The organism is Salmonella sp. SAL04157, from assembly GCF_046551635.1.
GTDB classification, from domain to species: domain Bacteria; phylum Pseudomonadota; class Gammaproteobacteria; order Enterobacterales; family Enterobacteriaceae; genus Salmonella; species Salmonella enterica.
This window is the reverse complement of record NZ_JBGDVS010000002.1, coordinates 169337-284191: the sequence shown is the minus strand read 5'-3', so window position 1 is coordinate 284191 and position 114855 is coordinate 169337. Positions and strand designations below refer to the sequence as shown.

Annotated in this window: 115 protein-coding genes and 1 tRNA gene (2 of these 116 only partly in view); 46 read left to right on the top strand and 70 right to left on the bottom strand. The window is 52.1% G+C overall.

Annotated features, from left to right (window positions below):
* From potA to potD, 5 genes are all read left to right on the top strand, one after another.
* Window positions 1-105: the final stretch of a spermidine/putrescine ABC transporter ATP-binding protein PotA gene (gene potA / locus ACLJRE_RS04930; RefSeq protein ID WP_000531583.1), read on the top strand. 1032 nt of this gene lie to the left of the window's left edge; only the last 105 of its 1137 coding nucleotides appear in the window; its start codon lies beyond the left edge, outside the window; the stop codon is at window positions 103-105.
* Complete coding sequence (potB, locus tag ACLJRE_RS04925; RefSeq protein ID WP_000799391.1) at window positions 89-952, top strand: spermidine/putrescine ABC transporter permease PotB; 864 nt, start codon at window positions 89-91, stop codon at window positions 950-952. The genes potA and potB overlap by 17 nt, the downstream gene beginning before the upstream one ends.
* A gap of 328 nt (window positions 953-1280) precedes the next feature.
* The gene (gene sifA / locus ACLJRE_RS04920; RefSeq protein WP_001531091.1) at window positions 1281-2291 is read left to right on the top strand and encodes an SPI-2 type III secretion system effector SifA; all 1011 of its coding nucleotides are present in this window, start codon (window positions 1281-1283) and stop codon (window positions 2289-2291) included.
* Between the two features lie 315 nt (window positions 2292-2606).
* Window positions 2607-3386, top strand: a complete 780-nt coding sequence (gene potC / locus ACLJRE_RS04915; protein ID WP_000580299.1) for a spermidine/putrescine ABC transporter permease PotC — start codon at window positions 2607-2609, stop codon at window positions 3384-3386.
* Window positions 3387-3410: 24 nt separating this feature from the next.
* Window positions 3411-4457 carry a spermidine/putrescine ABC transporter substrate-binding protein PotD gene (gene potD / locus ACLJRE_RS04910; RefSeq protein ID WP_000759329.1) on the top strand — a complete coding sequence of 349 codons (1047 nt, stop codon included), beginning with the start codon at window positions 3411-3413 and terminating at the stop codon, window positions 4455-4457.
* A gap of 81 nt (window positions 4458-4538) precedes the next feature.
* On the opposite strand, the gene cobB is transcribed toward potD, so the two are convergent.
* From cobB to lolC, 5 genes are read right to left on the bottom strand one after another with little or no spacing between them, the layout of a single operon-like run.
* Window positions 4539-5360 carry a Sir2 family NAD+-dependent deacetylase gene (gene cobB / locus ACLJRE_RS04905; RefSeq protein WP_001191856.1) on the bottom strand — a complete coding sequence of 274 codons (822 nt, stop codon included), beginning with the start codon at window positions 5358-5360 and terminating at the stop codon, window positions 4539-4541.
* An 18-nt stretch (window positions 5361-5378) separates the two neighbouring features.
* Window positions 5379-6290: an N-acetylglucosamine kinase gene (nagK, locus tag ACLJRE_RS04900; RefSeq protein WP_058108926.1), complete on the bottom strand. Its 912-nt coding sequence runs from the start codon at window positions 6288-6290 to the stop codon at window positions 5379-5381.
* Between the two features lie 28 nt (window positions 6291-6318).
* Complete coding sequence (lolE, locus tag ACLJRE_RS04895) at window positions 6319-7563, bottom strand: lipoprotein-releasing ABC transporter permease subunit LolE (protein WP_023212268.1); 1245 nt, start codon at window positions 7561-7563, stop codon at window positions 6319-6321.
* Window positions 7563-8264: a lipoprotein-releasing ABC transporter ATP-binding protein LolD gene (gene lolD / locus ACLJRE_RS04890; protein ID WP_001033714.1), complete on the bottom strand. Its 702-nt coding sequence runs from the start codon at window positions 8262-8264 to the stop codon at window positions 7563-7565. Before lolD ends, lolE begins: the two co-directional genes overlap by 1 nt.
* Window positions 8257-9456 (bottom strand): lipoprotein-releasing ABC transporter permease subunit LolC, encoded by a 1200-nt coding sequence (lolC, locus tag ACLJRE_RS04885; protein ID WP_001518787.1) that lies wholly within the window; start codon window positions 9454-9456, stop codon window positions 8257-8259. Before lolC ends, lolD begins: the two co-directional genes overlap by 8 nt.
* 337 nt (window positions 9457-9793) lie before the next feature.
* Here lolC and mfd point away from each other — a divergent pair, with 337 nt between their 5' ends.
* Entirely contained in the window at window positions 9794-13240 is a 3447-nt protein-coding gene (mfd, locus tag ACLJRE_RS04880) for a transcription-repair coupling factor (RefSeq protein ID WP_001114324.1), read from the top strand.
* 147 nt (window positions 13241-13387) lie between these two features.
* Window positions 13388-14353: a L,D-transpeptidase family protein gene (locus tag ACLJRE_RS04875; protein WP_023212269.1), complete on the top strand. Its 966-nt coding sequence runs from the start codon at window positions 13388-13390 to the stop codon at window positions 14351-14353.
* A 96-nt stretch (window positions 14354-14449) separates the two neighbouring features.
* Here ACLJRE_RS04875 and bhsA read toward each other — a convergent pair whose 3' ends face one another.
* Window positions 14450-14707 carry a multiple stress resistance protein BhsA gene (gene bhsA / locus ACLJRE_RS04870; RefSeq protein ID WP_000800159.1) on the bottom strand — a complete coding sequence of 86 codons (258 nt, stop codon included), beginning with the start codon at window positions 14705-14707 and terminating at the stop codon, window positions 14450-14452.
* A 241-nt stretch (window positions 14708-14948) separates the two neighbouring features.
* Between bhsA and comR the strand changes: the two genes are divergently transcribed.
* Window positions 14949-15584 (top strand): TetR family copper-responsive transcriptional repressor ComR, encoded by a 636-nt coding sequence (gene comR, locus ACLJRE_RS04865; protein ID WP_000205985.1) that lies wholly within the window; start codon window positions 14949-14951, stop codon window positions 15582-15584.
* A 74-nt stretch (window positions 15585-15658) separates the two neighbouring features.
* Here comR and ACLJRE_RS04860 read toward each other — a convergent pair whose 3' ends face one another.
* The 8 genes from ACLJRE_RS04860 to hinT all read right to left on the bottom strand — a co-directional run bounded on the left by ACLJRE_RS04860 (window position 15659) and on the right by hinT (window position 21731).
* Window positions 15659-16198, bottom strand: coding sequence for a glycine zipper 2TM domain-containing protein (locus ACLJRE_RS04860; RefSeq protein ID WP_023212270.1), 540 nt, complete (start codon window positions 16196-16198; stop codon window positions 15659-15661).
* Window positions 16199-16376: 178 nt separating this feature from the next.
* Window positions 16377-17681 (bottom strand): NADH-quinone dehydrogenase, encoded by a 1305-nt coding sequence (gene ndh, locus ACLJRE_RS04855; RefSeq protein ID WP_000211053.1) that lies wholly within the window; start codon window positions 17679-17681, stop codon window positions 16377-16379.
* Window positions 17682-17934: 253 nt separating this feature from the next.
* A complete protein-coding gene (gene ycfP / locus ACLJRE_RS04850) occupies window positions 17935-18477 on the bottom strand; it encodes an alpha/beta hydrolase YcfP (protein WP_000587945.1) in 543 nt (180 codons plus the stop codon).
* Window positions 18478-18501: 24 nt separating this feature from the next.
* A complete protein-coding gene (gene nagZ / locus ACLJRE_RS04845) occupies window positions 18502-19527 on the bottom strand; it encodes a beta-N-acetylhexosaminidase (RefSeq protein WP_000529340.1) in 1026 nt (341 codons plus the stop codon).
* A gap of 10 nt (window positions 19528-19537) precedes the next feature.
* Complete coding sequence (gene thiK, locus ACLJRE_RS04840; RefSeq protein WP_001257320.1) at window positions 19538-20362, bottom strand: thiamine kinase; 825 nt, start codon at window positions 20360-20362, stop codon at window positions 19538-19540.
* Window positions 20343-20981, bottom strand: a complete 639-nt coding sequence (gene lpoB / locus ACLJRE_RS04835) for a penicillin-binding protein activator LpoB (protein WP_000164359.1) — start codon at window positions 20979-20981, stop codon at window positions 20343-20345. Before lpoB ends, thiK begins: the two co-directional genes overlap by 20 nt.
* Before the next feature lie 13 nt (window positions 20982-20994).
* A complete protein-coding gene (locus ACLJRE_RS04830; RefSeq protein ID WP_000589563.1) occupies window positions 20995-21369 on the bottom strand; it encodes a YcfL family protein in 375 nt (124 codons plus the stop codon).
* 2 nt (window positions 21370-21371) lie between these two features.
* Window positions 21372-21731 carry a purine nucleoside phosphoramidase gene (hinT, locus tag ACLJRE_RS04825; protein WP_001532068.1) on the bottom strand — a complete coding sequence of 120 codons (360 nt, stop codon included), beginning with the start codon at window positions 21729-21731 and terminating at the stop codon, window positions 21372-21374.
* 341 nt (window positions 21732-22072) lie between these two features.
* Here hinT and fhuE point away from each other — a divergent pair, with 341 nt between their 5' ends.
* Entirely contained in the window at window positions 22073-24247 is a 2175-nt protein-coding gene (fhuE, locus tag ACLJRE_RS04820) for a ferric-rhodotorulic acid/ferric-coprogen receptor FhuE (RefSeq protein ID WP_000008417.1), read from the top strand.
* A gap of 84 nt (window positions 24248-24331) precedes the next feature.
* Here the strand turns inward: fhuE and ptsG are convergent, their stop codons facing one another.
* The 6 genes from ptsG to pabC form a co-directional block, all read right to left on the bottom strand.
* Window positions 24332-25765: a PTS glucose transporter subunit IIBC gene (gene ptsG / locus ACLJRE_RS04815; protein ID WP_000475705.1), complete on the bottom strand. Its 1434-nt coding sequence runs from the start codon at window positions 25763-25765 to the stop codon at window positions 24332-24334.
* 294 nt (window positions 25766-26059) lie between these two features.
* Complete coding sequence (locus ACLJRE_RS04810) at window positions 26060-26857, bottom strand: metal-dependent hydrolase (protein WP_000480268.1); 798 nt, start codon at window positions 26855-26857, stop codon at window positions 26060-26062.
* Window positions 26858-26867: 10 nt separating this feature from the next.
* On the bottom strand, window positions 26868-27872 hold the full coding sequence (holB, locus tag ACLJRE_RS04805) for a DNA polymerase III subunit delta' (protein ID WP_000872450.1): 1005 nt from the start codon (window positions 27870-27872) through the stop codon (window positions 26868-26870).
* Window positions 27869-28510 (bottom strand): dTMP kinase, encoded by a 642-nt coding sequence (gene tmk, locus ACLJRE_RS04800; protein ID WP_000535403.1) that lies wholly within the window; start codon window positions 28508-28510, stop codon window positions 27869-27871. The genes holB and tmk overlap by 4 nt, the downstream gene beginning before the upstream one ends.
* Window positions 28500-29522, bottom strand: a complete 1023-nt coding sequence (gene yceG, locus ACLJRE_RS04795; protein WP_000736454.1) for a cell division protein YceG — start codon at window positions 29520-29522, stop codon at window positions 28500-28502. The genes tmk and yceG overlap by 11 nt, the downstream gene beginning before the upstream one ends.
* Window positions 29523-29524: 2 nt before the next feature.
* Window positions 29525-30334: an aminodeoxychorismate lyase gene (pabC, locus tag ACLJRE_RS04790; RefSeq protein ID WP_000280842.1), complete on the bottom strand. Its 810-nt coding sequence runs from the start codon at window positions 30332-30334 to the stop codon at window positions 29525-29527.
* A 414-nt stretch (window positions 30335-30748) separates the two neighbouring features.
* Between pabC and ACLJRE_RS04785 the strand changes: the two genes are divergently transcribed.
* The 6 genes from ACLJRE_RS04785 to ACLJRE_RS04760 all read left to right on the top strand — a co-directional run bounded on the left by ACLJRE_RS04785 (window position 30749) and on the right by ACLJRE_RS04760 (window position 36732).
* Complete coding sequence (locus tag ACLJRE_RS04785) at window positions 30749-31291, top strand: fimbrial protein (protein WP_000676517.1); 543 nt, start codon at window positions 30749-30751, stop codon at window positions 31289-31291.
* Between the two features lie 75 nt (window positions 31292-31366).
* Entirely contained in the window at window positions 31367-32044 is a 678-nt protein-coding gene (locus ACLJRE_RS04780) for a molecular chaperone (RefSeq protein ID WP_001046428.1), read from the top strand.
* Window positions 32045-32067: 23 nt separating this feature from the next.
* Window positions 32068-34623: a fimbria/pilus outer membrane usher protein gene (locus ACLJRE_RS04775; protein ID WP_023212273.1), complete on the top strand. Its 2556-nt coding sequence runs from the start codon at window positions 32068-32070 to the stop codon at window positions 34621-34623.
* A 37-nt stretch (window positions 34624-34660) separates the two neighbouring features.
* Window positions 34661-35659, top strand: coding sequence for a fimbrial protein (locus tag ACLJRE_RS04770; protein ID WP_000754357.1), 999 nt, complete (start codon window positions 34661-34663; stop codon window positions 35657-35659).
* 12 nt (window positions 35660-35671) lie between these two features.
* Window positions 35672-36193, top strand: coding sequence for a fimbrial protein (locus ACLJRE_RS04765; RefSeq protein WP_012513009.1), 522 nt, complete (start codon window positions 35672-35674; stop codon window positions 36191-36193).
* Window positions 36194-36207: 14 nt separating this feature from the next.
* On the top strand, window positions 36208-36732 hold the full coding sequence (locus ACLJRE_RS04760) for a fimbrial protein (protein WP_000068580.1): 525 nt from the start codon (window positions 36208-36210) through the stop codon (window positions 36730-36732).
* A gap of 70 nt (window positions 36733-36802) precedes the next feature.
* On the opposite strand, the gene fabF is transcribed toward ACLJRE_RS04760, so the two are convergent.
* From fabF to yceD, 8 genes are all read right to left on the bottom strand, one after another.
* Window positions 36803-38044, bottom strand: a complete 1242-nt coding sequence (gene fabF / locus ACLJRE_RS04755; protein ID WP_000044666.1) for a beta-ketoacyl-ACP synthase II — start codon at window positions 38042-38044, stop codon at window positions 36803-36805.
* Window positions 38045-38129: 85 nt separating this feature from the next.
* Complete coding sequence (acpP, locus tag ACLJRE_RS04750) at window positions 38130-38366, bottom strand: acyl carrier protein (RefSeq protein WP_000103754.1); 237 nt, start codon at window positions 38364-38366, stop codon at window positions 38130-38132.
* Between the two features lie 155 nt (window positions 38367-38521).
* Window positions 38522-39256: a 3-oxoacyl-ACP reductase FabG gene (gene fabG, locus ACLJRE_RS04745; protein ID WP_000007236.1), complete on the bottom strand. Its 735-nt coding sequence runs from the start codon at window positions 39254-39256 to the stop codon at window positions 38522-38524.
* 12 nt (window positions 39257-39268) lie between these two features.
* Window positions 39269-40198: an ACP S-malonyltransferase gene (fabD, locus tag ACLJRE_RS04740; protein ID WP_023212472.1), complete on the bottom strand. Its 930-nt coding sequence runs from the start codon at window positions 40196-40198 to the stop codon at window positions 39269-39271.
* Window positions 40199-40213: 15 nt separating this feature from the next.
* Window positions 40214-41167, bottom strand: a complete 954-nt coding sequence (fabH, locus tag ACLJRE_RS04735; protein ID WP_000288148.1) for a beta-ketoacyl-ACP synthase III — start codon at window positions 41165-41167, stop codon at window positions 40214-40216.
* A 79-nt stretch (window positions 41168-41246) separates the two neighbouring features.
* The gene (gene plsX, locus ACLJRE_RS04730; RefSeq protein ID WP_001518286.1) at window positions 41247-42326 is read right to left on the bottom strand and encodes a phosphate acyltransferase PlsX; all 1080 of its coding nucleotides are present in this window, start codon (window positions 42324-42326) and stop codon (window positions 41247-41249) included.
* A 133-nt stretch (window positions 42327-42459) separates the two neighbouring features.
* Window positions 42460-42633 (bottom strand): 50S ribosomal protein L32, encoded by a 174-nt coding sequence (gene rpmF, locus ACLJRE_RS04725; protein WP_000290727.1) that lies wholly within the window; start codon window positions 42631-42633, stop codon window positions 42460-42462.
* A gap of 51 nt (window positions 42634-42684) precedes the next feature.
* Window positions 42685-43206, bottom strand: coding sequence for a 23S rRNA accumulation protein YceD (yceD, locus tag ACLJRE_RS04720; protein ID WP_001174492.1), 522 nt, complete (start codon window positions 43204-43206; stop codon window positions 42685-42687).
* Between the two features lie 197 nt (window positions 43207-43403).
* Here yceD and ACLJRE_RS04715 point away from each other — a divergent pair, with 197 nt between their 5' ends.
* Window positions 43404-43988 (top strand): Maf family protein, encoded by a 585-nt coding sequence (locus ACLJRE_RS04715; RefSeq protein WP_001137603.1) that lies wholly within the window; start codon window positions 43404-43406, stop codon window positions 43986-43988.
* A gap of 82 nt (window positions 43989-44070) precedes the next feature.
* Here ACLJRE_RS04715 and rluC read toward each other — a convergent pair whose 3' ends face one another.
* Window positions 44071-45024, bottom strand: coding sequence for a 23S rRNA pseudouridine(955/2504/2580) synthase RluC (gene rluC / locus ACLJRE_RS04710; RefSeq protein ID WP_000846310.1), 954 nt, complete (start codon window positions 45022-45024; stop codon window positions 44071-44073).
* A 573-nt stretch (window positions 45025-45597) separates the two neighbouring features.
* On the opposite strand from rluC, the gene rne reads away from it, so the two are divergent.
* Window positions 45598-48801, top strand: coding sequence for a ribonuclease E (gene rne / locus ACLJRE_RS04705; RefSeq protein WP_000827463.1), 3204 nt, complete (start codon window positions 45598-45600; stop codon window positions 48799-48801).
* A gap of 243 nt (window positions 48802-49044) precedes the next feature.
* Here the strand turns inward: rne and flgL are convergent, their stop codons facing one another.
* The 11 genes from flgL to flgB all read right to left on the bottom strand — a co-directional run bounded on the left by flgL (window position 49045) and on the right by flgB (window position 58894).
* Window positions 49045-49998: a flagellar hook-associated protein FlgL gene (flgL, locus tag ACLJRE_RS04700; RefSeq protein WP_001223032.1), complete on the bottom strand. Its 954-nt coding sequence runs from the start codon at window positions 49996-49998 to the stop codon at window positions 49045-49047.
* Between the two features lie 14 nt (window positions 49999-50012).
* The gene (flgK, locus tag ACLJRE_RS04695; RefSeq protein ID WP_000096425.1) at window positions 50013-51674 is read right to left on the bottom strand and encodes a flagellar hook-associated protein FlgK; all 1662 of its coding nucleotides are present in this window, start codon (window positions 51672-51674) and stop codon (window positions 50013-50015) included.
* Window positions 51675-51738: 64 nt separating this feature from the next.
* Window positions 51739-52689, bottom strand: coding sequence for a flagellar assembly peptidoglycan hydrolase FlgJ (flgJ, locus tag ACLJRE_RS04690; RefSeq protein WP_000578688.1), 951 nt, complete (start codon window positions 52687-52689; stop codon window positions 51739-51741).
* Window positions 52689-53786, bottom strand: a complete 1098-nt coding sequence (locus ACLJRE_RS04685; protein WP_410957329.1) for a flagellar basal body P-ring protein FlgI — start codon at window positions 53784-53786, stop codon at window positions 52689-52691. The genes flgJ and ACLJRE_RS04685 overlap by 1 nt, the downstream gene beginning before the upstream one ends.
* Window positions 53787-53797: 11 nt before the next feature.
* Window positions 53798-54496 carry a flagellar basal body L-ring protein FlgH gene (gene flgH / locus ACLJRE_RS04680; protein WP_001174897.1) on the bottom strand — a complete coding sequence of 233 codons (699 nt, stop codon included), beginning with the start codon at window positions 54494-54496 and terminating at the stop codon, window positions 53798-53800.
* A gap of 53 nt (window positions 54497-54549) precedes the next feature.
* Window positions 54550-55332, bottom strand: coding sequence for a flagellar basal-body rod protein FlgG (flgG, locus tag ACLJRE_RS04675; protein WP_000625851.1), 783 nt, complete (start codon window positions 55330-55332; stop codon window positions 54550-54552).
* A 13-nt stretch (window positions 55333-55345) separates the two neighbouring features.
* Window positions 55346-56101: a flagellar basal body rod protein FlgF gene (locus ACLJRE_RS04670; RefSeq protein ID WP_000349278.1), complete on the bottom strand. Its 756-nt coding sequence runs from the start codon at window positions 56099-56101 to the stop codon at window positions 55346-55348.
* Between the two features lie 20 nt (window positions 56102-56121).
* Window positions 56122-57333 (bottom strand): flagellar hook protein FlgE, encoded by a 1212-nt coding sequence (flgE, locus tag ACLJRE_RS04665; protein ID WP_000010567.1) that lies wholly within the window; start codon window positions 57331-57333, stop codon window positions 56122-56124.
* 26 nt (window positions 57334-57359) lie between these two features.
* Window positions 57360-58058: a flagellar hook assembly protein FlgD gene (flgD, locus tag ACLJRE_RS04660; protein WP_000020450.1), complete on the bottom strand. Its 699-nt coding sequence runs from the start codon at window positions 58056-58058 to the stop codon at window positions 57360-57362.
* Window positions 58059-58069: 11 nt separating this feature from the next.
* On the bottom strand, window positions 58070-58474 hold the full coding sequence (gene flgC, locus ACLJRE_RS04655) for a flagellar basal body rod protein FlgC (RefSeq protein ID WP_001196448.1): 405 nt from the start codon (window positions 58472-58474) through the stop codon (window positions 58070-58072).
* A 3-nt stretch (window positions 58475-58477) separates the two neighbouring features.
* The gene (flgB, locus tag ACLJRE_RS04650; RefSeq protein WP_000887043.1) at window positions 58478-58894 is read right to left on the bottom strand and encodes a flagellar basal body rod protein FlgB; all 417 of its coding nucleotides are present in this window, start codon (window positions 58892-58894) and stop codon (window positions 58478-58480) included.
* 156 nt (window positions 58895-59050) lie between these two features.
* Between flgB and flgA the strand changes: the two genes are divergently transcribed.
* From flgA to flgN, 3 genes are all read left to right on the top strand, one after another.
* The gene (gene flgA, locus ACLJRE_RS04645; RefSeq protein ID WP_001194086.1) at window positions 59051-59710 is read left to right on the top strand and encodes a flagellar basal body P-ring formation chaperone FlgA; all 660 of its coding nucleotides are present in this window, start codon (window positions 59051-59053) and stop codon (window positions 59708-59710) included.
* A gap of 91 nt (window positions 59711-59801) precedes the next feature.
* Window positions 59802-60095, top strand: coding sequence for a flagellar biosynthesis anti-sigma factor FlgM (flgM, locus tag ACLJRE_RS04640; protein WP_000020893.1), 294 nt, complete (start codon window positions 59802-59804; stop codon window positions 60093-60095).
* Between the two features lie 4 nt (window positions 60096-60099).
* Window positions 60100-60522 carry a flagella biosynthesis chaperone FlgN gene (flgN, locus tag ACLJRE_RS04635; protein WP_000197547.1) on the top strand — a complete coding sequence of 141 codons (423 nt, stop codon included), beginning with the start codon at window positions 60100-60102 and terminating at the stop codon, window positions 60520-60522.
* An 81-nt stretch (window positions 60523-60603) separates the two neighbouring features.
* Here the strand turns inward: flgN and murJ are convergent, their stop codons facing one another.
* The 4 genes from murJ to rimJ form a co-directional block, all read right to left on the bottom strand.
* Complete coding sequence (gene murJ, locus ACLJRE_RS04630; RefSeq protein WP_001537775.1) at window positions 60604-62139, bottom strand: murein biosynthesis integral membrane protein MurJ; 1536 nt, start codon at window positions 62137-62139, stop codon at window positions 60604-60606.
* Between the two features lie 303 nt (window positions 62140-62442).
* Entirely contained in the window at window positions 62443-63366 is a 924-nt protein-coding gene (locus ACLJRE_RS04625) for a Gfo/Idh/MocA family protein (protein ID WP_001259728.1), read from the bottom strand.
* A 1-nt stretch (window position 63367) separates the two neighbouring features.
* Window positions 63368-64015, bottom strand: a complete 648-nt coding sequence (locus ACLJRE_RS04620; RefSeq protein WP_000873047.1) for a YceH family protein — start codon at window positions 64013-64015, stop codon at window positions 63368-63370.
* 35 nt (window positions 64016-64050) lie between these two features.
* Window positions 64051-64635 (bottom strand): ribosomal protein S5-alanine N-acetyltransferase, encoded by a 585-nt coding sequence (gene rimJ / locus ACLJRE_RS04615; protein WP_000468204.1) that lies wholly within the window; start codon window positions 64633-64635, stop codon window positions 64051-64053.
* 236 nt (window positions 64636-64871) lie between these two features.
* Here rimJ and mdtH point away from each other — a divergent pair, with 236 nt between their 5' ends.
* The 10 genes from mdtH to ACLJRE_RS04565 all read left to right on the top strand — a co-directional run bounded on the left by mdtH (window position 64872) and on the right by ACLJRE_RS04565 (window position 72280).
* Window positions 64872-66080, top strand: coding sequence for a multidrug efflux MFS transporter MdtH (gene mdtH / locus ACLJRE_RS04610; protein ID WP_000092178.1), 1209 nt, complete (start codon window positions 64872-64874; stop codon window positions 66078-66080).
* A gap of 63 nt (window positions 66081-66143) precedes the next feature.
* Entirely contained in the window at window positions 66144-66791 is a 648-nt protein-coding gene (gene grxB / locus ACLJRE_RS04605) for a glutaredoxin 2 (RefSeq protein ID WP_023212473.1), read from the top strand.
* A 124-nt stretch (window positions 66792-66915) separates the two neighbouring features.
* The gene (locus tag ACLJRE_RS04600) at window positions 66916-67476 is read left to right on the top strand and encodes a lipoprotein (RefSeq protein WP_000713053.1); all 561 of its coding nucleotides are present in this window, start codon (window positions 66916-66918) and stop codon (window positions 67474-67476) included.
* A 103-nt stretch (window positions 67477-67579) separates the two neighbouring features.
* Entirely contained in the window at window positions 67580-68626 is a 1047-nt protein-coding gene (pyrC, locus tag ACLJRE_RS04595) for a dihydroorotase (RefSeq protein ID WP_000126587.1), read from the top strand.
* 73 nt (window positions 68627-68699) lie between these two features.
* The gene (dinI, locus tag ACLJRE_RS04590) at window positions 68700-68945 is read left to right on the top strand and encodes a DNA damage-inducible protein I (protein ID WP_001217763.1); all 246 of its coding nucleotides are present in this window, start codon (window positions 68700-68702) and stop codon (window positions 68943-68945) included.
* A 289-nt stretch (window positions 68946-69234) separates the two neighbouring features.
* On the top strand, window positions 69235-69489 hold the full coding sequence (gene bssS / locus ACLJRE_RS04585) for a biofilm formation regulator BssS (RefSeq protein ID WP_000414441.1): 255 nt from the start codon (window positions 69235-69237) through the stop codon (window positions 69487-69489).
* 112 nt (window positions 69490-69601) lie between these two features.
* Entirely contained in the window at window positions 69602-70720 is a 1119-nt protein-coding gene (gene solA / locus ACLJRE_RS04580; protein ID WP_031601914.1) for an N-methyl-L-tryptophan oxidase, read from the top strand.
* A 40-nt stretch (window positions 70721-70760) separates the two neighbouring features.
* Complete coding sequence (locus ACLJRE_RS04575) at window positions 70761-70874, top strand: YceO family protein (protein ID WP_001253282.1); 114 nt, start codon at window positions 70761-70763, stop codon at window positions 70872-70874.
* Between the two features lie 261 nt (window positions 70875-71135).
* Window positions 71136-71708, top strand: coding sequence for a cytochrome b (locus ACLJRE_RS04570; protein ID WP_001159782.1), 573 nt, complete (start codon window positions 71136-71138; stop codon window positions 71706-71708).
* Window positions 71705-72280 (top strand): YceI family protein, encoded by a 576-nt coding sequence (locus ACLJRE_RS04565; protein WP_000739886.1) that lies wholly within the window; start codon window positions 71705-71707, stop codon window positions 72278-72280. Before ACLJRE_RS04570 ends, ACLJRE_RS04565 begins: the two co-directional genes overlap by 4 nt.
* A 51-nt stretch (window positions 72281-72331) precedes the next feature.
* Here the strand turns inward: ACLJRE_RS04565 and ACLJRE_RS04560 are convergent, their stop codons facing one another.
* Window positions 72332-73384 carry a rhodanese-related sulfurtransferase gene (locus ACLJRE_RS04560; protein ID WP_001144628.1) on the bottom strand — a complete coding sequence of 351 codons (1053 nt, stop codon included), beginning with the start codon at window positions 73382-73384 and terminating at the stop codon, window positions 72332-72334.
* Window positions 73385-73603: 219 nt separating this feature from the next.
* Between ACLJRE_RS04560 and ACLJRE_RS04555 the strand changes: the two genes are divergently transcribed.
* The 3 genes from ACLJRE_RS04555 (at window position 73604) to ACLJRE_RS04545 (ending at window position 76349) form a co-directional block, all read left to right on the top strand.
* Window positions 73604-74524: a Kdo(2)-lipid IV(A) acyltransferase gene (locus ACLJRE_RS04555; RefSeq protein ID WP_000163977.1), complete on the top strand. Its 921-nt coding sequence runs from the start codon at window positions 73604-73606 to the stop codon at window positions 74522-74524.
* Between the two features lie 154 nt (window positions 74525-74678).
* Window positions 74679-75893 (top strand): multidrug efflux MFS transporter MdtG, encoded by a 1215-nt coding sequence (gene mdtG / locus ACLJRE_RS04550; protein ID WP_000075053.1) that lies wholly within the window; start codon window positions 74679-74681, stop codon window positions 75891-75893.
* A gap of 81 nt (window positions 75894-75974) precedes the next feature.
* Window positions 75975-76349: a MysB family protein gene (locus ACLJRE_RS04545; RefSeq protein ID WP_000180050.1), complete on the top strand. Its 375-nt coding sequence runs from the start codon at window positions 75975-75977 to the stop codon at window positions 76347-76349.
* On the opposite strand, the gene ACLJRE_RS04540 is transcribed toward ACLJRE_RS04545, so the two are convergent.
* The 3 genes from ACLJRE_RS04540 to mdoG form a co-directional block, all read right to left on the bottom strand.
* Window positions 76350-76577 (bottom strand): YceK/YidQ family lipoprotein, encoded by a 228-nt coding sequence (locus ACLJRE_RS04540; protein WP_001217832.1) that lies wholly within the window; start codon window positions 76575-76577, stop codon window positions 76350-76352.
* Between the two features lie 73 nt (window positions 76578-76650).
* The gene (gene mdoH / locus ACLJRE_RS04535; RefSeq protein WP_001044607.1) at window positions 76651-79194 is read right to left on the bottom strand and encodes a glucans biosynthesis glucosyltransferase MdoH; all 2544 of its coding nucleotides are present in this window, start codon (window positions 79192-79194) and stop codon (window positions 76651-76653) included.
* On the bottom strand, window positions 79187-80722 hold the full coding sequence (mdoG, locus tag ACLJRE_RS04530) for a glucans biosynthesis protein MdoG (protein WP_001562609.1): 1536 nt from the start codon (window positions 80720-80722) through the stop codon (window positions 79187-79189). Before mdoG ends, mdoH begins: the two co-directional genes overlap by 8 nt.
* A gap of 271 nt (window positions 80723-80993) precedes the next feature.
* Here mdoG and mdoC point away from each other — a divergent pair, with 271 nt between their 5' ends.
* Window positions 80994-82148: a glucans biosynthesis protein MdoC gene (gene mdoC / locus ACLJRE_RS04525; protein ID WP_000100058.1), complete on the top strand. Its 1155-nt coding sequence runs from the start codon at window positions 80994-80996 to the stop codon at window positions 82146-82148.
* A 16-nt stretch (window positions 82149-82164) separates the two neighbouring features.
* Here mdoC and ACLJRE_RS04520 read toward each other — a convergent pair whose 3' ends face one another.
* The 6 genes from ACLJRE_RS04520 to csgB all read right to left on the bottom strand — a co-directional run bounded on the left by ACLJRE_RS04520 (window position 82165) and on the right by csgB (window position 86004).
* Entirely contained in the window at window positions 82165-83652 is a 1488-nt protein-coding gene (locus ACLJRE_RS04520; protein WP_000976323.1) for a phospholipase D family protein, read from the bottom strand.
* Window positions 83588-84127 carry an O-acetyl-ADP-ribose deacetylase gene (ymdB, locus tag ACLJRE_RS04515; protein WP_000203939.1) on the bottom strand — a complete coding sequence of 180 codons (540 nt, stop codon included), beginning with the start codon at window positions 84125-84127 and terminating at the stop codon, window positions 83588-83590. The genes ACLJRE_RS04520 and ymdB overlap by 65 nt, the downstream gene beginning before the upstream one ends.
* Window positions 84128-84212: 85 nt before the next feature.
* The gene (locus ACLJRE_RS04510) at window positions 84213-84533 is read right to left on the bottom strand and encodes a type 1 fimbrial protein (protein WP_000111254.1); all 321 of its coding nucleotides are present in this window, start codon (window positions 84531-84533) and stop codon (window positions 84213-84215) included.
* Between the two features lie 130 nt (window positions 84534-84663).
* Window positions 84664-84990 carry a curli assembly chaperone CsgC gene (csgC, locus tag ACLJRE_RS04505; protein WP_000557256.1) on the bottom strand — a complete coding sequence of 109 codons (327 nt, stop codon included), beginning with the start codon at window positions 84988-84990 and terminating at the stop codon, window positions 84664-84666.
* Window positions 84991-85051: 61 nt separating this feature from the next.
* On the bottom strand, window positions 85052-85507 hold the full coding sequence (gene csgA, locus ACLJRE_RS04500; protein WP_000771416.1) for a curli major subunit CsgA: 456 nt from the start codon (window positions 85505-85507) through the stop codon (window positions 85052-85054).
* Between the two features lie 41 nt (window positions 85508-85548).
* Complete coding sequence (gene csgB / locus ACLJRE_RS04495) at window positions 85549-86004, bottom strand: curli minor subunit CsgB (protein WP_000791656.1); 456 nt, start codon at window positions 86002-86004, stop codon at window positions 85549-85551.
* A gap of 754 nt (window positions 86005-86758) precedes the next feature.
* On the opposite strand from csgB, the gene csgD reads away from it, so the two are divergent.
* Genes csgD through csgG form a run of 4 tightly spaced genes read left to right on the top strand, consistent with a single transcriptional unit; the run spans window position 86759 to window position 89112 of the window.
* Complete coding sequence (csgD, locus tag ACLJRE_RS04490) at window positions 86759-87409, top strand: biofilm master transcriptional regulator CsgD (RefSeq protein ID WP_000481517.1); 651 nt, start codon at window positions 86759-86761, stop codon at window positions 87407-87409.
* Window positions 87410-87413: 4 nt separating this feature from the next.
* Window positions 87414-87809, top strand: a complete 396-nt coding sequence (gene csgE / locus ACLJRE_RS04485; protein WP_000833305.1) for a curli production assembly/transport protein CsgE — start codon at window positions 87414-87416, stop codon at window positions 87807-87809.
* A 26-nt stretch (window positions 87810-87835) separates the two neighbouring features.
* Complete coding sequence (gene csgF / locus ACLJRE_RS04480; protein WP_001264073.1) at window positions 87836-88252, top strand: curli production assembly/transport protein CsgF; 417 nt, start codon at window positions 87836-87838, stop codon at window positions 88250-88252.
* Between the two features lie 26 nt (window positions 88253-88278).
* On the top strand, window positions 88279-89112 hold the full coding sequence (gene csgG, locus ACLJRE_RS04475) for a curli production assembly/transport protein CsgG (RefSeq protein WP_001137620.1): 834 nt from the start codon (window positions 88279-88281) through the stop codon (window positions 89110-89112).
* 38 nt (window positions 89113-89150) lie between these two features.
* Here csgG and ACLJRE_RS04470 read toward each other — a convergent pair whose 3' ends face one another.
* From ACLJRE_RS04470 to ghrA, 4 genes are all read right to left on the bottom strand, one after another.
* Entirely contained in the window at window positions 89151-89633 is a 483-nt protein-coding gene (locus tag ACLJRE_RS04470; protein WP_023212476.1) for a DUF1097 domain-containing protein, read from the bottom strand.
* 100 nt (window positions 89634-89733) lie between these two features.
* Entirely contained in the window at window positions 89734-90288 is a 555-nt protein-coding gene (locus ACLJRE_RS04465) for a molecular chaperone (protein ID WP_001001890.1), read from the bottom strand.
* A 23-nt stretch (window positions 90289-90311) separates the two neighbouring features.
* Window positions 90312-91049 (bottom strand): phosphatase, encoded by a 738-nt coding sequence (locus ACLJRE_RS04460; RefSeq protein WP_000283646.1) that lies wholly within the window; start codon window positions 91047-91049, stop codon window positions 90312-90314.
* An 84-nt stretch (window positions 91050-91133) separates the two neighbouring features.
* The gene (ghrA, locus tag ACLJRE_RS04455; protein WP_000402547.1) at window positions 91134-92072 is read right to left on the bottom strand and encodes a glyoxylate/hydroxypyruvate reductase GhrA; all 939 of its coding nucleotides are present in this window, start codon (window positions 92070-92072) and stop codon (window positions 91134-91136) included.
* Between the two features lie 235 nt (window positions 92073-92307).
* On the opposite strand from ghrA, the gene ACLJRE_RS04450 reads away from it, so the two are divergent.
* Window positions 92308-92395 (top strand) — tRNA-Ser (locus tag ACLJRE_RS04450).
* A 409-nt stretch (window positions 92396-92804) separates the two neighbouring features.
* Here the strand turns inward: ACLJRE_RS04450 and ACLJRE_RS04445 are convergent.
* The 4 genes from ACLJRE_RS04445 to ACLJRE_RS04430 all read right to left on the bottom strand — a co-directional run bounded on the left by ACLJRE_RS04445 (window position 92805) and on the right by ACLJRE_RS04430 (window position 97382).
* A complete protein-coding gene (locus ACLJRE_RS04445; RefSeq protein WP_000988593.1) occupies window positions 92805-93911 on the bottom strand; it encodes a Gfo/Idh/MocA family protein in 1107 nt (368 codons plus the stop codon).
* A 10-nt stretch (window positions 93912-93921) separates the two neighbouring features.
* On the bottom strand, window positions 93922-95202 hold the full coding sequence (locus ACLJRE_RS04440; protein ID WP_000560753.1) for an MFS transporter: 1281 nt from the start codon (window positions 95200-95202) through the stop codon (window positions 93922-93924).
* 282 nt (window positions 95203-95484) lie between these two features.
* Complete coding sequence (locus ACLJRE_RS04435; RefSeq protein ID WP_000700859.1) at window positions 95485-96177, bottom strand: oligogalacturonate-specific porin KdgM family protein; 693 nt, start codon at window positions 96175-96177, stop codon at window positions 95485-95487.
* 44 nt (window positions 96178-96221) lie between these two features.
* Window positions 96222-97382: an N-acetylneuraminate epimerase gene (locus ACLJRE_RS04430; RefSeq protein ID WP_000525757.1), complete on the bottom strand. Its 1161-nt coding sequence runs from the start codon at window positions 97380-97382 to the stop codon at window positions 96222-96224.
* Between the two features lie 506 nt (window positions 97383-97888).
* On the opposite strand from ACLJRE_RS04430, the gene ACLJRE_RS04425 reads away from it, so the two are divergent.
* The 3 genes from ACLJRE_RS04425 (at window position 97889) to ACLJRE_RS04415 (ending at window position 101569) form a co-directional block, all read left to right on the top strand.
* Entirely contained in the window at window positions 97889-98569 is a 681-nt protein-coding gene (locus ACLJRE_RS04425; RefSeq protein WP_000054244.1) for an N-acetylmannosamine-6-phosphate 2-epimerase, read from the top strand.
* A 336-nt stretch (window positions 98570-98905) separates the two neighbouring features.
* Window positions 98906-100402: a sodium:solute symporter gene (locus tag ACLJRE_RS04420; RefSeq protein WP_000628083.1), complete on the top strand. Its 1497-nt coding sequence runs from the start codon at window positions 98906-98908 to the stop codon at window positions 100400-100402.
* A gap of 285 nt (window positions 100403-100687) precedes the next feature.
* A complete protein-coding gene (locus ACLJRE_RS04415) occupies window positions 100688-101569 on the top strand; it encodes a MurR/RpiR family transcriptional regulator (protein ID WP_000433674.1) in 882 nt (293 codons plus the stop codon).
* Window positions 101570-101674: 105 nt separating this feature from the next.
* Here ACLJRE_RS04415 and phoH read toward each other — a convergent pair whose 3' ends face one another.
* A complete protein-coding gene (gene phoH / locus ACLJRE_RS04410; RefSeq protein ID WP_000533527.1) occupies window positions 101675-102463 on the bottom strand; it encodes a phosphate starvation-inducible protein PhoH in 789 nt (262 codons plus the stop codon).
* Window positions 102464-103355: 892 nt separating this feature from the next.
* Window positions 103356-104864 carry a sodium/proline symporter PutP gene (gene putP / locus ACLJRE_RS04405; protein WP_001018467.1) on the bottom strand — a complete coding sequence of 503 codons (1509 nt, stop codon included), beginning with the start codon at window positions 104862-104864 and terminating at the stop codon, window positions 103356-103358.
* 421 nt (window positions 104865-105285) lie between these two features.
* On the opposite strand from putP, the gene putA reads away from it, so the two are divergent.
* Together putA and ACLJRE_RS04395 are read left to right on the top strand one after the other, a co-directional pair.
* The gene (putA, locus tag ACLJRE_RS04400; protein WP_000537519.1) at window positions 105286-109248 is read left to right on the top strand and encodes a trifunctional transcriptional regulator/proline dehydrogenase/L-glutamate gamma-semialdehyde dehydrogenase; all 3963 of its coding nucleotides are present in this window, start codon (window positions 105286-105288) and stop codon (window positions 109246-109248) included.
* Between the two features lie 58 nt (window positions 109249-109306).
* Window positions 109307-109702: a lysozyme inhibitor LprI family protein gene (locus ACLJRE_RS04395; protein WP_000821064.1), complete on the top strand. Its 396-nt coding sequence runs from the start codon at window positions 109307-109309 to the stop codon at window positions 109700-109702.
* Here the strand turns inward: ACLJRE_RS04395 and rutR are convergent.
* Window positions 109699-110337 (bottom strand): HTH-type transcriptional regulator RutR, encoded by a 639-nt coding sequence (gene rutR / locus ACLJRE_RS04390; RefSeq protein ID WP_000083128.1) that lies wholly within the window; start codon window positions 110335-110337, stop codon window positions 109699-109701. The two genes, ACLJRE_RS04395 and rutR, sit on opposite strands and share 4 nt — an antisense overlap.
* Window positions 110338-110473: 136 nt before the next feature.
* Window positions 110474-110641: a general stress protein gene (locus ACLJRE_RS04385; RefSeq protein WP_001273663.1), complete on the bottom strand. Its 168-nt coding sequence runs from the start codon at window positions 110639-110641 to the stop codon at window positions 110474-110476.
* A 384-nt stretch (window positions 110642-111025) separates the two neighbouring features.
* Between ACLJRE_RS04385 and wrbA the strand changes: the two genes are divergently transcribed.
* Window positions 111026-111622, top strand: coding sequence for an NAD(P)H:quinone oxidoreductase (gene wrbA, locus ACLJRE_RS04380; RefSeq protein ID WP_001062898.1), 597 nt, complete (start codon window positions 111026-111028; stop codon window positions 111620-111622).
* A gap of 20 nt (window positions 111623-111642) precedes the next feature.
* On the top strand, window positions 111643-111870 hold the full coding sequence (locus tag ACLJRE_RS04375) for a YccJ family protein (protein WP_001143125.1): 228 nt from the start codon (window positions 111643-111645) through the stop codon (window positions 111868-111870).
* A 33-nt stretch (window positions 111871-111903) separates the two neighbouring features.
* Here the strand turns inward: ACLJRE_RS04375 and agp are convergent, their stop codons facing one another.
* The 4 genes from agp to ACLJRE_RS04355 all read right to left on the bottom strand — a co-directional run.
* A complete protein-coding gene (gene agp / locus ACLJRE_RS04370; protein ID WP_000749201.1) occupies window positions 111904-113145 on the bottom strand; it encodes a bifunctional glucose-1-phosphatase/inositol phosphatase in 1242 nt (413 codons plus the stop codon).
* A gap of 132 nt (window positions 113146-113277) precedes the next feature.
* Complete coding sequence (locus ACLJRE_RS04365; protein WP_000907525.1) at window positions 113278-113784, bottom strand: protein disulfide oxidoreductase; 507 nt, start codon at window positions 113782-113784, stop codon at window positions 113278-113280.
* Window positions 113774-114397, bottom strand: a complete 624-nt coding sequence (locus ACLJRE_RS04360) for a DsbA family protein (RefSeq protein WP_000876694.1) — start codon at window positions 114395-114397, stop codon at window positions 113774-113776. Before ACLJRE_RS04360 ends, ACLJRE_RS04365 begins: the two co-directional genes overlap by 11 nt.
* Window positions 114394-114855 carry the final stretch of a protein-disulfide reductase DsbD family protein gene (locus tag ACLJRE_RS04355; RefSeq protein WP_023207976.1) on the bottom strand. 1425 nt of this gene lie beyond the right edge of the window, so only the last 462 of its 1887 coding nucleotides appear in the window; the start codon falls outside the window, past its right edge; the stop codon is at window positions 114394-114396. The genes ACLJRE_RS04360 and ACLJRE_RS04355 overlap by 4 nt, the downstream gene beginning before the upstream one ends.

Sequence of the window (114855 nt, the reverse complement as noted above, 5' to 3'; positions counted from 1 at the left end):
TTCAACGAAGACGATCCTGACTTCGACCATTCACTTGACCAAAAAATGGCCATTAGTTGGGTAGAAAGCTGGGAGGTCGTACTGGCTGATGAAGAACACAAGTAAATTCCAGAATGTAGTGATTGTCACTATCGTCGGTTGGCTTGTGTTGTTTGTTTTTCTGCCCAACCTGATGATCATTGGCACCAGCTTTCTGACCCGTGACGACGCCAGTTTCGTTAAGATGGTCTTTACGCTGGATAACTACGCACGCCTGCTCGATCCGCTCTATTTTGAAGTGCTCCTGCACTCTCTGAATATGGCGCTGATCGCCACCCTCTCCTGCCTGGTGCTAGGCTATCCTTTTGCCTGGTTTCTGGCGAAGTTACCGGAAAAGATACGTCCGTTATTGCTGTTTTTGCTGATCGTTCCTTTCTGGACCAACTCACTGATCCGCATCTATGGGTTGAAAATATTCCTGAGCACTAAAGGTTATCTCAATGAATTCCTGCTGTGGCTGGGCGTGATTGATACGCCGATTCGCATCATGTTCACCCCGAGCGCCGTTATTATCGGCCTGGTTTACATTTTGCTGCCGTTTATGGTCATGCCGCTCTACTCCAGCATTGAGAAGCTCGACAAACCACTACTGGAGGCCGCACGCGATCTCGGCGCCAGTAAAATGCAAACGTTCATCCGCATCATTATTCCATTAACCATGCCGGGCATTGTCGCCGGTTGCCTGCTCGTGATGCTACCGGCAATGGGCCTGTTCTACGTCTCCGATTTAATGGGTGGCGCGAAAAACCTGCTGATTGGTAACGTCATTAAGGTACAGTTCCTGAATATTCGCGACTGGCCGTTTGGCGCGGCTACCAGCATTACGCTGACCATTGTGATGGGACTCATGCTGTTGATTTACTGGCGGGCTTCCCGCTTATTGAATAAGAAGGTGAGTGATATAAGCGATTAATTGCGCAACGCTAACAAATCCATACGCATTCAGGCATGAAGTTTATTCAAGGGTAAACTTCATGCCTCCGGCATAAAAAACGCATGAAAGCAGTTGCCGCCAGTATTGCAAATCTACAGCATCATCCGCGCCAGGCCTTCTTTTATTTTTACCTGTAGCGACGCTATCACAGACAGTAATGCGTTTATACGCGAAGCTCTCAGGTTTTATACTGATTGCCAGTCTCTTTTAAAAATTATATTACATCCGATGCGCCCGCAGTAGAGATAGAAAGGGCCGATTTAATCAATTATGTAGTCATTTTTACTCCAGTATAAGTGAGATTAATATGCCGATTACTATAGGGAATGGTTTTTTAAAAAGTGAAATCCTTACCAACTCCCCAAGGAATACGAAAGAAGCATGGTGGAAAGTTTTATGGGAAAAAATTAAAGACTTCTTTTTTTCTACTGGCAAAGCAAAAGCGGACAGTTGTCTACATGAGATGTTGTTTGCCGATCGCACCCCCACACGAGAGCGGCTTACAGAGATTTTTTTTGAGTTAAAAGAGTTAGCCTGCGCATCACAAAGAGATAGATTTCAGGTTTATAATCCTAATGAAAATGATGACACTATTATTCTTCGCATCATGGATCAAAACGAAGAGAACGAATTGTTACGTATCACTCAAAATACCGATGCCTTTACCTGTGAAGTCATGGGGAATGCTTATTTTTTAATAAAAGATCGCCCCGATATTTTAAAACCGCATCCACAAATGACGGCCATGATTAATAGAAGATATAGCGAAATCGTAGATTACCCCCTCCCTTCGACATTATGTCTCAATCCTGCTGGCGCGCCGACATTATCGGTTCCATTAGACAACATAAAGGGGTATTTATATTCTGAATGGAGAAAAGGAAATTTAGATGAGTGGAAAACGCAAGAAAAGGTAACCTACCTGGCAGCGAAAATTCAGTCTGGGATTGAAAAGACAACGCGCATTTTACAGCATGCGAATATATCCGAAAGTACTCAGCAAAACGCATTTTTAGAAACAATGACGATGTGTGGCTTAAAACAGATTGAAATACCACCACCGCATACCCACATACCTATTGAAAAAATGGTAGAAGAGGTTTTACTGGCGGATAAGACGTTTCAGGCGTTCCTTGTAACGGATCCCAGCGCCAGCCTAAGCATGTTAGCTGAGATAATCGAAACCCTCTCTGATCAGGTTTTTCACGCCATTTTTAGAATAGACCCCCAGGCTATACAAAAAATGGCGGAAGAACAGTTAACCACGCTACACGTTCGCTCAGAACAACAAAGCGGCTGTTTATGTTGTTTTTTATAAAATCAGACGACGCTTTCTCAAACGTCACGTTCAGGGTTTACTCACGTACTCCATGTTTGCCTACAGAGTAACCTCTTGCCTGGCGCAATAATGCCGCATATGACCGGATCGGATGAGAATAGTCATTTAAATGGCCTTTTTTTCCCGCTCGTCTGGCAATTTGTTGTAAAATTCGCGGCTTCAAGCGGCAGCTTGCTTCTTCCTGGCTGCTGATAACCGCGAGACGTTTTGGAGAGATTTTGGAGAAGAGAAAAAATTGATCATTTTCAATACTCTAAAAGCACCCCATCCTCTGAATAAGAAGGTGGAACTTGAATGATCGGTCGGCTGCTCCGTGGCGGTTTCATGACTGCCATCTATGCGTATCTGTATATTCCCATCATTATTCTGATCGTGAACTCCTTCAACAGTTCGCGGTTCGGCATTAACTGGCAGGGCTTTACCACTAAATGGTACGAACTACTGGTCAATAACGACAGTCTGTTGCAGGCCGCTCAACATTCACTGACGATGGCGATTTTTTCAGCGACCTTCGCCACGTTGATTGGCTCGTTAACCGCGGTGGCGCTTTATCGCTACCGCTTTCGCGGGAAGCCATTCGTCAGCGGGATGCTGTTTGTAGTAATGATGTCGCCGGATATCGTGATGGCGATCTCCCTGCTGGTGCTGTTTATGTTACTCGGCATTCAACTGGGCTTTTGGTCGTTGCTGTTCTCGCACATCACCTTTAGCCTGCCGTTTGTGGTCGTCACGGTCTATTCGCGCCTGAAAGGCTTTGATGTCAGAATGCTGGAAGCCGCAAAAGACCTGGGGGCCAGTGAGGTAACGATTTTACGCAAAATCATTCTGCCGCTGGCGATGCCGGCGGTGGCGGCGGGCTGGTTGCTGAGCTTTACGTTGTCGATGGACGATGTAGTGGTCTCGTCGTTTGTCACCGGGCCGGGCTATGAAATTTTACCCTTAAAGATTTATTCCATGGTAAAAGTCGGCGTTTCACCAGAAGTGAACGCGCTGGCGACCGTTTTATTGGTGCTGTCTCTGGTAATGGTCATTGCCAGCCAGCTTATTGCTCGTGATAAAACCAAGGGCCGATAAGGCCCGTAATTCAGGGGACGTTAAATGAAAAAATGGTCACGCCACCTGCTCGCGGCGGGCGCCCTGGCGCTGGGTATGAGTGCCGCTCATGCCTCCGACAACGACACTCTCTATTTCTATAACTGGACTGAGTATGTACCGCCGGGCCTGCTGGAACAGTTCACTAAAGAGACCGGCATTAAGGTGATTTATTCGACCTACGAGTCGAACGAAACCATGTATGCCAAACTCAAAACCTATAAAGATGGCGCGTATGACCTGGTTGTTCCTTCTACATACTATGTCGACAAAATGCGCAAAGAAGGCATGATCCAGAAGATCGATAAGTCGAAATTAACCAATTTCCACAACCTCGATCCGGAAATGCTCAACAAACCGTTTGACCCCAACAACGATTATTCTGTTCCGTATATCTGGGGCGCAACGGCGATTGGCGTGAACAGCGATGCTATCGATCCAAAAACCATTACCAGCTGGGCTGACTTGTGGAAACCGGAATATAAAAACAGCCTGCTTTTAACCGACGATGCGCGAGAAGTCTTCCAGATGGCGCTGCGCAAGCTAGGTTATTCCGGTAACACTACCGATCCGAAAGAGATCGAAGCGGCATATGAAGAGTTGAAAAAACTGATGCCGAACGTAGCGGCCTTCAACTCCGATAATCCGGCGAATCCGTATATGGAAGGGGAAGTCAACCTGGGGATGGTGTGGAACGGTTCGGCCTTCGTTGCTCGTCAGGCTGGCACGCCGCTGGAGGTCGTCTGGCCGAAAGAAGGCGGTATTTTCTGGATGGATAGCCTGGCTATTCCGGCGAACGCGAAAAATAAAGAGGGCGCGCTGAAGCTAATCAACTTCCTGCTGCGTCCTGACGTCGCGAAAGAGGTGGCAGAAACCATCGGCTACCCTACCCCCAACCTGGCGGCGCGTAAGCTGTTAAGCCCGGAGGTCGCCAATGATAAGTCGCTCTATCCGGATGCGCAAACCATCAGCAAAGGCGAGTGGCAAAACGATGTCGGCGACGCCAGCGCCATTTATGAAGAATATTATCAGAAGCTAAAAGCAGGACGCTAATTCAGCCAAAGCGCCTGTCGGGCCTACAGATGAACGTAACGTGAAATGTAGGCCGGATAAGGCGTTACCGGGCAAACAGCACTACAGCCCTTTCAGGAATTTATCAACAAATTCCGGCACAACCTGGCTTGCCGGGCCGTAGTGCTTCTCTTCAAACTCGCTGCCGACCTGGCTTGGCTCAAGATTCAGTTCCACCGTATGTGCGCCGTGCAGTTTTGCTTCATGCACAAAACCCGCAGCCGGATAGACATGACCGGATGTGCCAATGGCGATAAAAATATCCGCCATCGACAGCGCCATATAAATTTCATCCATGCCAAGCGGCATCTCGCCAAACCACACCACGTGCGGACGTAGCGGCGCCGGGAACTGGCAGCAGTGACATTTATCTTCCGGCATCACATCGCCGTTCCATTCCAGAATTTGGCCGCTTTGCGAACAGCGCACCTTCAACAGCTCGCCATGCATATGAATGATGTTGCGATTGCCCGCGCGTTCATGCAAATTGTCGATGTTTTGCGTCACCAGCAAAAAGCGATCGCCAAGCGCTTCTTCAAGCTTCGCTAACGCCAGATGCGCCGCATTGGGTTGTATTTCCGGCTGTTGAAGCTGCTGACGGCGGGCATTATAAAATGTCTGCACCAGCCCCGGATTACGGGCGAATCCTTCCGGCGTGGCCACATCTTCAACCCGATGCTCTTCCCAAAGGCCATCCGCCGCGCGAAACGTACGAATACCAGACTCTGCAGAAATTCCTGCACCTGTAAGGACTAATACTCTTGGGTTTTCCATCATTTCCGGCACCACTCTGTCTCTGAAAAAGATCCGCTGGCGCAGACGTTCACGCAACAGACGTTTATTTTTACGAAAGCGGCTTAATCGATGAAACCGACGCGACTGCATAACAACCTCTTTTTTTGATTAGTCGGTAAGATGTAAAAAAGCAGCACCGCGCATCCCACCTGCATCCCCATGCCGCGCACGCTCAATGCGCGGCGCGCGGGCAACAGGGAGGAGATGGCGCGGCAGTCTTTCCGCCAGTTGCGTTGTTATTGCCGTAAAGTTCGATAGTCCGCCGCCGATCACCAATAAATCGGGATCGACAATCGTCAGTATATTCCCCAGACAAACCGCCAGTAAATCCAGATAGCGCTCAACATGCGCGTGCGCCTGCTCATCGCCCTGCTCCCACAACGCGATAATCTCCGGCGCCTGCAGCGATTGATGATAATAATGCTGATATAGCCACGCAAACCCGCGCCCGGACAGATAATTCTCAATGCAGCCCATCTGGCCGCATCCACAACGGCGGAGAGGAAAATCAAACCCCATCAACGTTAGCGCGTCAACCGGCAAACGCATATGGCCAAACTCGCCGGTGATATAGCTCTGACCGGTAATCGGCCTCCCGTTTAGCACCAGGCCACCGCCGACGCCGGTGCCGAGGATAAGCCCCATAACCAAAGGATATTGCGTGAATTCATCATCCCAGGCTTCGGACAAGGCAAAACAGTTAGCGTCATTGTCCAGACGCACATCGCGATCCAGTCGGGCGCTGAGATCGGCGCGCAACGGCTTACCGCTGGCTGCCGGGACATTCGCGGCGTACAGCGTGCCGTCTTCGGTTTCCGGCATACCGGGTATGCCAATCCCTACCGACCCTTTTACGCCAAATCGCTGGTCGGCTTCCGCGACCAGTTCGCACACGGCGCCTAAAAAGGCGCTATAGCTGGTATGGGGCGTGGGAACCCGTTTTTCCCACTGTAGCCGCCGCGTTGAGTCAAATACGCCTAACGCAATCTTTGTTCCGCCAATGTCAAACCCGTAATACATCACCGCTCCTTGTTTTTATATTCCGCGATTACTGGCCGCTCAATACTCGCGCAGGGTCAATGTTGCTCGCCCGCCGCGCCGGATACCAGCTCGCCAGTAAGCTTAACAACAACGCCGTGACCAGTACGTAAACAACGTCCAGCCAATGTAATTCGGATGGCAGGAAGTCGATAAAATAGATATCGCCGGACAAAAACTGATGCCCGATCGCCTTTTCAATCCCATTAATAATGGCGGTAAGCTGAAGCGAAACGACAACGCCGGTCGCCACGCCAATCAAGCTGCCCAGCAAGCCCGCCAGTAGTCCGTACCAGACGAAAATGGCACGAATCAAACCATCTTTCGCCCCCAGCGTTCTTAATACCGCAATGTCGCCGCTTTTGTCTTTTACCGCCATCACTAAGGTGGAAACGATATTAAAACAGGCCACGCCGATCACCAGAATCATCGCCAGATACATAATGGCGCGAATCATCTGGATATCGCGATACATATAGCCGTAGGTGCCGATCCAGCTCTTAATGTAGACATAGCTGTTAGTCACCTCACCAGCGTCACGCACCAGTTTGTTCGCATTAAACACGTCATGGACTTTAAGCGCGATACCGGAAACGCTGGCCCCCATATCCAGATACTGCTGCGCATCCTCAAGCGGGATCATGGCGAAGCTGTGATCGAGCTGGCCGCTCAGTTGCAGAATCCCGATGACATGCAAACGCACGCGTTTGGGCTGGAGCAGCTTATGGTCGGCATTCGCATTGGGGATCATGATGGACACCCAGTCGCCCTGTTTCACGTTCAGCGCATCGGCGACACCTTTGCCGATAATGATCTGCTGTTCGCCCGCTTTGAAATGATCCCAGGCGTGATTTTGCACAAATGACGGTAACGCGCTAAGCTGCTGCTCTTGCTTAGGGTCGACGCCTTTAACCTGAATGGCGCGCAAATTCGCCCCGCTCTCTACCAGGCCGGTAAAATTGATATACGGCGCGGCGGCGGCAATGCCCGGCACCTTCTGCACTTTTGCCAGCGCTTCACGCCAGTTGGTCCACGGCTGATTGACCGCTTCAATCTCCCCGTGTGGAACCACCGCCAGAATACGGTTGTTCAACTCGCGTTCGAAACCGTTCATCGCGCTTAAACCGACAATCAATACCGCCACGCCCAGCGCGATACCGATGGTAGAAATGACGGAAATGAGCGAAACCATACCGCCGCGCCGCCGCCCACGGCTGAAGCGCAACCCAATTAATAATGATAAAGGCGACGCCATTACTCAGCCCCCATCAGGCTTAGTTCCGCCGTCAGGCGGCCATCGCGCATCTCAAGCTGGCGGCTCATACGTTTCGCCAGTTGCAAATCGTGAGTCACCACCAGAAACGCGGTTCCCTGCAGACGATTTAACTCGCCCAGAAGCTCAAAAATACTGTCGGCATTACGCGCATCCAGATTACCGGTCGGCTCATCCGCCAGTACCAGACGCGGATTATTCACCAACGCGCGCGCTATCGCGACACGCTGGCGCTCACCGCCGGAAAGTTCCGAAGGTCGATGGGTTGCGCGATGCTCCAGCCCTACGGCGTGCAGCATTTCTCGCGCCCGAGCGTCAATCTCCGCCGGTTTCTTTTTGCCAATCAATAATGGCATCGCCACGTTTTCCAGCGCCGTAAAATCCGGCAGAAGATGATGAAACTGATAGATAAACCCCAGTTTCTGGTTACGTAATTCCGCTTTTGCCGCAGAGGAGAGTTTGCTCATCGGCTGGCCGCTAAAAATCACATCGCCGGAGGTGGGCGTATCCAGCCCGCCTAACAGGTGCAGCAACGTACTTTTACCCGAACCGGAACTGCCGACGATCGCCATCATTTCGCCTTCGCCGATACTGAAGCTGACATCGTGCAACACGTCGGTTTGTACGGTGCCTTCCTGATAGCGTTTGCACAGGTTGTCGCATTGCAACAGGATCTTATTCATAACGTAAAGCCTCAGCGGGTTGAGTGGCGGCAGCGCGCCAGGAAGGATAAAGCGTAGAAAGCAGCGCGATGGCCATTGCCACCAGCGCGATAACGATCACCTGTAACGGCTCTATCGCCACGGGCAACGCAGCGCCATCCAGAAACGCGCCGATGATCGGCATCAGGTTATTCAGTTGGCTGGCAAGCAATGCGCCCAGCGCGGCGCCCAACAGCGCGCCGATAATCCCGGCGCTGGCCCCCTGCACCATAAAGACCATCATAATTTGTCGCGGCGTCAGCCCTTGAGTTTGTAAAATCGCCACTTCGCCCTGCTTCTCCATGACCATCAGGCCCAACGAAGTAATAATGTTAAAAGCCGCGACCGCCACGATGAGACTCAGCAACAATCCCATCATGTTCTTTTCCATGCGCACAGCCTGGAACAACTCGCCTTTGCGTTCGCGCCAGTCCTGCCACTTCGTGCCTTGCGGCAGCGTCTGTTGGCTGAGGGTATCGACTTGCAGCGGTTCATCCAGCCACAGACGCCAGCCGGTAATATTGCCTGCCGGATAGCGCATTAAACGCGACGCGTCCTGAATATTGACCAGCATTTCATAGCCATCGACCTCGCTATTGGCGGCAAATGTGCCAATCACCGTAAACAGACGCTGGCTGGGCAGGCGTCCCATTGGCGTAAACTGGCTGGCAGATGGCACCATTAGCCGAATCTGATCGCCGCGGTTGACCCCTAACTGTCCGGCGAGCTGCTCGCCGAGGATGACATTATACTTACCCGGCTGTAATTCGCTTTGCTTCACATTGACCAGATACGGCGTTAATGGATCTTTTTGCGCCGGATCGATACCCAACATCACGCCAACCGCAACGCTACGCGCGCTTTGCAGTACGACATCGCCCGTCGTCAGCGGCGCAATACGGTTAACGCCTTGCAGATTCACCGCTTTTTCCGGCATCTGATTCGGGTTAAGAGAACCATGTTCAGCAGAGAGGATGGCCTGAGGCATCAAACCAAGAATGTTATTTTGCAGTTCGCGCTCAAAACCGTTCATCACCGACAATACCGTGACCAGCGCCATCACCCCCAGGGTAATGCCGATAGTGGAAAGCCAGGAAACGAAGCGACCGAAGCGATCTGCTGCACGCCCGCGCATGTAACGCAGGCCGATGAATAGAGCGACAGGTTGATACATGTAATCCGTCTGGTTGCTGTTAGCAAAGTCCCGAGTATATAAGCGAAAGCGGAATGCGTAAATGTCTGAACCGTAAGAGTTCGTCAGCGTTATTCTGAAAAAGGCCGACAAATCAAGTCACTTACATGTTCATACTTTACCTGTTCGGCGCGTTATCCGGCGGATTCAATTTGCTAATAAACAACGATCGCGGATAATAAAGAACATTGCTTATCAGTCATATGCCCCTGAATACCTGAGTCCTTCATGCTGTCCTGGCGCGCAGCCAACCATGAAGCAGCCTGAAGGGTGACGCGTAGAGTGCGGCGTAAAACAAAAAGAGATACTGACAACCGTTATGCCTGAAAAACAACGTTACACGCTGCCGACAAAAGCGGGCGATCAGCGCCAGTTGGGCGAACTTACCGGCGCCGCCTGCGCTACGCTGGTGGCGGAGATAGCCGAACGCCATGCCGGTCCGGTGGTACTCATAGCGCCTGACATGCAAAATGCTCTGCGATTGCATGATGAAATCCGCCAGTTTACCGATCAGATGGTCATGAACCTGGCGGACTGGGAAACGCTACCGTATGACAGCTTCTCCCCGCATCAGGAAATTATCTCTTCGCGCCTGTCCACGCTCTACCAGTTGCCGTCAATGCAGCGCGGCGTCTTGATTGTACCGGTAAACACCCTGATGCAGCGCGTTTGTCCGCATAGCTATCTGCATGGTCATGCGCTGGTGATGAAAAAAGGCCAGCGGCTGTCCCGCGACGCTCTGCGCGCGCAGCTTGACAGCGCCGGTTATCGGCATGTCGATCAGGTGATGGAGCATGGCGAATACGCGACGCGCGGCGCGCTGTTGGATCTCTTTCCGATGGGCAGCGAACAGCCTTATCGCCTCGACTTTTTTGATGATGAAATCGACAGCCTGCGTCTGTTTGACGCGGATACCCAGCGTACGCTGGAGGAGGTCGAGGCCATCAATTTGTTGCCCGCGCACGAATTTCCTACCGACAAAGCCGCTATTGAGCTTTTCCGTAGCCAGTGGCGCGATACCTTTGAGGTAAAACGCGACGCCGAGCACATCTATCAGCAGGTCAGCAAAGGCACCCTGCCCGCCGGGATCGAATACTGGCAGCCGCTCTTTTTCAGCGAACCGTTACCGCCATTATTTAGCTACTTCCCCGCCAATACTCTGGTGGTGAATACCGGCTCGCTGGAAACCAGCGCCGAACGCTTTCAGGCCGATACGCTGGCGCGTTTTGAAAATCGCGGCGTCGATCCTATGCGCCCGCTTTTGCCGCCGGAAGCCCTCTGGCTACGGGTAGATGAGCTCTTTTCCGAGCTTAAACGCTGGCCTCGCCTCCAGCTTAAAACCGACCATCTGCCGGAAAAGGCCGCCAATACCAATCTCGGTTTCCAGAAATTACCGGATTTGGCTATCCAGGCGCAGCAGAAAGCGCCGCTGGACGCGCTGCGTAAGTTCCTCGAATCTTTCAGCGGCCCGGTGATTTTTTCGGTGGAAAGCGAAGGACGCCGCGAAGCGCTGGGAGAGCTCCTGGCTCGCATAAAAATCGCGCCGAAGCGGATATTACGCCTGGACGAGGCGCAGGATGCGGGACGCTATCTGATGATTGGCGCCGCAGAACATGGTTTTATCGACACCCAACGCAATCTGGCTCTGATTTGTGAAAGCGATCTCCTGGGTGAGCGGGTTGCACGTCGCCGCCTGGATTCCCGCCGCACGATCAACCCGGATACGTTGATTCGTAACCTGGCGGAGCTCCACGTCGGTCAACCGGTAGTGCATCTGGAGCACGGCGTCGGGCGCTATGCCGGCATGACCACTCTGGAGGCTGGCGGCATCAAGGGTGAGTATCTGATGCTCACCTACGCCAATGACGCCAAACTGTATGTGCCGGTCTCCTCGTTGCATCTGATTAGCCGCTATGCCGGCGGCGCGGAAGAAAGTGCGCCGCTGCATAAACTGGGCGGCGACGCCTGGTCGCGCGCCCGGCAGAAAGCGGCGGAAAAAGTGCGCGATGTCGCAGCGGAACTGTTGGATATTTATGCGCAACGGGCGGCAAAAGAGGGTTTTGCCTTTAAGCATGATCGTGAGCAATATCAGTTATTCTGCGACAGCTTCCCGTTTGAAACGACGCCCGATCAGGCACAGGCGATTAACGCCGTATTGAGCGATATGTGCCAACCGCTGGCGATGGACAGGCTGGTGTGCGGCGACGTCGGCTTCGGCAAAACCGAAGTGGCGATGCGCGCCGCGTTCCTGGCGGTGGAAAACCATAAACAGGTAGCGGTACTGGTGCCGACCACGCTGCTGGCGCAGCAACACTATGACAACTTCCGCGACCGTTTCGCCAACTGGCCGGTACGCATTGAGATGCTGTCCCGCTTTCGCAGCGCCAAAGAGCAGACGCAAATCCTGTCGGAAGCCGCCGAGGGTAAGATCGATATTCTGATCGGTACGCATAAACTGCTACAAAGCGATGTGAAGCTGCGCGACCTCGGCCTGCTGATTGTCGATGAAGAGCACCGTTTCGGCGTGCGCCACAAAGAGCGAATTAAGGCGATGCGCGCCGATGTCGATATTCTGACGCTCACGGCGACGCCGATCCCGCGGACGCTGAATATGGCGATGAGCGGTATGCGCGATCTCTCCATTATCGCCACCCCCCCTGCCCGTCGTCTGGCGGTAAAAACCTTTGTCCGCGAGTATGATAGCCTGGTAGTAAGGGAAGCGATTCTGCGTGAAATCCTGCGCGGCGGTCAGGTTTACTATTTGTACAATGACGTCGAAAATATTCAGAAAGCCGCAGAGCGGCTGGCGGAACTGGTGCCGGAAGCGCGAATCGCTATAGGCCACGGGCAGATGCGCGAACGTGAGCTGGAACGGGTCATGAACGATTTCCACCATCAACGTTTTAACGTGCTGGTGTGTACTACCATTATCGAAACGGGGATCGACATCCCCACCGCTAACACGATCATCATTGAACGCGCGGATCATTTCGGCCTCGCGCAGTTGCACCAGTTGCGTGGCCGCGTAGGGCGCTCGCACCACCAGGCCTACGCCTGGCTGTTGACGCCACATCCTAAGGCCATGACCACCGATGCGCAAAAACGGCTGGAGGCGATTGCGTCGCTGGAGGATTTAGGCGCCGGGTTTGCGCTGGCGACCCACGATCTGGAGATCCGCGGCGCGGGCGAACTGCTTGGCGAAGAGCAAAGCGGCTCAATGGAAACCATCGGCTTCTCACTCTACATGGAACTGCTGGAAAACGCCGTCGATGCGCTGAAAGCAGGCCGCGAACCCTCGCTGGAAGATCTCACCAGTCAGCAAACGGAAGTCGAGCTGCGAATGCCGTCGTTACTGCCGGATGATTTTATTCCGGATGTTAATACCCGACTGTCATTCTATAAACGCATTGCCAGCGCGAAGAACGAAAACGAGCTGGAAGAGATCAAAGTGGAATTGATCGATCGCTTCGGCCTGCTGCCCGATCCAGCGCGTAATCTGCTGGATATCGCCCGCCTGCGCCAACAGGCGCAAAAGCTCGGCATCCGAAAACTGGAGGGTAACGAGAAAGGCGGAACGATTGAGTTCGCCGAGAAAAACCACGTTGACCCTGCCTGGCTTATCGGGTTGCTGCAAAAACAACCGCAGCATTTCCGTCTGGATGGTCCGACGCGCCTCAAGTTTATTCAGGATTTAAGCGAACGTAAAACGCGTATAGACTGGGTACGCCAGTTCATGCAGCAACTGGAAGAAAACGCTATTGCATAAGCGTCAGGCCGGGCGTCATTACTCTGCGTCCGGCCTAATCTTTACAAATTCTTTGCACTTCCCTGCAGTTTCAGACACAGCCAGCCGCCATAATTCTTATTTCCTCTTTTATAAAAATAACCACATAATAATCATGGGTTTATTATAATGTTCAACAATACGCGACTCTCTCGCTGGTGGGCGTTGTTTGCGCTTACCGCGACCATCATGCTTGCCCTTCCCGCGCAGGCAAATACGTGGCCTCTTCCGCCCCCCGGCAGTCGACTGGTGGGAGAAAATAAATTCCATGTCGTTGAAGACGACGGCGGCTCGCTGGAGGCGATCGCCAAAAAATATAACGTGGGCTTTTTAGCCCTGTTACAGGCCAACCCCGGCATTGATCCTTACGTGCCACGCGCAGGCAGCGTGCTGACGATTCCGCTGCAAACGCTGCTACCGGACGCGCCACGTGAAGGTATCGTCATTAACCTCGCGGAATTACGGCTTTACTATTATCAACCGGGGAAAAATACGGTCACGGTCTACCCTATCGGGATTGGCCAACTGGGCGGCGATACCCTGACGCCAACGATGGTGACGACCATTTCGGATAAACGCGCCAATCCAACCTGGACGCCGACCGCCAATATTCGCGCCCGTTATAAAGCACAAGGCATCGATCTCCCCGCCGTGGTGCCTGCCGGTCCCGATAACCCAATGGGGCATCACGCGATTCGTTTAGCGGCCTACGGCGGCGTCTATCTGTTACATGGCACGAATGCCGATTTTGGCATTGGTATGCGCGTCAGTTCCGGCTGTATCCGTCTGCGCGACGGTGATATAGAGACATTGTTCCGTCAGGTCACGCCGGGAACCAAAGTGAATATTATCAATACGCCGATTAAAGCCTCGGTGGAGCCAGGCGGCGTGCGACTGGTGGAAGTTCATCAGCCGCTGTCTAAAAATATAGGCGACGATCCGCAGGTGCTGCCGATTGTGCTGAATGGCCCGATGCAGACCTTTAAGGACGCACCGCAGACCGATGCCGCGGTGATGGAACATGTTATGGAAGTGCGCTCCGGAATGCCGGTGGATGTAACCCGTCAAGCAGAGGCGAAACCGCAGTCGCTGTAAGCGTGAATAGCTGACCGACAAAAAAGCCTCGCGATGCATCGCGAGGCTTTCTCTTTTTATTGTGGCAATCGCAGCGGCATTAATGAGGGTTAATGCTTACTTATAGATTACCGCTGTACCGTGAAGGGTATTCGGGCCGGTAACAGAGGTAATACGGAAAGACTTCGCCCCCATCTCCTGCGCTTTTTGCGCCAGCTGATCTTCCAGCGAGCCCAGATTCGTGCCGCCATTCGCGGAAATGGTGCCGAACTTCTGTTGACCTTCTGGCGTTGCCTGAACTTCAACGGCGGCGAAGCTGGCGAATGAGAGCGAACTCAGTACCGCAGCAGCGATGAGGGTTTTTACGTTTTTCATAGTGATGACCTTTAGCAGATGAATGGGTGTCGTAAGCATTAACTTAACGATCGATAAGTTAATCATAGATGTGATCTACATCACACGTCAACTTCTTTTTATAATGATCGTTATATAATTTATAAAGATGTTATTTTTCATGTGAATAGAATTGATTTATTTTTCTAATGAATACTCTGGAGCCAGAAGTGGTTTGTTTTTATAATAGAGAGACCGCTCTTTAAACAGGTACAACGGCATCATGACAACGGATACCACGAGTTGCGCGAAGAAAAGCCGTGGCCGACCAAAAGTGTTCGACAGGGAAGCTGCGCTTGATAAGGCCATGACTCTCTTCTGGCAGCACGGCTATGAAGCAACTTCGCTTGCCGATCTCGTAGAGGCTACCGGGGCGAAAGCGCCTACTCTCTATGCGGAATTCACTAACAAAGAAGGATTATTTCGCGCTGTCCTGGATCGCTACATCACTCGCTTTGCCTCAAAGCACGAAGCCCAGCTCTTTTGTGAAGAGAAAAGCGTGGAATCGGCGCTGGAAGATTACTTCACAGAAATTGCCGCCTGCTTTACCAGTACAGACACGCCGGCTGGCTGCTTTATGATTAATACGTCCGCCACCCTCGCCGCCTCCTCGCGCGATATCGCCCGCACGGTAAAATCACGCCACGCCATGCAGGAACAGACGCTCATCCAGTTTCTGCGCCAACGTCAGGAGCGCGGTGAAATTCCGGCGCACTGTAACCCGCAGGCGCTCGCGGAATATATAAACTGTATTTTACAGGGAATGTCGATCAGCGCCCGTGAAGGAGCCACCTTCGAACAACTGATGCAAATTACGCGTACGACTCTGCGCATCTGGCCTGAACTGCTCAAGCCCTGAACGACGCGGCTTCGGATAAAAAAAAGCCCCTCAGCCTGAGCGAATGAGGGGCTAACTTGCAGAGTACAGCTTTTTTATGCTTTGTTATTCAGAACCAGTTGGCCATTGCCGTCGAGGGGAATTTGCGTTCCGGGGTCTTTATCCATGCGGATTTTGCCCTGCTGATCGCCAATTTTGTAGGTCACGTCGTAGCCAAGCATCTTTTCAGATTTGTCATACACCGTCTTACAGCGTTGCTGCGTGGTAGTGTAGGTATCACTTTCCTGCATTGATCCCTGGATTTGATTGCCAGCATAACCGCCGCCCAGCGCCCCGACGACCGTCGCCACATCTTTACCACGACCGCCGCCAAATTGATGTCCAATCACGCCGCCTGCTACTGCGCCAAGCACCGAGCCGGCAATACGGTTTTCGTCCTGAACCGGTCTGCGATGCGTGACCGTGACATTACGGCACTCCTGACGCGGCGTTTTTACCGTCTCTTTAATCGGTTTAACCGATATCACCTGCGCATATTGCGGACCACGATCAAATACGTTGAGACTGGCCACTGCCGCCACACCCAGCGCAGCCGCTACGCCAATCCCTATACCCGCCAACATTGATTTATTCACGGGAGTTCCTCCTTCGTTGCTATTGGTAACAATTTTGCAACCAGTATGCGAACAAAGCCAATCGGAATGAGGATGAAAAATGCGGGATGAGGCGGTAAAGCTGAAGGATTCGGACAACTCCGAAGCGAGTGATGGAGAAACGCTCACCGGCGCGAGCAGCCGGTGAGGCGCAGAGAAATTAATGCAGTTTCAGGCGCGGACGAATGACGCGGTTAATACTGCCCACCAGCATCATCAGGCCGGTTTTAAAGTATCCATGCAGCGCTATCTGGTGCATACGGTATAGCGAGATATACACGAAGCGGGCGATACGTCCTTCAATCATCATTGAACCGCGGGTCAGGTTCCCCATCAGACTACCCACGGTAGAGAAGTTGGACAGAGAGACCAGCGATCCATGATCTTTATACTGGTAAGCTTTCAGCGGCTTGCCATTCATCTGCGCCAGAATGTTATTCATCGCGCAGGTAGCCATCTGATGCGCCGCCTGAGCGCGAGGCGGCACAAAACCTCCCTCCGGACGTGCGCAGGAAGCGCAGTCGCCAATCGCATAAATATCAGGATCGCGCGTGGTTTGCAGCGTCGGTTCCACCACCAGTTGGTTAATGCGGTTCGTTTCCAGACCACCAATCTCTTTCATAAAATCTGGCGCTTTGATACCCGCCGCCCACACCATCAGATCGGCCTGAATATATTCACCTTCTTTCGTATGCAGACCGCCTTCGTCGGCGCTGGTGACCATAGTTTGCGTCAGCACGCGAACGCCCAGTTTGGTCAGTTCATTATGCGCGGCGCTGGAGATACGCGGTGGCAACGCAGGCAGAATACGCTCGCCAGCCTCAACCAACGTCACGTTCAGCGCGTCGTTGGTCAGACCCTTATAACCATAGCTATGCAGCTGTTTTACCGCATTATGCAGTTCAGCCGACAGCTCAACCCCCGTCGCACCGCCGCCAACGATGGCGATATTGACCTTACCGTTCGCGCCCAGATTAGCCGAATACTTGAGGAACAGGTTCAGCATCTCCTGGTGAAAACGGCGCGCCTGATGCGGGTTATCGAGGAAGATACAGTGCTCTTTCACGCCCGGCGTGTTGAAATCATTAGAGGTGCTGCCCAGCGCCATCACCAGCGTGTCATACGCGATTTTGCGCTCCGGCACCAGCAGTTCGCCCTTTTCATCACGCAACTCGGCAATGGTGATGGTTTTCGCTTCGCGATCGATATCCATCACCGACCCCAGTTGGAACTGGAAACCATGATTACGCGCATGAGCCAGATAGCTCAGCGCATCCACGCCTTCGTCCAGAGAGCCAGTCGCCACTTCGTGCAGCAATGGTTTCCACAGATGGCTGTGATTTCTGTCTACCAGCGTGATTTTCGCTTTTTTCTTGCGCCCCAGTTTATGGCCTAACTGCGTCGCCATTTCCAGCCCGCCAGCGCCGCCGCCGACAATCACGATCTTTTTTAATGGTGTAGTCAACGTGACCCCCTTAAATTTATTAACCAATTGTTAATTAAACGTTATTAGTATAGCCTTTAATTAACAACAAGTTACGTTAATGAGAATAAGCTTCTGATATGAGAATAGCATGAACGGTGCATTGGTCATACCAAAATTGATGTGCATCAAGTTTTCATGCTGAAAAGATAGACAGCTTGCGAGAATTGAGCATAAAAAAACCAGCCGCAAGGCTGGTTATCCGGTCACTGATAACGCCATATTGCCGGGGGCGTTACCCCAGCGTTTTAAACGCTTTGATACGTTGCAAATGCGGCGAAATATTTTTGAATTTGTGAGTCTGTTCCTCATCCCACACAATTTCATAATACGGGTGAAGAGCTTGCGCTGAGCGTTGGCTGTCCAGCGCTTCGTCATGACGCGAGAGGATCACCAGACAACGATCGCGATTTTTTTCGCGAAAGTTGGTCACGCACTTTGTGGCGATGTCCGCATATTCTTCCGGGCGATCGATTTTCCCCTCCATGTTTTCATAGGGGAACAGGTTCGGGTTAAAAACCACCTGACGGATATCGCACAAAAAGCCAATCCGCTCCGCCCAGTAACCGCCCAGCCCCACGCCACAGATTAAAGGGCGCTCGTCCACATTCAACTGCAACATTTTGTCCACTTCTTTCAGCAGATGCTGCATATCGTGCTTAGGATGCCGCGTACTGTAGCTTACCAGCCGAACATCCGGGTCGATAAACTGTAATTGCAACACTTTTTCATGGTTGCCCGGACTATTTGAATCAAAACCGTGTAAATAAATAATCATCTGGCACCCTCACGAAAACTCGAGTTAATGACCTGCTTTTTCTTCCTGCCAGCGTTCATGTAACTGGTTGAGCTGGGCGCTGGCTGTTTTCCAGCGTGCTGAGTCCATGAGCTCCCGGCGTGAAAATGAACCTTTATGATACAAACGTGTAACACGTTCTGCTTTGATCGGCGACAGATTATCCAACACGCTGACTGCGCCTTTACGATTATTGCAGACCAGAATCATATCGCAACCCGCATCCAGCGACGCCTGAGCGCGCTCAGCATAGCTGCCCATAATCGCCGCGCCCTCCATCGACAGATCGTCGGAGAAAATGACGCCGTCAAAGCCTAACTCCTGACGCAGCACCGTTTTCAGCCAGTACGGCGAACCGCTTGCCGGGCGTGGATCGATAGCGCGGTAGATCACGTGGGCAGGCATAATCGCATCCAGTTTATTCTCGCTAATCAGCGTGCGGAACACCGACATATCTTTGCCACGGATATCCGTTTCAGGACGTGGATCGCACGGCGTCTCTTTGTGGGAGTCCGCCGTGACCGCGCCGTGGCCGGGGAAATGCTTACCGGTCGTTTTCATCCCGGCGTCATGCATGCCGTCAATAAAGCGCGTTGCCATTGCCAACGCTTTTGCGGGATCGGCATGATAGGAGCGCTCGCCAATTGCCGCGCTGATATGCCCGACGTCCAGCACTGGCGCAAAACTGATATCAATATCCATCGCGATCATTTCGCTGGCCATCAGCCACCCTGCCTCCTGCGCCAGTCGTCCCCCCTCTTCCAGCCCATGCAGCGCAAAAAAAGATTGCGCCGCGGGCAGGCGGGTAAACCCTTCACGGAAACGCTGTACGCGCCCGCCTTCCTGATCGACGGCCACCACCAGATGGTTACGCGATGCCGCCCGAATCTGGCGCACTAATTCGCGCAGCTGTTCCGGGTCATGGTAATTACGCGTGAACAGAATAAGCCCGCCAACCAGCGGATGCGCCAGTATCTCGCGCTCCTCCGCATCCAGCTCACATCCTTCGACATTCAACATTACTGGGCCCACACTGCTCTCCTTATCCTTTCATACGTAGCTGGCGCCAGGTTTCATCGGCCAGCCTGATAAATTGTTGCTCGCCGGTTTGTCGCCAGCGGTATTCGAACCACCCTGCTTTTAGCATAATGACCCAGGGGTGCCATAATCGTATCTGTCGCCATAGCTGCCGGGCGTCGATTCGCGCGCGCGCTGCATAAGCGTCTGCCAGTTGTCGGTGCTGGCGTTCATCCTCAACCCATACTGCCGCCAGCTCCAACGCAATATCGCCGTCGCCGGCATACTCCCAGTCAATCAGTCTCAACCCGGCGGACGTTAATACTATATTGTCGCCATGGACATCCATATGCAAAGGCGCGAGCCGCAGCGGGCGAGGTTCACCGTTTTTTTGCAACTGTTTGAGCCGCCGCAACCAAAACGGCGTACGCCTTGCCGGATCGCAACACGACCAGTACTGCGCCAATAGTGGCGATAGCGCGATACGCCAGCCAAAACGCGGCTGTTGATGCAAATGATACAGTAAGGCCGCCAGTTCGTCGGCATCTGGCAGAGCGGAATTTACCACACCATGCAGATATTCTACCGCCATCCAGCCCGGCGTATAAAAAAGCGCTCGCGGCGCCAGACTGGCTGGCAATTGGGATAAGGCGCGGTGATGACGTAAAAAATGGGCTGGTGGAGCGTCGGGGTCGTGATGACGGCGCAGCACGATACGGTGAGTATCGTGAGCAATAATACAGCTCCCGCCGCTTAGCCCCTGCGATGCGGCGACGGCGGGACGATACTGGGGAAAATAGCGCGACAGGATCTCGTCGCGCGTTAAGGGATTATTGTTGTTGGACCGCACCTTTACCTGACCAGATTATCTCGCCCGTTTGCACCAGCATTAACTGCATCTGTAATGCAGGCGCGTTAACGTTACCGGATGCGCTGGAGTAAAGTACATATTGCGCCCCGACATTGCGCGCAATGCCAATAGCTTTACTGCGCGTTCCCAGACTATCCTGCGGAGACAACCCTAACTGCTGTTTTGCCATCGAGAGTTGCTGTACGGAGACCAGCGTAAATTTACCGTTGTTCGCCAGCGCATTACGTAACGTTTCCGTTGCCTCGTTCGCATTTAACGACCCATTCGTCCGGTTATTCACGCTGTCGACAAGCAATACGCTTCCGGCCGTCACGCCATCAGCCTGCAACATTTTGCTGACCAGCGGTTGCATCGCGCCGTTCCAGTCATAGTGGCGCACCTTAGGCGCTGGCTGGCCCGTTTGATCTTCATGTTCGATCGGCCCCGGTTGCTGTGGAATGGTTGGCACAGACGGCACAACAGGAGGCTGTGGTGGCTGCGCGGGTTGTTCTGGCGCTGGTTTTACCTCTTCAACTGGCGCAGGTTGACGTTGCGCCATACACCCGGAGAGAAATATCGCCAGCGCAGCAATGGCAGCGTAGCGATGCATTTTTGTCATCAAAATTCACTCCTCACAAATAAAGATAAAGCCTGACCTTATGCGCCCCCAGATAATTGGCGCTGCCAAATAGCGTTACCGACGAACGCGCGGGTATGGTTACGCTACGCGGCGCCTCCAGCGGATGCATCTCCAGCCCCCGCGCGTCATACCAGTAAAACCGATAATGAACGGTTATGGGCTCTTGCCTTTCGTTATAGACGCGGGAAGAAGCTGATGGCTGGATATCAGACGCCGTCAGTTCAGGCGGCTCTGCGGTGACCCCCGCCGCCAGAACCGTGGACTCCATCACCAGCGACTGCGCGTCGCTTACCGGAATTTCAGGGTGTGACCGGCAGCCGGTAAGCAGCAGCAAGCCCAGAGAAACCGCGATGCATCCTTTGATCATATTTACAAGCCTTTATGCGCCAGCATCGGGCCTAGCGGGCGGCCGCCCAGTAGGTGCATATGGATATGATAAACTTCCTGGCCCCCATGACGGTTGGTATTCATGATTAAACGATACCCATCTTCGGCAATGCCTTCCTGTTCGGCGATTTTCGCCGCCACGGTGATCATCCGACCTAACGCCTGTTCATGTTCCGCCGTCACGTCATTGACGGTTGGGATCAGAATATTGGGAATAATCAAGATATGCGTCGGCGCCTGCGGTGAAATATCACGAAAGGCGGTGACCAGCTCATCCTGATAAACGATATCCGAAGGGATTTCACGACGAATAATTTTGCTGAATATAGTTTCTTCTGCCACGACGTTTTCCTTTTTCATAATAGCCCTTGCAGCGCACATGCTACGCCGAGCCATACTGCGAGTATAGAGTATGAGCGAGTTACCGACGCTCTTTCAACTTTAACCCACGATTTATTAAGCGAAAAATGACTACATGCTGGACTTACCGCCATATCCCCCTGCCATGACGCCTTTGTACGCTTAAAAAATATTTTTAGTTTGCCTGTTTATACCGTTTTACACATTTAATACAAATGCGTATATTTCTCATTTGTATTTTTATGCGCATTAACTAGCAAAGAATGAAAAGGTTCAACGTCATACGTCCTGAACTTACCCCAATAACAAGCAAGGATTTTCAGATGTCTTTCATTCAATACCGCCGGGACAAACACCTTCAGTCCACCGCCGCACCGTCGCTGTTAGCTATGGGTATGGCGATGGCATTTATGCCTGCCGCCTTCGCGGCTGAGGATACCGTTATTGTCGAGGGCGCGACGACCGCTGACGCCGTAAACCGCGAAGAACAGGATTACAGCGTGAAAACGACCGCTGCGGGCACCAAAATGACGATGACTCAGCGCGATATCCCGCAGTCGGTCAGTATTGTCAGCCAACAGCGTATGGAAGACCAGCAGTTGCAAACCTTGGGCGAGGTGATGACCAATACGCTGGGGATCAGCGGAAGCCAGGCTGACTCCGATCGCATCAGCTATTACTCGCGCGGGTTTGAAATTGACAACTATATGGTTGACGGTATTCCAACGTATTTTGAGTCCCGCTGGAATCTGGGCGATGCGCTAACGGATACCGCGCTGTATGAGCGCGTGGAGGTGGTTCGCGGCGCGAATGGGCTGATGACCGGAACCGGTAATCCTTCTGCCTCAATAAATATGATTCGTAAACACGCCACCAGTCGGGAGTTCAAAGGTAACGTCTCCACAGAATACGGTAGCTGGAATAAGCAGCGTTACGTCATGGATCTGCAAAGTCCGCTCACCGCAGACGGCAATGTCCGTGGGCGCATCGTGGCGGGTTATCAGAATAATGATTCCTGGCTGGACCGCTATAACAGTGAGAAAGCGTTCTTTTCCGGAATTGTCGATGCCGATCTGGGTGCAACCACTGGCCTTTCAGCCGGTTATGAATATCAAAAAATTGATGTCAATAGCCCGACCTGGGGCGGTCTGCCGCGCTGGAACACCGATGGCAGCAAAAATAGCTATGACCGCGCGCGTAGTACCGCCCCGGACTGGGCTTATAACAACAAAGAGATAAATAAATTCTTCGTCACGCTTAAGCAGCGTTTTGCCGAAAGCTGGCAGGCGACCCTGAATGCGACCCATACTGAGGTCAAATTCGACAGTAAAATGATGTATATCGATGCGTTAGTCGATAAAGAGACAGGTACGCTGGTGAGTCCTTATGGCGCAAGCTACCCCGTGGTCGGCGGTACGGGCTGGAACAGCGGCAAGCGCAAAGTAGATGCCATAGATCTCTTTGCCGATGGCGCTTATGAGCTGTTTGGCCGTCAGCACAATATGATGTTTGGCGGCAGTTATAGTAAGCAGAATAACCGCTATTTTAGCGCCTGGGCGAACGTCTTTCCGGACGACATTGGCAACTTCAGCGCCTTTAACGGTAATTTCCCCCAAACCCACTGGGCGCCACAAAATCTGGCGCAGGACGATACCACGCATATGAAATCGCTGTATGCCGCTACGCGCATTTCGCTGGCTGATCCGCTGCATCTGATTCTTGGCGCTCGTTATACCAACTGGCGTGTTGATACACTGACCTACAGCATGGAGAAAAACCATACCACGCCGTATGCCGGGCTGATTTATGATATCAACGACAACTGGTCCGCTTATGCCAGTTATACCTCTATCTTTCAGCCGCAGAATAAACGTGACAAAGCAGGTCAATATCTGGCTCCGATTACCGGTAATAACTATGAAGCGGGCCTGAAGTCCGACTGGATGAACAGCCGCCTCACCACCACGTTGTCCGTGTTCCGCATTGAGCAGAATAACGTCGCTCAGGCAACCACTATTCCCATCCCTGGCAGTAATGGGGAGTTTGCCTGGAAGTCTACTGACGGAACGGTGAGCAAAGGCGTCGAATTTGAAGTGAACGGCGCAATTACCGATAACTGGCAGATGACTTTCGGGGCTACCCGATATGTTGCCGAGGACAATGAAGGTAACGCCGTGAACCCTAATCTCCCGCGCACCAGCGTGAAGTTATTCACCCGCTATCGTCTGCCGGCGATACCGGAGCTGACGGTCGGCGGCGGTGTGAACTGGCAGAATCGGGTTTACAAAGATACCACGACGCCGTACGGCACTTTTCGCGCCGAACAGGGCAGCTATGCGCTGGTCGATCTGTTTACCCGCTATCAGGTGACGAAAAATTTCTCCGTACAGGGAAACATCAACAACCTGTTCGATAAAACCTACGACACCAATATTGATGGTTCCATTGTTTACGGCGCGCCGCGTAACGTCAGCCTCACCGCCAATTATCAGTTCTGACAGACTGTCGGAGAGCGGCATATAAAGCGCCATTAAAAAAGGCAGCCGAATGGCTGCCTTAATTCTCCCCAACATCATTACTGCTTAGCTGTTACGGATGTACTCATCCATTTCCGTTTTCAGGTTATCGGATTTCGTACCGAAAATAGCCTGAACGCCGGAACCCGCGACGACAACGCCTGCCGCGCCCAGTTTCTTCAGGCCAGCCTGATCCACTTTCGCTACATCGGCTACGCTCACGCGCAGACGCGTGATACAGGCATCCAGGTTAGTGATGTTCTCTTTACCGCCAAACGCCGCAACCAAAGCCGGCGCCATTTCGCTGGTCGCGCCCGCTTTTGCGTCATCAGTAGTGTCTTCACGACCCGGCGTTTTCAGATCCAGCGCTTTGATCAGCACGCGGAACACGGTGTAGTACACAATCGCATAACCGGCGCCAACAATCGGGAACAGCCACAATTTGCTGCTGTTACCGGACAGCACGATAAAGTCGATCAGACCGTGGGAGAACGACGTACCGTCACGCATCCCCAGCAGAATACAGATCGGGAATGCCAGACCTGCCAGAATCGCGTGAATAATGTACAGGATCGGCGCCACGAACATGAAGGAGAACTCGATAGGCTCGGTAATACCCGTCAAAAACGAGGTCAGCGCGGCGGAAATCATGATACCGCCCACTTTTGCGCGGTTTTCCGGTTTAGCAGAGTGCCAGATAGCAATGGCCGCAGCCGGCAGACCGTACATTTTGAACAGGAAGCCGCCAGACAACATACCCGCCGTCGGGTCGCCCGCCATATAGCGCGGAATGTCGCCGTGGAATACCTGACCCGCTGCGTTGGTGTATTCGCCGATCTGCATCTGGAAAGGAACGTTCCAGATATGATGCAGACCAAACGGCACCAGGCAACGCTCGATGAAACCGTAAATGCCAAACGCGACAACCGGGTTCTGATAAGCCGCCCACTGCGAGAACGCCTGGATAGCCGTACCGATTGGCGGCCATACGAAAGACAGCACCACACCGGTAAAAATAGCGGCCAGACCCGAAATGATCGGCACGAAGCGTTTGCCCGCAAAGAAGCCCAGATACTCAGGCAGTTTGATACGGTAGAAGCGGTTAAACATATACGCTGCGATCGCACCGGAGATAATCCCCCCGAGAACACCCGTATCAGCAAGGTGTTTAGCGGCGATCTCTTCAGCAGGTAAATGCAGAACCAGCGGCGCAACCACAGCCATGGTTTTCACCATGATGCCATACGCTACTACCGCCGCCAGAGCCGAAACGCCGTCGTTGTTGGTAAAGCCCAACGCCACGCCGATAGCGAAAATCAGCGGCATATTGGCAAAAACAGATCCGCCCGCTTCTGCCATAACGTGCGATACAACGGCTGGCAGCCAGCTGAAGTTAGCGGAACCGACACCCAGCAGGATACCTGCGATAGGGAGTACGGATACCGGCAGCATCAGCGATTTACCGACCTTTTGCAGGTTAGCAAATGCATTCTTAAACATAATTGAGAGTGCTCCTGAGTATTTGTGCTTTTCTACGTTCTCACGCATTGGCGAGGGGGGAGAACCCCGCCGTGGACAGGACATCTAAGTGCCCTTTTATTTATTACACAGAGTAAAATAAATACGTCTGATTTTGTTTGACGGCTATCACGTTTCAGCGCCAGATAGCCTAAAAAGTATCACATTCTGCCAAAATGAGTTTCCGAATGTTTCCATAAGCTCGCTCACCGCCCCTTTTGTGGCGGTGAACTTTACGCGCTTTGCTTATTAATTACGAGCTTTAAAAAAACTCGTTTAACGGATTGATGACAGGCGAGACGCGTCAATATGGAACAGGCGAGCAAAGTTATCGGTGGTGATCTGCGCCAGTTCTTCAACGGCAACCCCTTTCAATACCGCCATATATTCTGCGACGTCGCGTACCATCGCAGGCTGGTTCTCTTTACCGCGATGCGGCACCGGCGCCAGATAAGGAGAATCGGTCTCGACTAATAACCGATCCAGCGGCACATAGCGCGCCGCATCACGCAACTGTTCAGCGTTACGGAACGTTACGATGCCGGAAAAAGAGATATAAAACCCCAGATCCAGCAATTTGCCGGCCGTTTCTCTGTCTTCTGTAAAACAGTGTAGTACGCCGCCGCAATCCGTCACTTTTTCTTCGCGCAGGATAGCCAGCGTATCGGCACGCGCGTCGCGAGTATGGACAATCACCGGTTTATGCAATTCGCGGCCAATCTGGATATGATGAATAAAAGACGCCTGCTGGCGGATTTTGGTCTCAGGCGTGTAAAAATAATCAAGCCCGGTCTCGCCCATCGCCACCACATCGTCTTCTGCAGCAAGGAGGCGCAGTTCTTCTACGTCATACGCTTCATCCTGATTTAACGGATGCACGCCGCAGGAAAAGACCACATTATCGCGCTTGCCCACCAGCTCGCGCATATGGCGATACCCCGGCAGCGTCGTCGCCACCGCTAAACAGAACTTCACATCGCGCGCGGCGGCTTTCGCCAGCACATCGTCCACGTCCTTATGCAAAGATTGATAATCCAGACCATCAAGATGGCAGTGTGAGTCGACTAAAAACATAATGTCTCTCTCAAAGATGAGGAACAGGCAACAAGGTGCCTGGTTGCAGGTAATGCTCGATGCGGAGAATGAGATCGGTTAATACCAGTTCGCGGTTTAATCCGGTCACATGAAGTAATTGATCACGACAATGGCAAACATCGTTCAGGATTGCCTGAATACGCGCCGGGGATAGCGGCCCCGCCAGCGCGGCAACAACCGCGTCCGCATCAACGTTTGTCAGGTACGACGCGCCGTGCTGACGTTTAAGAGCATCAACCAGCAGCGTCGCCAGCCAGTGCAGGCGCGCCGGGGCTTGCTCATGATTGAGCGCCGTTAATAACGCATACCAGTCGCCCGTATGTAAACTGTCCATTAACGCCTGACACAGCGCCTCACGCTGCGCCCAACGTTCAGACTGCAACAGCGCCAGCGCGGCGCCGGGCGACCCCGCATTCAGGCGTAGCGCCGTGAGCAATGCTTCTTGTGACGCCGTCACTTCTCGCGACAGCCATGACATCGCATACGATTCGGACGGCGGCGCCAGATGATGCAGCCGGCAGCGGCTGCGTAATGTCGCCAACAGACGAGCAGGCTCCGGGCTGGCAAGGAAAAACCAGGTTTGCTCCGGCGGCTCTTCCAGCGTTTTGAGCAACGCATTGGCGGCGGCGTCGGTTAATAGCGCCGCATCCGCAATCCACACCACCTTCGCGCCGCCCAGACGGGAGTGCTCGTACAATTTCTCGCTGACCTCGCGTACCGCATCTACGCCGAGGCTGCTTTTGCCTTTATCCGGCGTCAGCGTGTAATAGTCCGGATGCGTGCCAGCCTGCATAAGCTGACAGCCACGGCAATGCCCACAGCTTTTGTGGCCCTCAGGCTGCTGGCATAACAGATAACGGCTCAGCGCATAGCACAGCGCCTCGTCGCCCATGCCAGGTAAGGCCTGAATCAGTAGCGCATGGTGCCCACGTCCCGCCTGGTAACTTTCTACCAGTTTTTCATAGGCGGGCCGTAACCATGGATACCATTTCATGCCGCTTGCTCCTGCACCCACTTCGTCACCGTGGCGCGAATGTCGCGCATGACGGCATCCAGCGGCTGGGTCGCGTCAATGGTGCGGATACGCGAGTCTTGCGCCGCCAGTTCCAGATAGCGCGCGCGAGTCCGGTTAAAGAAATCAAAAGATTCCTGCTCAATGCGATCCAAATCGCCGCGCGCTCTGGCGCGTTTTAGCCCGACTTCCGGCGTGACATCCAGATACAGCGTCAGGTCAGGGCGAAAATCGCCCAGCACGGCATCGCGTAGTGTCGTCAGCATGGTTTGATCAATGCCGCGCCCTCCCCCCTGATACGCCTGGGTCGAGAGATCGTGTCGATCGCCGATCACCCATACGCCTTGCGCCAGCGCGGGTTTGATTACCGTTTCGACGAGCTGTACGCGAGCGGCATAAAACATCAGCACTTCCGCTTTATCGGTAATCACTTCGTCGCCTACCGATCGAATATCCAGCACCAGACTTCTCAGTTTTTCGGCAAGCTGCGTACCGCCCGGCTCACGGGTAAAAATCATGTTACGAATACCCAGTTGCTCAAGGGTCTCCACCACCACGTCGCGCGCAGTGGTTTTTCCGGCGCCTTCCAGGCCCTCGATGACGATATAATTACTGCCCATTTTTTTCCTTAAGCACTTTCAGGTACTCCTGCACTGACCGATTATGGCTGGCAAGATTGGTGTTAAATGTGTGACCGCCTTTACCGTCGGCCACAAAATAGAGATACGGCGTTTTCGCCGGATGCGCCGCCGCCTGCAATGACGCTTCGCTGGGCGATGCAATCGGTCCTGGCGGCAGCCCGGTTATGGTATACGTGTTATAAGCCGTCGGCTTTTCCAGATCCGCACGCGACAAGTTACCATTATAACTCGTCCCCATCCCGTAAATCACGGTGGGATCGGTCTGAAGGCGCATACCGATTCTCAGGCGATTAATAAAGACTGAAGCCACCTGATCGCGTTCGCTGGCGACAGCCGTCTCTTTTTCAATAATCGAGGCCATTGTCACCAGTTGGTTCTGATCTTTATAAGGCAGCCCCTCGGCCCGGCCTTTCCAGACAGTATCGACAGCTTTCACCATCTTTTGGTGCGCTCGCTTGAGAATAGCGACATCGCTGGTGTTGGCGGTATACATCCAGGTATCGGGCCAGAACCACCCTTCTACCCATTCCGGGTGCGCAAGCTTTAATGCCTGAGCGACAGTGGCGTAGTCATCATCCGGCAATGTATGGCGAATATACGGCGCCTCTCGTAGCTGTTTCAGGTAATCGCTAAGGCGCATCCCTTCCACAAACCGCAACGGGAATTGCGCTTCTTTGCCGCTCTCCAGCAACTCAAGCATCTCCCGTACGGTCATCCCCGGCGTAAAACGGTAAGTTCCCGCTTTAAAGTGCGATAACTCAGGCTCCACGCGCAGCAGCCACTGAAATACCCGGGGGCGATTAATGATTTTTTCATCATAAAGCTGGTCGCCAAGCGCCAGCCGCCCCGTTCCCGCCTTGAGCGTAAAGATAGTCTCGTCTTTAATAAGTAACGTGCTGTTCGCCAGATGGCGAACTTTCCACATCCCCACGCCCGCGGCAATACCCAGCACAACCAACAGCAGAAGGAAAACGCCTGACAATTTTTTCATAACTAATTCGGATGCTCACAAAATGGGGCTAAAAATTGAAACAGTGTTCGCGAAGAATACGACGTCCCGTGATAGGCGCGTATGGGAATAATCGGCATTAGCGCGTTGCAGATGATAACCTCATCCGCCTGCCTGACCGCCTCCTCTCTCGCCTGAACTTCAAGGACCTGGAAAGGAGATTGCGCCAGTTGGCGTAAACAAAATTGTCGCATAATGCCGTTCACCCCGGCCTGATCCAGACGCGGCGTAAAAACAATGTCGCCTGTACGCCAGAACAAATTAGCCGCACAGCATTCCGTAACCCATCCCTCGCTGTCAAGAACCAGCGCCTCATCGGCGTCCGTCTGCTCAAGATGAGAGCGAATCAACACCTGTTCGAGGCGGTTCAGATGTTTTAATCCGGCAAGATAAGGATTGCGCCCAAGCGGTATGGGACTAAGGGTAAGAGTGATGCCCTCGTCTTTCCAGCGGGCGTAGTGGGCAGGGTAAGGCGACACGCTAAGAATCCGTGTGGGTAATTGACAACTGGCGGCGCTGTAACCGCGTCCGCCTGCGCCGCGGGTAATCATCACTTTCAGCACGCCTTCCCGATGCGGTTGTGCCAGGCAGCGCATCTCTTTTACTAATACATCCCAATCGTTAAAGGGGATCGCCAAACGAGAGCACGTTTCTTCCAGGCGAGCCAGATGACGGGAAAACAAGGCAATCTCCCCCGCCGCGATCCGCGCAGTGGTAAAGCAACCGTCTCCGAACTGCACCCCCCGGTCATTCACCGCGAGTCGTTCAGTGGATTGGCCGTTAATCAGATACATTCATCCTCCAGATAACCGCCCATCAGAGTGTCAGGGGAATGGCCTGCGCGCAAGGACTTTGCCAGCAAGATAACACGTTATTTATCAGGTTTTCCTTATTTTAATAAGAAAAGGCATATTTATGTCAACCATAACAAATAAATTATAGCAATAATATTAATCACAGCACCTTAAATGACGAAATTAATTTATTTAGCGAATATATTTAGCAAAACAAAAAGCATTAATTAGATATTATTTATAGTCATAACTTTCACATATGGTCAAAATGTAATTGGGTATCGTCTGACGTTACCCTATCATATTTAATACTGCAATTAGAAAGTCATAATTAATATATTTATTACTCAAAGCCTATTTATCGTGCGCTGAGTAATATCTACGTATCGAGTCGACCATGAAAGGACATTTTTAATGAAAGGAAAATTTGCCGCTGCCGTATTATTCACCGCAATGGGGCTTGCTTCGACTGCAATGGCTCAGGATGGCCAGGTTAATTTTACCGGCAAAATCATCGAAGCAGGTTGCAAAATTAACGGCAGTGTTACCAGCTCTCAGGATGTCAAGCTGGGCGAGGTCTCTAAAACAGCGTTTACCGCCGCTGGCTCAACGGCAGCAACCACCAAGTTTTCATTGGTATTAACCGCCTGCCCTGCAGATCTGCTGGGGAAACCGGTTTCCGTAAAATATGACGGTATGCCGGACACCCTGAATAACGACTATCTGCAAATTACCGGTTACGGTACTACCGGCGTCGCTAAAGGTGTCGCTATCCAGTTGTTGAATAGCGATACCAGCGAACTGCCGCTGGGTACTGAGTCTAAATCCGTTACCATTGCCTCCGATGCGGCAGAAGAAACGAACCTCGACTTTTTCGCCCGTTATATCGCGACAGAAGATAGCGTATCAGGCGGCGATGCCAACGGCGTCGTTAACTTTACCCTGACCTACAACTAATCGCGCGGAATTTATTCTCTCGTTTTAGTAAACCAATAAAGCCGGATGGACCCGGCTTTGCTTTGGAGATACTCCATGAATAAATATAGTTTACTCACTGCCGCCACGCTTATATTCACTACGGCAACCGTACAGGCCGGTGTTATTATCGGCGGAACCCGTATTATTTATAACGGCGATAAAAAAGAAACGTCGATTAGCGTTAAAAATCCGGACCAATCTTCTTATCTCATTCAGTCATGGAGTGACGCCGGGGAAAAAAGCAGCGATAAATCGCCGTTTATGGTCACGCCGCCGCTTTTTCGTTTAGGCGCAGGGCAGGAAAATAATCTGCGAATTCTCCGTACTGGCGGCAATCTGCCGGAAGATCGTGAGTCCCTCTACTGGATGAATATTAAGTCGATCCCATCGACGACGGAAAAGCAGGATAACGTTAACACTCTGCAAATTGCGGTGAAAACCCGCATTAAATTAATTTACCGTCCGCAGGCGTTGACGGAGCAACCGGAAAACGTCACCGCGAAGCTGACCTGGCAGCACAGCGGTAACCGTCTTACCGTGACCAATCCCACAGCCTACTATATGAACTTCAGCACGGTGAAGATAGGAACCAGCACCGTGAAAGACGCTACCTATGTCGCGCCGATGAGTTCCGCCAGCTTTACCGCGCCCGCCGAAGCCAGCGGCGACGTAACCTGGACACTTATTAACGATTTCGGCTCTATCGGGTCTGAACACCACACACGCCTGTAAGACCACACCGAAAGGATATCGGGATGAATGCAGACGCATACAAAAAAATAATGACGCTCAGTCGAATCGCCTGCTTTATCGCCCTGCAGTGCGCACTGCCAGCCGGTAACACTGCGTTTGCCCGCGAATATTTTAACCCAGCGCTGCTGGGGATCGACGGGCCGGGAAAAGAGCTTACCGATCTTTCCGCTTTTGAAGAAGGCATAGGCCAAATGCCTGGCACCTATCGCGTTGACGTCATTGTGAATAAATCGTCCGCTGGCGTGCATGACGTTAATTTTGTTATGCAAAATGATACGGCAGGCAACACCACTCTGCAGCCCTGCTTCAGCGTTGACTCGCTGCGCGAGTTCGGTATTCGTACCGACGCGTTTCCAAATCTTGCTGGTCACGGCGACTGCGCTAACCTGGCGGCGATCCCGCAGGCCAGCGCCGAGTTCGCCTTTGAACGCCAGCAGCTACGGCTGTCTATTCCGCAGGCCGCCGTAGACAGCCATGCCCGCGGCTACGTCGCCCCGGAACGGCTCGATGAGGGCATTAACGCCCTGCTGCTCAACTATAGCTTTTCCGGCGCCAACACCGAAGCGCGCCGCGGCGATATGACCGACTCCGACAGCTATTATCTGAGCCTGCGTCCGGGCCTGAATATTGGCCCCTGGCGCATTCGCAACTACAGCACCTGGAATCGCAACGTCAACGGCGATAGCGCCGATGAAAGCTGGGATTCGCTCTACACCTACGCCCAACGCAATATTATCGCGCTGAAAAGTCAGCTAACATTCGGCGACAGCACCGCGCCCTCCGAGCTGTTTGATAGTGTGCCGTTCCGCGGCGCACAGCTGGCCTCCGACGATGATATGTTGCCCGATAGCCTGCGTGGCTACGCGCCGGTGGTGCGCGGCATCGCCCGTACTAACGCGCAGGTAATTATCAAACAGAATGGTTACACCATTTATCAAAGCTATGTTTCGCCGGGCGCATTTGAGATTACCGATATGTACCCAACCGGCAGCAGCGGCGATCTTGACGTCACAATTAAAGAGGCCGACGGTAGCGAACAGCATCAGACGGTGGCCTTCGCCTCTCTGCCTATTCTGCAGCGCGAAGGGCGGCTGAAGTACAGCGTGACCAGCGGCCAGTATCGCTCCTATGAGAGCGATATTGACAAAAAAATGTTTACCCAGGCCACCCTGATTTATGGCCTGCCAGCCGGGTTTACGGTATATGGCGGGGGCCAGTTCTCACAGCACTACAAGTCCCTGCTCACCGGGCTTGGAAAAAACCTCGGCGAGTTGGGTGCCGTCTCGGTGGATGGCACTCAGGCATGGTCAACGCAAAAAGATCAGGATAAAGAGAGCGGCCAGTCCTGGCGCATCCGTTACAGTAAAAATATTCTCGAAACCGGCACCAATATATCCATTTCCGGTTATAGGTATTCAACATCAGGTTATTACACTCTCCCGGAAGTACTGGATACCTGGCGTGACGACGAGTCGCAAAATAATAACGACCGCCGCCGCAACCGTGCTGAACTTCAGCTTAACCAGAGTATCGGGGCGAGTCTGGGGTCACTGTCGCTCAATGCTATTAGCGAAGATTACTGGAACAGTGACCGGAAGATGCGCTCTCTCGGTGTGGGTTACAGTAATAGCTGGGGCGGCGTGACGTACAACATCAATTACAGCTATAACCGCAATACCACCGACAGTGACGATAGCGACAAAATCTACGATGAAGATCAGGTCTTCTCACTGAGCATAAACATCCCGCTCGACCGCTGGTTAAGTCACAGTTACGCCACTTACAACCTGAATACCAGCAAACGGGGCAATACCAACCATACCGTCGGGCTAAACGGGTCAGCATTAGAAGACAATAACCTGAACTGGAGTCTCCAGCAGAGCGAAACGAATCACGGCGAAGGGAATGGCGGTTACGCCAGCCTCGATTATCAGGGGACCTACGCACGAATGAATGGTGCCTACAGCTATGACAACGACCAGAAACGCGTTAACTACGGCATGGAAGGCGGCATTGTCGCCCACGCGCATGGTGTCACGCTCAGCCAGTCGTTGGGCGAAACCTCAGCACTGGTAGAAGCCCCCGGGGCGAATGGCGTTACGATAAGCAACCAGACGGGTGTAAAAACCGACTTCCGCGGTTACACCGTGGTGCCTTACGTGACGCCGTACCGTGAAACCGCCGTCTCACTGGATACCGAAACGCTGCCTGATGGTGCTGACGTCGACCTGACCAGCCAGATGATTACCCCCACGCGCGGCGCAATTGTACGCGCACATTTTGATACCCGTATCGGTAAAAGGGTACTCATGAATTTGTCACGTACCCCTACGGAGATAGTGCCATTTGGAGCGCTGGCAACGATAGAGGGTCAACCTGCGGATAAGAGCTTCATCGTGGGTGACCACGGGCAAGTCTATCTTACCGGTGCGCCCGAACGCGGAACCTTAAAGGTAACGTGGGGCCGTACAGCGAATGACACCTGTCACGTAACATTCAATTTAACAGAATTGAATGCGACTGATGGTGTGATGGAAACGCAAGAATCTTGTCGTTAATAACGATGACCATAATCGTCATAAGGAAAACGTATTCGTGAAAAAAACAGTCGGCCTTGCGTTGTTAATATCTGTGTGCCCGTTGATAACGTCCGTTGATGCTCTTGCAGGTATCATAAATACAAGCAGTGCGAATACATCAACTTTACCTTATAAATTCAGCTCCTTTACTATGCCGAGTTCGGCCGGGGGGACAACCTGGTTTGACGACTGGGGGGAACACTGGAAATTGCCAATAATAGCTAGCAGCCAAAAAGGTTATATTGATTTTACTGTGAATGGCGAACCGACAGGGGGAACGACTACTAATGACGCAACGGTGTATAAAACCAATAACCCGGGTGTAGGCATTGCCTATCAAATGACTTACACCCCAGCGGGCGTAGTAACCCCGGATAAAGATTATACGGCTCCATTTCGTTTAGACGTCGATAGTAATGTCAACGCATCCGGCGACCTAATTATTCGCTACATGCTGGTGCGTTTAACGGATGAACTACCGGCGGGCCCCATTACTGAGGTGCCAAGCGTTACTGTTTCTTATCATAACCCAGCGGATAGCGGATATGGAGATGTGACTTTCGTGGCCCGTTCTGGTGTGGCTAGTCAGCCAAAGTATACGGCTTGTGGAATTAACGCACCAACAGAAATTAAACTCAACCCACTTTATGGGAATAGCCTAAAAACGGGCGCACAAAATAGTATTCAGGCGCCGACGATAACGCTCACAAACTGCCCGGGGGCCATCAATGGTATCTCTTATAATTTTTCCGCAGTCTATGGAGCCCACGACGAAGCCAATGGGGTTCTTAATACTGTGACGGGTGATACCTACGCGAAAAATGTTTATGTGCAGATACAGAATACCGATGGTACGCCTCATACAATTAATTCAGCGATCGCGCTCCAGAATTATAACGGCTCCGGGGATTATGTGTTGCCTGACTTTAAAGTGTCTTATTTTATAGATGATGCTGAAAGCGTAACTGCGGGTAATGTCAAAACAGCCATTGAGCTTAAAGTTACTTACAACTAATAGGGATTATATATGATTGTTACAAACAGGAAAAAGACAGTGGCATTCATCATTGCGCTTGGTTGGTTATTTTCCTCATCCAGTCAGGCTGTCAATATTGATATTAGCGGTACCGTTATCGCCTCACCTTGTGTGGTTAACGGCGGCGATGAGTCTCTCGCTATTAATCTGGGGACCGGGATTCAGGCCAATACTCTAGAAACAAGTGGCAGCACTACCCCATGGGTTGAAAAGACATTGACGCTCACCGATTGCCCGGCCTCCACCACCTCATTTAGCGTAGCCTTTGCTGGCACCGCCGACACGGATACAGACTTCTACAAAAATACCGGCACTGCCACCAACCTGAAGCTTGAGTTAACGGATGACAAAAGCGAGCACGCCTATAAAAATGGCGCTGCTCTGAAGGACATCGCAATCCCATCCGACACGCATGCCTATGACCTGAAACTGCGCTCCCGTGCAGTGGCAACAGGCCTCGTGATGCCAGGCACCATCGAGGGCCAAGTACAGGCAACCTTCACCTACCAGTAATCCAGGACGGGACAATGGCGCAACAGATAAATAAACTGCTCCCCGCGTTGGCCTGTCTATGGGCGGTAAGCAGTATTTATTCCGTGCAGGCAACCGATATTAACCTGAGCGGTATAGTAATTGCTTCTGCCTGCATCGTGGATACGGGCACAAAGGAACAGACGGTCACGTTCCAGCAGGCACGCGCCGTTGATTACCTGAAGGTGGGCGATACCAGTGAGTGGCAGGATTTTGAACTGACCCTCTCCTCCTGCCCGCCATCAACTACTCAGGTGACTGCCCTGTTCAGCGGTGATGCCGACACTGACGATGCCACCAAATTCGCTAACAGCCAGGGCAGCGCTACCGGTATGGCACTGGAAATTATGACCCGCGATCATCAGACGGAAATCTCACCGGCGGATACGCTGGCCGTGAAAGTGAACGGCAATGACCACCGGGCCGTTTTCCCGCTCTCTGCGCGCATGTACACACCGACGGGTCGCGTAACGCCAGGGGAATTCAAGACTGTCGTTCAACTGAACTTTACGTACCAGTAGCCTTCAGATCAAGAATACATAAAAAAGCGGAGCGCCAGGCGCTCCGCTTTTTTATTCATAACAGTACTGACTAGATACGTTTGAAAATCAACGAACCGTTAGTACCGCCAAAGCCAAAGGAGTTACACAGAGCGTACTCCAGATCGCTGACCTGGCGCGCTTCATGCGGCACGAAGTCCAGATCGCAACCTTCATCCGGGTTATCCAGATTAATGGTTGGCGGAATGGCCTGATCGCGTAGCGCCAGAATAGAGAAAATAGACTCTACTGCGCCTGCGGCGCCCAACAGATGGCCGGTCATCGATTTGGTCGAGCTCACCATCACTCGGCTTGCAGCATCGCCAAAGACTGACTTAACCGCCTGCGTCTCAGCTTTGTCGCCGGCAGGCGTCGACGTGCCGTGCGCGTTGACGTAGCCAATCTGAGCAGGCTCAATCGCGGCATCACGCAACGCGTTAACCATCGCCAGCGCAGCGCCTGCGCCATTTTCCGGCGGCGACGTCATATGGTAAGCATCGCTGCTCATACCAAAGCCGACGATTTCAGCATAGATTTTCGCACCACGCGCTTTCGCATGTTCGTACTCTTCAAGCACCAACATACCGGCACCGTCGCCCAGTACAAAACCATCGCGTTCTTTATCCCACGGACGGCTTGCCGCCTGTGGGTTATCGTTGCGGGTCGACAGCGCGCGCGCTGCGCCAAAACCACCTACACCCAGCGGCGTACTGGCTTTTTCTGCGCCACCTGCCACCATCGCGTCCGCATCGCCATAGGCGATGATACGCGCGGCATGGCCGATGTTATGCACGCCTGAAGTACAGGCAGTCGCAATAGAGATGCTTGGCCCACGCAGGCCATACATGATAGTCAGATGGCCTGCTACCATGTTAACAATCGTCGACGGGACAAAGAACGGGCTAATCTTACGCGGTCCACCTTTTACCAGCGAACTGTGGTTTTCTTCGATCAGACCGAGACCACCGATACCGGAGCCGATAGCGGCGCCAATACGGCTTGCGTTCTCTTCCGTCACTTCAAGGCCAGAATCCTGCATGGCCTGTACGCCAGCGACAATTCCATATTGAATGAAGGCATCCATCTTGCGCTGTTCTTTGCGCGAGATAATGTCATCACAGTTAAAATCCTTTACTAAGCCAGCAAATTTCGTTGCATAGGCGCTAGTATCGAAATGGTCGATCAGGCTGATGCCACTCTGACCGGCAAGGAGAGCTTTCCAGGTAGACTCTACGGTATTGCCGACAGGAGACAACATGCCCAGTCCGGTCACAACTACACGACGCTTAGACACGGTTGTCCTCCAGGGAGGGAAAATGATTCTAGTGGGACAAAAAGATAAAACTCAGGCGGTCGAATGACCGCCTGGAGATGTTCACTTACGCCTGGTGGCCGTTGATGTAATCAATGGCAGCCTGAACGGTGGTGATTTTCTCAGCTTCTTCGTCCGGAATCTCAGTATCAAACTCTTCTTCCAGAGCCATTACCAGCTCAACGGTGTCAAGAGAATCTGCGCCCAGGTCTTCAACGAAAGAAGCATTGTTGGTTACTTCTTCCTGCTTAACGCCCAGCTGTTCGCCGATAATTTTCTTAACGCGTTCTTCGATAGTGCTCATACTCTTAAATTTCCTATCAAAACTCGCTTTCGCGATGGTTTTCGTAGTGTATAAAATGTTGAAAAATTTGCAACTAAATCCCGGCAGGTCTTACCACGATTTTACGTTATTTTGCGGCCTTTCGCCCTAATAACGCAAATATTTTTCAATCGTGATTAAACCATGTACATTCCGCCGTTGACGTGCAGAGTCTCACCAGTGATGTAACTCGCTTCGTCAGAGGCTAAAAATGCAACCGCACTGGCGATTTCCTGAGCGCCGCCGAGGCGACCCGCAGGCACCTGCGCCAGGATACCCGCACGCTGATCGTCAGACAGCGCACGCGTCATGTCCGTTTCAATAAAACCCGGAGCCACAACATTGACAGTAATACCACGGGACGCAACTTCACGCGCCAGTGATTTACTGAAACCGATCAGGCCCGCTTTCGCCGCAGCGTAGTTTGCCTGACCTGCATTTCCCATGGTACCAACCACAGAACCAATAGTGATAATGCGACCACAACGCTTTTTCATCATAGCGCGCATTACCGCTTTTGACAGGCGGAAAACGGATGATAAATTGGTTTCGATAATATCGTTCCACTCATCATCTTTCATTCGCATCAACAGATTATCACGAGTGATACCGGCATTATTAACCAGGATATCCACTTCACCAAATTCTGCGCGAATATTTTCCAGAACAGATTCAATAGATGCAGGATCGGTCACATTCAACATCAAACCTTTCCCGTTAGCACCTAAATAGTCGCTAATGTTCTTCGCACCATTTTCACTGGTCGCAGTCCCGATAACTTTCGCGCCGCGGGCAACGAGAGTCTCTGCAATTGCGCGGCCTATGCCACGGCTTGCACCAGTCACCAGCGCAATCTTTCCTTCAAAGCTCATGGTTTTCCTCTTTTATTGCGTAAGTGCCGCAGACAGCGCCGCCGGCTCGTTCAGCGCCGACGCTGTCAGGGTGTCGACAATACGTTTCGTCAGACCAGTGAGGACTTTACCTGGACCCACTTCATAAAGATGTTCAACGCCCTGCGCCGCGATAAATTCCACGCTCTTCGTCCACTGTACCGGATTGTACAACTGGCGAACCAGCGCATCGCGGATAGCGGCGGCATCGGTTTCACATTTCACGTCAACGTTGTTTACTACCGGCACCGTTGGCGCGCTAAAGGTAATTTTGGCTAATTCAACCACCAGCTTATCTGCCGCTGGTTTCATCAGCGCGCAGTGCGACGGTACGCTCACCGGCAGCGGCAGCGCGCGTTTCGCGCCAGCGGCTTTACAGGCTGCGCCCGCGCGTTCTACTGCCTCTTTATGCCCGGCGATAACCACCTGTCCCGGCGAGTTAAAGTTAACCGGCGAAACAACCTGCCCTTCGGCAGATTCTTCACAGGCTTTAGCAATAGAGGCATCATCCAGACCGATGATCGCAGACATGCCGCCAGTACCTTCCGGAACCGCTTCCTGCATGAATTTACCGCGCATTTCCACCAGACGAACGGCATCAGCAAAGTTGATGACGCCAGCGCAAACCAGCGCGGAATATTCGCCCAGGCTGTGACCTGCCATTAACGCAGGCATTTTACCGCCCTGCTGCTGCCAAACGCGCCAAAGCGCGACGGAAGCGGTTAATAACGCCGGCTGCGTCTGCCAGGTTTTATTCAATTCTTCCGCTGGACCTTGCTGGGTGAGCGCCCACAGATCATATCCCAGAGCCGCAGAAGCTTCAGCAAACGTTTCTTCTACGATAGGGTAATTTGCCGCCATCTCGGCCAACATCCCAACGCTCTGAGAACCCTGACCGGGGAACACAAATGCAAATTGCGTCATGTTTAAATCCTTATACTAGAAACGAATCAGCGCGGAGCCCCAGGTGAATCCACCCCCGAAGGCTTCAAGCAATACCAGCTGACCGGCTTTAATTCGCCCGTCACGCACGGCTTCATCCAGCGCGCACGGCACAGAAGCCGCGGAGGTATTGCCGTGCCTGTCCAGCGTGACGACGACATTGTCCATCGACATGCCGAGTTTTTTCGCTGTCGCGCTAATGATACGCAGGTTAGCCTGATGCGGCACCAGCCAATCGAGTTCTGAGCGATCCAGGTTATTAGCCGCCAGCGTCTCATCGACAATATGCGCCAGTTCAGTGACCGCCACTTTAAAGACTTCATTACCCGCCATCGTCAGGTAAATCGGGTTATCCGGATTTACGCGATCGGCATTCGGCAGGGTCAGTAATTCACCGTAACGGCCATCGGCATGAAGATGAGTGGAGATAATACCCGGTTCTTCAGAAGCGCTCAGTACGGCCGCGCCTGCGCCATCGCCGAAAATAATGATCGTACCGCGATCGCCAGGATCGCAAGTGCGGGCTAATACATCGGAACCGACCACCAGCGCGTGTTTAACCGCGCCGGATTTAACGTACTGGTCGGCGATGCTTAACGCGTAGGTGAAACCTGCGCACGCTGCCGCGACATCAAACGCCGGGCAACCTTTAATACCGAGCATACTTTGAATCTGACATGCCGCGCTTGGAAATGCATGCGTTGCTGATGTGGTAGCCACCACAATCAAGCCAATTTGGTCTTTATCGATCCCCGCCATCTCAATCGCGCGATTCGCAGCGGTAAAGCCCATCGTCGCGACAGTTTCATTCGGCGCGGCGATATGGCGTTCACGAATACCTGTACGAGTGACAATCCACTCGTCAGAGGTCTCAACCATTTTTTCCAGATCGGCGTTAGTCCGCACTTGTTCGGGCAGATAGCTGCCAGTACCAATAATCTTCGTATACATGTACGCTCAGTCACTTTTCGGTTATATACCGTTACCTGTAAACGTCTGGCACGCTGGCGGCGCCGGGGAGACAGCGATATTATCTGTGCGCCCGCAGGTTTACGCCTTTGCCATCGTCCAGCGGTTCAAATCCGGCTGGGTATACAGATTCCAGGCGAGCGGCAATTCGCTGAGGAACTTGTCGCTGCACCGCCTGCACTGCCTGTTCAATCGCGACTGCAAATGCTCGCTGATTGGCCGCACCATGACTTTTTATCACCGTGCCGCGCAATCCTAACAGACAGGCGCCATTATACTGGTCGGGGTTGAGGTGACTGAATCGCCTCGTCAGGCTTTTTTGTAACCAACGTTTTAATAACAGCAGCCACCACGACCGTTTTTTCCCTTCGCCCTGTGATTTCAGCAGTGAAAGGAACATTCTGACAACCCCCTCCATCGTTTTAAGTGTGACATTGCCTGTAAAGCCGTCACACACCAGTACATCGGTTTTTCCCGTCAGTAACTCATTCGCCTCAAGGTAGCCGATGTAATTGATGGTTGGAACTGTTTTTAACATTAAAGAGGCTTCACGAATACTGTCGAGGCCTTTGGTTTCTTCTTCCCCGATATTGAGTAGCGCCACGCGGGGATTTTTGATCCCGACGACCTCTTCCGCCAAAACGGCGCCCATCACGGCAAACTGCACCAGCATGGTACTGTCGCAGTCGACGTTGGCCCCCAAATCAAGCACTACCGTTTTGCCCTTTTGCTGGTGCGGTAATACCGTCACCAACGCCGGACGCTCAATCCCCTCAAGAGGCTTGAGCAATAATTTCGCCAGCCCCATCAGCGCCCCGGTATTACCGGCGCTAACGCAAGCTTCGGCTCGGCCTTCTTTCACAAGCTCCAGGGCCACACGCATGGATGTCCCGCGACTGGCGCGGATCGCCTGCGAAGGCCGGGCATCACTGGCAATAACTGACTGTGCAGGGATAATCTGCAGACGCGAACGTTGTTCAAAGTCAGCTTTGGCAAGTAATGGCGTGATAATATCGGGATTCCCGACTAAAAGAAGAGTGAGCTGCGAATTAGCGTTCAGTGCCTGCAATGCTGCAGGCACCGTCACGGAAGGACCAAAATCGCCCCCCATGACATCTAACGCCAGGGTTAGACGTGTCAAGGTATCGTCGCTGCCTGGTTCGGTGTTCTCCGCTTACGCGGAGAAATCCTCACTAAGCTTTATCACGCTTGTACTCTTCGGCTTTTACACCACAGGCACGCCTGTGATGCAAAAGGCATCGAGTATCGCGCGATTACTTAGCGATGACCTTGCGGCCGCGGTAGTAACCGTCGGCAGTGATGTGGTGACGCAGGTGTTTTTCACCAGAAGTTTTGTCTACAGACAGGCTGGTGACTGCGGTCAGAGCGTCATGGGAACGACGCATGCCACGTTTGGAACGGGTTGGTTTATTCTGTTGTACGGCCATGGACCTTACTCCTCAATTACGGTTTATCCCTGCGTCCGCGGGGAAGACCTATTACTTACGCTTTAAGCTGGCTAATACGGCAAATGGGTTTGGCTTTTGCGCTTCATCAGGCAGTTCGCCAAAGACCATGTCCGCCTCGGACACTTCACAGTGTTCAGAATCATGCACCGGAACTACCGGCAAGGCGAGGATGATTTCATCTTCAACCGTCGCCAGCAGATCGATTTCGCCGAATTCGTTTACCTCAATCGGCTCATACGCTTCCGGCAGTGCTTCAGCCTGCTCGTCGGAACGGACAGGGCTAAAACAATACGTTGTGTGAACCTGATGGGTAAACGGTTTCCCGCAACGCTGGCATTCGAGCGACACCGTAACGACCGCATCGCCGGTTAAAACGGCGAGACGCTGGTTATCGATAGCGAACGACATGGAGCATTCCACATCACTGTCCACACTGACTACAGACTCGGCAACGCGCTCAACCTGATCGGGGGTATAGATACCCTGGTAATCAAGGCGTTTTTGAGCGGTACGAACCGGATCAAGAGTCAGGGGTAATTTTACCTTTTGCATAGGGCGCGCATATTAACTTCGTAACGTCATATAGTCAAAGAAAAAGGCAGCCTGCGGTTGCCTTTTGCCAATAATTCGCACACATTGCGGGTTACAGACTTATTTTCGCTCAAGACGAGTCAGTATGACAGGCTTGAAGACCGAAGAGCATAGTTTAAGATGGCTCTCATCATTACGCTATATCTGAGGGAAAAAATATGCCCCGTCTCATCCTTGCGTCTACCTCTCCCTGGCGTCGCGCGCTGCTGGAAAAGCTGACGATTCCTTTCGAATGCGCCGCGCCGGATGTTGATGAAACCCCCATGCCGGGCGAAGCGCCGCGTCAGTTGGTGCTGCGGCTGGCGCAGGCGAAGGCGCAATCGCTCGCCGCGCGTTTCCCGAATCATTTGATTATTGGCTCCGACCAAATTTGTGTTCTGGACGGCGAAATCACCGGCAAACCGCTGACGGAAGAAAAAGCGCGTCAGCAATTAGCCAAAGCCAGCGGAAATATTGTGACGTTTTATACCGGACTGGCGCTGTATAACTCCGCCTCCGGGCACTTACAAACCGAAGTGGAGCCTTTTGACGTTCATTTTCGCCATTTAAGCGAAGCGGAAATAGACGACTATGTCCGTAAAGAGCATCCGCTGCATTGCGCGGGAAGTTTTAAAAGCGAAGGTTTAGGCATTGCATTATTTGAACGCCTGGAAGGTCGTGACCCAAATACCTTGATCGGTTTGCCGCTGATCGCGTTGTGTCAAATGCTGCGGCGGGAAGAGATGAACCCGCTGAATGCCTGATTAATCTGCCTGATGGCGACGCGATGCGTCTTATCAGGCCTACGGTGCATCACACGATTGTAGGCCTGATAAGCAACGCGCATCAGGCTTTACTACGTAATACCTCAAGGCAGCGCTTCAATTGCTTATCCATCGGCGCTTCAATACGCATCACTTCACCCGTTCCCGGATGGGTAAATTTCAACGCTGCTGCGTGCAGGAAAAGTCGGTTCAACCCCGTATCCGCCAGTTGCTTATCAAACTCACGGTCGCCGTAGCGATCGTCGAACGCAATAGGGTGACCGGCATATTGGGTATGTACGCGAATCTGATGCGTACGGCCCGTGACCGGGCTACAGCGCACCAGCGTGGCGAAGGCATAGCGCTCTTCCACCTTGAAGCGCGTTTCTGACGGTTTGCCTTCCTGGCTCACGCGAACAATGCGTTCGCCGCTTTGCAGAATGTTCTTTAATAATGGCGCCTGTACGGTTTTAACGTGCGATTGCCACTGGCCGCGCACCAGCGCCAGATAATCTTTCTGCATTCCCTTTTCGCGCAGTTGCTCATGCAGCGAACGCAGCGCGGAGCGTTTTTTCGCCACCAATAGCACGCCGGAGGTATCGCGGTCAAGACGATGCACCAGTTCCAGGAATCGCGCTTCCGGACGCAACGCCCGCAGCCCTTCGATGACGCCAAAACTTAACCCGCTCCCGCCGTGTACGGCGGTGCCGGAAGGCTTATTCAGCACCAGAATATGGTCGTCTTCATACAAAATGACGTCCGCCAAGGCCGCCACTTTTTGCAAATGCGGCGACACGGCCTCTTCTTCGCGTTCAGCAACGCGAACCGGCGGAATGCGGACTTCATCGCCCGCTTCCAGTTTGTATTCCGGTTTAATGCGTTTTTTGTTCACCCGCACCTCGCCTTTACGCAAGATGCGATAAATCATACTTTTTGGTACCCCTTTCAGTTGGGTGCGCAAAAAGTTATCAATGCGTTGCCCCGCTTCGTCAGCGGCGATGGCAACAATTTTTACGGATGGCGTTTCTGTTTTCATGGGGGGCGATTCTAAATAGCCTGTGAGATTCGCGCCACACATTTTTCTATGCTTATAGAGACGCCTACGCCAGTGGATGAACATTTTTCACTGCGGTTTTGCTGGTTATTAAAGCAATTGGCTCACGCTGGTGAAAAAACTGTGAGTAAGCGGGTGATAAATGGTAAAAGTCATCTTGCTATAACAAGGTTAGCAGTGGAATAATGATGCGGTTTCCGCACCGAAACTTGTTAAAACAAAAAGTTTAGCGGAATAACCCATTTTGTCTGACCGATCATCAACGCAGCAATGGCGTAAGACGTATTGATTTTTCAGACAGTTAGCGGGCTGCGGGTTGCAGTCCTTACCGGTAGATAGGATCTTCTCTGGAGAGTAATGCCCAGGCTGCTTCCCTGATAATTGCGCTGTGTTTCCGTATGAAATACAGGCAACCGACACTCTGCGCCTCTTTGAGCTGACGATAACCGTGAGGTTGGCGACGCGAAATAGTCACGAGGCCATCGGTTCATGCCCGGTAAGGCGTCACCATGCCCGCAGCTTAGTCGTCAACGTAAGAATAATGAGTAAGTTACGATGAAAAGAATGTTAATCAACGCGACTCAGCAGGAAGAGTTGCGCGTCGCCCTTGTAGATGGGCAGCGTCTGTACGATCTGGATATAGAAAGCCCCGGACACGAGCAGAAAAAAGCGAACATCTATAAAGGCAAAATTACCCGTATTGAACCGAGCCTGGAAGCGGCTTTTGTTGATTACGGCGCAGAACGCCACGGTTTCCTCCCGTTAAAAGAAATTGCCCGCGAATATTTCCCCGCTAACTACAGCGCTCATGGTCGCCCGAACATTAAAGACGTGTTACGCGAAGGCCAGGAAGTCATTGTTCAAATCGATAAAGAAGAGCGCGGCAACAAAGGCGCGGCGTTAACCACCTTTATCAGTCTGGCGGGCAGCTACCTGGTGCTGATGCCGAATAACCCGCGCGCGGGTGGTATTTCCCGTCGCATTGAAGGCGACGATCGTACCGAGTTAAAAGAAGCGTTGGCCAGCCTGGAACTTCCTGAAGGGATGGGGCTTATCGTGCGTACCGCGGGCGTGGGTAAATCCGCCGAAGCGTTGCAGTGGGATTTAAGCTTCCGCCTGAAACACTGGGAAGCCATTCAGAAAGCCGCTGAAAGCCGTCCCGCGCCGTTCCTGATCCATCAGGAAAGCAACGTCATCGTACGCGCGTTTCGCGACTATCTGCGTCAGGATATCGGTGAAATCCTGATCGACAATCCAAAAGTGATGGAAATGGCGCGTCAGCATATCGCCGCGTTGGGCCGCCCGGATTTTAGCAGCAAAATTAAGCTGTACACCGGTGAAATCCCGTTGTTCAGCCATTACCAGATCGAATCGCAGATCGAGTCAGCGTTCCAGCGTGAAGTGCGCCTGCCCTCCGGCGGCTCCATTGTCATTGACAGTACCGAAGCGTTAACCGCCATCGATATCAACTCCGCCCGCGCGACTCGCGGCGGCGATATCGAAGAAACCGCGTTCAACACTAATCTCGAAGCGGCCGACGAGATTGCCCGCCAGCTGCGTCTGCGCGACCTGGGCGGCCTGATCGTTATCGACTTTATCGATATGACGCCGGTACGTCACCAGCGCGCGGTAGAAAACCGCCTGCGTGAAGCGGTGCGTCAGGACCGGGCGCGTATTCAGATTAGCCATATTTCCCGCTTCGGCCTGCTCGAAATGTCGCGTCAGCGCCTGAGCCCGTCGCTGGGCGAATCCAGTCATCACGTGTGTCCGCGCTGTAGCGGTACCGGCACCGTGCGCGATAACGAATCTCTGTCGCTGTCCATTCTGCGCCTGATTGAAGAAGAAGCGCTGAAAGAGAATACGCAGGAAGTCCATGCCATTGTTCCGGTGCCGATCGCCTCTTATCTGCTTAACGAAAAACGGACGGCAGTTAACGCTATTGAGACGCGTCAGGATGGCGTCCGCTGTGTCATCGTCCCGAACGATCAGATGGAAACGCCGCACTATTCCGTGCTGCGCGTACGCAAAGGGGAAGAAACGCCGACCCTGAGCTACATGCTGCCGAAGCTGCACGAAGAAGCGATGGCGCTGCCTTCTGAAGAAGAGTACGCCGAGCGTAAACGCCCGGAACAGCCTGCGCTGGCGACATTCGCTATGCCAGATGTGCCTCCGGCGCCGACGCCTGTCGAACCGGCGGTTAGCGTCGCCACGGCGAAAAAGGATAATGTTGCCGCCGCGCAGCCTGCCCAGCCGGGTCTGTTTAGCCGCTTCCTTAACGCGCTGAAACAACTGTTCAGCGGTGAAGAAACGAAAACCGTCGAAACAGCCGCGCCGAAAGCGGAAGAAAAAGCGGAGCGTCAGCAGGATCGTCGCAAGCCACGGCAGAACAACCGTCGCGATCGTAACGAACGCCGCGACACCCGTGATAACCGTGCCGGACGTGACGGCGGCGAGAGCCGCGACGATAATCGTCGTAACCGTCGCCAGGCGCAGCAGCAAAATGCGGAAGCGCGCGATACCCGCCAGCAGGAAACGGCGGAAAAAGTGAAAACCGGCGATGAGCAGCAACAGACGCCGCGTCGCGAACGCAGCCGCCGCCGCAATGATGACAAACGCCAGGCGCAGCAGGAAGTAAAAGCGCTTAACCGCGAAGAACTGCCTGTCCAGGAGACCGAGCAGGAAGAACGCGTTCAGCAGGTTCAGCCGCGCCGCAAGCAGCGTCAGCTTAATCAGAAAGTCCGCTTTACCAACAGCGCAGTGGTTGAAACGGTTGACACGCCGGTCGTCGTCGACGAACCGCGCCCGGTTGAAAACGTTGAACAGCCCGTTCCAGCGCCGCGTACCGAATTGGCGAAAGTTGATTTACCTGTCGTTGCCGATATCGCGCCGGAGCAGGATGATAGCGTAGAACCTCGCGATAATACTGGTATGCCGCGTCGCTCCCGCCGTTCTCCGCGCCACCTGCGCGTTAGCGGTCAGCGTCGTCGTCGCTATCGTGACGAGCGCTACCCGACACAATCGCCGATGCCGTTAACCGTCGCCTGCGCGTCGCCGGAAATGGCGTCCGGTAAAGTCTGGATCCGCTACCCGATTGTCCGTCCTCAGGAAACGCAGGTTGTTGAAGAGCAGCGTGAAGCAGATCTGGCGCTGCCACAACCGGTTGTCGCTGAACCGCAGGTTATCGCTGCGACCGTAGCGTTAGAACCACAAGCGTCGGTACAGGCAGTAGAAAACGTTGCCGTTGAGCCGCAGACCGTCGCCGAACCACAGGCGCCGGAAGTCGTCGAGGTCGAGACAACGCATCCGGAAGTGATTGCCGCGCCGGTTGATGAACAGCCGCAACTGATTGCCGAAAGCGATACGCCGGAAGCGCAAGAGGTTATTGCTGACGCCGAACCGGTAGCAGAAACCGCCGACGCGTCCATTACGGTGGCTGAAAACGTAGCTGATGTTGTCGTTGTCGAGCCAGAAGAAGAGACAAAAGCGGAAGCGGCTGTTGTGGAGCACACGGCAGAAGAAACCGTTATCGCACCGGCCCAGGTGGTGGAAAAGCCGCAGGACGTTGTCTGCGTTGACGATCATAACCACGCCAGCGCGCCGATGACGCGTGCGCCAGCGCCGGAATATGTGCCGGAAACCCCGCACCATAGCGACTGGCAACGCCCTTCCTTCCACTTTGAAGGTAAAGGCGCAGCAGGCGGACACAGCGCCACACGTGTCGCCAGCGCCCCGGCGACACGCCCACAACCGGTAGAATGATGTAAATGCTGATACAAAGCCGACCGCCAGGTCGGCTTTTTTATGCCCCTTACAGGGCGATGCCTTACCCCATGGCGTCTTTTAGTCATGAGATCGGGCGGGATAATACGTACGGATGGCGTCGCTACGGGCGCGACAATATGACCACTAACTCAATGACGACTAAAAAAATGCCCGCGCCGGGGTGGATGGCGCGGGCAGACAAAACATATCCAGTTTCGTGATATGTTTCAAAAAGAGGTGTTACCGGTTCAACTGGAAAAGCGACATTCCCTGCATGTCGGTAAACGTTTTATAGGACGCCTGTAATGCCGCCTGTTGCATTACGTAGGAGGAGATGACCGAGTTCCAGTCCACATCTACCAGGTTGCTCATCTGCAGCTTTTGTCCCAGCGCACGGTCGCTTCCCAGTGAATCCAGCGTACTGAGTTCGCTCAGTTGCGTTCCCAGTTCCGCACGAACGGTCAGGACGTTATTGAGCGAATTTTTTAAGCCGCGATTGGTTTTATCAATGGCGGCAGCGGCCTTTTCTTTTTCCACGTCATTGCCTTCCACCGGGGTCTTGAGCGCGGCAATTGCCGTATCGAGCATGACAAACAGATTCTTTTCGGAGTCCGAGCCATCCGGTTCCGGTACCGCATTGCTGGTGATGCTATTAAAAATTTGCGCTCCCGTATGACCAATTACCATCGTGCGTGCGGAATCCACCTGCTGGGTAACACTTTTCTCGCCGCCATGATAACCACCTGTCGCCTGGTCGAATGGCGCCGCTTCCGTTTTATACCCGGCAAAGATATAGCGACCATTGCCGTCAGTGCTGTTTGCCAGGTTCATCAGCTGATCGCGGATCCCCTGTAAATCCGTCGCCAGCGACGCGCGGTCATCGTCGCTTAACGTGCCGTTTCCGGCATAGACGATTTTTTCCTGCGCGGTTTGAATCGCCGTCGTCACCTGACTGAGTACGCTTTCTTCCAGCGACACTTTTTGGGTGGCAAACGTACGCGCCAGGGCGTACTGGCTATTCTGCGCCTGCGCCTGAGAGAGTACTACCGCCTGCGACGCGGCGATCGGATCGTCAGATGGGTTGGTAACGCGCTTACCGGTAGACATCTGCTCGCCCAGCTTCATCCATTCGGCCTGAGAATTAGTGATGCCGCTCATATTTTGTTCGTACATCATCTGGGTACTGATACGCATGTCATCCTTCTCCTTTAGCGAATATTCAGTAACGCATCAAACAGCGCATTCGCGGTCTGCAATACTTGCGCATTCGCCAGATAATACTGCTGATAACGCTGCAAATTGCCGTACTCTTCGTCGAGGTTAACGCCGGAAACCGACTGTTGCTGTTTATAAAGCTGTTTAACCACATTCGCCTGCGTGGTGCTGCTGGTTTTCAGCGTTGACGTTTTGTTACCCACATCGCTGACCAACGTGGCGTAAGCATCGTTAAAGGTTTTGTTGCCGCCCACTACATTGCTGTTTTGTAAGTCCAGCAATGCCTGACCATTGCGGTTATCGCTGTCGCCGGTATCCACATCAGGATCGAGTTTTGACTCAGACGCCATCGCAATCTCGGCTTCATTTGTCACTTTAACGTTCATGTCGACGATAGCATTGCTGACCGGCTTGAGAAGAAAACTGTCGTTTTTCTGTGCGCCGGTTCCTACCGTCACTTTCAGACCGTCAATCTCCAGTTTTCCGTCAGCATCTTTTGTCGCCGTGAAGGTAGTGTTATCCGCAGTGCGAGTAACCTGCCAGTCTGTACCGTCAAAAACAATCTTATAATCCGTCGCCTGAACCTTCGTGCTGTCGACCACCTTAGCGGTTAGCGATACCGTTTTATCGGCATTATTACTGTTGCTATATACCACCGGCGAGCCAATGCTAAAGAAGTCTTTCCCTTTATTGCCGTCGGCGTCATAACCTTTGGTATGCTGCGCGTTAAACGCATCGGCAAACGCCAACGCCAACTGGCCCAGCGTATTACGAGTCTGATCCAGATCCTGAGAACGGAACGTCAGTAGCCCGCCGAGCGAACCGGTGTTCAGCAACTTTTCCGGAATTTCGATGTTACCGGCGGCCTCATCGACATAAGCGACAGTCGTTCGCGTCGGGTCGGCGCTGGAGGGAACCGCCGCCAACTGACGCGCCGTCGACCCCTGCACCAGCGTATAGCCATTGGCCATCGTCAGGTTATAGGTGCCGCCGTCCTGTACACTCACCTCGACGCCAACGATCTTGTTAAGCTCGCTGACCAACTGATCACGCTGATCGAGCAGGTCGTTCGGCGATGCGCCCGCGCCTACGCCCGTCATACGGGAGATTTGATCGTTCAGGTTAGCTATCTGCTTCGCGTAATTGTTGATTTGCGCCACGCTGGAGCCAATCGCGATATTGACCTGTTTATCCTGATCGCGCAGATACTGATCGGTGGTTTTGAACTGGTTTACCAGCCCTTCCGCTTTACCAATCAGCGCCTGACGCGCCGCAGGATCTTCCGCGTTACTGACTAACGTTTGCAGGCTGGTAAAAAAACTCTGCAACGAACCAGACAGTGAGCTGGATTTATCGGCCAGCAGGTTGTCGATTTTCGACATTTGTTCATAGCGCGTGGTTAAGCCGCTGCTCTGATTTTGCGCGCCGCGTAGCTGATTAGTGATAAACGCATCATATTCGCGCTGTACGCCTGAAACGTAAACGCCATTACCTATCCAGCCGCCAGCCCCTAACGTACTGTTTGCCTGCGCCAGAATAGTTGTCTGCCGGGTATAACCCGCAACGTTATAATTGTTGATGTTATTACTGACCGTATTTAACGCGGCCTGCGCGGCGTTAAGTCCGCTCATGGCGTGATTAATCAAGCTGGACATGATGGTTCCTTTTAATCCTTCAATACTCGTTGTTATCGGCAGCGACTACGTGGACTTGAGCAATTTAAAAGAGATTGTCGAGATTCGCGCTGTAGGTTTTGCTGACCTTTTCACTCATCGCTTTCAACTGCTGAATCATGCTGGTCAATTTACGCGCGTAATTCGGGTCAGTGGCGTATCCGGCGTTTTGCAGAGCCACTGCGCCCTGCTCTGCCGTGGCGGCAGTGGTCACGGCAGCGTAGCGTGGGTTACGCGTTAACAGCGCGACATAATCCGATAACGCCTCCAGATACGAGCTATAGACGCGGAATTTCGCTTTCACTTTTTTCGCTTCGCCATTTTCGTATTCAGTGGTGGTGATTTCCGTCACCGGCCCTTTCCAACTGGCGGTCGCTTTCACGCCAAATACGTTATAGCTGGGTTCGCCATTCTCCCGCAGGATTTGCCGTTGCCCCCAGCCCGACTCCAGCGCCGCCTGCGCCAGAATCAGGTGATGCGGCACCCCGCTTTGTTCGCTGGCCAGCCTCGCCGGGAGCGAAAGCCGGGCCAGAAAGTCTTTACTGTCGCCGGAGAGCGGCACATCGCTGCTGTCCGGCGTTTTCGGGATGGCTTTGCGCACCAGTTGGGTCAGCGCCTGATTTTGATAGCTGTTTACCGTCTCCAGGGAGAATTTAAGCGGTACTTGCGGCGCGTCATCCGCAGGCATCGTCTGCCCGCCCGTCATCTGTTTAACCATCATATCCGCCAGCCCCAATCCCTTACCGGCGGTCATCTGCTGGGCGATCTGCTGGTCATACATGCTGGTATACAGACGCGTCTGATCGCTGCTGAATAAACCATCTTTGGGTAAAGCCTCACGCATACTTTTCAGCATCATCTGCACAAACATCCCTTCCACCTGACGGGCCACAGGACGGATATTCGCCGCCGGGTCCTGGCCCGCTTTCGCTTTCAGTTCGTTCAGAGATTGCGCATCCCAGGCCGCGCTGGCCAGCAATTTACCGTCTCCGATCATCAGATGATTTCCAGTTTGGCGCGTAGACAGCCCGCGCTCTGCATGGACTGCAAAATCGACATCAGGTCCATCGGCGTCGCGCCAAGCGCATTCAGCGCACGCACTACGCTGTTCAGATTGGCGCTGGAACGCACGCTCTGTAGCGATCCGCCGCTCTGACGCAAATCTATCTGAGTCTGTGGCGTCACCACGGTCTGCCCGCCGCCAAATGGCGTATTCGGCTGGTTGACGTTGAGCTGGCGATTGACTGTCACTGACAAATTGCCCTGCGCCACAGCGCAGCTATCCAGCGTGACTTCCCGATTCATGACCACCGAACCGGTACGCGAGTTGATCACAACTTTTGCATCCTGCGGCGTCACGTTGACCTCCATATTTTGAATGTCCGCCAGAAAACGCACCTGCGAGCTGTTGCCGCTGGGCACGCGTACCTGTACCGTTCGCGCATCAAGCGCAGTGGCGCTGCCGTAACCGCGGGCGCGGTTGATGGCGTCGGTAATTTGCTGCGCCATCGTAAAATCTTCGTCGTTCAATTGCAGATTAATGGTGTTGCCAGCGCCGAACTGAGTCGGCAACTCACGTTCGATAATCGCGCCATTAGTGATGCGCCCGCCATTAAGCTGGTTAACCTGCACGCTACTGCCGCCTGCGGAAACGCCCGCGCCGCCGACCAGAATATTGCCCTGCGCCAGAGCATACACCTGGCTGTCCACCCCTTTTAACGGCGTCATTAATAACGTCCCGCCACGCAGACTTTTAGCGTTCCCCATTGAGGAAACGACGACATCGATCGTTTGTCCCTGTCGCGCAAAAGGCGGATACGACGCCGTCACCATCACCGCCGCCACGTTTTTCAACTGCATGTTGGTGCCGGTGGGGACCGTAATCCCCAGTTGTGACAGCATGTTATTCAGCGTCTGGGTGGTAAATGGCGTCTGAGTCGTCTGGTCGCCCGTACCGTCCAGCCCGACCACCAGCCCGTAACCGATCAGCGAGTTTTCCCGTACTCCCTGGACACTGGTCAGATCCCGGATACGCTCGGCGTGCGCCAGAGTGGCAACCAGTGCCAGAACGATTCCTGCAAGAGCTTTAAACACATACACCTCGCTTACATCGGCGACAAATTAAGGAAGAAACGTTGCAGCCAGCCCATATTTTGCGCTTCGTTAATATAGCCGTTCCCGACATATTCAATCCGCGCATCCGCCACCTGTGTCGAGGGAACGGAGTTGCTGCCGCTGATGGTGCGTGGATTTACCACGCCGGAGAAGCGGATGAATTCCGTTCCCTGATTAATCGCGATCTGTTTTTCCCCCACGACGTGTAAATTGCCATTGGCCAGAACCTGATCGACGGTCACGGTCAGCGTGCCGCTAAAAGTATTGCTGGCATTCGCGCCGCCTTTGCCGTTAAAAGAGTTGCCGCCGGAGGCCTCCATATCCGCGCGGGAATTACCGAATAATCCCTGCAGATAACGCGGTACCGTATCAAAACCAAAACTGGTTTTGCCGTCGCGACTGGCATTTGCCGACGAGCTTTTACTGGCGCTGACGTTTTCCTGTAACACAATCGTGAGCGTATCGCCGATATTACGCGGTCGACGATCTTCAAAAAGCGGCTGATAGCCATAATTAATCGGCTGCGCAGACTGAAATATGGAGCCATTCGCCACCGGTACCGGGCCAGGTATCGGCTGCGCCGTGGTCGCCCCCTGCACGAGCGGTTTAGCGGGTATCCAGGCGCATCCTGTCAGCGTCGCGACCATCAGGGCCATAACTGGGTAAGCGTGAAGCGCGTATTTTTGCATTACCTTCATCTTCAAAATCAGGGAGCCGGTGGCGTATCCCCACCGGCGGCCCCTTAGAGTTGCGTCAGTTTCTGCAGCATCTGATCGGTCGTCGATACTGCTTTACTGTTAATTTCATAGGCGCGTTGAACCTGAATCATGTTCACCAGCTCTTCCGCCACGTTAACGTTCGACGTTTCGACATACCCTTGATACAACAACCCCGCGCCGTTGAGCCCCGGCGTGCTTTCGTTCGGCGCGCCGGACGATTGCGTTTCGATATAGAGGTTCTCGCCGATGCTTTCCAGCCCGGTGTCGTTCATAAAGGTGGTCAGGTTAAGCTGCCCGACCTGAACCGGCGCGGCCTGCCCCTGCTGGGTCACGCTGACCACGCCGTCGCGGCCAATCGTGATGCTTAACGCGTTGGCCGGAATGGTGATTGCCGGCTGCACCTGAAAACCGCCCGCCGTCACCAGTTGACCATTCTGATCCACCTGGAAAGAGCCGTCGCGGGTATAGGCAGACGTACCGTCCGGCAGCATGACCTGGAAAAAGCCCTGCCCTTTAATCGCCACATCTTTACTGTTGTTGGTCTGCGACAGGTTCCCCTGACTGTGCAGGCGCTCCGTGGCGACCGGACGTACGCCGGTACCGATTTGCAGCCCGGAAGGCAGCGTCGTCTGCTCGGACGACTGCGCGCCCGGCTGGCGGATGGTCTGATACAACAGATCTTCAAATACCGCGCGCTGACGCTTAAAACCATTGGTGCTGACGTTTGCCAGGTTATTGGCAATCACATCCATATTGGTTTGCTGCGCGTCCAGACCGGTTTTGGCGATCCATAATGAACTGATCATAAAATGTCCTGTATTAACTCATCGACAGCAGTTGGTTAGCTCGCCCTTCGTTCTCATCTACGCTGGTGATAACCTTCATCTGCATTTCAAAACGACGTGCGTTGGCGATCATGTCGGTCATGGCTTCAACCGGCTTGACGTTACTGCCCTCCAGCACGCCCGACATAATGCGAATTGACGGGTCGGCGGCCAGTACCGCCCCGCGTTCAGCCTGTGCCTCGGCGGTAAGGCGGAATAAACCGTCATCGCTCCGCTGCACCTCATTGCCTTCCGCTTTGACCAGCTTCAGTCGCCCAACGGGCGCCACCGTGTTTGGCGGGTCGCCGGGATTGAGCGCGGAGATCGTGCCGTCTGCCGCAATGGTGATTTCCGACCCTTCAGGAACGGTAATCGGGCCGCCTTCGCCGATAACCGGATGTCCCTGAATGGTTAACTGCCCGGTCGGACCCACCTGGATATTCCCGTTACGGGTATATCCTTCAGCGCCATCCGCCGCTTGCACTACCAGCCAGCCGTCCTGCTGTAACGCGACATCCAGCGGACGGGAGGTGTAGTCCAACTGACCCGGGGTCATATCCGCCCCCGGCGTCGACGCCGTAACCAGCGTGCGCGTTGCTAAAGAGAGGCCATCAACGGGCACCGCGCGTAACGCGTTAAGCTGCGCGCGAAAGCCCGGCGTTGAGGCATTAGCCAGGTTGCTGGCCGTTACCGCCTGCTGGTTAAGCGTCTGGCTGGCCGCCCCCATAGCGGTATAAATTGCGTGATCCATTAAGCTATCCCGTCAGGCGCTTAGCGCAGGTTAACCAGCGTATTGAGGATCTGGTCCTGGGTTTTGATGGTCTGCGCATTCGACTGGTAGTTACGCTGCGCGACGATCATATTCACCAGCTCTTTACTCAAATCCACGTTAGAGGCTTCCAGCGCGCCGTTCGTCAGCTTACCGAAGTTGCCGGAACCGGCAGTCCCCAGCAGCGCTACCCCGGAGGCCTGCGTCGCCGCCCAGACGTTATCGCCCTGGGATGCCAGACCTTCGTTGTTGGCGAAGTTAGCCAGCACAATCTGCCCCAGCACCTGCTCCTGCTCGTTGGAATAGTTGCCAACTACGGTGCCATCGTTGTTAATCTGGTAGCTCACCAGGTCGCCAGGCTTATAGCCGTTTTGATTGGTGGCGACGATGTTGTTAGCCCCGGTGTTCTGCTGCATGGAGTTAAGGAAGCTGAGGGAGAAGGTGGCCGCTGTCGCGCCATTAATCGTACCGGTGGTGATGTTCACCGTACCGCCAGACTCCAGAATCCCGTTTTCATTGAATTTCAGCGTAGTGGACGCCGTTGTTGGCGCTGTGGCTGCAGGATCGCTGCTGTCATGGGTGTACACGGCCCATTCATTATCTTTGGTTTTCACAAAATAGACGTTCATGTCATGGGCATTACCCTGGCTGTCATAAACGGTGACGGTGCCTTTTTTGTTATACGAATCCGCATCACTCACGCTAAAGGGCGTTTTAGACGGCACAGGGTCCGTCGAGTTCAGGTTGATCTGCATTGACGCGGTGGTGGTCGATTTCGCCGCCATCAGCGTGTTCGGAATGGTGATCGGCGCAGGATTCGCCCCCTGCTGAATGGTCGGCGGCGTACCGGTGGCCGGATAGCCGGTCAACTGCATCCCCTGCATATTGACCAGGTTACGGTTCTCGTCCAGTTTGAACTGGCCGTTGCGGCTATAGAACACGGAGCCGTTGCTGTCTACCAGGCGGAAAAAACCGTTCTGGCTAATCGCGACATCCAGCCCGCGCCCGGTGTTCGTTGTCGTACCGTCGGTAAAATCCTGGGTAATCCCCGCCACTTTTACGCCCAGCCCCACTTTGGAACCGGCAAACATATCGGCAAATGATGCCGTACCGGACTTAAAGCCATAGGTGGCGGAGTTGGCGATGTTATTACCGATAACATCAAGGTTGGTGGCCGCAGCGTTCAGGCCGCTAACCGCTTGAGAAAAAGACATGACTGACTCCTGATAAGTGTAAGGGCTTAGATTATTTGCCGAACTTCGTCGAGTGTGGTGGTGCCGTAGGTACCCAGATCCAACAGGTTGCCGTTACTGCCCTTCGTCACGCCCTGTACCAGAGCGAATTGCAGCGGCTGCGCCACCAGTTGCGTCCCGCCATTGCTGGCGGTAATCGCAATGTTGTAAGAACCATTCGGTACCGTTGTTCCGTCCGTTTGCTTACCATCCCAGGTAAAGGTGTGTACCCCGGCTCGCAACTCACCGATCTCCAGCGTCCGTACCACCCGGCCATCTTTATCGGTAATGGTTGCCGTCACTTTGTCCGCAGGCTGTTGCAATTCCACGCCAAACGGCGTCGTGGACGTCACGGCCCCTTCTTCCGCGCCTTTACCCGCCAGAATTGTGGTGCCAGGCACCATAACGCCATGCCCAATCAGCGTGGTCGCCTGTAGGGACTGACTATTATCGATTTGCCCGGAAATAGCCCCCAGCGTCGTATTCAGTTTTTCAATGCCGCTCACGGTACTGATTTGCGCCAACTGTGTCGTTAACTCATTATTTTGTAATGGGTTAGTCGGGTCCTGGTTCTTCAATTGCGCGACCAGTAAGGTCAGGAAACTGCTTTGCAGATCGGCAGCGTTGCTTCCGGTCATCGACCCGCTGCCGGTCGTCGTTTTGACGCCCGTGTTGGTCGGGTCATTCATATTTACGGCAATAGACATACGCGCCTCCTTTACTGGCCTAATGTCAGCGTTTTAAGCATCATGCTTTTTACGGTATTCAGGACTTCGATATTTGCCTGATAGCTGCGCGAGGCTGACATCGTGTTAACCATTTCGCCGACCACATCGACGTTGGGCATTTTGACGTAACCATTAGCGTCCGCCAGCGGATTGCCTGGCTCATAAACCAGCTTTTCCGGTGCCTGACTTTCAATCACGCTGGCGACCTTTACCCCGCCAGTGGCTTGACCCGGCGCGGCGTCCACCTGAAAAACCACCTGTTTGGCGCGATAAGGCTGTCCGTCCGGGCCGGTGACGCTATCCGCATTCGCCAGGTTACTGGCCGCAACGTTCAACCGCTTGGACTGCGCGGCAAGCGCCGATCCGGCAATATCAAAAATGTTTAACAGCGCCACGAATTAGTTTCCTCCCTGTAGCACATTCATCATGCCTTTGAGTTGGCTACCCAGAACGGTAAGCCCCATCTGATATTTGAGACTGTTATCCGCAAACTGCGTACGTTCCCTGTCCATATCTACGGTGTTACCATCCAAAGAAGGCTGATCGGGTACGCGGTAAAGCAGATCCACTGCGGGAGAAGAGACCGCCTGAGCGGGAATATGGTGAGAGGAAGTCAACGTTAACGCGACGCCGCCGGTTTCTTCCCGTCCACGCACCATCACCTTTTTTAACTCACTGGCAAAATCAATATCGCGCGCCTGATACCCCGGCGTATCGGCATTGGCGATATTCGCCGCTAATATTTCCTGACGTTGCGCGCGCAGATTTAGCGCTTCCTGCTGAAATCGTAAGGCGGCATCGAGCCTGTCGAGCATATCTCCTCCGCAAATGGCAAAATTCAGCCGACAGTTTAAATGCCTTCACGCGCGCGTTATCGACGGAATAAACGCAAAATGCGTCGCTATTTATTGCGTTGATGCTTGCTTCACACGGGTAGAATCCTGTCATGACATCAACCAGGGGGAAGTACCATGCAAACGTTAAAACGAGGATTCGCCGTGGCGGCTTTGCTGTTCAGCCCCCTGACAATGGCGCAGGACATCAACGCCCAATTGACCACGTGGTTTTCCCAGCGTCTGGCTGGCTTCAGCGATGAGGTGGTTGTCACGCTCCGTTCATCGCCTAATCTGCTGCCGAGCTGCGAGCAGCCAGCCTTCAGCATGACGGGCAGCGCGAAGCTGTGGGGCAACGTCAATGTGGTGGCGCGCTGCGCCAATGAAAAACGTTATTTGCAGGTGAATGTGCAAGCGACCGGCAATTATGTCGCCGTTGCCGCGCCCGTCGCGCGCGGCGGAAAATTGACGCCGGCCAACGTCACGCTAAAACGTGGCAGGCTGGATCAGTTACCGCCGCGGACGGTACTGGATATCCGTCAGATTCAGGATGCCGTCAGTTTGCGCGATCTCGCTCCCGGGCAGCCGGTACAGCTTACGATGATACGTCAGGCCTGGCGCGTCAAAGCGGGGCAACGAGTACAGGTTATCGCCAATGGCGAGGGGTTTAGCGTCAATGCGGAAGGTCAGGCGATGAATAATGCCGCCGTCGCGCAAAATGCGCGCGTGCGCATGACATCGGGTCAAATCGTGAGTGGAACCGTCGATTCTGATGGGAATATTCTTATTAACCTATAATTGTGTAAAGATTTTGTCGCGGCTGCCGATGAGATATTCAACCATGATGGTAGCTGGCCGCTACAACGTAACCCTCGATGAGGATAAATAAATGAGCATTGACCGTACCTCACCTTTGAAACCCGTTAGCACTGTCCAGACGCGCGAAACCAGCGATACGCCGGTACAAAAAACGCGTCAGGAAAAAACGTCCGCCGCGACGAGCGCCAGCGTAACGTTAAGCGACGCGCAAGCGAAGCTCATGCAGCCAGGCGTCAGCGACATTAATATGGAACGCGTCGAAGCATTAAAAACAGCTATCCGTAACGGTGAGTTAAAAATGGATACGGGAAAAATAGCAGACTCGCTCATTCGCGAGGCGCAGAGCTACTTACAGAGTAAATAAGCGTATGACTCGTTTGTCAGAAATACTTGACCAGATGACCACCGTCCTGAATGACCTGAAGACGGTGATGGACGCCGAGCAACAACAGCTTTCCGTAGGCCAGATTAACGGCAGCCAGCTACAGCGTATTACAGAAGAAAAAAGCTCGTTGCTGGCGACGCTGGATTATCTGGAACAACAGCGCCGTCTGGAACAGAACGCGCAGCGTAGCGCAAACGATGACATTGCAGAGCGCTGGCAGGCGATTACCGAAAAAACGCAGCATCTTCGCGACCTCAACCAGCACAACGGCTGGCTGCTGGAAGGGCAAATCGAGCGTAATCAACAGGCGCTGGAGGTGCTGAAACCTCACCAGGAGCCGACCTTGTACGGGGCTGACGGTCAGACTTCCGTCTCTCACCGCGGCGGTAAAAAAATTTCTATCTAATCATTGCCGGATGGCGACGTTGCGCCTTTCCGGCCTGAATGCCTTGTAGGCCTGATAGCACAGCGCTATCAGGCACTGAATTTACGCCGTCCGGCGAACAAACTCTTTCACTTTAAAGCCCAGCACGGCAAGCGCGGCGAAATAGGCCGCGATACCCGCGATCACTACCGCCATCAAACGTAGCAAACGCCATAGCATCGACCCTTGCGACCACTCCGGCATAATATGCAACACGCCGAACAATACGGCGGCCATCACCAGTACGGAAATGATCAGACGCATCAGGAACCACATCCAGCCCGGTTGTGGCGTAAAGATATTCTGTTTGCGCAGTTGCCAGTACAGCAGCGACGCATTGAGACATGCCGCCAGACCAATAGAGAGCGACAGTCCGGCGTGTTTCAGCGGTCCAATAAACGCCAGGTTCATTAACTGCGTCATGATTAACGTCACGATGGCGATTTTCACCGGCGTTTTAATATCCTGGCGAGAATAGAAGCCCGGGGCCAGCACTTTTACGACGATCAAGCCAATCAGCCCCACCGAATAGGCGATTAACGCCCGCTGCGTCATCGCCGCATCAAAGGCGGTGAATTTACCGTACTGAAACAGCGAGACCGTCAGCGGCTTCGCCAGAATGCCTAACGCTACCGCGCTCGGCAACGCCAGTAAAAAGCACAAACGCAGCCCCCAGTCCATCAGGCGGCAGTACTCATCATGATTGCCGCTGGCAAAGCTTTTCGACAATGACGGCAACAGGATGGTCCCCAATGCCACGCCCAGCACGCCGGACGGGAACTCCATCAACCGATCGGCATAGTACATCCATGAGACCGAGCCGGAGGCCAGAAACGAGGCGAAAATGGTATTGATGATAAGGGAGATCTGACTGACGGAAACGCCCAAAATCGCCGGCCCCATCTGTTTGACCACCCGCATCGCCCCGGTGTCGCGAAAGTTAATGCGCGGCAGCACCAGCATACCGATCTTTTTCAAATACGGAAGTTGATACACCAGTTGCAGCACGCCGCCGACGGTGACTGCCCAGGCTAACGCCAGCACCGGCGGATTAAAGTATGGCGCGGCGAATAATGCAAAACCGATCATGCTGATATTAAGAAATGTCGGCGCAAAAGCGGGAATGGAGAAGCGATTCCAGGTGTTGAGAATGGCGCCAACCAGTGAAGCCAGCGAGATCAGCAGAATATAGGGAAACGTAATCCGCAGCAGTTGCGTCGTCAGCGCGAATTTATCCGCAGTATCGGCAAAACCCGGCGCGGTTACCATAATCACCCACGGGGCGGCCAGCATACCGGCCACCGTCACGACGGCCAATGCCAGCGTCAACAGGCCGGAAACGTAAGCGACAAAGATCCGCGTCGCTTCTTCACCCTGCTTGCTCTTATATTCCGCCAGGATAGGCACAAAGGCCTGAGAAAAAGCGCCTTCGGCAAAGATCCGGCGTAGTAAATTAGGGAGTTTAAACGCCACAAAAAAGGCGTCGGTCGCCATCCCTGCGCCAAAAATTCTGGCGACAATCGCATCACGGGCAAAACCCAACACGCGTGAAAACATAGTCATCGAGCTGACGGCAGCCAGCGATTTCAATAAATTCATTTCTTTTGTATTCCAGACCCTGGCGTAAAACTCCTGCATGGCTGATCCATCGACCGGATAACGCAACTTCTGCCGTATCCGGCTGTATCACCGCGCCTGACGACGACGTTAAAACGTCTTATCAGGCCTTACAGACTCCCCACGGTTTGCCATTATTCACTGTGAAAAGAGGTATTATGTAGAGTGGGCATATATACCCGCCATACTTCGAGCTGCATGTGCGTTGGCTTTTCTGCAACTCGAATTATTGAGGGTATAGTACCTGGATTACGATGAATTACTACCGCCAGATGTTACAGAGGATTATTCGCTGATGGCGTCCCGCCACAGCGCCTCCACGACGCGCTGGGCCAAAATCGCCTGCTCCCCCGCCGTTTCCGGAACCGTCTGATTTTGTACGCAGTCAATGAAATGCCGCGCGCATCCGACAAAACCACGCTGTTCAAGCGTCGTTTGCCAACCCGGAATGGGTTTGATGAGAATACCCTGCCCGCGCTCTTCGCGCCATTCACGCATATCCGTCACGTCATACAGCCCGCCGTCGGTGACGGCCTGGACCGATTCACGCTGACTTCCGGCGCGCCGGTGCATACTGGTGGTAATTTGTAGTTTGTCGGCGGAAAAATGATGTTCCGCATAGCACATTTCGCCGGACTCGCTGGTGAGCAACGTGCCGCTGGCAAGGCGCGCCTCGCCGCCCGCCAGCCACAGAGCGGTATCCACGACATGCAGATAGTCATCGAGCAAAGTAAAACGTAAGTCGTGCGGCCCGACGCTATCGGTACGATGTTTATCCATACGCAGTGACGCCGCAGTGCCGAGGCGCGTCTTCAGTTCGCGGTACAGCGGCGCGAAACGGCGATTAAAGCCAACCATCAGCGTCAATTTTTTTTGCGCCGCCAGCGCCACCAGCCGTTCGGCATCACGTAGATTTTCCGCCAGCGGTTTATCCACGCAAACATGGACGCCGGCATTGAGAAGTTCGCTGACCACGGCATAATGGCTTGCGGTACTGGAGTGGACGAAGACCGCATCGCAGCCGGACGCTAAATTCGCCAGCGAATCCACATACGGTATGCGCCAGCTTTCGCAGATACGTAAGGCTTTATCCCGCGAAGGAGACCAGGCGCCCTGTAACGTCCATCCGGCGGTGTTGGTTAATACCGGCAGCCAGGCCTTCTGCGCAATACCGCCTAATCCGACAATGCCAATCCGTAATGTTCTCACATTACTCCCCCAGGTGAGCTAACAAAGAATCCAGCCGCTGCTTTAACTCCGCCACTTCGCTTTCCAGCGCTTCGACGCGCGACTGAAGATCGCCCGACGCACTTTCCGGCGCAGACGTCTGGAGAGACAGTTCATCGACGTCGCCGCAAAAAAGGTGCATATAACGGCTTTCGCGCTTACCCGGTTCACGCGCCAGACGGACGACATACGGGCCGTCCTCACGACTGGCAAGCCGTTCCAGCGTGGATTCAACTTCCGCCATATCGCTGAATTCATGCATCCGCGACGCCCGACTACGCAACTCGCCGGGCGTTTGCGCGCCGCGCAGCAGCAGCGTAGTGACAAGCGCCACTTCCGCCGCGCTAAGTTTCAGATCGCCAAATTCGGAATTACAGAAACGCTGTTCATATTTGGTGACGCGGTTGCCAAACCCGCTGACCGTACGCAAAAAGTGGCGTTTCACCAGGTTATCGAGCTGTTCTTGTACCTCTTGTTCCGTCAGGTTCATCACCGGTTCACGGTTGGTTTTCTGATTACAGGCTGTCACCACCCCGTTGACGGAAAGCGGATACTGTTCCGGCGTTGTCACCTGCTTTTCCAGCAGACAGCCAATCACTCGCGCTTCAGTGGCGGTTAATTCATATTTCATCGTTTTCTCCCTTTGCCTCTCATTCCGTAAGCCGCTCAACGCCCCGGCGTCCATAACGGCGTGGTTAACGCCGTCAGGACATGGTCGCGCCATTGTCCATCAATCAACAGGTAATCTTTCGCATAGCCTTCTTTCTCAAAGCCAAGCCGCGCCAGCAACGCGCCGCTACGTTTGTTGTGCGGCATATAGTTCGCCATGATACGGTGGATATGCTGAGTGCGCTGCATATAGCGAATCGCAGCGGTTAAGGCTTCAAACATCAGCCCCTGCCCCTGCCACTTCTGCGCAATGGAATAGCCCAGATAACAGGCATGAAAAGAACCGCGCACCACATTGGAAAAATTCGCCACGCCGATAATTTCTTTTTCTTCCGGATCAAGTAGCGCGAAATAGAAGGCGGAGCCCTGTTTGTGAAATTCACCGATCATTCCCAGACGCGCCTGCCATCCTGAAGGATAACAATGACTTTCATCACGGACCGGTTCCCAGGGTTTTAAAAAATGACGATTTTCCGCGTAATAATCGGCCAGACGCCAGGCATCACGCTCATGCACTAAACGTACCACCAGACGATCGGTGGTTAAGCGCACTTTTGGCACGTTACTACGATAGCCAAACATTCTATACCTACTCCTTCCTGTAACGTCTTCAGCACGCCAGTAACATTACTATACCTGCGCAACCAGGCTCTGTGAAAAGCGCAAATCGTCATTTTTTGAATTGCTGCCACATTTTGATGAAAACTCTCGATTAAAAAGGACTTTTGATAAAAAAATATTGTCCCGCTAACGGTAGGAAAAAACGAAACGCCGCCGCAGAATAGAAGACGCTCATCTTTTATTTCCCGGGAGGGGAAATGTCGCGCGTCTCGCAGGCGAGGAACCTGGGTAAATATTTTCTTCTCATCGATAACATGTTAGTGGTGCTGGGTTTTTTCGTCGTCTTCCCGCTCATCTCTATTCGCTTTGTCGATCAAATGGGGTGGGCTGCCGTAATGGTAGGGATCGCGCTCGGCCTGCGCCAGTTTATTCAACAAGGTCTGGGCATTTTTGGCGGCGCCATCGCCGATCGCTTTGGCGCGAAACCGATGATTGTCACCGGTATGCTGATGCGCGCCGCCGGCTTTGCCACTATGGGTATCGCGCATGAGCCCTGGCTCTTGTGGTTTTCCTGCTTTCTTTCCGGTCTCGGCGGTACGCTTTTCGACCCGCCGCGCTCAGCGCTGGTGGTCAAATTAATTCGTCCGGAGCAACGGGGCCGCTTCTTCTCTCTGTTGATGATGCAGGACAGCGCGGGTGCGGTGATTGGCGCGCTACTGGGAAGCTGGTTGCTACAATACGATTTTCGTCTGGTCTGCGCGACAGGCGCTATTTTGTTCATATTATGCGCCCTTTTCAATGCATGGCTGCTTCCGGCCTGGAAGCTATCAACGGTCAGAACGCCGGTGCGTGAAGGAATGCGCCGCGTCATGAGCGATAAAAGGTTTGTCACCTACGTGCTGACGCTGGCGGGCTATTATATGCTGGCGGTACAGGTCATGTTAATGCTGCCGATTATGGTAAACGATATCGCCGGTTCGCCTGCTGCCGTGAAATGGATGTACGCTATTGAGGCGTGTCTCTCGCTGACGTTGCTCTACCCGATTGCCCGCTGGAGCGAAAAGCGTTTTCGGCTGGAGCATCGGCTGATGGCCGGTTTGCTCGTCATGTCGCTGAGCATGCTCCCCATCGGGATGGTGGGCAATTTACAACAGCTTTTTACGCTTATTTGCGCTTTCTACATCGGCTCGGTTATCGCCGAACCGGCGCGCGAAACGCTCAGCGCGTCGCTCGCGGACGCGAGGGCGCGGGGAAGCTATATGGGCTTTAGCCGTCTGGGATTAGCCATTGGCGGCGCGATTGGTTATATCGGCGGCGGCTGGTTGTTTGATATGGGTAAAGCGCTTGCGCAGCCTGAACTACCGTGGATGATGCTCGGTATTATCGGCTTTATCACCTTTTTGGCTTTAGGCTGGCAATTTAGTCATAAACGCACGCCGCGCCGGATGCTGGAACCCGGTGCCTGATTTGATACCTGTCGCTATCTCCTCCATACTGGTCAGGAACCGACAGTCAAATGGAGGAGAAACGTGAAGCTTTATATTTACGATCATTGCCCTTTCTGCGTTAAAGCCCGCATGATTTTCGGCCTGAAGAACATCCCCGTTGAACTTAACGTGTTACAAAATGACGACGAGGCGACGCCCACCCGGATGATTGGTCAAAAGATGGTGCCCATCCTGCAAAAAGATGATAGTCGCTACCTTCCTGAAAGTATGGATATTGTACATTATGTCGACAACCTCGACGGCAAACCGCTGTTAACCGGGAAACGCAATCCAGCCATTGAGGAGTGGTTGCGCAAAGTTAACGGTTACGTTAATCAGCTACTGCTGCCGCGATTTGCAAAATCCGCTTTCGATGAATTTTCTACCCCTGCGGCGCGCCAGTATTTTATCCGCAAAAAAGAAGCCTCATCTGGCAGTTTTGACAACCATCTTGCGCACTCTGCCGGACTGATTAAAAAGATCGGCGATGATTTACGTTTGCTGGAGAAACTCATCGTACAGCCTAACGCCGTTAACGGCGAATTATCGGAAGATGATATTCATCTGTTTCCGCTTCTGCGTAATCTGACGCTGGTCGCCGGTATTCACTGGCCGACAAAAGTCGCGGACTATCGCGATAATATGGCAAAGCAGACGCAAATTAATTTACTCTCCTCAATGGCTATCTAACGCCCGCCAGGCGGCAACCCTTTCTTGCCGCCTTTTTCAGCTTTTTCTAGTGGCGCCATGTCCGCTGGCGCGACATGCTGCTTTGTGTCAAGATTAGGGCACAGGCAACATGCTAAGGAACGCCATGAAAAAGTTTTTTTTTGCCGCTGCGCTGGTAGTTAGCGGCCTGTTAGTGGGTTGTAATCAACTTACTCAATACACCATTAGCGAACAAGAAATCAATCAAGCGCTTGAAAAACGGAATAATTTCTCAAAAGATATTGGTCTGCCCGGCATTGCCGACGCGCATATCGTATTGACTAACCTTGCCAGCCAGATTGGTCGGGAAGAGCCTAATAAAGTCACCCTTACTGGCGATGCCAGGCTGGATATGAATTCCCTGTTTGGCAGTCAAAAAGCGACGATGAAACTCAAGCTAAAAGCCCTGCCGGCCTTTGATAAAGAAAAAGGCGCCATCTATCTTCAGGAGATGGAAGTAGTAGACGCCACCGTGACGCCGGAGAAAATGCAATCAGTGCTACAAACGCTCCTGCCTTATTTAAATCAGTCTTTACGTAGCTACTTTAACCAGCAGCCCGCTTACGTGTTGCGTGAGGACAGCAGTAAAGGCGAAGCGTTAGCGAAGAAACTCGCGAAAGGCATTGAAGTTAAACCTGGTGAAATCGTTATTCCTTTCACCAATTGATTTCGGAGGGCGCGCTCGCGCCCTTTTTTTACGTGCAAACGAAAACGTTTCCGCTTATCCTTTGTTTCCGGCAAAAAGACTATTCCTCAGCCGGAGCTTATTAATGACTGCACCATCCCAGGTTTTAAAGATCCGCCGCCCGGACGACTGGCATGTTCACCTTCGCGATGGCGACATGTTAAAAACGGTCGTACCTTATACCAGCGAAATTTATGGTCGCGCTATCGTGATGCCGAACCTGGCGTCCCCCATCACGACCGTTGATGCAGCGATCGCCTACCGCCAGCGTATTCTCGATGCGGTGCCCGCCGGGCATGATTTCACGCCGTTAATGACCTGCTATTTAACGGATTCGCTCGATGCCGATGAACTGGAGCGTGGTTTCCATGAAGGCGTGTTTACTGCGGCAAAGCTTTACCCGGCCAATGCCACCACTAACTCCAGTCATGGCGTAACGTCAGTCGACGCTATCATGCCGGTACTGGAGCGGATGGAAAAACTCGGAATGCCATTACTGGTCCACGGTGAGGTGACCCATGCGGATGTTGATATCTTCGATCGCGAAGCGCGTTTTATCGACACCGTAATGGAACCGCTACGCCAGCGTCTGACCGCGCTTAAAGTGGTCTTTGAACACATCACGACCAAAGATGCCGCGCAGTATGTCCGTGACGGCAACGACTACCTGGCGGCTACCATTACGCCTCAACATTTAATGTTTAACCGTAATGATATGCTGGTTGGCGGCATTCGTCCTCACCTGTACTGTCTGCCGATTCTGAAACGCAATATTCACCAGCAGGCGTTACGCGAACTGGTTGCCAGTGGTTTTACGCGCGCCTTCCTGGGGACGGATTCAGCGCCGCATTCACGTCATCGTAAAGAGACCAGTTGCGGCTGCGCTGGTTGTTTCAACGCCCCCTCCGCCCTTGGCAGTTATGCCGCCGTGTTTGAGGAAATGAACGCGCTGGCGCACTTTGAAGCGTTCTGTTCACTGAATGGCCCGCAATTCTATGGCCTGCCGGTGAATACGGGGTGGGTGGAACTGGTTCGCGATGAACAACAGGTACCGGAAAATATCGCGCTGGCTGATGATTCGCTGGTGCCTTTTTTAGCGGGTGAAACAGTACGCTGGTCAGTAAAAAAATAAAAAATGCGCTTACTTGTTGCTATATATTGGATTTAACTGTATATATATCCAGTATATTCAACAGGGGGCCATTATGCGTATTGAAGTCACTATAGCCAAAACGTCACCTCTGCCTGCCGGTGCGATTGATGCGCTGGCGGGCGAACTCTCCCGTCGTATTAGCCATCATTTTCCTGAGAACTTGGGTAACGTCACCGTACGTTACGCTACCGCCAACAACTTGTCCGTCATTGGCGCATCAAAAGAGGACAAAGAACGCATTAGCGAGATTCTCCAGGAGACCTGGGAGAGCGCTGATGACTGGTTCATCAATGAATAAAAAATGATATGCAGTGATGTATGTTTGCCGGGTCGCCCCGGCTTTTTTATTTGCGCAACTGATGAATATTTCGCCTGACCCTCAAAATAATTGCACAACATCCTAAAAAAATATGAATGAACTGCCGCTTTATTGTTCATATAATTCTTAAAAAGAGAAATTTATCCTCCGGTCTCTTTAAAAACGCAGTGAATAGCCTTATTAATTGGTATACTGAAGTTGCTTCAGAAGAAAAACACGCATTGAACCTCGAGAACCGTTGTCTTATAACACGTACCAGGGGGGCATGATGGAAAAGAATAATGAAGTCATTCAGACCCATCCGCTTGTAGGATGGGACATCAGCACCGTCGATAGCTATGATGCGCTGATGCTGCGTTTACACTACCAGACCCCAAATCGTCCGGAACCGGAAGGGACTGAAGTTGGTCAAACGCTCTGGTTAACGACAGATGTAGCCAGGCAATTTATTTCAATATTAGAAGCCGGCATCGCCAAAATAGAATCAGGTGATTACCAGGAAAACGAGTATCGTCGCCATTAGCGTGACGCGCTCCCCCTCTCTCAGGCACCGTAAGGTGCCTCACTTATTTCTGGCTTGTATATCTCAGCGCAGTTATTTACCCTGAAATCATCGCGATAGCAGAGAGAAGCTGATGAAATACGACCTTATTATTATCGGCAGCGGTTCGGTTGGCGCCGCCGCTGGTTATTACGCCACCCGCGCCGGGCTAAAGGTCCTGATGACCGATGCGCATATGCCGCCTCATCAACAGGGCAGCCATCACGGCGATACCCGACTTATCCGCCACGCTTATGGTGAAGGCGAAAAATATGTCCCACTGGTGCTTCGCGCCCAGGCGCTTTGGGATGAACTCTCCACACACAATGAAGAGCCTATTTTTGTCCGCTCCGGCGTCGTTAACCTCGGCCCGGCCGATTCCGCTTTCTTAGCCAACGTCGCACGAAGCGCGCAACAGTGGCAATTGAACGTCGAGCGCCTGGACGCGACGGCCCTCATGACGCGCTGGCCGGAAATTCGCGTGCCCGATAATTATATCGGGCTGTTTGAAGCTGACTCCGGTTTCCTGCGCAGCGAATTAGCCATTACCACATGGCTTCGTCTGGCCCGAGAGGCTGGCTGCGCACAGCTATTCAACAGCCCGGTAAGCCATATTCACCATGATGATAACGGTGTGACGATAGAGACGAGTGAAGGCAGCTACCACGCCAGCAAGGCGCTAATTAGCGCGGGCACCTGGGTAAAAGCGCTGGTACCGGAGCTGCCCGTTCAGCCCGTACGTAAAGTTTTTGCCTGGTTTAAGGCGGATGGACGTTACAGCACTAAAAACCGCTTTCCGGCCTTTACCGGCGAAATGCCCAACGGCGATCAATATTACGGTTTCCCGGCGGAGAACGACGAGTTAAAAATCGGCAAACACAATGGCGGACAGCTAATACAGGCTCCGGAAGAGCGCAAGCCCTTTGCCGCCGTTGCCAGCGATGGCGCGGAAGCATTTCCTTTCTTGCGTAATGTACTGCCGGGTATCGGCGGTTGTTTACATGGGGCGGCATGTACCTATGATTATTCGCCGGACGAGGATTTTATTATCGATACGCTGCCTGGCCATGAGAATACGCTTGTCATCACTGGACTCAGCGGACATGGTTTTAAATTCGCCCCGGTGTTAGGAGAAATCGCTGCGGATTTTGCGTTGGGAAAAACGCCCTCCTTTGATCTGACGCCGTTCCGGCTTTCCCGTTTTAGCCAATAATTTGTCGGCCCCGTAAAGGGGCTGTTTATTAAGGTAAGCTATGCGTCGTCTCTTTCATTTTCTGATGAATAATATTCGCGAACATTTCATGCTTTATGTTATTCTTTGGTCGCTGCTGGCGGTGATGGATATTGTTTATCTCCTTTTCTTTTGATTGCTTTTCATTGACGTTAACTGACACTTCCTGAAAGTTCCTCGCTTTTTATTTCATAACGTTAAGCACGGCAATAATGCCAGTTCCTGTCGTTGCGCGGTTATCAGGGGGAAATATCTCGAAACTTCTGAAGCTGAACCGCAAACAACATCAAAATTATTGAAATAAAAATAAATATCATTCAAATTCTTATTTATAAGTTGCATTCGGCGCTTTTCCACGCCATTTTCATTCTCTCGTGAAATATTGATTGGTGTGTTTATGCAATTTAAAAATACTCCACAGCGTTATGGCGTGGTTTCCGCCGCGCTCCACTGGCTGACCGCCCTGGTGGTCTATGGCATGTTTGCGTTGGGTTTATGGATGGTCACGCTCAGTTATTACGACGGCTGGTATCACCAGGCACCGGAAATACATAAAAGTATTGGCATATTACTGATGATGGCGCTGATCGTGCGTATTATCTGGCGGCTTTATTCTCCGCCGCCCATTGCGTTGACCAGCTATTCCCGTTTAACGCGCGCTGGCGCCGCCGCAGGTCATCTCCTCCTGTATCTCCTGCTCTTTGCGATAATCATTAGCGGCTACCTGATTTCCACCGCCGACGGTAAACCGATTAGCGTCTTTGGCTGGTTTGAGATTCCGGCCACGCTTACGGACGCGGGCGCGCAGGCTGACATCGCCGGAACGCTGCATCTGTGGTTTGCCTGGTCGCTGGTCATTATCTCGCTCTCGCATGGGGTTATGGCGCTAAAACACCATTTCATCGATAAAGACGACACACTGAAACGTATGACAGGAATGTCGTCATCTGACTATGGAGCTCAAAAATGAAAAAAAACCTGCTGGGATTCACCCTCGCATCCTTGTTATTCACGACCGGTTCCGCCGTGGCGGCGGAGTATAAAATTGATAAAGAAGGCCAACATGCGTTCGTCAATTTCCGCATCCAGCATCTGGGCTACAGCTGGCTGTACGGCACCTTTAAAGATTTCGACGGCACGTTTACTTTTGATGAAAAAAATCCGTCGGCAGACAAAGTGAACGTGACCATTAACACCAATAGCGTCGACACTAACCATGCCGAACGTGACAAACACCTGCGTAGCGCGGAATTTCTTAATGTTGCGAAATTCCCGCAGGCAACCTTCACCTCTACCAGCGTGAAAAAAGAGGGCGATGAACTGGATATTACCGGCAATCTGACGCTCAATGGCGTGACTAAACCGGTGACGCTGGAAGCAAAGCTGATGGGCCAGGGCGACGATCCGTGGGGCGGTAAGCGCGCGGGCTTTGAGGCCGAAGGAAAAATTAAGCTGAAGGACTTCAATATAACTACCGATCTCGGCCCGGCCTCACAAGAGGTTGAGCTTATCATCTCAGTAGAAGGCGTTCAGCAGAAGTAACGCCTGGCGAAATGCCGGATAGCGGCCTTTACGCTGCTATCCGGCAAAATATTACTCAGCCGGATCGGGAATGCTCAGTTTGCTATTAAGCCGACCACGCGATTTATTAAAAATTTTGTTGCCGTTCTCGCGACCCGCGCGACGTCGGCGCTGTTCTTCCTCCGGCAAGGCCAACTCTTCACAGCATTGTTCACTACAGCAGCCGTTAAATTTACTGGCGCACTGCGGACACTGAATAAACAGCAGATGGCAACCGTCGTTTTTGCAGTTGGTATGGCTATCGCAGGGCGCGCCGCACTGATGGCAATGCGCGATAATATCATCCGAGATTCGTTCGCCCATTCGTTCATCAAATACAAAGTTTTTGCCGATAAAGCGAACGGGAAGCCCCTGCTCGCGCGCGCGACGGGCGTACTCAATGATGCCACCCTCAATATGCCAGACTTTATTGAAACCGTTGTGTTTCATCCAGGCGCTGGCTTTCTCACAACGAATACCGCCGGTACAGTACATCACTATCTTTTTATCTGCATGTTCCCGCAGCATTTCAACCGCTTTTGGCAACTGTTCACGAAACGTATCCGCCGGGATTTCCAGAGCATTTTCGAAATGGCCGACTTCATACTCATAGTGGTTGCGCATATCAATAAAGACCGCGTCAGGATCGTCCAGCATCGCATTCACATCTGCCGCCTTCAGATAATCGCCGACATTACTGGCGTCAAAAGTCGGATCGTCAATACCGTCAGCGACGATACGGTCGCGAACTTTCATACGCAGCACCCAAAATGACTTTCCGTCATCCTCCAGCGCGATATTTAAACGCAGCCCGTCCAGCGCGGGGTCGAACGTATAAAGCTGTTGACGAAACGTCTCGAGCTTGCTTTGCGGCACGCTGATTTGCGCATTGATGCCTTCATGCGCCAGGTAAACGCGACCAAAAACGTCCAACGCCGTAAACACCTGATACAACGCGTCCCGCGTCTGTTGCGGCGAGGCGATAGTGAAATATTTATAAAAAGAAATTGTCGTACGCGGCTCGCTTTCCGCCAGCATTTTGGCTTTCAGCTCGTCATTAGAGATGCGGTTGTGTAACACTGGCATGGTGTACGTATCCTGCAATCAGCAAAAAATAAAGTGGGCAGGCATGATAAGGCAAGTCTCGCCAATTTACATCCACACATTTTGCGCTACATTTCCTGCTTTACACTAAATAATTAACAACAATTGTCGATTTAATCGCCACTCTCTTGCTACATATTTTTGCTCAACGCAAAAAGATGCGAGAATACGGGGAATTGTTCGTTGAAAGACAGGATAGAAATGACGAAGTTGCCTAAGTTCTCCGTGGCCTTACTGCACCCGCGCTATTGGTTAACCTGGTTGGGTATAGGCGCGCTTTGGTTGGTCGTGCAACTCCCCTACCCGGTCATCTATAAATTGGGTTGCGCATTGGGCCACCTGGCGCGACGCGTAATGAAACGCCGCGCAAAAATCGCCTATCGCAACCTTGAATTATGCTTTCCGGAAATGACCGCGCAGGAACGCCACACCATGGTGGTCAAAAACTTTGAATCCGTCGGTATGGGCGTGATGGAAACCGGCATGGCCTGGTTCTGGCCCGATCGGCGAGTGAACCGCTGGATGGAAGCGAGCGGTCTGGAGCATATCCGTGAAGTTAAGGCGCAGGGACTGGGGTTCATTCTGGTAGGAATACATTTCCTTACCCTTGAGTTTGGCGCCCGCATGTTTGGTATGCATAACCCGGGTATTGGAGTTTATCGCCCGAATGATAATCCGTTGCTCGACTGGTTACAGACCTGGGGACGCTTACGCTCCAATAAATCGATGTTGGATCGCAAAGATCTGAAAGGCATGGTTAAGGCATTGAAAAGCGGCGAATTGATCTGGTATGCGCCGGATCACGATTATGGCCCGCGCGCCAGCGTTTTTGTACCATTATTCGCTGTCGACCAGGCTGCCACGACCTCCGGTACCTGGATGCTCGCGCGCATGTCTAAAGCCTGTATTATCCCCTTCGTGCCTCGCCGTAAACCCGATGGGAAAGGCTACGAACTGATCATTCTTCCTGCGGAATATTCGCCTCCGCTGGAGAGCGCAGAAGCGACTGCCGCATGGATGAATAAAATTGTCGAGCAGTGCATTATGATGGCACCAGAGCAGTATATGTGGCTGCATCGCCGCTTTAAAACTCGCCCTGAAGGCGTACCATCGCGCTATTGACAGGATTGCAGCCGTCAGGCTGCAATTTTTCCCCTCTTTTAGCTTTAAAAGCTCCCCACATTGCGAGGCTGGTAAGGTCGGCGCATAATTATAATTAGTACGCTCATAATTAAATTGATGATAGCGCAAACCGCGCATCATACTGTGGAACGCTATGTCACCCTCTGATGTCCCCATAAACTGGAAACGCAATCTAACCGTTACCTGGCTGGGCTGTTTTTTAACCGGCGCGGCATTCAGTCTGGTCATGCCTTTTCTCCCTCTCTACGTTGAGCAACTCGGCGTAACAGGCCATAGCGCGCTCAACATGTGGTCCGGGCTGGTCTTTAGTATTACGTTCCTCTTTTCAGCTATCGCTTCCCCTTTTTGGGGCGGTCTGGCGGATCGTAAAGGGCGTAAGATTATGCTGTTGCGTTCCGCTCTCGGCATGGCCATTGTGATGCTGTTAATGGGCATGGCGCAAAATATCTGGCAATTTCTGATCCTCCGCGCGTTATTAGGCCTGCTGGGCGGATTTATTCCCAACGCCAATGCGCTCATCGCCACTCAGGTGCCGCGCCATAAAAGCGGCTGGGCGTTAGGGACGCTCTCTACTGGCGGCGTCAGCGGCGCTCTGCTTGGCCCACTTGCGGGCGGTCTGCTCGCCGACCATTACGGCCTTCGCCCGGTCTTTTTTATTACCGCCAGCGTGTTGTTTATCTGTTTTCTGCTCACCTTCTTTTTTATTCGCGAGAATTTCCTGCCGGTGAGCAAAAAAGAGATGCTTCACGTTCGGGAAGTGGTCGCCTCGTTAAAAAATCCCCGCCTGGTGTTAAGCCTGTTTGTCACCACGCTGATTATTCAGGTGGCGACGGGGTCTATTGCGCCCATCCTGACGCTCTATGTGCGCGAACTCGCGGGAAATGTCAGTAATATTGCGTTCATTAGCGGGATGATAGCGTCCGTTCCCGGCGTGGCGGCATTACTTAGCGCCCCCCGACTCGGCAAGCTCGGCGACAGAATTGGCCCGGAAAAGATCCTTATCGTCGCGCTGATTATTTCCGTACTGCTGCTGATTCCAATGTCTTTTGTGCAAACGCCGTGGCAGCTCGCGCTATTGCGGTTTCTGCTTGGCGCGGCGGATGGCGCGCTGCTGCCAGCCGTTCAAACTCTGCTGGTTTACAACTCTACCAACCAGATAGCCGGGCGCATATTCAGTTACAACCAATCTTTCCGCGATATCGGCAACGTCACCGGCCCTCTCATGGGCGCCGCAATTTCCGCGAGCTATGGCTTCCGCGCCGTCTTCTGCGTCACGGCAGGCGTGGTGTTGTTCAATGCTATCTATTCATGGAACAGCTTACGACGGCGCAGACTGGCAATAGAATGATTTTTGCGCTTTCATACTTGCAATATCACAGAATCAGCTATTCTTTCCCTAAATACCTCGTCAAATCAAAGGGAGACACTGATGACCATGTATGCCACGCTGGAAGAAGCTATCGATGCAGCCCGGGAAGAATTTCTGGCTGACCATCCAGGCCTCGAACAAGATGAAGCGAATGTGCAGCAGTTCAACGTTCAGAAATATGTACTGCAGGATGGGGACATCATGTGGCAGGTCGAATTTTTCGCCGATGAAGGTGAAGATGGCGAATGTCTGCCGATGCTGAGTGGTGAAGCCGCGCAGAGCGTGTTTGACGGCGATTATGATGAGATAGAGATCCGCCAGGAATGGCAGGAAGAGAATACCTTGCATGAATGGGATGAAGGGGAATTCCAGCTTGAACCCCCGCTTGATACCGAGGAAGGCCGTACTGCGGCAGACGAATGGGATGAGCGTTAATTACTCATAAGGCCCGTGGTGAATATCGAGCGGCAGTAGCAGTGTATCGAAGATCAGTGAGAAGGGCAGATCGAGGATAGTGATATAGCGCCATGCGGAATCACGCATATCCCACTGCACGCCAGGGTAATACTGGTTGCCGTGTCCTTGTCCGGGGATCGTTCTGCTGATAATACTGCCGCAGCCGCTCAGGGTAATCACCATTATGCTCACCGCGAATATACGCACCTGATACCTCATTTCACTATAAAAATACCGGCATCACGCCGGTATTTTTCACCTCACTCCAGACCTGAAGACCTTATCCCGCTGACGATGCTCGTCCCTGCAACGCCTGCGGATTCAGGACGAGAGACTGATAATGGTTTACCCAGGAAGAGTATCTCTCTGGCGCATTCCAGACCCGATAGTGTAAACGCGCCATCGTCACCGGATCGCTGAGCAAAACCAGACGCCGATCGCGATTCAGTTTCTCCGGCGTTTCGTTTAGCGCCTGCTCCACATGACGATCGCGGGCTATTTCCAGCACCTTACTGGCGCGGTGACGCGCGGTGGCCATCGCGGTCGCCAGCGCATTCAGCGACGGGTTAAATACCGCATGCATAAAGCCATCGTCCAGAATACGGCGGCGATTCATCTCCAGATATTTATCGGTATCGACCAACACCTGAGGCGGCGAATACTCTTCCGGGATCAGGAACAGCTTCCAGCGTTTGGTGCGTAATCCTACCGTTGAACGACTGGAGATCACCGAAACAAATGGCGACAGAATCAGCGAAAAGACAATCGGCGCCAGCCAGAACAGAAAGCGTAAATCCAGCCACGCCATACCCACCGCCCAGACCAGCCCCAGCAGCAGTTGAGAGCCGTGACGCATAAAGGCTTCTCCCCACGGCGTAGAATCATCGTCGCGTTGCGGTGAGTTCCAGACCACTTCCCAGCCGAGAAACGCGCTGACCACAAACACGGTATGAAACAGCATACGCACCGGCGCCAGCAATACGGAGAACAGCACTTCCAGCAACAGCGACAGCGTAACGCGCCAGAAACCGCCATACTCTTTGGTGCCTTTACACCAGATCAGCATAATACTGAGCAGCTTCGGCAGGAACAGCAGCACCATCGTTGACGCAAACAGCGCGATTGCCAGTTCCGGACGCCACTGCGGCCAGACCGGAAAAAGCTGGCGCGGCTGAAGGAAATATTGCGGCTCTGTTAACGCATGAACGACCTGCAGCGCGGTAGAAAGCGCGAGGAACATGAACCATAACGGCGCGGACAGATATGACATTACCCCCGTCAGGAACACGGCGCGATGCACCGGGTGCATTCCTTTCACCAGGAACAGACGAAAGTTCATCAGGTTGCCGTGACACCAGCGGCGGTCGCGTTTAAGCTCATCCAGCAGGTTTGGCGGCAGCTCTTCATAGGAGCCGGGAAGATCGTAGGCAATCCAGACGCCCCACCCTGCCCGACGCATTAGCGCCGCCTCCACAAAGTCGTGGGAAAGAATCGATCCGGCGAACGAACCTTCTCCCGGCAGCGGCGCCAGCGCGCAGTGCTCGATAAACGGCTTCACGCGGATAATGGCATTGTGCCCCCAGTAGTGCGACTCCCCCAACTGCCAGAAGTGCAGCCCGGCGGTAAACAGCGGCCCATAAACACGGGTCGCGAACTGTTGGCAGCGGGCATACAGAGTATCCATCCCCGACGCTTTCGGCGAAGACTGGATAATCCCGGCGTTTGGATTCGCTTCCATCAGGCGCACCAGCCCGCTCAGACACTCGCCACTCATCACTGAGTCCGCGTCCAGCACCACCATATAGCTGTACTGATTGCCCCAGCGGCGGCAAAAATCGTCAATATTGCCGCTTTTGCGTTTCATACGGCGGCGGCGGCGGCGGTAAAAAATTTGGCCTTCGCCCTGCACTTCCGCGATAAGCTCCATCCACGCCTTTTGCTCCGCCACGCAGATATCCGGGTTATAACTGTCGCTAAGGATATAGACGTCAAAATGCGCGGCGTTGCCTGTGGCTTTAACGGACTCCCAGGTCGCGCGCAGACCGGCGAAAACGCGGCTAACGTCTTCATTACAGATAGGCATGATCAGCGCCGTCCGGTGTTCCGGATTGAGGGGCTCATCGCCAACCGTAGACGCGGAGATGCTGTACTTATCGCGCCCGATAAGCAGTTGCAGGAAGCCCATCAGCGCCGTCCAGAATCCGGCTGACACCCAGCAGAACAGCACGGCAAACAAAATCAGGATACCGGTTTGCAGCATGTAGGGCAGGAGCTGCATAAAGGAGACCCAAATATCCTGCCCCACCATATCCATAGGATTGATGAGCGCCCATCCCTGATAAGGCAGAATGGTCTTCATATACCAGGTCGCGACAACGGTTTGCGCCAGAGTCAAAATTAACAAAATATAGCGGCGTATAGTGCCGACGGTACGCCATTTTTGCTCGCTCGCCTGCTCTTCTTTTGTCAGACGAGAAACATAGCGCGGCGTTACATCCCGCCCACGCAGGCGATCCCAGAAACGGCCAACCGGGTTGGTTCGCCAGGGATCGGGAAACATCGAAGAGCGCGTCGCTTTTGGCATAGCCTGCAACTGATCGCGCCCTTCATCATCTTTAATTAACTGCCCCTTCGCCAATGAATCCGGCCAGGCGTGTTCAAGGCGGGCTTTTACGGAACCCTGCGGTGAATCGTCTTCTCGCGAGTAAGTCCGATGCTCGGCATCCAGCGCCTGATGTACGGCGCGGATGTCAGTTTTCGGCAATGCCGCTTTCTCACGTTCAGAAAGCAGCAGTGCGTCAATATACTCAGTTGTTTTATTCATTGGCAGGTAACTGGTAGCTCCAGGTTTCACTTAGCGTCTGATCGGCATTCACCAATGCGGCACGCATTTCCGTGGTTTTCTTCGCGTCTTTGACTTTCACGCGCAGCATTAAACGCCAGCCTTTAGTGACTGGGTTATAGCGTACATTACTGTCAACGATTTCACCGTTATCGCCAATGCTGGTTTGCGCAGCGACAGGCGTATCCGGCGGCAGTTTTTTCATGTCGGCACCAACGAAATCCACCACAAAGGCAATAGTGCCGTCGGGCTGGCGAATCAGATTCGACTGTTTAACGTCGCCCGTTGAGCGGCGTGTTTGCAGCACCCAGGCATTATCCGGCGCATGAAGTTTATCTTCATCGCGGCTGAAGGTCAGAGTGTACTTGAAGTTCATCTCTTTACCCGGTTCCGGCAATTGATCCGGAGTCCAGTAAGCGACGATGTTATCGTTGGTTTCATCATTGGTCGGAATTTCAACCAGTTCAACCTTACCTTTGCCCCAGTCGCCTTTCGGGGTAATCCAGGCGCTTGGACGCAGGTCGTAGCGATCGTCTAAATCTTCAAAGCGCGAGAACTCGCGGCCGCGCTGCAACAGGCCGAATCCCTGAGGGTTTTCCATCGCATAGCTGCTCACCGCGAGGTGTTTTGGATTGTTCAGCGGACGCCAAATCCACTCGCCATTACCCGCATGAATGGATAAGCCGTTCGAGTCATGCAGTTCCGGACGATAGTTGGTCGTCGGCGACGGCTGGTTTGGCCCAAACAGGAACATACTGGTTAATGGCGCAACGCCCAGCTTGCCTACTTTATCGCGCAGATAGACTTTTGACTGCACGTCCACCACGGTATCGCGGCCAGGAATGATCACAAAACGGTAAGCGCCGGTCGCGCGCGGAGAATCGAGTAATGCATAGACGGTCAAACGCTTATCGGTGGGTTTTGGACGCTCAATCCAGAACTCGCGAAAGCGGGGAAACTCTTCACCAGATGGTAAGGCGGTATCAATCGCCAGGCCGCGCGCAGATAAGCCATATACCTGGCCTGCGCCGATCACGCGGAAATAGCTGGCGCCAAGCATACTGACGATTTCGTCGTTCTTATCTTTACTGTTGATGGGGTACAGGACTTTGAACCCGGCGAAGCCTAAATCTTTTACCGTGTCTTTATCATGCTGAACATTGCCAAAATTGAAGTAATCCGGGCTGTATTTGATTCTTTTGACCGTCGTCGCCGTCACTTCGTTAATCTTGACCGGCGTATCGAAGTACATCCCCTGATGGTAAAATTCGAGCTTAAAAGGGGTCTTTAAGTTGTTCCAGTAGGCTTTATCGCTGTTAAACTGGATCTGCTGATAATCCGCATATTTCATGTCGCGGAAAACGGAGGGCAAGTTGCTTTTAGGCGCCTCATAGCCTTTCCCGGCTAAAGATTGAGCTTGTTTTGCCACGTCATCAATACTGAACGCCCAGCTCGATGATGCGTAGAGCGTTAACATAATAGCTGCGCCCAACCAACGCATTTTCATCATTTGTCGTTTATGTTTCATAATAAGTAAGCACTTCCCCCTTTGTGTGCTTATATCGATCCGATCCATTTTAATGGATAATCAGGCATTACGACAACTGAATCCAGGCTTTGTTCAGCGCGCTGGCTCATGGATTAAGCACCTCCCGCGCCTGTTTTCACTTTGCGTGCTTATCCTGGAGACAGGTTGTCGGAGTTGGTGTAGGGTTGCTACCGAATGTAACTATAATTCGCCTTATGGATAAGGTGAAAAATCTGAGAATACGTGACCTTATATGAGCTCTGTACCCGCGCCGCGCGAATATTTTCTTGACTCTATCCGCGCATGGCTGATGTTGTTAGGGATTCCCTTTCATATCTCGTTGATCTATTCCACTCACAGTTGGCATGTCAATAGCGCCGCGCCATCGTGGTGGCTAACCCTGTTTAACGATTTTATCCACGCTTTTCGTATGCAGGTGTTTTTTGTTATTTCTGGTTATTTTTCGTACATGTTGTTTTTACGTTATCCGTTAAAACGCTGGTGGAAAGTACGGGTAGAACGTGTGGGTATTCCCATGCTTACCGCAATCCCTTTGCTTACCTTGCCGCAATTTATCCTGTTGCAATATGTCAAAGAGAAAACAGAGAACTGGCCTACACTCTCTGCCTATGAAAAATATAATACGTTAGCGTGGGAACTCATTTCACATCTGTGGTTTTTACTGGTGCTGGTGATATTAACCACAGTCAGCATCGGGATTTTTACCTGGTTCCAAAAAAGGCAGGAAACAAGCAAGCCTCGTCCCGCCGCTATTTCACTGGCCAAACTTTCGCTTATTTTTTTCCTGCTGGGGATCGCTTACGCCGCTATCAGGCGCATTATTTTCATCGTATATCCAGCAATCCTCAGTGACGGCATGTTCAATTTTATTGTGATGCAAACGCTATTTTATGTGCCATTTTTTATTCTCGGCGCGTTGGCCTTCATTCACCCCGATCTGAAAGCGCGCTTCACCACGCCCTCACGCGGATGCACTTTAGGCGCTGCCGTTGCTTTTATCGCGTATCTGCTGAATCAACGTTATGGGAGCGGCGACGCCTGGATGTACGAAACCGAATCCGTGATTACGATGGTCATGGGGCTGTGGATGGTGAACGTGGTATTCTCACTGGGGCATCGCTTGTTAAACTTCCAGTCCGCGCGTGTCACCTATTTCGTGAATGCTTCGCTGTTTATCTATCTGGTGCATCATCCCTTAACGCTTTTCTTTGGCGCGTATATTACACCGCATATCACCTCCAACCTGATCGGGTTCTTGTGCGGGCTGATATTTGTTATGGGTATTGCGTTAATTCTGTATGAAATTCATTTACGCATCCCGCTCCTGAAATTTCTCTTTTCAGGTAAACCGCCGGTAAAACAAGAAAGCCGCGCCGCGATCGGGTAGTTTTCCGCGCGCGGGTTCACAGCAACCATTCCACAGGTAAAATTGCCGCCAACCGTACCAGAACTCGCTGCCAGAAACGCGTAGCGGGTTCTTTCTTTAACACCTTTTCCTCTTCTTGCTGACGATCGATCCAGTTAATTCGTCCCCAGCGATCCAGCCGCAGTTGCCAGGCCGCATCGCGTTGGCTCTGCGTAAAACGCTTATGAATAAGCGTCGCCAGCGTTTCACTTTCAATGACAAAGCCCATTTCGGTATTTAAAAGCGTTGAACGGGGATCAAAATTAAGCGACCCGATAAACACCTTACTACCATCAATACTGAACGTTTTAGCATGTAAGCTGGAACCTGAGTTCCCGGTGAGTCCGCGATCATGTACGGCGGTTTCATGTTCGCGGGTCGGTTTCAGTTCGTAGAGCTCCACGCCATAGCGCAGTAATTTCTTTCGCCAGCGCGCGTACCCTGCGTGAACGACCGCCACATCGTTGGCCGCCAGAGAGTTAGTTAAGATGGCGATCTTCACGCCCTTCCTGACCAGATTAAGCAACTGCGCCACGCCTGCGCGCGTAGGGACAAAGTAAGCGGAAATAATGTCGATACGCTCAGTCGGCGAGCCCATCACGTCAAATAATCGCTGCGGAAGAAGCGAATGGCGCTGCGCCTTCCCCTCGCCTTTAGAAGGGTCATCGCTAAGTAAGCGTGTTTTTGCCCAAATCAGCGGCAATGTTCCGCGATCGAGATCCGCCATAAACTGACTGGTTTCCAGCTTATGCAGATAGCGGCGGGTGATCTCATCGTTATACCAGGATTCGGGAAGTTCGATACGCTGCGTCAGTTCCTGCTCAGAAAGGGATAATACTTGCTGCAATGTCGACACTGAACTACAGCGCCAGTAACGTTCAAAATCATTGGCGACATCATTGACCACCGGGCCAATGGCCATCACGTCCAGATCGGAAAATAGCGGCTCCTCGCCAGCGCCGAAATAGGCATCGCCGATGTTGCGCCCACCGACCAGCGTCACTACGCCGTCGGCAGTGTAACTTTTATTGTGCATCCGCCGATTCAGCCGCGCAAAATCCGTCAAATATCCCAGCGCGCGTAGCGTACGAAAAGAGAAAGGATTAAACAGACGAACTTCGATATTAGGATGGCTATCCAGCAAGCGCAACGTATCATCCAGACCAGGCGTATTGTTATCATCCAGCAGCAGACGAACATGAACGCCACGCTTCGCCGCCGACAGCAGTACCGAAAAGAGCAGCCGCCCGGACATATCGTCTTCCCAAATATAATACTGCACATCCAGCGTCCGCGCCGCCATTTCGGTCAGGCGGTAGCGGGCGGCAAAAGCGTCCAGACTGTTATCCAGCGCCAGAATGCCGCACTCTCCGGGATGGCGCGCGCATAGCGGTTCAACGGCACGCTCCAGGCGTGTTTTATCAGGCAGGGTCGTCGCCTTGCTGAGTAAGTAATCTTGCGTAAAGCCGGGCAGTTTCTTCATCATAACAGACAAAGTATACCTGTTCAGGCAGAGCGTAACGGGTAATAAAATCTGAAACCGTCCTGACGGCGACTTCAGCGGCCTGGGCGCGTGGATAGCCATAAACGCCGGTACTGATTGCCGGAAAAGCGATGGAACGAAAGTGATTCGCCTCGGCAAGCAGTAAACAATTCCGGTATGCCGCTTCGAGTAGCTCAGCTTCCTGGTGTTCGCCGCCTCGCCAGACGGGCCCCACTGTGTGAATAACCGCCTTTGCCGAAAGCTTGCCAGCAGGCGTGATAACCGCATGTCCCGTCTGACATTCGCCCTGTTGCTGGCGGATGAGTTTACAGGCGTCCAGCAATGCCGGCCCCGCCGCGCGATGAATCGCGCCGTCTACGCCGCCGCCGCCCATTAATGATGCGTTAGCGGCATTCACAATCGCATCGACGCTAAGTTGAGTGATATCACCCTGTATGACCTGAAGACGTGATGTCATAACCCCCCCTTTGTCTCACCTTATCTGCAAAGTGTACAGCAGGGCTTTCAACAGAGTCGCTCTTTTTATATCTATGACACCGCCGTTAACGGTACTCAATATTCATCACCGCCAGGCTTTTTTGCGCATCGAGATAATGCAGCCGCACCGTCGCAATGGACTGAATATCCTGCGGTAATCCAGATGCCTGCCGAAGGTCAATCCGGTGCATTTGCTTTTTACCTTCACGTAGGCAGGTTAAATCAATATTTTCGGCGTGAGTAGAAATATCGCACAGTGGCTCAACAATCGCGCCGCGAAAATGGATAACGCCGCCCTGTACCGTTTGTTGCCCTACCGCAGAATGGATAAAAAAAGCGCAGATACACAGACCTATGGCAGGGATATTTTTCTTGATTACGGACATGTTAACTCCTCAATGATTAGTCATCCTCGAGGGTTCGGCGTTACCTTTTAGCGACATGCCGAGACGATGAGACGCTTTTATCGCCTCTTTATACCCAGGTCAGCCAATCCATTTCCGCCACCATCAAAAACTACTGTGCAGAAGGCGGCCATTGTTGTGATAAATGCAGTGATTGTCCGTCCGAAACAGTAACAATAATTTTAACCGAGTCCTCTGAAGATATATTTACACTAAGACGAGACAACTCAATCGGTTGATTAGCAGGTAAAGATAGCGTTTGTTTTTGCTGTGTATGGCTTTGTCCCCCGACGCCGTCGCGCACAGAGAGAATTTGCACCTGACAGACGCAGGGTTCGTTTAATGTGACCTGAGGGATCACCGTGTAAATATCGCCTTGCTGAGTTGTGGTAAACGTAATCTGATTTGAAAGTGCGGCAAGGAGCAATAAAGTATGCATAATTTCCTCCCGAAAAAAAACAGGGCTTACGCCCTGTTTTTTTATTAGCGCAGACGCTAAATTAATACTGGTTAGCCGTGGCGTTGTTGCCAAAACCAACCTGACGCACCATTACGCTGGAATCAGATGCGGTCTGATTAACCAGCGCGGCGTTATTACCGCCGTATTGGCCGACAGTAATATCGGAGTTTTTAGCGTTCCACTGGTCGATGGTGGCATTGTTTCTGAAACCATTCTGAGTCAGTTCAATAGTACTATTATCCGCACCCTGGCCTACATCGGCGCCGTTACCATAACCGCTCTGGGTAATGGTCGTTTCAGATTTACGGGCATCGCTTTGCAGAGCAAGCGCAGCGTTAGCGGAACCGTACTGATAAATGCTCAACGTTGAGTCCGGGCCGGAACTATTGCCGCCGCCGTTATGATTACCGCCGCCGCCCCATTGTGGAACGACGCCTGCCAGAGCACTGCCAGAAACTACGATTGCTGCGAATGCTGCCACTTTTAAAAGTTTCATGGTAAAACCCCCATCGGATTGATTTAAAAGTCGTAACGGTATTAGCGTTGGGTGACGCGAATAGCCATCTGCGACTGTTTCTGCACTACAACTGCTGTTTTCTGCGTACCGTACTGGGTAATATTGGCCTTATTTCCAGAGCCTTTCTGGATAATAGCCGCACTATTACCGTAAGCGCTTTGCGATATACTGGCATCGTTGGCATTGCCCGTTTGCTCAATATACGCAAAGTTATAATTCCCTGCCTGGTCGACTTTCGCCCGATTATTTCCTCCTTCTTGTGAAATAACGGACAATAGTTTTGATCCTTCCTGGCGTACTCTGGCACTATTATCCGTGCCGACTTGACCAATAATGGCCGCCTGATTAAATGAAGACTTGCTTAATTCATTTACCGCAAAATTATATTCTGAACGAGCCAGATCATAATTTGTCGCGGTTGCAATCCCAGGCGCACCCAGTATTGTCAACATCATAAATAACAATTTGTTTTTCATGCTGTCACCCTGGACCTGGTCGTACATAGCGAAAACTATCTATTGTTTTGTTAGCGACATGCGTTTTTTGTTAACGCGTCGTTACGATGAAGAGTATGTCCGTGGAAACATTTTTAATAACTCACCCACGCGTGGTATTTTGTTATTTAAGCTCATACCAAAGTGCTAATAAAACGATAGCCATGTGATTTTTTATAATTGATTTTTGGCCACAGAAGAGAGTGTATCGCGCACCCAAAAAATGAAGTGTTGGTGTGTGTTATGCCACCATGGGGATGTTCTTATGCTTCCCATGGGGGGCAATACGCACAAGACGTGACACACTTCGTTTTTTTTGTCTTTGTGCTGTCCAGGTTAATGCCACGTCTCAAATTTTAAGAAAAAATAAAATCAAAACATGACTTACAATAATTAAAATGATTAAAAATCAATGAATTATTATAATTTGTATGATTTTTTAAATCTATGCAATAACAGCTAAATGTACAACTTTACTATCAAATCTAAACTTCAAAAAAACCCAAAAACAACATTTTAATATATATTTTTACATCTTGTTACAAGTTTAACACTTGCTTTAAGATTTGTAATGGCTAGATTGAAAACAGTTAAAAGTATTTTCGTAAATATTTTTCTCTTTCTGGATAATGGGCTATTTCAACCCACAGCAGTGCAACATCTGTCAGTACTTCTGGTGCCTTTATTTTATGGGGGCAGCTGTCAGATGTGCGATTAAAAAAAGTGGAGTTTCATCATGTTTAATGAAGTCCATAGTAGTCATGGTCACACACTATTGTTGATCACAAAGCCATCTCTGCAAGCTACGGCATTATTGCAACATTTAAAGCAATCGCTGGCTATAACCGGAAAACTGCATAATATTCAACGTTCTCTGGAAGATATCTCAGCCGGTTGCATTGTTTTAATGGATATGATGGAAGCGGATAAGAAGCTTATCCACTATTGGCAGGATAATTTAAGCCGCAAAAACAATAATATAAAAACATTATTGTTAAATACCCCTGACGATTATCCCTACCGTGAAATTGAAAACTGGCCTCATATTAACGGCGTGTTTTACGCCACTGAAGACCAGGAACACGTGGTCAGCGGATTACAGGGTATTCTGCGCGGCGAATGCTATTTTTCACAAAAATTAGCCAGTTACCTGATTACACACTCAGGAAATTACCGCTACAACAGCACCGAGTCCGCATTACTCACTCATCGCGAAAAAGAGATCCTCAATAAGTTACGTATTGGTGCCTCTAATAATGAAATCGCCAGGTCGCTATTTATCAGCGAGAATACGGTTAAGACACATCTTTATAATCTTTTCAAAAAGATAGCTGTCAAAAATCGCACCCAGGCAGTTTCATGGGCAAACGATAATCTCAGGCGGTAAGGCCATGAAACGCTATCTGACCTGGATTGTAGCAGCAGAGTTACTGTTCGCTACCGGAAACCTGCATGCCAATGAAGTTGAAGTCGAGGTTCCCGGATTGTTAACCGACCATACCGTCTCTTCGATAGGACATGAATTCTATCGTGCATTCAGCGACAAATGGGAAAGCGACTACACCGGCAATCTGACCATTAATGAAAGACCCAGTGCGCGTTGGGGAAGCTGGATCACCATAACGGTAAATCAGGACGTTATTTTCCAGACCTTTTTATTTCCAATGAAAAGAGACTTCGAGAAAACCGTCGTCTTCGCATTAGCGCAAACAGAGGAAGCATTAAATCGCCGACAAATAGATCAAACGCTATTAAGTACGAGTGATTTAGCGCGTGATGAATTCTAAAACATGATTTTTATCCGGAGGCTGTCATGCGTGTTAAACATGCAGTAGTGCTGCTCATGCTTTTTTCGCCATTAACCTGGGCTGGAAATATGACGTTCCAGTTCCGTAATCCTAACTTTGGTGGAAACCCCAATAACGGTTCCTTTTTATTGAACAGCGCCCAGGCGCAAAATTCATATAAAGACCCCGCTTATGATAACGATTTTGGTATCGAAACCCCCTCAGCGTTGGATAACTTTACGCAGGCTATTCAATCGCAAATTCTGGGCGGCTTGTTGACCAATATTAATACCGGGAAACCAGGACGTATGGTGACCAACGATTTTATTATCGATATCGCTAATCGCGACGGACAGCTCCAGCTCAACGTCACGGACAGAAAAACGGGAAGAACCTCGACCATCGAAGTGTCAGGTTTACAAACTCAGTCAACCGATTTTTAAGCTACAGTCACTAAAGGATATAAATCATGCCGCGCTTACTTATTTTGGTTGCCGTTTTATTGTTGAGCGGATGCTTAACTGCCCCGCCGAAACAAGCTGCGAAACCGACATTAATGCCCCGCGCACAAAGTTACAAAGATTTGACGCACTTACCTGCTCCCACCGGTAAGATCTTTGTTTCGGTATATAACATTCAGGATGAAACGGGCCAATTTAAACCTTACCCGGCAAGTAACTTTTCCACGGCTGTGCCGCAGAGCGCCACCGCTATGTTGGTCACTGCGCTGAAAGATTCGCGCTGGTTTATCCCGCTGGAACGACAAGGCTTACAGAATCTTTTGAATGAACGGAAAATTATTCGCGCAGCCCAGGAAAACGGCACCGTGGCGATGAATAACCGTATCCCGCTTCAGTCGCTGACGGCGGCAAATATTATGGTGGAAGGTTCTATTATTGGTTATGAAAGTAATGTCAAATCCGGCGGGGTCGGCGCAAGATATTTCGGTATTGGCGCCGATACGCAGTATCAGCTGGATCAGATTGCTGTCAACCTGCGCGTGGTTAACGTCAGTACGGGCGAGATCCTTTCTTCGGTGAACACCAGTAAAACGATCCTTTCCTATGAAGTACAGGCAGGCGTGTTCCGTTTTATTGATTACCAGCGCTTACTGGAAGGCGAAATCGGCTATACCTCGAACGAACCGGTGATGCTGTGTCTGATGTCAGCCATTGAAACCGGCGTTATCTTCCTCATTAATGATGGTATCGATCGCGGCCTGTGGGATTTGCAGAATAAAGCGGACAGGCAAAATGATATTCTGGTGAAATACCGTGAGCTGTCAGTACCGCCAGAATCCTGATGAATACGACAAAGCGTGGGGAAGACCCCACGCTTTTTTTATTTTGTGACCGCCGTATTCGCTGAATGTTGCTCGCGGCGTGATGCCAGCCATAGCCCACTATTTTTCATGGCATAGCCAAAGATTAGCCCCAGCGCCAGCGACGGTAATACCAACCGCCAGTCACCCTGCCCTGCAAATGTCGCGCAGGCGCCGATAAATGTTCCCGGAACAAAAGAAAGCAATAGCTGCTTTGCCTGGATACACATCAGGAATGCCACGATCCCCGTCAACACGTAACTGACAATTTCCAGATGCGGCGCCAGCGCGCTACCGTGAATAATGACCAGCGCCCACACCATACCGCTTAACAGCGTACAGGCGGAAAGCAACAATCCCTTAAAGCCGCCCTGCGGACAGGCGAAATAAGCCGTACAGCCTAAAAAACCGGCCCAGCTTAGTAACCCCAGGGAGACGGCCACCCATCCCCATATTCCAGAAAGGATGCCCGTCGTGATAGCAATAGAAAGAAGTATGTTCATGGCGCGCATCATAACAGAAAAGCGGCACATTAATGAGATCACGCACACATTTTATGCAATGATGTAAAACCAGTTGCAGTTAAAAGTGATTTACATCACATTATTCTTCATCTTCTTCCTGAAGTTCATCCCACATGGCCCCTATCGCATCACGCGTTAGCGGCGCCAAAGTGCGCCAGAATGGCGTAACGGCATGGGCTTCAACTTTACCGAGGAAGGTATTGCACCAGGGAAGCAGATAATCGGCAAATAAGGTTTCCAGCGCTTCACTTTCATCTTCGGCAGACTGATCTTCCAGCCAGGAGGCCGCGAGCAATAAAGTACCAATGTGATCGGCAGGCGTATCGGCCAGCGGCATCCCTCGCGACGTTAAAAAAGCGCGCACCTCAGACTCTTCCGCGCCTTCGACCCACGCACTGCGGTATGGCGCTACCGCGCACTCTTCCCCAACAAATAACGCATTGTAATCAGTGGAAATCTGCGTGATATCGCAGCTTTTCTGTAAACGCGCCAGCATATCATCCTGCTCCAGCGGCCAGTTTGCCGCCAGTTTACCTTCACGGATTAACGTAAACAGCGGAACCAGTAAAGGATCTTGCGGTTGGCGGTAATACAACGATCCCAGCACACGGCACAGGATTGAAAACTCATTCATTGATATCTTCCCGTAAATAACGATTAAAGTTCGGCAAATTCCGGTACAGGCGCCATACCGCGTGATTCGAGAAAGGCCAGTAAGCGCTGCGGCGAGACGTTCAGGATTCGATCTTCCGGAAAATTCACCGCATCCAGAATTTTCCGGCATTCGGTGAAATCGCCAAGCGTAAAGGCCGTATGGGAATCAGAGCCTAACGCTACCCAGCCTCCCGCATCGCGTACGGCGGCAGCGACCGCGCGGCAATTATCTTCGCTTCCTTTACGCGAATGCAGAAAAGAAGAGTTGTTGATTTCCAGCGCTACATGGTGTTTCGCCGCCGCCTGCGCGATGGCGTTAACCTCCACTGGATACTTTGGATTTCCGGGGTGACTAATTATATGCACCTTGCCGCTGGCGATGGTCGCGATCATCGCCTGAGTATTGGTTTCTTTATCATGCGGCGCAAAAACGGGCTCATGAAAGCCTGCGATAATCAGATCCAGCGAGTCGAACATCTTTCCGGAGCAATCAATTTCACCGTTAATGTTCTTGATATTCGCCTCAATGCCACGCAGTATCCCCACGCCGTCAACCAGACGCGGCCAGATGCGCATGTTAATAAAATGCCAGTGATGCGGCGCATCTTCCATGTCCGGACCATGGTCGGTAATCGCAAAAAGTTTAATGCCTTTGCGTTTGGCTTCCGCGATATAATCGCTCAGAGTACTGTAGGCATGAGTGCTGGCGACGGTATGCATATGCAGGTCAACGGGATACATTGCTCTCTCCTGTAGTCATTTCCGACAAGGATAGCAGGTATCGCCAGCGTTTTTTAGCGAAACCCGGCCCGCGCCGGGTTGATGTCAATATCCTCTCGCCCGATCCACCTGCCCCGTCACCGGCTCTCCCTTCTCCAGCTGGGTAATTGTGCGGCTAATATAATCGATGGCTTCCGCCGGACGGGTGACTGCCGCAATGTGCGGCGTCATGGCGACTCGCGGATGGCGCCATAATGGGCTTTCCTGCGGTAACGGTTCCTGGCTAAAGACATCCAACATCGCGCCTTTTAGCTTACCGCTATCAAGCGCAGCCAGCAGATCAGCCTCCTGAACATGAACGCCGCGCGCGAGATTCAGCACGTAGGCGCCATCCGGCAATTGATCCAACAATTCGCTATTAATAATTCCTACCGTTTGGGCCGTATTCGGCAGCAGATTAATCAGCACCCGCGTCTGGTTCAGGAAAGCGCGCAGCTCTTCACACCCCACATAACTTTCCACGCCAGGCCAGGATTTGCGGCTACGACTCCAGCAACGTAACGGGAACCCCCACGCCTGTAGACTTTCTGCCACTTTTGCGCCCAGCACCCCTGCGCCCATGATACCGACGCTAAATTCTTCGCGGGTATATTCCGGCAGCGGTTTCCATAGCGCCTGATTCTTCAGCGCCTGATAATCATCGAAACGACGGAACCAGTGTAATACCTGGCTGACGGCATACTCCTGCATTTGCAGGCCCATTCCGGTATCTTCCAGACGGAATAGAGGAATGGAGGCGTCCAGCATTTCCGGATGCGCATTTAATTTACTCAGAATTGCATCCACCCCCGCGCCCAGCGCAAAGACGGCTTTTAAGCGTCTTCCGGCCAGCATTTCAACCGGGGGCTGCCATACAAGCGCATAGTCTGCGGGGTTGTTATCACCGACCTTCCATTCACGAACGCGCGCATGTGGGAGAGCCTTCTCCAGCGCATTTACCCACCAGGCGGCGTTAAATGTCGGGTGATAAAAAATTATCTCCATGTTATCTCCTGAGCAGTATGGTGCGGAATGTGATTGCGCCTGTTATCAGCGTTTTCAACGGGATGTGCAGCATAGCAAATTTCCCGGCGCGGGCAAAAAAAGCAGTTTTCGCCTATTAAAGCCACAGATTGGTGGAAGTTTGTATAAACGCGCTTTTTTTTAAAAAAGTTGATTGACGTAGAAAAGATATTTCCCTACATTAGCGCCCGTTCCAGTAATGCTGGAGCGACAATTTGGTGAGGTGTCCGAGTGGCTGAAGGAGCACGCCTGGAAAGTGTGTATACGGCAACGTATCGGGGGTTCGAATCCCCCCCTCACCGCCATATTTAAGTTGAGAGCCTGTACAGAAGTACGGGCTTTTTGCTTATATGTATCCCCCAAACCAAGGGGGGATGAGAACACCCGACCGGGGTTCGACACAAAAACGCCGGGAGCGTTTTTGAACAGAGCTTGCTCTGGCCCCGAAGGGGCGAGGCCCAGGGATGGGCTGAATAGCGGCGCAGCCAGTTGGACAGACGACGAGCTTGCGAGGAGACTGCCCGAAGGGCGAGCGCAGCGAGTCAATCCCCCCCTCACCGCCATATTTAAGTTGAGAGCCTGTACAGAAGTACGGGCTTTTTGCTTATATGTGACCCGTCCATTGCCGGATGGCGGCACAGTTCACGGGCGCCTTATCCGGTCTACATAAGCGCAGCGCCACCGGGCAATAACACCACCATCCGGCTTTCAATTTTAGCCAAGAATTTCAGTGAGTTTTACTTTGCGCCCCTCGTTTGAGGAAAGCGTCGCAGCATCAGCGGTAGCAATGGCATTTGTCGCCGCTTCTCCCGTTAGCAATTTAGCAAACTCCTCGCCTGACTCCAGACCGTTTATCACATCATGCAAGTACTGCATCTCCAGTTTCATAATTGATGAGAGCCACATCGGCGTACGTTTACCGGGTTTACCATAAGCGATTGCGCCATCCATCTCGCTGGATATGTTACCGTTGCGACGATCGTCATCCTCCGCCTGGCTTTCATGCACAAGAAAGTGTGTTTTTTTGCCCGCTTTTATTAGATAACCAGCCGTATTTTGCATATCAATGAGAATTGCACCTGTCGTGCCCTCAATTAATACATAGTGCTCAGGGTAGTGGAACGATGATCCCCACTGAAGTGTCGCGAAACGACCGCTTTCGAACTCAAGAGTGATTAGGACAACATCATCTTCATCACCAAATTTTTCACCTTTGTGCGCAACATTCCCCGCCGCCATTGAAACCAGGGATGGGGTTTCATCCATGATGAACAGTGTACAATCTAGCTCGTGAATGTGATGGTACAGATGCCCGCCTGACTTTGCGCGAATCTTCTTCCATGAGATCTCATCCTGCACGTCTTCAAAACCATTACGTTTAGTGTGAACTTGTGTAACTTCACCGATTTCACCGGCTTTGATGAGCGCTTTAGCGTGGCGAACCCCGTGAAAAAAGTTCATAACGTGACCCGCCATAAAGGTAACACCAGCTTCTTTGCAGGCATCAACCATATCCTTACAATCCAGGTAATTTAAGGCGATAGGTTTTTCACAAAACACGTGTTTACCCGCTTTAGCCGCCGCAATGACCGGCGCTTTATGTAAGTAATTTGGTGAAGCAATAATTACGCAATCCACATCAGGATGGGTACAAAGCGCCTCCATTGTTGCAGTGGCGACACAGTTCAGCTCTTTCGCTATCGGATCCGCATTTACCGGATCGTAAATCGCAGTGATTTTCGCTCCTTCAACCTTAGACATAAATCGCGCCAGTTCAGCGCCAAAATAACCCGTACCTACAACACCGTATTTCGTCATCATTTATCCTCTATTAAAATTCTTTTGTTGACTGAAACCTTTCACGACGTGCTTTTAGCCTATCCGGAATGGATAAGCCAATAATGAGTAGAATTGTTGCGGTCCAGAAGGCAACAATGAACGTTAGCGCAGCGCCTAGCCCCATTGTTATTCCAAGCCAGGTCGCCGCCATTGAATTGAATGTGCCTGATGTCGCAGCAAGATTGTAAATCAGCCCGGTACCCAAACCACGAACCTCAAGAGGAAAGTAGTCGTAGAGAAATTTGGGAACCAGCCCGCCAACACCTACGTTAGTCGCCATTAAACCGAATAAACATGCGCCCAGCAGTAAATAATTATCTTGCGGAATTCTGAATAACGGGAAAATGAATAAAAAGGACATGAGAAGACCAATGCTGAACGTTTTCTTCAAACCAATTCTATCTGCGCACAGACCCCAAACGATATTTCCCAATACAGTGCCGAATGCCGCCGCCGTCATTAAATTAGAGACCACGCCCGTATCAAAGCCCTCTCCCGCCAAATATGTAGGCAGTAGACCAAAGATCGGCCAGTTTGCGCCGAAAATAGAGAACAGAACAATAAATACACATAATGTCAGTGGAAATTGAGCTCGATTAAATAGCCCTTTCATTGACAAAGAGAAAACTGACCAGGCACTTTGTGAGTGCTTTCCGAGACCACTGAGTTTGGCTTCTTCCCACTCTTTAGATTCAGGAGCCCTGGCCCGGATGTAGATTACTAAAAGAACGGGTAGCAAACCGACAAAAAAAGCAGCACGCCAACCATACGCTTCGGCAAATGACGGCATAAAGTAGGCTGCTATGATGTTACCAATACCGAAACCTGAAACCAGAAATGCGCTCGCTTTAGATTTTAAATGCTTTGGCCAACTTTCCACGGCATAAGTAGAAGCGCAAGCATACTCCCCCGCCATCCCCATACCGACAATGAAACGACTAAGCGTCAGCATAATTACACCGGAAGCTAGGCCACTTAACCCTGTACCTACAGAATAGGCAACTATCGACCACATCATTAACGGCTTACGGCCAAATTTATCTGCCAGCAGACCAAATAGCGCCCCGCCAAATGGTCGCCCAATAAAGGCCGCTGTGGCAAGGAATGCGCCCTCCATATCTGTCAATCCTAAGTCAGCCTTGATCAGATACATAATGTAGAAAATCAGCATAAAGTCGAAGCCATCAAAAACGTAACCCAGCCATGCTGAAAATAAAGCATTTTTTTGTGGACGAGTTATCTCGCTATACCACGGGAAGAATTTTGCTATCACAATAAAACCCTTATTTGCTGTTACCGTCTGAAATGCTTACGGAATTAATTTTTAAGTCATATCAATTGCCGAATAAGACACTATCAACCGGCACTTTCCGACAACCGCCTGAGATCGTAGCTATGTAAAGCGTATATTCATTGTTTATCATCCTTATTCGTAGCTACGTTAAGGACGTGAATACTCAAGACAAAGTCTAACGTTCTGTAACGTAGCCACGGGCTATAAGATTATCGATATGAATACTAAGCAAAGATTAGTACAGTAACTCTTTAACCTTTCTCAAAAGTGGTATTGTAATCCAACGCGATAACGGGTCTGTCTCTCATCGGTATTATTTCTCACCGCTACATTTCCGACCTCAACGTATGGTGTAAATGACTTATTCAGTTTCCAGGCTAAAGCCACATTATGCTCATAGTTTGTTTTTTTGTTATCAAATTTAATTTGATCGCTATCCATCCAGGTAAAGTTATATTCTAATTTCAACTCATCAAAAACATAACCTATATAAGTATCAAATCTATTCGTTTTCTCATCATCATTGTAGTTAGCTGTCTTTCTTGCATAGTCATAGCGGTAACGACCAGCCATATAAATACCAGAATCAAAATTATATTGCACCCTTAAATAAGGCTTATAAATTGAAGTGTCTGGACCGCTTTCAAATATAAATCCAGGCTGCAAAACAAAATGGTCCGTAACTTTATAATTATAACTTACGCCCAGTTCTATAGCGTTTGCGACGAGATCGCTTAAATGCTTATCCTGCTCACCATCTACTCCTCCCGATTTAACGCTGGCATCGACATAAAAACCAATGCCGTTAGGAAGTTTTTCAATTATAGCAATACGGTCTTTATTAATTCTGGTTCTATCAGCATATTCATGCCGATAATCAAGGGTTGCCGCTTGTAGATATGATGAAAATGCTATAAACGAAACCATACCCAGAAGATATCTGTTGATTTTCATAAAATACTCCGCTTATCAATTAACTTTATTTTTGTATTTAAAAATTATTTTATTAATAAATTACCATCACGCATGGTAAAGGAGGTTACAGACGAAACAGGTTTCCCTTTAGCATTTTCACCACCGATAAGGAAAACTTCATCACCATAACTTACTGATACACCATAGCCGAGAGGTTGTTTCATTTTACCCATATATTGCCAATGGCCATTAACCAAACCATAGACTTCATCTCGCCATTTTTTATTTATTCCTTCGTGGGAATAAAACTTTCCATTGGTATAATTTTGTTTTGCTCCCGGAAAATTCGCGCCACCACCGACAAGCAGGACACCGTGACTATAGCCCGAAAATGCTCCGGCCAACCCTTCCTGCTGTTGTTCTCCAGGCGATGGCGGTAACTGGCTGTTCTTCAACCATGTTAGCTTATCGTTATCCCACATGGCGCGGTAAATCACATCGGTACGTAAACCCGGTTTGAGCTCACCATTAATCAGCATCAGGAAATTATTTTCCATTACCGATGACGATCCTGCCGTCCCCGCGCCTGGCAGCTCACCGGCATTCTTCCATGTGTTCTCTTTAGCATTGTAGATAAATACGATTTTATTAAAAAAATAATCTTTGGCAGGTTTATTAAAATAATTATAGATGACTTTGTTTTTTTCACTTTCATCCGCAGCCGCAGCCGCTATATCAATAAAATACTTATCAAAGATATGCTCATTAACCCCTCCGGTAATAAGTACCATCGTTTCGTTTAATTTTACTCCCGTATGCCCTGTTAATCCAACTGGAGATATAGTGTCAACTTTTTGCCATGTATTTTTCACCGGTGAGTATTTGTACACATCGCTATAAACCTGCAACGGTGATTCACTGTTTTTTTTCCCTACGCCACCAAAAACATAAAGCTCATCATTTAAAAATACCGACACGGATTGCTCACGAGCTCCACCAGGAAACGACTTTATACGCTCCCAGTCTTTATGTTGCTTTTTAAGATCAATTTTATACCAGGATGTCCCTGCGGTACCTAAGCCGACATAAATCACGCCATTATTATCAATAGCGCCAGTACCATTTTTCAGTGGTTCTGGTATATCAGGAAGCGTCGTTGCATATCCTGATGTGGTGATAGCGACTGATAAACATAGCGCCATTAGCGTCATCATTTTCTTAAAGTTTTTCATCTGCATCCCCATGCGAAGAAATACAATTGGAGTAAAGCTTCATCATTAGTGATCTTATGGCGCATAATTTCAACAATGATAATGACAAAATGTGACCAAGCGCTAAAAATAATTACATGGGGTTATCATGTGCGAGGTAAAAGCACCCCATGGTGATGTTAGAAGTGATTATGGGTGACCTGTTATGGCCAAACTCATTAGTGATAGCATTCTGAATAAATACAACAAGAATTATGTGATGCATTTCATACTGGCTATCCCGTGGCGTATAAGCTCCTTCTGAGCATTTTATCTTTATGCCGGAAGCAGTTAATAAAATACAGCATGCTGCCGTCAGAATGAATTGTATTTGTCTTGTAGCTTCAGGTTATAGCCTCAAATCCGCTTGCGCAGTAATTGAATAACAAACATACCTTATGACTGTGTTCACATTTTTCTATCTTTTTGCTTGATGCAGCAACACTCCACAACATAACATAAAACGGAGCAAAACTTCAAAATATATAAGGCGGAACTGGATGTCACTATTAGCCAGGCTGGAACAAAGTGTACACGAAAACGGTGGGCTGATTGTCTCATGCCAACCGGTACCAGGCAGCCCTATGGATAAACCTGAAATTGTGGCTGCAATGGCACAGGCAGCGGCTTCGGCGGGTGCGGTCGCTGTGCGCATTGAAGGCATTGAGAATCTGCGGACTGTTCGTCCCCATCTTTCTGTTCCAATTATTGGGATAATTAAACGTGACCTTACAGGGTCGCCAGTCCGTATCACTCCCTATTTACAGGATGTTGACGCCCTGGCGCAGGCAGGTGCCGATATTATCGCTTTTGATGCCTCATTCCGCTCTCGCCCGGTTGATATTGATAGTTTACTGACACGTATTCGCCTGCATGGATTACTGGCGATGGCAGACTGTTCAACCGTGAATGAAGGCATAAGTTGCCATCAGAAAGGAATCGAATTCATTGGTACAACATTGTCTGGCTATACCGGCCCCATCACGCCGGTTGAGCCAGATTTGGCAATGGTGACGCAACTGAGCCATGCAGGTTGTCGTGTTATTGCCGAGGGGCGCTATAACACGCCTGCACTGGCGGCCAATGCTATTGAGCATGGTGCCTGGGCAGTTACCGTTGGTTCCGCTATCACCCGTATCGAGCATATCTGTCAGTGGTTCAGTCATGCAGTAAGACGCTGAACAGGAAAAGAAAATGAACACGCTTACTATTGATATTTATGTCTCAGAGAATGATCCGACGTTAATAATGCTATCGGCAAATACGATACCCAGGCCTGAAACCTGTTTGAACGCAATATCGGATAGCTGCTATTTCAGGTATCCGGCAGGACATACGTCTGGGCATCACCATTGGTGGAGCATAAATGTTCTGCCTTTTACATCTCATGATTACCGTCATTGAGATTAACAAAAACTATTACTTGATCTGAATATCGTATCGTCTGAATGATGGGAAGATAAAAATACACAGACGATGACCGCAACTCTACTCAAAACCATAAGCAGGAAAGAACTATGATTACACATTCTTTCGGCATCGTTAATTATCTTGTATTATTTGGCTACCTCCTGGCCATGATGTTAGTCGGTGTCTATTTTTCCAGACGGCAAAAAACAGCAGACGATTATTTTCGCGGTGGTGGCCGGGTTCCTGGTTGGGCGGCTGGGGTCAGTGTATTTGCTACTACGTTAAGCTCAATTACATTTATGTCAATTCCTGCCAAAGCGTTTACTTCCGACTGGACGTTTATCATTGGTCAGTATCTGGCTATCGCAATTTTACCGCTGGTTTTTTATTTCTATATTCCGTTTTTTCGGAAATTGAAAGTCACATCAGCCTATGAATATCTCGAAGCACGGTTCGATGTGCGCTGCCGTCTATTCGCCAGCATGTCATTTATGTTGTTTCATATCGGACGTATCGCCATTATCACTTTCCTCACCGTGCTGGCCTTGCGCCCCTTCATCGCTATAGACCCGGTGATTTTGGTACTGTTGATTAGCGTGATGTGTATCATTTATACCTGGATGGGTGGAATTGAAGGAGTAATATGGACTGATGTTATTCAAGGCCTCTTACTTTCTGGCAGCGCGATACTGATTTTTATAGTGATATGTCTCAAAGTCCAGGGCGGCATTGGTGAAATTTTTACGGTGACGCAGCAGGCGGATAAATTCTTTCCGGCTACGCAGTTCCACTGGAGCTGGACGGAAAGCACAGTACCTGTATTGATTATTGGTTTTCTGTTTGCCAATATTCAGCAATTTACTGCCAGTCAGGATGTGGTCCAACGCTATATCGTGACTGACTCCATAGAGGAAACGAAGAAAACATTACTTACAAATGCCAAACTGGTTGCTGTGATCCCTGTTTTCTTTTTTGCTATCGGCTCGGCATTGTTTGTCTACTATCAGCAACATCCACAATTATTACCGGCGGGATTCAACACTGGCGGCATTTTACCCTTATTCGTGGTCACCGAAATGCCAGTCGGCATTGCAGGGTTGATAATCGCCGCTATTTTCGCTGCTGCGCAGTCCAGTATCTCCAGCAGCTTAAACAGCATTTCTAGTTGTTTTAATTCCGATATCTATCAGCGTTTGAGTCATAAAAAAAGAACGCCTGAAAACCGTATGAAAATAGCTAAGTTAGTTATTCTGGTCGCGGGCCTAATAAGTAGTGCGGCCTCGGTATGGCTGGTCATGGCCGATGAATCAGAAATCTGGGATGCATTTAATAGTCTGATAGGTCTGATGGGAGGGCCAATGACCGGTCTGTTCATGCTGGGCATTTTCTTTAAACGAGCAAATGCCGGGAGTGCGGTTTTAGGAATTATTATCAGCGTCATTACCGTGCTGGGCGCACGCTATGCCACTGACCTTAACTTCTTCTTTTATGGGGTCATTGGCTCGCTAAGCGTGGTGATCAGCGGCGTTATTTTCGCCCCGTTATTTGCCCCGGCACCGCCATTGACGCTGGATGAAAAACCTGAACCAAAGGTGACATTATGATTTCATGATACCACGCTATACCGACACAGCACACGGTGACGCCAACGCCCGGGGCGACAATACCGGGCCAGGTATAAACCATCCGTCAAATGGCGCGCTATAAACACCGTAAGAGCAAACAGATTACTCTCCAGTGATGTTCTGTCATAAGTTGGCAACGCGATGTAAATATTCCCCCTCCTTTACTTACATCGCGCTTTTTTTCATGCCGCAGACTTGATAGGCTCTGCTCTGTTCGATATTGCAGGCTTTGTGCCGCAATCAGCCCTCAAGAGCAGGAACTATATGGAGCCTCAACCCCCACGTCTTAAACCCGGAAAAATCCTTGACACTCTGGGTGCTATGCAAAAAAGCCTGACACGTGCCTCCCAGCGTATTGCGCAATATATTTTAGCCTTCCCCAGACAGGTGACACAGTCATCTATTGCCGATTTGTCACGCGAAACACAGGCCGGAGAAGCCACGGTTATTCGCTTTTGTCGCACCCTGGGCTATAAAGGTTTTCAGGATTTTAAAATGGACCTGGCCATTGAACTTGCCACTACCGAGTCTGATGACAGTAGTCCTCTACTGGATGCCGAAGTTAGCGAATCCGACGATGCCCACGCCATTGGTTTAAAATTGCAGAACACCATTAGTAATGTATTATCTGAAACGCTAAATCTGCTTGATATGCAACAGGTTCTCGGTGTCGTGGACGCCCTACGTCACTGTCACTCAGTTTATATCTTTGGTGTGGGCTCATCGGGGATCACGGCGCTGGATATGAAACACAAGCTAATGCGTATTGGTTTACGGGGCGATGCGGTAAGCAATAACCATTTTATGTACATGCAGGCTACGCTATTAAAAGCAGGCGATGTCGCGATGGGTGTCAGTCACTCGGGCACATCGCCAGAAACAGTGCATTCACTCCGATTGGCCCGACAGGCTGGTGCCACCACAGTCGCCATTACCCATAATCTGGGTTCTCCATTATGTGAAGAGGCCGATTTTTGCCTGATCAATGGTAATCGGCAAGGAATGTTGCAGGGTGACTCGATCGGTACGAAAGCCGCGCAGCTTTTCGTCTTTGACCTGCTCTATACCCTTCTTGTACAGTCCTCGCCGGAACAGGCCCGAGAAAGCAAATTACGGACAATGAATGCCCTGGACATGACAAAATAATTCCTTTCCCGTACAGGCGTCATTTTCCTTTTTTGTCCATGAGTCTGCTGGATGCTTTATAGATAACAAAGCCCGGTTTCCCGGGCTCTGAAAGTCAATGCTATATTAGCTGTATGCGTGAAGCGTTCGCTGACAAAGCGCCGAGCGCACGCAGTCGTCTTTGTTGAAATGCACAATCCCTACCATTTCATCTTCTTCAAAGCGTTCCAACGCATCGCTCAACCCGGAACGCACGCCGCGCGGCAGGTCGCATTGCGTAATATCGCCATTGACAATGACCGTGACATTTTCGCCTAATCGCGTCAAAAACATTTTCATTTGCGCCGCAGTCACATTTTGCGCCTCATCGAGGATCACGACCGCATTTTCAAAAGTACGCCCACGCATATAGGCGAACGGGGCAATTTCTACCTTACCGATTTCCGGGCGCAAGCAATATTGCATAAAGGACGCGCCTAACCGTTTAAGCAGGACATCGTAGACGGGCCGAAAATAAGGCGCGAATTTTTCAGCGATATCACCGGGCAAAAAACCAAGGTCTTCATCAGCTTGCAATACCGGACGCGTCACAATGATCCTCTCGACGTCCTTATGAATCAATGCTTCTGCCGCCTTTGCCGCACTGATCCATGTTTTCCCGCAGCCGGCTTCGCCGGTCGCAAAAATAAGCTGTTTACTGTCGATAGCGTTCAGATAATGCGCCTGTGCTTCATTTCGCGCCTTAACAGGAGAGGTATCGCGACTATCGCGCGCCATGCCAATGGCTTCTACTCCGCCCATCTGTACCAGTGACGTGACCGATTCTTCTTCACGTTGCTTATGACTACGCGAATCTCGTCTCAACACACGCTTTGCTTCACGACGAGCTTTGATCACTGCTTTTTGTCTTCCCATGGATAGCACCTTGAGTTGTAGGTATACATCACCCGCGTTCTCTTGAACGCGATTATGCGCACACACATCTGAGGGTTGGCTTCCTTGTAAGCCTTAGCTTGCTTTTTGAAACGACGCCACACACGGCTACGCGCACCACATATGACGTCATGGGTATGGTCAGTAAGGGAAATGATGAGAGCTTTTAAGATGACAAGACCACCACCGGAGAGAGAATGTCCGTACAGGGTGTTGTAACTACTGTAAACAATGTGTCCTGGTGCGGACATTACCATTCGCGATCTCCATAGTGAGTGACCATCACTGCCGGGGAACTACCGCTATTACTACTAAGTACAACACAAAACATCAATAATGCAACAATATATTCACCAAGCATTAACCAAAAATTATTGCGTCATTGTCAGTCTCTTACAGAAAGATTACACGATTATTTCATCGGCAGGAGACTAAAAAAGATAATCATTAGCTACTGCGGGTATTAATGCTGAAAACATCCATAACCCATTGAATATTCAACATATAAAAGGTTAAAATGGAGTAATTAACGTGTCCTCTCTCCCATCGCTAAAACGGCATTATTTATGCAAAATTTTGTGCGGCATACTTACGCCAGTAACGCTGACTCGTTTTAATTTTTGTCATTACTCTATTGCGTCAAGGCTATTGGTACCATTAACAGGCGATTTCATATATGGCTAGTTAGTGATTACTTGAGATGTATTACGCCCGCGTTAACGGCGCTCAAGGGCTAAAAATAGTTTGAGAGAGCGTCCTCATTTACCTGAACATCTTCAGTCAATCGGTCCGGGACTTATCAGAGGACCAGGCAGGCGTATAACGCCGCCTGGTAAAATATGTCCGATGGCAATAATGCTATCGGACATGTCGGTTATTCCGCCTGTAGCTTCGACGGCGGCGCGGAATGATAATGCGCGTCCGCTTTTGCAAAGCGTTCCTGCATCGCTGCTGTCGGCGCTTTGCCAAGCAGGCTAAAGATTACGATCCCCAGGCTGCCGAAAATGAAGCCAGGGATGATCTCATACAGATCCAGCCAGCCATATTGTTTCCAGACGATAACCGTCACCGCGCCAATAATCATTCCCGCCAGCGCGCCGTTACGTGTCATACGCGACCACATCACAGAAAACAGGACAACAGGTCCAAATGCCGCGCCGAATCCAGCCCAGGCGTAGCTCACCAGCCCCAGCACACGGTTATCGGGATTCGCCGCCAGCGCAATGGCGATCAGCGCTACCACCAGCACCATCACTCGCCCTACCCATACCAGCTCTTGCTGGCTGGCGCTTTTACGCAGAAAAGCCTTATATAAATCTTCCGTAATCGCGCTGGAGCATACCAGCAACTGACAGCTCAACGTCGACATCACCGCCGCCAGGATAGCAGACAGCAGAACACCGGCAATCCACGGGTTAAACAGGATCTGCGCCAGTTCAATAAATACGCGCTCTGAGTTTTGGTTCACCGCCCCGGCCAGCGCGGGGTTATTGTTAAAGTACGCAATGCCAAAGAAGCCCACCGCCACCGCGCCCGCCAGACACAGAATCATCCAGGTCATACTGATACGACGCGCATGAACAATGCTGTGATGGGAGTCCGCCGCCATAAAGCGCGCCAGGATATGCGGCTGACCGAAGTAACCCAGTCCCCAGCCCATCAGGGAAATAATGGCGACAAAATTCAGCCCCTTGAGCATGTCGACATTCTCGATGCTCTTTTGCTTGATCACCTCCAGCGACTCGCTAAAACCGCCTACGCCGACAATAACCATCACCGGCGTCAGGATTAACGCAAAAATCATCAGGCTGGCCTGAACGGTATCCGTCCAGCTAACGGCAAGAAACCCGCCGATAAAGGTATAAATAATGGTTGCCGCGGCCCCCGCCCACAGTGCGGTTTCATAGCTCATACCGAAGGTGCTTTCGAACAGTCGTGCTCCAGCGACAATACCTGACGCGCAATAGATAGTGAAAAACAGCAGAATGACCAGCGCGGAAATAATACGCAGGACTCGGCTCTTATCCTCAAACCGACCGGTAAAATAGTCCGGCAACGTGAGCGCGTTATTGTTAAATTCGGTATGCACGCGCAGGCGCCCGGCCACCAGCTTCCAGTTAATCCATGCGCCTAACGTCAGGCCAATGGCGATCCAGCTTTCAGAGATCCCCGACAGAAAGATAGCGCCAGGCAGCCCCATTAACAGCCAGCCGCTCATATCCGACGCGCCGGCTGATAAAGCCGTAACAAACGGCCCCAGGCTGCGACCGCCAAGAATATAGTCATCAAAGTTTTTGGTTGAGCGCCAGGCGATAAACCCAATCAATATCATGCCAAAAATATAGACACAGAATGTCACCAACATCGGTGTGCTAATAGCCATCAAGGTTCTCCAAATTTATTTATTGGCACTACCGTAGCGTGCCGTTTTGTACCCTGCCGGAACGTGGCAAGGGTGTTATGTTTACCAGGGCGACCGTATCCTGCCGGAAGCGGTGGTTATTCACAATCGATTTAACACACCATTTACATCAAATTTGATTGCAGAGGGATACTATTTTTCTCCAGGTTGCACTCTCTCACATTTTTTGCGGTTGCACCTTTTAAAAGTGTTAACTACCGCAGAGAAAATAAATCCAGATGGTTTTCCCCGTCAGACTCCCACTTTCTTTTTTTAACAATTTATTCATTTTTAAGCTTGCAACGCAGGTCACATTTAACGCGGTTGCACAAAGTTGCAACATAGTGGATATTTTCCGCTAACTATTGGTTAGCAGATAGAGCGAATAACAGGAGTAGAGGGTATGGGAACCACCACGATGGGGGTTAAGCTGGACGACGCCACGCGCGAACGGATCAAAATGGCCGCCTCGCGTATCGATCGCACGCCGCACTGGTTAATAAAACAGGCAATCTTTAGCTATCTGGACAAGCTGGAAAATAGCGATACGCTACCGGAGCTACCTGCGCTGTTTGCCGGCGCGGCAAATGAAAGCGAGGAGCCGGTCGCGCCGCAGGATGAGCCGCATCAGCCCTTTCTGGAGTTTGCCGAACAGATTCTTCCCCAATCCGTCTCTCGCGCCGCCATCACTGCCGCCTGGCGCCGCCCGGAAACCGATGCGGTGTCAATGCTAGTGGAACAGGCGCGCCTGTCGCCGCCTGTCGCTGAGCAGGCGCATAAACTGGCGTATCAACTGGCGGAGAAATTGCGCAATCAAAAATCCGCCAGCGGTCGCGCGGGTATGGTACAAGGCCTGTTGCAGGAGTTTTCCCTCTCTTCGCAAGAAGGTGTTGCGCTGATGTGTCTGGCGGAAGCGCTGCTGCGTATTCCCGACAAAGCTACGCGCGATGCGTTAATTCGCGACAAAATCAGTAATGGCAACTGGCAGTCGCATATTGGCCGTAGCCCGTCGCTGTTTGTAAACGCCGCCACCTGGGGGCTGCTCTTTACCGGCCGACTGGTCTCAACGCATAACGAAGCTAATCTTTCACGCTCGCTGAACCGCATTATCGGCAAGAGCGGCGAACCGTTAATCCGCAAAGGCGTCGACATGGCGATGCGTTTAATGGGCGAGCAGTTCGTGACTGGCGAAACCATTGCTCAGGCGCTGGCGAATGCCCGAAAACTGGAAGAGAAAGGGTTCCGCTATTCTTACGATATGCTGGGCGAAGCCGCGTTAACCGCCGCCGATGCGCAGGCCTATATGGTTTCTTACCAGCAAGCGATTCATGCCATCGGCAAAGCGTCTAACGGTCGCGGTATTTACGAAGGGCCAGGCATCTCGATTAAGCTGTCCGCCCTGCATCCACGCTATAGTCGCGCGCAATACGATCGGGTAATGGAGGAGCTTTATCCGCGCCTGAAATCCCTGACGCTGCTGGCGCGCCAGTATGATATCGGTCTCAATATCGACGCCGAAGAGGCGGATCGTCTGGAGATCTCGCTCGATCTGCTGGAAAAACTCTGCTTCGAACCCGAACTGGCGGGCTGGAACGGCATTGGCTTTGTGATCCAGGCTTACCAGAAACGCTGCCCGCTGGTCATTGATTATTTAGTCGATCTGGCCTCCCGTAGCCGCCGTCGGCTGATGATTCGTCTGGTGAAAGGCGCCTACTGGGATAGCGAGATCAAACGCGCGCAAATGGAAGGGCTGGAGGGCTATCCGGTTTATACCCGCAAAGTGTATACCGATGTCTCTTATCTGGCCTGTGCGAAAAAATTGCTCGCCGTCCCTAATCTGATCTACCCGCAGTTCGCGACCCATAACGCACACACACTGGCGGCGATTTATCATCTGGCCGGGCAAAATTACTATCCGGGTCAGTACGAATTCCAGTGCCTGCACGGCATGGGCGAACCGCTGTATGAACAGGTCACCGGTAAAGTGGCGGACGGAAAACTTAACCGTCCCTGCCGTATTTACGCGCCGGTGGGAACGCACGAAACCCTGCTGGCCTATCTGGTACGACGCCTGCTGGAAAACGGCGCCAACACCTCTTTTGTCAACCGCATCGCCGATGCCACCCTACCGCTCGATGAACTGGTGGCCGACCCGGTCGAGGCCGTGGAAAAACTGGCGCAGCAGGAAGGTCAGGCTGGCATACCGCATCCGAAAATTCCGCTGCCGCGCGATCTGTACGGCGAAGGTCGGATAAACTCCGCCGGACTTGATTTAGCGAATGAACATCGCCTCGCCTCGCTTTCTTCTGCCCTGTTAAGCAACGCCATGCAGAAATGGCAGGCCAAACCTGTGCTGGAACAACCGGTGGCCGACGGTGAGATGACGCCGGTTATCAACCCGGCGGAACCGAAAGATATTGTCGGCTGGGGACGCGAAGCGACAGAAAGCGAGGTTGAACAGGCATTGCAAAACGCGGTCAATCAGGCGCCGGTTTGGTTTGCGACGCCGCCGCAAGAACGCGCCGCCATTTTGCAGCGGGCGGCGGTATTGATGGAAGACCAAATGCAGCAGTTGATTGGCCTGTTGGTGCGCGAAGCGGGGAAAACGTTCAGCAACGCCATTGCCGAAGTGCGCGAAGCGGTAGACTTCCTCCATTATTATGCCGGTCAAGTGCGTGACGATTTCGATAACGAAACGCATCGCCCGTTAGGGCCGGTGGTCTGTATCAGTCCGTGGAACTTCCCGCTGGCCATTTTCACCGGCCAAATCGCCGCCGCGCTGGCGGCAGGTAACAGCGTTCTGGCGAAACCGGCAGAGCAGACATCGCTGATTGCCGCCCAGGGCATTGCCATTTTGCTGGAAGCGGGCGTACCGCCGGGCGTCGTGCAACTGTTGCCGGGACGGGGAGAAACCGTCGGCGCCCAGCTTACCGCCGATGCGCGTGTACGCGGCGTGATGTTTACCGGTTCCACGGAGGTCGCGACGTTGTTGCAGCGCAACATCGCCACGCGTCTTGACGCCCAGGGCCGCCCTATTCCGTTGATTGCGGAAACTGGCGGTATGAACGCTATGATTGTCGACTCTTCCGCGCTCACCGAGCAGGTGGTCGTGGATGTGCTGGCTTCCGCTTTCGACAGCGCCGGACAACGCTGTTCCGCGCTCCGCGTGCTGTGTTTGCAGGACGATATCGCCGAACATACGCTGAAAATGTTACGCGGCGCGATGGCGGAGTGTCGGATGGGGAATCCAGGCCGTCTGACGACCGATATCGGGCCGGTGATTGATAGCGAGGCCAAAGCCAACATCGAGCGTCATATCCAGACGATGCGCGCCAAAGGCCGCCCGGTTTTCCAGGCCGCGCGTGAAAACAACGATGACGCGCAGGAATGGCAGACCGGTACGTTTGTTATGCCCACGCTTATTGAGTTGGAAAACTTCGCAGAACTGGAAAAAGAGGTCTTCGGGCCCGTGCTGCATGTCGTGCGTTATAACCGTAACCAACTGGCGGAGCTTATCGAACAGATTAACGCTTCCGGCTACGGGCTAACGCTGGGCGTACATACCCGTATTGATGAAACCATTGCGCAAGTCACCGGTTCCGCCCATGTCGGCAACCTGTACGTTAACCGTAATATGGTGGGCGCGGTTGTCGGCGTCCAGCCGTTTGGCGGCGAAGGCCTGTCCGGTACCGGGCCAAAAGCGGGGGGGCCGCTCTATCTCTACCGCCTGCTGGCACACCGCCCGCCCAATGCTCTCAATACGACGCTGACTCGTCAGGATGCGCGCTACCCGGTGGATGCGCAGCTTAAAACCACGCTACTCGCGCCGTTGACCGCCCTGACGCAATGGGCGGCGGATCGCCCGGCGCTACAGACGCTCTGCCGACAATTCGCCGATCTGGCGCAGGCCGGCACGCAGCGCCTGCTACCGGGACCGACCGGCGAGCGTAATACCTGGACGCTATTGCCGCGTGAACGGGTGTTATGCCTGGCTGATGATGAACAGGATGCGCTGACACAGCTTGCCGCCGTTCTCGCCGTCGGCAGTCAGGCGCTATGGTCAGACGACGCCTTCCACCGCGATCTGGCGAAACGTCTCCCCGCCGCCGTCGCGGCGCGTGTCCAGTTTGCGAAAGCGGAAACACTGATGGCGCAGCCGTTTGACGCGGTGATTTTCCACGGCGACTCCGACAAGCTACGAACCGTGTGCGAAGCCGTCGCCGCCCGCGAAGGCGCGATAGTGTCGGTACAGGGGTTCGCCCGCGGCGAAAGCAATATGCTGCTGGAACGGCTCTATATTGAACGTTCGCTGAGCGTAAACACTGCCGCCGCTGGCGGTAATGCCAGCCTGATGACAATTGGCTAATACTGTGGTTAATTAAGGCTCCGTCAATGGAGCCTTTTTACTCGCGTCAGAGGACCGTATGAAACGAATTTTCCTTACCTGCGCTGCGTTGTTGTTCAGCAGTCAGGCGTTGGCTGATGAGTGCGCCAGCGCCAGTACGCAGCTGGAAATGAATCGCTGCGCCGCCGCGCAATACCAGGCGGCAGATAAAAAGCTGAACGAAACCTATCAAAGCGCGCTTAAGCGTGCGCAACCGCCGCAGCGCGAGCTGTTGCAAAAAGCGCAGGTGGCATGGATTGCCCTGCGCGACGCCGATTGCGCTCTGATTCGTTCAGGTACGGAGGGCGGCAGCGTGCAACCCATGATCGCCAGCCAGTGCCTGACCGATAAAACGAACGAACGCGAAGCGTTTTTAGCCTCGCTGCTGCAATGTGAAGAGGGGGATTTGAGCTGCCCACTGCCGCCTGCCGGTTAACGCACGCGAATCCCTTCAATAATAATGCGCTGAACGCTTTCGACCGTTTGGTTGAAAAAGGCTTCATCGCGAAGCGTCGCGCCGGTTACCGCTTCAACCTGAGGGGCAAAATCGGCGTAATGTTGCGTGGCGGCCCAAATCATGAAGATCAAATGGTGCGGGGAGACGGGCGCCAGTTTCCCGCTGTGCACCCATCCGGCAATCAGCGCGGATTTTTCATCTATCAACGCTTTTAGATCGCCGGTCAGTTCCTCCATTAAGAGCGGCGCGCCCGCCAGCATCTCCATGCAGAAGAGCCGCGACGCCTGCGGATAATCACGCGAAACTTCCAGCTTGAGACGGATATACTCTTTGATGGCCTCCAGAGGGGAAAATTCTGCGCGAAACGCCTTGAGCGGCGCCAGCCAGACATCCAGGATCTGTCGCATTACCGCGACATACAGCGCCTCTTTCGAGGGATAATAATAAAGCAGATTGGTTTTGGAGACGCCTGCCCGCTCGGCGACCTGCTCAAGACGCGCGCCATGAATGCCATACTGGGAAAAAACAGCAAGCGCGGCGGTTAAGATAAGCTGCCGTTTTGCACCGGTGGCCTGCGAGCGTTTCCCGATTTTTTTCTCTGTGCGTTGCGACATGCGCCCTCTCCTTTTTGTCAGGACGCAAGCATACCAAATCCGGCTTATAAACAAAAAAACCGCCGGAAATCCGGCGGCGGTGGCGCATGACGCTTTTTAGCGCGAAACGCTCAGCGTCTTGCTGTTGTGACGCAGGCTAGCTATTACGGTTACTGCTTTTGCCCCCTTTTTTGCCTGCTTCGGATGCACGCTGCGGGTCATTCTTAAAATTGCCCCCGCTGTGCTGACCACCTTTACGACCTGCTTCTGATGCTCTTTCGCGGTCTTCCGCAAAATTACCGGAACCGCCACGATGGTTTGCCATTACTGACCTCCGTCATAGATTAGACATCATATTGCATAGGTAATGAGGAGTATCTCCTCGCGCAGCGTATGAACGATATCATCAGTAACGCCGCGTAACATTAAGCATAGTGAAAAACGCCGTGGTAGGCCGCTTACCGAAATATTCTGCAACATCAGAAGCCGAATATGCAGAATAATAACCATAAGAAATAAATAAGTTATTCTTATATTTAGAAAAATCAAAGCGCTTAAAAATGTATCATTTTGCAACAAAGGTCGCCAAATTAATTATTGTTATAAATCAAAGAAATGGCGCTGAAATTTGCACTCTTCACAGGAGAGCATATCTTTAAATAGACGTAGCGAATCGCTACACACCTGATTAATCTGAGGAGTAGTACAAATGGCAAAGATTCTGGTGCTCTATTATTCCATGTACGGACACATTGAAACCATGGCGCACGCGGTGGCGGAAGGGGCAAAGAAAGTCGACGGCGCAGAGGTCATTATAAAGCGTGTGCCAGAAACAATGCCGCCTGAAATCTTCGCAAAAGCTGGCGGTAAAACGCAAAACGCACCGGTTGCCACCCCACAGGAGCTGGCGGATTACGATGCCATTATTTTTGGTACGCCAACCCGGTTTGGCAATATGTCAGGCCAGATGCGTACCTTCCTGGACCAAACCGGCGGACTGTGGGCATCCGGCGCGCTATACGGCAAGCTCGGCAGCGTGTTCAGTTCTACCGGAACGGGCGGCGGCCAGGAGCAGACGATCACCTCGACCTGGACTACGCTTGCCCATCATGGGATGGTGATTGTCCCGATAGGCTATGCCGCACAGGAACTGTTTGACGTCTCCCAGGTTCGCGGCGGCACGCCTTACGGCGCAACGACTATCGCCGGAGGCGACGGTTCGCGTCAACCAAGCCAGGAGGAACTCTCTATCGCTCGCTATCAGGGGGAATACGTCGCCGGTCTGGCAGTCAAACTCAACGGCTAATCTTCAACAGGAGGATTCGAATGCCAACTCAAGAAGCAAAAGCGCACCGCGTCGGCGAATGGGCAAGCCTGCGTAATACGTCGCCGGAAATTGCCGAAGCCATTTTTGAAGTCGCTCACTATGACGAGAAACTGGCAGAAAAAATATGGGAAGAAGGTAGCGATGAGGTGCTGATCAAAGCCTTTGAGAAAACGGACAAAGACTCGCTCTTCTGGGGCGAACAAATCATCGAACGTAAGAACGTATAACACAAACGCCCCCGCCTGCGCGGGGGCATACGGCTATTTTGCGGCAGTGTTCATGACGTTATCGAACTTATCCAGCGGACAGAAGCCGTTCGCATCCACCGGACATCCTTTCAGTTCCAGGGTTACCCTTTGCGCGGGCGATTTGAGCGTTAACGCTTCCGCATTGCGTAACTGCCGGGCGCTCTGGTAGACATACTCGATTTTCATCAAATCCCGGTTAGCGTTGCCGTCATGCCAGCGTTGGAAGACAAGCTGGCCGCCAATCGGCGTTCTCTCATACTGGTCATGGAGCTGATAGGGTTTAAAATCCAGCGCCGTCAGCAGCGACGCGATATTGGAGTCATGCCCCACCAGCACGGTCACCTTCGGCGCGCTAACGCGATCGGCAACCAGCACCTTATCGATATATTTCACCAGCGGCGCAGCGACATTGCGCGCCACCGTGGGTGAGGTAAACAGGCTGTCCTGATAGCCGTTTTTCAGTTTTGACAGCACTTTCCACTGCCGATCGGTGTGGATCCCGCCCCAGGCGACCTGATCCATCGGAAACCCTTCGTAATATTGCAGGGTAAACGCATCCACCAGCGAGTTCCCTACTTTCAGCGGCCCCTGCACGCCAGGCTCTTGCTGATAGTTCGCGCTGAAGGTATCTTTCGCGTCGATTAGCGAACACTGATGCTTCTCTTTGCAGGACGGCGAGTCCTGATAATGCGTTATCTGCTCAAGCAGTTTATAACTCTCATCAAGATGTAGCTGACTACGCGCCTTTTCCATCGCCTGTACGGCCTGTTGCCGGAACGCGGCGGAATCATCGGTAATCACCGGATTGAAGGTAGGATCCATAGTGCCCATTTTTTCCTGATGATGAACAGGAATATCACAGCCGGGGAAAGCGCCGGTAATGAAAAATTGCGCGGTGGCGACGGTGCGCTGCAAACTATTCGCATAGGCATATACCGTGTCGGGTGCCGGACATTCTCCCGACGGTATCAGCCCCTGCGCGACCAGCCATTCACGTGTGTAGTGTCCCATATAGACTTCCAGCACGCCGCCTTTCGTCGTCAGTTGCCCGCCGGGAACGTCCCACGCCGGCCAGGCATTCGGCGTCGACTGCGCCAGTACGCTGCCATTATTCGCCAGCGGTGCCCGCAGATTATGGCGGCTCATCATCAGCACCTGTTGTAATTGATAACCCTCCGGCGTTGTCTGCGCCTGTACGGCGGATGACAACAAAACAGCCCCTGCCACAGCAACAGCGAGTAATGATTTTTTCATCCCTATGACCTCTTATTGTTATCAAATCGTTCTGAGTGTGACAGAAATGGATCATTTTTCCGGGAACGATTTCGCAAAACGGGGGTTTTTCTTACAGTAAACGCGTTAGCGCCGGGAAACCCCGGCGCATATTCAGAACGTTTTTGCCCACCACAGCCGAAGCTTCATGCCCCAATAGCTGGTCCAGCCGCTGGTGGTGAACACAACCCGACCTTGTGAAACCACCACCAGCGTTGGCGTCACGCTGATTTCCCAGCCAGCAGATAAGGCGCCATTAGCATCATTGACGACCGGAAAGTCAACGCCCTTGCGCGCCAGCCAGCGGGCAACCTCAGCGTCATCGCCGGAGCGGAGCGCAACGGTCATGACGTTTTCCCCTTCCGCCGCCAGACGAGCGACCGTAGGCGTAGTAAAGCGGCATACCCCGCACCAGCTGGCCCAAAAATAGAGCAGTACGGGGCGTTCTTCGCTCAATGTCGCCAGAGTTGTCGACTCTCCCGTCAGCGTATGTAACGGTGTCGCGGCAAACGCCGGAGGCGCCTGCGGCGCGCGCCAGACGTCCATGACCACCATTATCGCGATGAGGAGCGCCAGAAAAACCGCGGCTTCACGCAGCCAACGCCGCAGTTTACCCGCCATTGGCAGCCGCCAGTTTTTCTTTCACCACCGCTTCCAGCGTATCCCAGGGCACTGCGCCCGGAATCAGCTCGTCGCCAATGATCGTCGCTGGCGTTCCTTGCACGCCGACCAGCCTTGCCAACTGCAAATTAGTGCGTATCGTTTCCATGCTTTTTTCATCCAGCGTCACTGGCGTAGCCCCTGCTTTCTGCTGGGCCTGTTTAATACTGTCATCCGTATGGTAACCGCGCTTTTGCATGAGTTTTTCATGTAGCGCGAGGAACTGTTGCGGATGCTCGCGCCAGGTGGTCAGCGCAATACGCGCCGCCAGTACGGAGCTCTCTCCTTTGAATGGCAGCGGTTTAATAATGACCGCAACGTCAGGATATTTCTGCACAATCTTTTCCAGCATCGGATCGAGCTGTTTGCAGTACGGGCAGTTGTAATCCGTAAAGTTCACCAGCGTCAGCTTAGGGTGTTTAGTGCCTATCCGCGGGCTGGCAGGATCGTTAAACAACGCCGCATGGATCAGATTTTCAATCTGCTTTTCCTGATCCGGCGTAAAAGGGGCGGTTTCTTGCGCGATGCTCAGCGTCGAAAACAGCGCCAGCAGTAAAACAATCATGTATTTCATTGGGTTATTCCTTTCGCTTTTTTCAACGTTTGTAATACCGCATCGCGGGTCAGCAAAGTGGGCAGTGCCTCCCCTTCCGGCAAGCCGGGGCCATATACCTGATTAAACGGCACGGCGACCTGACCACGCGTTTTCAGAAAATCTGTAATGGCATCGGACGGCAGCGTCCAGTCTCCCCGCAGCGCCACAACATCCGGCTGTTGCAAGGCGTCCTGCACATCCTCTTTTTGCAGGACGTTGTATTTATTCACTTTACAGGTAATACACCAGTCCGCAGTAACATCGACAAATACCCGCTTATGCTGCGCCAGCGCCGACTGGATTGCCTGTTCACTCAACGGTTGCCACTGAACCGTGTCTTGCGCGCTCTTTGACGCAGTGAAGCCGAAATGCGGCAGGAGTAACGTCGCCAGCCAGATAGCCGACCCCAGCATCATCAGACCGAGGATCCTGCGCAG

What these genes read in the sequence shown, in the direction of transcription:
- csgA (WP_000771416.1), bottom strand. Translation starts at nt 85,507, where the DNA reads ATGAAACTTTTAAAAGTGGCAGCATTCGCAGCAATCGTAGTTTCTGGC.
- solA (WP_031601914.1), top strand. Translation starts at nt 69,602, where the DNA reads ATGAAATACGACCTTATTATTATCGGCAGCGGTTCGGTTGGCGCCGCC.
- ACLJRE_RS04445 (WP_000988593.1), bottom strand. Translation starts at nt 93,911, where the DNA reads ATGATGACGAAATACGGTGTTGTAGGTACGGGTTATTTTGGCGCTGAA.
- csgC (WP_000557256.1), bottom strand. Translation starts at nt 84,990, where the DNA reads ATGCATACTTTATTGCTCCTTGCCGCACTTTCAAATCAGATTACGTTT.
- flgA (WP_001194086.1), top strand. Translation starts at nt 59,051, where the DNA reads ATGCAAACGTTAAAACGAGGATTCGCCGTGGCGGCTTTGCTGTTCAGC.
- csgG (WP_001137620.1), top strand. Translation starts at nt 88,279, where the DNA reads ATGCCGCGCTTACTTATTTTGGTTGCCGTTTTATTGTTGAGCGGATGC.
- mdoH (WP_001044607.1), bottom strand. Translation starts at nt 79,194, where the DNA reads ATGAATAAAACAACTGAGTATATTGACGCACTGCTGCTTTCTGAACGT.
- ycfP (WP_000587945.1), bottom strand. Translation starts at nt 18,477, where the DNA reads ATGATTATTTATTTACACGGTTTTGATTCAAATAGTCCGGGCAACCAT.
- potB (WP_000799391.1), top strand. Translation starts at nt 89, where the DNA reads ATGAAGAACACAAGTAAATTCCAGAATGTAGTGATTGTCACTATCGTC.
- rluC (WP_000846310.1), bottom strand. Translation starts at nt 45,024, where the DNA reads ATGAAAACAGAAACGCCATCCGTAAAAATTGTTGCCATCGCCGCTGAC.
- comR (WP_000205985.1), top strand. Translation starts at nt 14,949, where the DNA reads ATGACAACGGATACCACGAGTTGCGCGAAGAAAAGCCGTGGCCGACCA.
- ACLJRE_RS04470 (WP_023212476.1), bottom strand. Translation starts at nt 89,633, where the DNA reads ATGAACATACTTCTTTCTATTGCTATCACGACGGGCATCCTTTCTGGA.
- csgD (WP_000481517.1), top strand. Translation starts at nt 86,759, where the DNA reads ATGTTTAATGAAGTCCATAGTAGTCATGGTCACACACTATTGTTGATC.
- ACLJRE_RS04520 (WP_000976323.1), bottom strand. Translation starts at nt 83,652, where the DNA reads ATGATGAAGAAACTGCCCGGCTTTACGCAAGATTACTTACTCAGCAAG.
- ymdB (WP_000203939.1), bottom strand. Translation starts at nt 84,127, where the DNA reads ATGACATCACGTCTTCAGGTCATACAGGGTGATATCACTCAACTTAGC.
- bssS (WP_000414441.1), top strand. Translation starts at nt 69,235, where the DNA reads ATGGAAAAGAATAATGAAGTCATTCAGACCCATCCGCTTGTAGGATGG.
- csgF (WP_001264073.1), top strand. Translation starts at nt 87,836, where the DNA reads ATGCGTGTTAAACATGCAGTAGTGCTGCTCATGCTTTTTTCGCCATTA.
- tmk (WP_000535403.1), bottom strand. Translation starts at nt 28,510, where the DNA reads ATGGGCAGTAATTATATCGTCATCGAGGGCCTGGAAGGCGCCGGAAAA.
- fabH (WP_000288148.1), bottom strand. Translation starts at nt 41,167, where the DNA reads ATGTATACGAAGATTATTGGTACTGGCAGCTATCTGCCCGAACAAGTG.
- mfd (WP_001114324.1), top strand. Translation starts at nt 9,794, where the DNA reads ATGCCTGAAAAACAACGTTACACGCTGCCGACAAAAGCGGGCGATCAG.
- ACLJRE_RS04395 (WP_000821064.1), top strand. Translation starts at nt 109,307, where the DNA reads ATGAAACGAATTTTCCTTACCTGCGCTGCGTTGTTGTTCAGCAGTCAG.
- pabC (WP_000280842.1), bottom strand. Translation starts at nt 30,334, where the DNA reads ATGTATCTGATTAACGGCCAATCCACTGAACGACTCGCGGTGAATGAC.
- ACLJRE_RS04415 (WP_000433674.1), top strand. Translation starts at nt 100,688, where the DNA reads ATGGAGCCTCAACCCCCACGTCTTAAACCCGGAAAAATCCTTGACACT.
- pyrC (WP_000126587.1), top strand. Translation starts at nt 67,580, where the DNA reads ATGACTGCACCATCCCAGGTTTTAAAGATCCGCCGCCCGGACGACTGG.
- lpoB (WP_000164359.1), bottom strand. Translation starts at nt 20,981, where the DNA reads ATGACAAAAATGCATCGCTACGCTGCCATTGCTGCGCTGGCGATATTT.
- ACLJRE_RS04765 (WP_012513009.1), top strand. Translation starts at nt 35,672, where the DNA reads ATGATTGTTACAAACAGGAAAAAGACAGTGGCATTCATCATTGCGCTT.
- nagK (WP_058108926.1), bottom strand. Translation starts at nt 6,290, where the DNA reads ATGTATTACGGGTTTGACATTGGCGGAACAAAGATTGCGTTAGGCGTA.
- fhuE (WP_000008417.1), top strand. Translation starts at nt 22,073, where the DNA reads ATGTCTTTCATTCAATACCGCCGGGACAAACACCTTCAGTCCACCGCC.
- ACLJRE_RS04600 (WP_000713053.1), top strand. Translation starts at nt 66,916, where the DNA reads ATGAAAAAGTTTTTTTTTGCCGCTGCGCTGGTAGTTAGCGGCCTGTTA.
- ACLJRE_RS04360 (WP_000876694.1), bottom strand. Translation starts at nt 114,397, where the DNA reads ATGAAATACATGATTGTTTTACTGCTGGCGCTGTTTTCGACGCTGAGC.
- mdoG (WP_001562609.1), bottom strand. Translation starts at nt 80,722, where the DNA reads ATGATGAAAATGCGTTGGTTGGGCGCAGCTATTATGTTAACGCTCTAC.
- ACLJRE_RS04575 (WP_001253282.1), top strand. Translation starts at nt 70,761, where the DNA reads ATGCGTCGTCTCTTTCATTTTCTGATGAATAATATTCGCGAACATTTC.
- cobB (WP_001191856.1), bottom strand. Translation starts at nt 5,360, where the DNA reads ATGCAGTCGCGTCGGTTTCATCGATTAAGCCGCTTTCGTAAAAATAAA.
- fabD (WP_023212472.1), bottom strand. Translation starts at nt 40,198, where the DNA reads ATGACGCAATTTGCATTTGTGTTCCCCGGTCAGGGTTCTCAGAGCGTT.
- rimJ (WP_000468204.1), bottom strand. Translation starts at nt 64,635, where the DNA reads ATGTTTGGCTATCGTAGTAACGTGCCAAAAGTGCGCTTAACCACCGAT.
- murJ (WP_001537775.1), bottom strand. Translation starts at nt 62,139, where the DNA reads ATGAATTTATTGAAATCGCTGGCTGCCGTCAGCTCGATGACTATGTTT.
- ghrA (WP_000402547.1), bottom strand. Translation starts at nt 92,072, where the DNA reads ATGGAGATAATTTTTTATCACCCGACATTTAACGCCGCCTGGTGGGTA.
- potD (WP_000759329.1), top strand. Translation starts at nt 3,411, where the DNA reads ATGAAAAAATGGTCACGCCACCTGCTCGCGGCGGGCGCCCTGGCGCTG.
- putP (WP_001018467.1), bottom strand. Translation starts at nt 104,864, where the DNA reads ATGGCTATTAGCACACCGATGTTGGTGACATTCTGTGTCTATATTTTT.
- ACLJRE_RS04435 (WP_000700859.1), bottom strand. Translation starts at nt 96,177, where the DNA reads ATGAAAATCAACAGATATCTTCTGGGTATGGTTTCGTTTATAGCATTT.
- ACLJRE_RS04560 (WP_001144628.1), bottom strand. Translation starts at nt 73,384, where the DNA reads ATGCCAGTGTTACACAACCGCATCTCTAATGACGAGCTGAAAGCCAAA.
- ACLJRE_RS04375 (WP_001143125.1), top strand. Translation starts at nt 111,643, where the DNA reads ATGCCAACTCAAGAAGCAAAAGCGCACCGCGTCGGCGAATGGGCAAGC.
- ACLJRE_RS04670 (WP_000349278.1), bottom strand. Translation starts at nt 56,101, where the DNA reads ATGGATCACGCAATTTATACCGCTATGGGGGCGGCCAGCCAGACGCTT.
- dinI (WP_001217763.1), top strand. Translation starts at nt 68,700, where the DNA reads ATGCGTATTGAAGTCACTATAGCCAAAACGTCACCTCTGCCTGCCGGT.
- ACLJRE_RS04425 (WP_000054244.1), top strand. Translation starts at nt 97,889, where the DNA reads ATGTCACTATTAGCCAGGCTGGAACAAAGTGTACACGAAAACGGTGGG.
- potC (WP_000580299.1), top strand. Translation starts at nt 2,607, where the DNA reads ATGATCGGTCGGCTGCTCCGTGGCGGTTTCATGACTGCCATCTATGCG.
- ACLJRE_RS04420 (WP_000628083.1), top strand. Translation starts at nt 98,906, where the DNA reads ATGATTACACATTCTTTCGGCATCGTTAATTATCTTGTATTATTTGGC.
- flgK (WP_000096425.1), bottom strand. Translation starts at nt 51,674, where the DNA reads ATGTCCAGCTTGATTAATCACGCCATGAGCGGACTTAACGCCGCGCAG.
- lolD (WP_001033714.1), bottom strand. Translation starts at nt 8,264, where the DNA reads ATGAATAAGATCCTGTTGCAATGCGACAACCTGTGCAAACGCTATCAG.
- lolE (WP_023212268.1), bottom strand. Translation starts at nt 7,563, where the DNA reads ATGGCGTCGCCTTTATCATTATTAATTGGGTTGCGCTTCAGCCGTGGG.
- ACLJRE_RS04570 (WP_001159782.1), top strand. Translation starts at nt 71,136, where the DNA reads ATGCAATTTAAAAATACTCCACAGCGTTATGGCGTGGTTTCCGCCGCG.
- putA (WP_000537519.1), top strand. Translation starts at nt 105,286, where the DNA reads ATGGGAACCACCACGATGGGGGTTAAGCTGGACGACGCCACGCGCGAA.
- bhsA (WP_000800159.1), bottom strand. Translation starts at nt 14,707, where the DNA reads ATGAAAAACGTAAAAACCCTCATCGCTGCTGCGGTACTGAGTTCGCTC.
- flgE (WP_000010567.1), bottom strand. Translation starts at nt 57,333, where the DNA reads ATGTCTTTTTCTCAAGCGGTTAGCGGCCTGAACGCTGCGGCCACCAAC.
- flgN (WP_000197547.1), top strand. Translation starts at nt 60,100, where the DNA reads ATGACTCGTTTGTCAGAAATACTTGACCAGATGACCACCGTCCTGAAT.
- wrbA (WP_001062898.1), top strand. Translation starts at nt 111,026, where the DNA reads ATGGCAAAGATTCTGGTGCTCTATTATTCCATGTACGGACACATTGAA.
- fabG (WP_000007236.1), bottom strand. Translation starts at nt 39,256, where the DNA reads ATGAGCTTTGAAGGAAAGATTGCGCTGGTGACTGGTGCAAGCCGTGGC.
- phoH (WP_000533527.1), bottom strand. Translation starts at nt 102,463, where the DNA reads ATGGGAAGACAAAAAGCAGTGATCAAAGCTCGTCGTGAAGCAAAGCGT.
- mdoC (WP_000100058.1), top strand. Translation starts at nt 80,994, where the DNA reads ATGAGCTCTGTACCCGCGCCGCGCGAATATTTTCTTGACTCTATCCGC.
- ptsG (WP_000475705.1), bottom strand. Translation starts at nt 25,765, where the DNA reads ATGTTTAAGAATGCATTTGCTAACCTGCAAAAGGTCGGTAAATCGCTG.
- csgE (WP_000833305.1), top strand. Translation starts at nt 87,414, where the DNA reads ATGAAACGCTATCTGACCTGGATTGTAGCAGCAGAGTTACTGTTCGCT.
- ACLJRE_RS04430 (WP_000525757.1), bottom strand. Translation starts at nt 97,382, where the DNA reads ATGGGGATGCAGATGAAAAACTTTAAGAAAATGATGACGCTAATGGCG.
- ACLJRE_RS04365 (WP_000907525.1), bottom strand. Translation starts at nt 113,784, where the DNA reads ATGGCGGGTAAACTGCGGCGTTGGCTGCGTGAAGCCGCGGTTTTTCTG.
- ACLJRE_RS04620 (WP_000873047.1), bottom strand. Translation starts at nt 64,015, where the DNA reads ATGAAATATGAATTAACCGCCACTGAAGCGCGAGTGATTGGCTGTCTG.
- rutR (WP_000083128.1), bottom strand. Translation starts at nt 110,337, where the DNA reads ATGTCGCAACGCACAGAGAAAAAAATCGGGAAACGCTCGCAGGCCACC.
- ACLJRE_RS04555 (WP_000163977.1), top strand. Translation starts at nt 73,604, where the DNA reads ATGACGAAGTTGCCTAAGTTCTCCGTGGCCTTACTGCACCCGCGCTAT.
- mdtG (WP_000075053.1), top strand. Translation starts at nt 74,679, where the DNA reads ATGTCACCCTCTGATGTCCCCATAAACTGGAAACGCAATCTAACCGTT.
- mdtH (WP_000092178.1), top strand. Translation starts at nt 64,872, where the DNA reads ATGTCGCGCGTCTCGCAGGCGAGGAACCTGGGTAAATATTTTCTTCTC.
- ACLJRE_RS04465 (WP_001001890.1), bottom strand. Translation starts at nt 90,288, where the DNA reads ATGAATGAGTTTTCAATCCTGTGCCGTGTGCTGGGATCGTTGTATTAC.
- ACLJRE_RS04810 (WP_000480268.1), bottom strand. Translation starts at nt 26,857, where the DNA reads ATGTTTTTAGTCGACTCACACTGCCATCTTGATGGTCTGGATTATCAA.
- ACLJRE_RS04565 (WP_000739886.1), top strand. Translation starts at nt 71,705, where the DNA reads ATGAAAAAAAACCTGCTGGGATTCACCCTCGCATCCTTGTTATTCACG.
- rpmF (WP_000290727.1), bottom strand. Translation starts at nt 42,633, where the DNA reads ATGGCCGTACAACAGAATAAACCAACCCGTTCCAAACGTGGCATGCGT.
- holB (WP_000872450.1), bottom strand. Translation starts at nt 27,872, where the DNA reads ATGAAATGGTATCCATGGTTACGGCCCGCCTATGAAAAACTGGTAGAA.
- ACLJRE_RS04460 (WP_000283646.1), bottom strand. Translation starts at nt 91,049, where the DNA reads ATGTATCCCGTTGACCTGCATATGCATACCGTCGCCAGCACTCATGCC.
- flgM (WP_000020893.1), top strand. Translation starts at nt 59,802, where the DNA reads ATGAGCATTGACCGTACCTCACCTTTGAAACCCGTTAGCACTGTCCAG.
- flgG (WP_000625851.1), bottom strand. Translation starts at nt 55,332, where the DNA reads ATGATCAGTTCATTATGGATCGCCAAAACCGGTCTGGACGCGCAGCAA.
- yceD (WP_001174492.1), bottom strand. Translation starts at nt 43,206, where the DNA reads ATGCAAAAGGTAAAATTACCCCTGACTCTTGATCCGGTTCGTACCGCT.
- ACLJRE_RS04875 (WP_023212269.1), top strand. Translation starts at nt 13,388, where the DNA reads ATGTTCAACAATACGCGACTCTCTCGCTGGTGGGCGTTGTTTGCGCTT.
- sifA (WP_001531091.1), top strand. Translation starts at nt 1,281, where the DNA reads ATGCCGATTACTATAGGGAATGGTTTTTTAAAAAGTGAAATCCTTACC.
- flgL (WP_001223032.1), bottom strand. Translation starts at nt 49,998, where the DNA reads ATGCGTATCAGTACCCAGATGATGTACGAACAAAATATGAGCGGCATC.
- lolC (WP_001518787.1), bottom strand. Translation starts at nt 9,456, where the DNA reads ATGTATCAACCTGTCGCTCTATTCATCGGCCTGCGTTACATGCGCGGG.
- ACLJRE_RS04385 (WP_001273663.1), bottom strand. Translation starts at nt 110,641, where the DNA reads ATGGCAAACCATCGTGGCGGTTCCGGTAATTTTGCGGAAGACCGCGAA.
- ACLJRE_RS04785 (WP_000676517.1), top strand. Translation starts at nt 30,749, where the DNA reads ATGAAAGGAAAATTTGCCGCTGCCGTATTATTCACCGCAATGGGGCTT.
- rne (WP_000827463.1), top strand. Translation starts at nt 45,598, where the DNA reads ATGAAAAGAATGTTAATCAACGCGACTCAGCAGGAAGAGTTGCGCGTC.
- flgD (WP_000020450.1), bottom strand. Translation starts at nt 58,058, where the DNA reads ATGTCTATTGCCGTAAATATGAATGACCCGACCAACACGGGCGTCAAA.
- csgB (WP_000791656.1), bottom strand. Translation starts at nt 86,004, where the DNA reads ATGAAAAACAAATTGTTATTTATGATGTTGACAATACTGGGTGCGCCT.
- ACLJRE_RS04775 (WP_023212273.1), top strand. Translation starts at nt 32,068, where the DNA reads ATGAATGCAGACGCATACAAAAAAATAATGACGCTCAGTCGAATCGCC.
- ACLJRE_RS04830 (WP_000589563.1), bottom strand. Translation starts at nt 21,369, where the DNA reads ATGATCAAAGGATGCATCGCGGTTTCTCTGGGCTTGCTGCTGCTTACC.
- ACLJRE_RS04760 (WP_000068580.1), top strand. Translation starts at nt 36,208, where the DNA reads ATGGCGCAACAGATAAATAAACTGCTCCCCGCGTTGGCCTGTCTATGG.
- flgH (WP_001174897.1), bottom strand. Translation starts at nt 54,496, where the DNA reads ATGCAAAAATACGCGCTTCACGCTTACCCAGTTATGGCCCTGATGGTC.
- flgJ (WP_000578688.1), bottom strand. Translation starts at nt 52,689, where the DNA reads ATGATCGGAGACGGTAAATTGCTGGCCAGCGCGGCCTGGGATGCGCAA.
- flgB (WP_000887043.1), bottom strand. Translation starts at nt 58,894, where the DNA reads ATGCTCGACAGGCTCGATGCCGCCTTACGATTTCAGCAGGAAGCGCTA.
- agp (WP_000749201.1), bottom strand. Translation starts at nt 113,145, where the DNA reads ATGAAAAAATCATTACTCGCTGTTGCTGTGGCAGGGGCTGTTTTGTTG.
- yceG (WP_000736454.1), bottom strand. Translation starts at nt 29,522, where the DNA reads ATGAAAAAATTGTCAGGCGTTTTCCTTCTGCTGTTGGTTGTGCTGGGT.
- ACLJRE_RS04780 (WP_001046428.1), top strand. Translation starts at nt 31,367, where the DNA reads ATGAATAAATATAGTTTACTCACTGCCGCCACGCTTATATTCACTACG.
- acpP (WP_000103754.1), bottom strand. Translation starts at nt 38,366, where the DNA reads ATGAGCACTATCGAAGAACGCGTTAAGAAAATTATCGGCGAACAGCTG.
- ACLJRE_RS04510 (WP_000111254.1), bottom strand. Translation starts at nt 84,533, where the DNA reads ATGTCCGTAATCAAGAAAAATATCCCTGCCATAGGTCTGTGTATCTGC.
- ACLJRE_RS04545 (WP_000180050.1), top strand. Translation starts at nt 75,975, where the DNA reads ATGACCATGTATGCCACGCTGGAAGAAGCTATCGATGCAGCCCGGGAA.
- ACLJRE_RS04715 (WP_001137603.1), top strand. Translation starts at nt 43,404, where the DNA reads ATGCCCCGTCTCATCCTTGCGTCTACCTCTCCCTGGCGTCGCGCGCTG.